Origin of the sequence: Cronobacter muytjensii ATCC 51329 (genome assembly GCF_001277195.1) — a bacterium.
Lineage (GTDB): Bacteria > Pseudomonadota > Gammaproteobacteria > Enterobacterales > Enterobacteriaceae > Cronobacter > Cronobacter muytjensii.
This window is the reverse complement of record NZ_CP012268.1, coordinates 1,996,183-2,110,220: the sequence shown is the minus strand read 5'-3', so window position 1 is coordinate 2,110,220 and position 114,038 is coordinate 1,996,183. Positions and strand designations below refer to the sequence as shown.

The following is a 114,038-nucleotide window of genomic DNA, read 5'->3' as shown; positions in this document are numbered from 1 at the left end:
GCACATCGCTGTTCCTCCAGCCAGGAAAGCCAGGCGCTCATGCCGTCGCCGCGAGTGGCGGAGACCAGCAAGATAGTGATATCCGGATTGACCTCGCGCGCGTACGCCATGCATTTTTCGACGTCGAAATTCAGGTACGGCAGGAGATCCACTTTATTGAGCAGCATCAGCGAGGCGGCGGCGAACATATGCGGGTATTTAAGCGGCTTGTCTTCGCCCTCCGTCACTGAGAGCACCGCCACTTTGTGGCGCTCGCCGAGATCGAATCCGGCCGGGCAGACAAGGTTGCCGACATTTTCGATAAACAGCACGCCGCCCTGCTCAAGCGGCAGGCGCGCCATCGCGTCCTGCACCATCTGCGCGTCGAGATGACACCCTTTGCCAGTATTGACCTGGATAGCTGGCGTGCCGGTGGCGCGAATGCGCTCGGCGTCGTTCACCGTCTGCTGGTCGCCTTCAATCACCGCGCAGGCGGTGGCGCCCCGCAGGCGTCTGAGCGTTTCGGTCAGCAGCGTGGTCTTGCCCGAGCCGGGGCTTGAGACGAGATTCAGCGCCAGCTGCCCGCGCGCGGCGAGGCGCTGGCGATTGCGCTGCGCTATCTGGTTGTTCTTATCCAGCACATTGATTTCTATCTCGACCATTTTGCGCTGGCTCAAGCCGGGCGCGTGGGTGCCCGCTTCGCCGTGACCATAATCCAGGCAGCCCTGCGGCGCGACGGCGGGCGTAAACGCGGTAAGGTCAACCGTGGTGATGGGGGCCGCAATGCGTCGGGCGGCGGCGAAGGGGGCTTTGCGAAATGGCGAGTGCGGGTCGCGCTCGTCGCCTTCTATATAAAGGTTGCCGTGCTGGCAACCGCAGGTCGTACACATTTTCTACTCCTGTTCTATTTCCAGACGCTTGATTTGCACGCTGTCATCGGCGTCGATACGCAGATCCGCGCGGTGACAATGCGGGCAGCGGCGAACCAGCGAGGTCAGTAGCCGAACGTCGCGCTGGCAGTGGGGGCACCAGCAGTGCGCCTCCTGCTGGCTGAGATGAAGCTGGCAGCCTTCGGCGCGCGTGTCGCGACACGCCAGTTCAAAACAAAATTCCAGCGCGCCGCGCTCGACGCAGGAGAACGCGCCGATTTCCAGCCACACGCCGGTCACCTTGCGCGCGTTAAGCTGCTGCGCCTGCTGTTCGATAATTTCAACTGCCCGCTGGCAGAGTGTGAGTTCATGCATAACGCCTCCGATAAGATGCGCTCAACAATGCAATAACGGTGCCAGTACAGATAAAGGCGGGCGGCGGGCTGTCGCGGCGGGTGTCGAGCCTGTCGAAATGACATGTCGTGACAGAACAGGCGGCATGACGATTTTTAATAAAACCTTAAAATACAATCAGATAAAAAGTGGCATGGTTCCTGCTAAACAGCGCTATCTCTGTTAAATGAGCGAGTAACCATGATCCTCTCCGAATTAAGCCAGAAGGCGGAAGTTATCGCCGACCGTCACCGCTGTTTACAGGCGCACTGGCATACCTACTGCAACACGCTGGTCCAGGCGATCACGCTGTCACGCCAGAAACTGCACCATTCTCTCGGCTGCGAACCGCAGAACGGGCTGTGCTTTTTTTTGTTCGAACATTTCGCTGTCCGCGTGGAGCAGGCCGAAGGCTTTCACTCTCGCACTATTCATTATGTGATAGCCCGCCGCGACGGGCGCGAAGAGACGCTGCTCGCCACGGCGCAACTTGACGCGCAGGGCCTGCTGGACGGCACGGTCGATATCCGCGACCGCGAGCAGGTGCTGGCGCACTACCTCGATAACATCGGGGCGCTCTATGACGCGCTTTACGACGCGGTACAGCATGACGCGCCGCTGCGCATCAGCGAGATCCTGACGGCCCGCGATGCGCCGTCACATTAACAGGACGACATGTCGGGACTGTCGAAATTGCCCGCCATCGTCACTTTTCGTCAAAAATGACTATCACCGGAGGAACCGCTGGTGAACCGTTTTATCATTGCCGACTCCACGCTCTGTATCGGCTGCCACACCTGCGAGGCCGCCTGTTCCGAGACGCACCGCCTGCATGGTCTGCAATCCAGGCCGCGTTTGACGGTTATGCGTAATCAGCAAGACTCCGCGCCGCAGCTCTGCCATCACTGTGAAGACGCGCCCTGCTCGCAGGTCTGCCCGGTGAGCGCCATCACCCGCGAGGCGGGGGCTATCCAGCTTAACGAGAGCCTGTGCGTCAGTTGCAAACTCTGCGGCATCGCCTGTCCGTTTGGCGCCATTGAATTTTCCGGCAGCCGACCGCTGCATATTCCGGCCAACGTCAACAGCCCGAAGGCGCCGCCTGCGCCACCGGCCCCTGCGCGCGTCGGCGCGTTTCTTGACTGGACGCCCGGCGTGCGCGCCGTGGCGGTGAAATGCGATCTCTGCCAGTTTGACGACGAAGGCCCGGCCTGCGTGCGCACCTGTCCAACCCGCGCGCTGAAGCTTGTCGATAACCATGACATCGCCCGCGCCAGCCGCCGCAAACGCGAACTGACCATTAACGCCGAACCCGGCGACCTCTCGCTGCTGATGTCGCCGCGCGGAGGAGAACAATGAACGCGATTTCCTTTTATCAGGGGGCGCTGGCGGCTTTTGGCGCCGGGCTGCTCCTCGCGCTGCTGACGGCCTGGCACAAGCCGCTCAGCGCACGGCTTGCCGGGCTTGGCGGCGCGCTGGGGTGCCTGTGTGCGGCTGCGGCGGGCGGCCTGCTGCTCGTTCACAGCAGCCTCGGGCCGCTTGCCACGCAGGTCGGCAATCTTGATGTGCGCCTGACTGCGTTCAACGCTATCTGGCTTGCCACCCTCGGCCTGCCCGGGTTCTTTATCTGCCTCTTCACGCTGGTGACGCCACGCGACGGCGAGACGCGCGCCAGCGGCGCGCTGATGAATTTGCTGCTGGGCGCGGCGATGCTGGCCGTTACCGTACAGAGCCTCGGCGCGCTGGTGGTTATCGTGGAGATCATGGCGCTCGCCGCCGTATTCCTGACCCCCGACAGCGCGAGCGGCAAGCTCTGGTTCGCCCTCGGACGGCTCGGCACGCTGCTGCTCACATTGGCGTGCTGGCTGCTGTGGCGGCAATACGGCACCCTCGATATCCTGGCGTTAAGCTCGCTTACGGCCGGACAGCCGTTCGGCGCGGGCGTCTGGCTGCTGGGTCTTGTCGGGTTCGGTCTGCTCGCGGGCATCGTGCCGCTGCATGGCGGCGTGGTACAGGCGCATGCGCAGGCCACCGCGCCCGCCGCCGCGCTCTTTTCCGCCGTGGTGCTGAAAGTGGGGCTTTACGGCATTGTGATTTTCTCGCTGATGAACGCCGCGCTGCCGCTCTGGTGCGCCGTGCTGGTACTGCTGCTTGGCATGCTCACCGCCTTTATCGGCGGGCTCTACGCGCTGATGGAGCACAACATCAACCGCCTGCTGGCGTACCACACGCTTGAGAATATCGGGATTATCCTGCTGGGGCTCGGCGCGGGGCTTGCGGGGATTTCGCTTGGCGAGCCTGCGCTCGTGGCGCTGGGGCTGGTCGGCGGGCTTTATCATCTTTTCAACCACAGCCTTTTCAAAACCACGCTGTTTCTCGGCGCGGGCGCGGTGTTTCATCGCACAGGGCTTCGCGATATCGAAAAGCTTGGCGGTATCGGTAAAACCATGCCGCTGGTGTCGCTCTCGATGCTGGTGGGCCTGATGGCGATGGCCGCGCTGCCGCCGCTGAACGGCTTTGCCGGCGAGTGGGTGATTTACCAGGCTTTCTTTCACCTCGGCGCGCAGCCGCTGTTTGTCGCGCGTCTGCTCGGCCCGCTGCTGGCGGTAGGGCTTGCCATTACCGGCGCGCTGGCGGTGATGTGTATGGCGAAAGTCTATGGCGTGACGTTCCTCGGCGCGGCGCGTACGCCTGCCGCGGAAAACGCCGTCGACGCGCCCTGGCTGATGCGCGGGTGCGTGGCGGGGCTTGCGCTCTGCTGCCTTGCAGGCGGCATCGCCGCGCCGTGGCTGCTGCCGCTGGTGGGCCGCGCCGTTCCGCTGGCGCTCGTGACTCCGGGCACGACCGTCTCGCAACCGGTGATGACGCTACTGCTGGTAGGCTCGCTGCTGCTGCCGTTCCTGCTGATGACGCTCTTTAAAGGTGAACGGCTGGCGTCGCGCGCGCGCGGTGCCGCGTGGGTCTGCGGCTATGACCATGAACAGGCGATGGTCATCACCGCCCACGGTTTCGCCCGGCCCGTCAAGGCCGCGTTCGCGCCGCTGATAGCGCTTCGCAACACCCTTAACCCGGCGCGCTGGGTGCCCGGCTGGCAGAGCGCCTGCCTGCCCGCGCTCTGTCGCCGTCTGGCGCTGGTCGAGCTGGCCGTGCTGCTGGTGGTCGTGATTTCACGGGGAGTCTGACATGCAAAATATTCTTTTCGCTCTCATTCAGGCGCTGGCGCTGTTCGCCTGCGCGCCGCTGCTGTCGGGCGTCACCCGCGTGGCGCGCGCGCGGATGCATAACCGGCGCGGGCCGGGCGTGCTTCAGGAGTATCGCGACCTGTTCAAGCTGCTGGGCCGCCAGAGCGTGGCCCCTGCGGCCGCCGGCTGGGTGTTTCGCTTCACGCCGTTCGCCATGCTGGCGGTCATGCTGACCATCGCCGCCGCGCTGCCTGTGGTGACGGTCAGCTCGCCGCTGCCGGAGGCTGGCGATTTGATAACGCTGGTCTATCTCTTCGCCATCGCGCGTTTCTTTTTCGCCATCGCCGGGCTCGATACCGGTAGCCCGTTTACGGCGATTGGCGCGAGCCGCGAGGCGATGCTTGGCGTGCTGGTGGAGCCGATTCTGCTGCTCGGCCTGTGGGTCGCCGCGACGGTGGCGGGCTCGACGCATATCAGCCATATCGCCGCGACGGTTTACCACTGGCCTGTCGCGCACAGCCTGCCGCTGCTGCTGGCGCTCGCCGCCTGCGCCTTCGCCACGTTTATCGAGATGGGCAAGCTGCCGTTCGACCTCGCCGAAGCCGAGCAGGAGTTACAGGAAGGGCCGCTCTCCGAGTACAGCGGCGCGGGCTTTGCGCTCCTGAAATGGGGCATCAGCCTGAAGCAACTGGTGGTGTTGCAGATGTTTGTCGGCGTGTTCCTGCCCTGGGGGCAGATGACGAGCGTGACCGTGAGCGGCGGCCTGCTGGCGCTGGCGCTTGCGGTAATAAAACTGCTGGTGGGCGTGCTGGTAATGGCGCTGTTTGAAAACAGCATGGCGCGCCTGCGTTTTAACGCCGTCTCGCGCGTCACCTGGACCGGTTTTGGTCTGGCCTTTTTAGCTTTCGTCTCCTTGCTGGCGGCGTGATAAGAGAACTGAACGATGTCTGAAGAAAAAACAGGGCAACACTATCTGCGCGCGCTGCACGAGGCGTTTCCCGGCGTGGTGCTTGATGAAGCCTGGCAAACCCGCGACCAGCTGACGGTCACGGTGAAAATCAATTATCTGCCGGAGGTGGTGGCGTTTCTTTACTACCAGCAGGGCGGCTGGCTGTCGGTGCTGTTCGGCAATGACGAACGTAAGCTCTGCGGCAGTTACGCAGTCTACTACGTGCTCTCGATGGAGCAGGGCGTGAAGTGCTGGATAACCGTGCGGGTGGAGGTGGATGCCAGTAAACCGGAGTTTCCGTCCGTGACGCCGCGCGTGCCTGCCGCCGTCTGGGGCGAGCGCGAAGTGCGTGATATGTACGGGCTTATCCCGGTCGGCCTGCCGGACGAGCGCCGCCTGGTGCTGCCGGACGACTGGCCGGACTCGCTCTATCCCCTGCGTAAAGACAGCATGGATTACCGTCAGCGCCCGGCGCCGACCAGTGATAAAGAGACCTACGAGTTTATCAATGAGCTGGGCGACGCCAAAAACAATGTGGTGCCGATAGGCCCGCTCCATGTCACCTCCGACGAGCCGGGCCACTTCCGGCTCTTTGTCGATGGCGAAAATATTATCGATGCCGACTACCGGCTCTTTTACGTGCATCGCGGCATGGAGAAACTCGCCGAAACCCGTATGGGCTACAACGAAGTGACGTTTCTCTCCGACCGCGTCTGCGGCATCTGCGGCTTTGCCCACAGCACGGCGTACACCACGTCGGTGGAGAACGCGATGGGCATTCAGGTGCCGGAACGCGCGCAGATGATCCGCGCCATTCTGCTGGAGGTGGAGCGCCTGCACAGCCATCTGCTCAACCTCGGCCTGGCGTGCCACTTCGTTGGGTTCGACTCCGGGTTTATGCAGTTTTTCCGGGTGCGTGAAACCTCCATGAAGATGGCGGAGATCCTCACCGGCGCGCGTAAAACCTACGGGATGAACCTGATTGGCGGCATACGCCGCGACCTGCTGAAAGACGACATGATCCAGACCCGTCAGCTGGCCCAGCAGATGCGCCGCGAGGTGCAGGATCTGGTGAGCATTTTACTCAGCACGCCGAATATTGAGCAGCGCACTGCGGGCGTCGGCCGTCTCGACCCGCAGATCGCCCGCGATTTCAGCAACGTCGGGCCGATGGTGCGCGCCAGCGGACATGCCCGCGATACCCGCGCCGATCACCCGTTTGTCGGCTACGGCCTGTTGCCGATGGAGGTGCACATCGAGCAGGGCTGTGACGTGATTTCGCGCCTTAAAGTGCGGATCAACGAGGTGTTCACCGCGCTCAATATGATCGATTTCGGGCTCGATAACCTGCCCGGCGGCCCGCTGCTGGTAGAAGGGTTTACCTATATCCCGAACCGTTTTGCGCTCGGATTTTCCGAGGCGCCGCGCGGCGATGATATTCACTGGAGCATGACCGGCGACAACCAGAAGCTTTACCGCTGGCGCTGCCGCGCCGCGACCTACGCCAACTGGCCGACGCTGCGTTATATGCTGCGCGGCAACACGGTCTCCGACGCGCCGCTGATTATCGGCAGCCTCGACCCGTGCTACTCCTGCACTGACCGCATGACGGTGGTGGATGTGCGCAAGAAGAAGAGCCAGGTGGTGCCGTACAAAGAGCTTGAGCGTTACAGCATTGAACGTAAAAACTCGCCGCTGAAATAGTGCCGTTCGCCACTGGGTGCGCTGCGCTGACCGCCCTGCGAGGGATGTCTCGCATATTGATGCAGGGCGGGTAAGCGCCAGCGCGCCCGCCGCGTAAAAGCGTCGCGCACGCGACAGGAGTCAACATGTTTACCTTTATCAAAAAAGCCTTAAAAACCGGCGTCGCAACCCATCGCTATCCGCTGGAGCCGATGCCGGTCGACAAAAATTTCCGCGGTAAGCCGCAGCATGATCCGCAGCAGTGCATCGGCTGTGCGGCATGCATTAACGCCTGTCCGTCAAACGCCTTGACGGTCGCGACCGACCTCGAACACGACCGTCTCGACTGGCAATTCAACCTCGGGCGCTGCATTTTTTGCGGCCGCTGCGAAGAGGTCTGCCCGACGGCAGCGATCCGCCTTACGCCGGAATATGAACTTGCCGTCTGGCGCAAAGAGGATTTTCTCCAGCAGGCGAGCTTCGCGCTATGCCGCTGTCGCGCCTGTCAGCAGCCGTTCGCGGTGCAAAAAGAGGTGGACTATGCGATAGCGTTGCTCGCGCACAACGGCGATGCGCGCGCCGAGCGCCACCGCGCCAGTTTTGAAACCTGCCCGGACTGCAAACGCCAGCAGGGACTGGCGCCCTCTGCGCTTATCGATCTGACCCGCGAAATGAAGGAGGCGGTGTGATGAACCTGCTCGGCCCACGCGACAGCGACAATATTCCCGTTCCGGTGACGGTAGACGAATCCATCGCGCGCATGAAAACGTCGCTTTTGAAAAATATCAAACGGTCGGCGTACGTCTATCGCGTTGACTGCGGCGGGTGCAACGGCTGCGAAATAGAAATTTTCGCCACGCTCTCGCCGCTGTTCGATGCGGAACGCTTCGGCATTAAAGTCGTGCCGTCGCCGCGCCATGCCGACATTCTGCTGTTTACCGGCGCAGTGACGCGCGCCATGCGCTCGCCCGCGCTGCGTGCCTGGGAATCGGCCCCTGACCCGAAGATCTGTATCTCTTACGGCGCCTGCGGCAACAGCGGCGGCATCTTTCACGATCTCTACTGCGTCTGGGGCGGCACCGATAAAATCGTGCCGGTGGATGTTTACATTCCCGGCTGCCCGCCGACGCCAGCCGCGACGCTCTACGGCTTTGCGATGGCGCTCGGGCTGCTGGAGCAGAAAATCCATGCCCGCCTGCCGGATGAGAAAGACAACCAGGCGGCGGAGATCCTCCACCCGGAGATGGTCCAGCCGCTACGCGTGCGCGTTGACCGCGCGGCTCGCCGTCTGGCGGGGTATCGCTATGGCCGCCAGATAGCCGACGACTATTTGCGTCACCTGACGGCGGGCGAGCAGAGCGTCGCCGGATGGCTGTCACAGGAGAACGATCCACGCCTGAGCGAAATCGTCGCGCAGCTTGAGGCCATCGTGGCGCAGGAGCGTGTCGGATGAGCGAAACCGTGGTGTTCAGCCGGCTCTCGCGCAAGTTCGTCGATGAAAACGATGCGACGCCGCCGCAGGCGCAGCAGGTTATCTACTACAGCCTGGCGATTGGCCACCATCTGGGCGTGATTGACTGCCTGAAGGCGTCGCTGGTCTGCCCGTTTGAGGCTTACCAGGCATGGATAGCGACACTCGCGCCCGGCGAGGCGCAGCGAAAAATGCAGGGCGTGCCGCGTTATGGCGAAATCGTTATCGACCAGAATCACGTCACGCTGCTGGCGCGCGCCTTTGACGAGGCGATGGCGCGCCAGAATGAACAGCAGCAGGGCTGGAGCCGCGAGCTGCTCGGGCTGTTGCAGGCTATTCAGCAGGAACCGGCAGTGTATGTAATGGTGAGGAGGGATCGTGACTGATGTTTTATTGTGTGTCGGCAACAGCATGATGGGCGATGACGGCGCGGGGCCGCTGCTCGCCGAGAAATTTCGCGCCGCGCCGCAGGGTGGGTGGGTGCTGGTGGATGGCGGCAGCGCGCCGGAGAACGACATCGGCGCTATCCGCGAACGGCGCCCGCAGCGGCTGTTGCTGGTGGATGCGACCGAGATGGGGCTCAGCCCTGGCGAAATTCGCATTATCGACCCGGACGATATTTCTGAGATGTTTATGATGACGACCCACAATATGCCGCTCAGTTATCTGGTGGATCAGCTGCGCGACGACGTGGGCGAGGTGATTTTCCTCGGCATCCAGCCTGATATCGTGGGGTTTTATTACCCGATGACCGACGCGGTGAAAAGTGCGGTCGATACCGTTTATGGCCGTCTGGCCGACTGGGAAGGCAACGGCGGGTTCGCGGCGCTGGCGGTGGAAGAGGGCGTCTAGTGTAGATGGCGGGTGCGCGTTCTAAAGATGTGCGGACGGTAAGTCAGATGGTTTTGCTCCGGCTTAAAAAAATCGGCCGGGCTGTTTCGCCGCAGGCCGGGGCGCACCGGAGGGACAAAAATGCCGGGAGCATTTTTGAACAACGCGAAGCGTTGGCCCCGAAGGGGCGAGGCTCAGGGATGGGCCGAGTAAGCGGTGCGAGGGCATGACAATACAGGGACGTATTGTCTTGCCCGACCCGTGGCCGGAGGGAATAAGGCGCGGCTTCCCCGCAGGGGCGATTTTCCGCCGGGAGCCGGGATTGCAAAGGGGGCGGCGGTGAGCCCCCTTTGCACGTTCGCGTGAGAAAGGCGCACATATAAACGCGACGTGATGGCGAACGGAACGATGTCACCGCCGTTGCATAGTCCCCGTTAATCCGGTGGTGGGTGCGCTGCGCTTACCCACCCTACAACCCGGCCCGCAACCCGGTGGTGGGTGCGCTGCGCTTACCCACCCTACAACGGCATCGAGCCTTCGATGATCCAGGGCGGGTAAACAACATGCACCCGCCGCCCCGCCCGTATTTCCCCCCGCCAGATATCTCCGAAACCGGCCTCTGGCTGCCAGGAATCCTCTGAATAAAAAAAGCGCTGTCCAGCATCGTATACAGTTGATGGAGTGGAGGGAGAAACTGATGAACAGACAAGACATTTATTCGTTCAAAAACTTCGATTTTCTGGCGAGCAGTTTTGCCCGTATGAACGGAGAAGGACGCCGTATCGATATCGACGCCATCACCGGCAATATGAGCGAGGCGCAATCCGCCTGGTTTCGTGAGCGCTATCATTACTACCGTAAGCAAGGGCTGCAACAGATTATCAGCACAGCCAGCAGTGAAACGGAGCTGTGCGCGTAAGAGCGTTAAAACGTACGACCGACGAAGCGGGTTATCAGACCCGCTTTTTTGTTGCCTTAATTCCGTCATTTTTCATCGTCATAAGTGTCGATGACACCGCAATAAAACACGCCCCTTAAATAATCTCTATTAAAATCAATGTAATAAAACCTGGCACGGATCGTGTATTGGCCTGTGGGTTCAACCTACAGCCGGAGACCATGATGAACCGCTTCATCATTGCTGATTCAAGTAAATGTATTGGATGCCGCACCTGCGAGGTGGCGTGCGTGGTGTCGCATCAGGAAAACCAGGACTGCGCCGCGCTCACGCCGCAAACCTTTCTGCCCCGCATTCATGTTGTGAAAGGCGTGAATGTCTCCACCGCGACCATGTGCCGCCAGTGTGAAGACGCGCCGTGCGCGAGCGTCTGCCCAAACGGCGCTATCAGCCGCGACGACGATTTCGTCCATGTCCATCAGGAGCGCTGCATCGGCTGCAAAACCTGCGTGGTCGCGTGCCCTTACGGCGCGATGGAAGTCGTCGTGCGCCCCGTGGTGCGCAACAGCGGCGCCGGGCTTAACGTGCTGGCCGAAAAAGCCGAAGCCAATAAATGCGATCTCTGCCATCACCGCGCAGAAGGCCCGGCCTGCATCGACGCGTGTCCGACCAACGCCATTGTCTGCATCGATCGCAACCGTCTGGAAGCGCTCAGCGCCGAGCGTCGCCGCCGCGCCGCGCTCGATGGCCTCTCATCCCTGGCTTTTTAAGCCATCGATTTCACTTTTAACAGGTCTGTTACTGATGAAAAAAATCACCAGCGTCTGTCCGTACTGCGGTGCGGGCTGCAAACTCAAGCTCGTCGTGGATAACAACAAAATCATTCGCGCCGAGGCGGCCGAAGGCGTCACCAACCAGAACCAGCTCTGCCTGAAAGGCTACTACGGCTGGGATTTCCTCAATGATACCCAGCTTCTGACGCCGCGCCTCACCCAGCCGATGATCCGCTACGAAAAAGGCGGCGCGTTGAAGGCCGTCTCCTGGGAAGAGGCCATTCGCTACACCGCAGAGCGTCTGTCGGCCATCAAAGAGCAGTATGGCCCACGCGCCATCATGACCACCGGCTCCTCGCGCGGCACGGGCAACGAAACCAACTATGTAATGCAGAAATTCGCCCGCGCGGTCATCAACACCAATAACGTTGACTGCTGCGCCCGCGTCTGCCACGGGCCGTCGGTCGCAGGCCTTCAGCAGACGCTCGGCAACGGCGCGATGAGCAACTCCATCGGCGATATCGAACACTCCAGATGCCTGCTGGTTTTCGGTTATAACTGCGCCGATTCGCACCCGATCGTGGCGCGCCGCGTACTAAAAGCCAAAGAAAACGGCGCGAAAATTATCGTCTGCGACCCGCGTAAAATCGAGACCGCGCGTATCGCCGATCAGCATCTGCAACTCAACAACGGTTGCAACATGGCGCTGGTGAACGCCTTCGGCTATGTGCTGCTGGAAGAGGGGCTGTATGACAAAGAGTACGTGGCGCGCTATACCGAGGGGCTGGAGGCCTACCGCGAGACCGTGAAAAATTACGCGCCGGAAGCGGTCGAGCACCTGACCGGCGTCAGCGCGCAGCAAATTCGCCAGGCGATGCGCACATTTGCCGCCGCGCCGTCCGCCACCATTATGTGGGGCATGGGCGTCACGCAGTTCGGCCAGGCGGTGGACGTGGTGAAAGGGCTTTCAAGCCTTGCGCTGCTCACCGGCAATCTGGGGCGCGAGCATGTGGGCGTCGGCCCGGTACGTGGGCAGAATAACGTGCAGGGCGCGTGCGACATGGGCGTGCTGCCGAATCAGTTCCCCGGTTATCAGGATGTCGAAGATGCGGCGGTGCGCGAAAAATTCGCCCGCGCCTGGGGCATCGACCCGGCGGTGATGGACGACAAAATCGGCGTGCGCATCACCGAGGTGCCGCACCTGGCGCTTGAGGGCAAAGTCAAAGCCTATTACATCATGGGGGAGGATCCGCTCCAGACCGAAGCCGACCTGGGCCTGGTGCGTCAGGGTTTCGGGGCGCTTGATTTCGTGGTGGTGCAGGACATCTTTATGACCAAAACCGCCGAAGTGGCGGACGTGCTGCTGCCCGCCACTTCCTGGGGTGAGCACGGCGGCGTTTTCACCTGCGCCGACCGCGGCTTCCAGCGTTTTGAAGCGGCGGTAGCGCCGAAATATAACGTCAAACGCGACTGGGAAATCATCAGCCTTATCGCCACCGCCATGGGCTACCCGATGCATTACGACAACAACCAGCAGATCTGGGACGAAATGCGCGAGCTCTGCCCGCTGTTCTACGGCGTGACGTATCAGAAAATGGGCGACATGGGCCATGTGCAGTGGCCGTGTCCGACGCTCGATCACCCGGGCACCCCGTACCTCTACGCCGGCAATCGTTTCGACACGCCGAGCGGCAAAGGCCAGCTCTTTGCCGCGCCCTGGCGCGCGCCGGCGGAACAGCCGGACGCCGATTATCCGCTGGTGCTCTGCACCGTGCGCGAAGTGGGGCACTACTCCTGCCGCTCGATGACCGGCAACTGCGCGGCGTTGCAGACGCTCGCCGACGAGCCGGGCCGGGTGCAGATGCACCCGCAGGACGCTGCGCGGCTTAACGTGCGCGACGGCCAGCTGGTGTGGGTTAACTCTCGCCGTGGCCGCGTCATCAGCCGTGCCGATGTTAACGAGCGCATCAATCCCGGCGCGGTTTACATGACCTACCAGTGGTGGATAGGCGCCTGTAACGAACTCACCCAGGACAATCTCGACCCGGTCTCCAAAACCCCGGAAACCAAATATTGTGCGGTGAATGTAGAGGCGATTGCCGATCAGCGCGACGCCGAAACCTATGTCCAGACCACCTATACCCGCATGAAGACGCGCCTGCGCGACGCCGCGATGGTATAGCTCAACCGGCGCGGGCGCAGGCTCGCGCTTTCTGATACGACCATGAACCTGAACGGTACGATTTTACGCATCCAGGGCCGGGTGCAGGGGGTAGGATTTCGCCCCTTCGTCTGGCAACTGGCGCAGCAGTTAACGCTCGCGGGCGACGTCTGTAACGACGGCGCAGGCGTGGAAGTGCGCCTTACGCGCGGCGAAGGGGCGTTTATCGCCGCGCTCTGGCAGCACTGTCCACCGCTTGCGCGGATAGACAGCGTCAGCGCCGCGCCGTTTCGCTGGCCCGCGCTGCCGCAGACGTTTTCCATTCGGGAAAGCGGCGGCGGGGCGATGCGCACACAAATTACCCCGGACGCCGCGACCTGTCCGCAATGCCTGCGCGAACTCAACAATCCGGCGGACAGTCGCTGGCGCTATCCGTTTATCAACTGCACCCACTGCGGCCCGCGCTTCACCATTATTCACGCGATGCCCTATGACCGGCCCAATACGGCGATGGCGGGCTTTCCGCTCTGCGCGCGCTGTGCCGCGCAATACCGCGACCCGGCCGACCGACGTTTTCACGCGCAGCCCGTGGCATGCCCGGAATGCGGCCCGCAGCTTAGCTGGATAAGCGGCGATCAACACGCCGAAAAAGAGGCCGCCCTCCAGGCCGCGATTGCCGCGCTAAAGGCCGGGCAGATAGTGGCCATTAAAGGCCTTGGCGGGTTTCATCTCGCCTGCGACGCGCAAAACCCGCAGGCGGTGGCGCGCCTGCGCGCGCGCAAACAGCGTCCTGCCAAACCGCTGGCGGTCATGCTGCCGGTAGAGACCCGTCTTGCGGATAACGTCCGCGCGCGGCTTGCGACGCCCGCCGCGCCGATTGTGCTGGTGGATAATGCCCGTCTGCCGCCGCTGTGCGATCTTATCGCGCCGGGGCTTAACGAAACGGGCGTCATGCTGCCCGCGAACCCGCTGCAACACCTGCTGATGCAGGGCGTCGACCGCCCGCTGGTGATGACCTCCGGCAACCGCAGCGGCGAGCCGCCTGCGCTCACCAACGCGCAGGCGCTCGCGCAGCTCGGAGAAATCGCCGACGGCTTTTTGCTGCATAACCGCGATATTTTGCAGCGCATGGATGATTCCGTGATGCGTCCTGGCGGCGAGATGCTGCGCCGGGCGCGGGGTTTCGTGCCGGATGCCCTCCCGCTGCCGCCGGGCGGTGCGCCGGTGCCCGCCACGCTCTGTCTGGGGGCCGACCTGAAAAACACCTTTTGCCTGGCGCGGGGCGGCGAAGCGGTGTTGAGCCAGCATCTGGGCACTCTCAGCGACACGAAAACCGAAGCGCAATGGCGTCAGGCGCTGGCGCTGTTTTGCGAGATTTATGACTTTCACCCGCAGCAGGTCGTGGTGGACGCGCATCCTGGTTACCGCACGACCGCGCTCGGCGAGGCGATGGGGCTGCCGGTGCTTCGTGTGCTGCATCATCACGCGCATATCGCCGCGTGTCTGGCGGAGCACCGCTGGCCGCGCGACGGCGGGCCGGTGATTGCGCTGGCGCTCGACGGCATCGGCATGGGCGAGCAGGGGGCGTTGTGGGGCGGCGAATGCCTGCTGGTGGATTACCGTCGCTGCGAGCGGCTCGGCGGGCTGCCAGCCGTGGCGCTGCCAGGCGGCGACCTGGCGGCGCGACAGCCGTGGCGTAACTGGCTGGCGCAGTGGCAGGCGTTCGTGCCCGACTGGCAGACGCGTCCTGAGGCCGCAGGGCTTCTCGATAAGCCCTGGCAGCCGCTCGTGCGCGCAGTAGAGCGGGGCATCAATGCGCCGCGGGCGTCTTCCACCGGCCGTCTTTTCGACGCGGTCGCCGCCATGCTCGGCGTGGCGCCGGACAGACAAAGCTACGAAGGCGAGGCGGCCTGCCGTCTTGAAGCGCTGGCGCGCCGTCATGGCCCGGTCGCTCATTCTGTGACGTTGTCACTTAAGGCGGGCGAATTTGATATGGCCGCCTTCTGGGCGAGCCTGCTGGCGTGTGATGCCCCGCCCGCGGCGCGCGCCTGGGCTTTTCACGACGCGCTCGCCTGCGGGCTGGCGGCGCTGGCGCGCCTGCACGGCCACGCGCGCGGCATCGGCACCATCGCCTGCGGCGGCGGGGTGCTGCATAACCGGCTGCTGCGCGAACGGCTGGCGTTTTACCTTCACGATTTCCGGCTGCTGCTGCCGCGGTCGTTGCCCGCAGGCGATGGCGCGGTGGCGTTCGGCCAGGCGGCAGTCGCCGCCGCGACGTTTTCATCACTTACAGGAATGTTGTCATGCTGACTCAATTGCTTCGTCTTCCCCCGCGCGCGCGGGCTCTGGTGGCCGCGCTTGGCCTCGCTAACCTGGCCGCCTGGTTCTGGGCGTTTTACGCTTTCCACAAGAGCCCCGCGCTGATGGCCGCGTGCCTGCTCGCCTGGGGCTACGGGCTGCGACACGCGGTCGACGCCGACCATATCGCCGCTATCGACACCGTCACGCGCAAAATGATGCAGCAGGGCAAGCGCCCGTTCGGCGTCGGCGCGTGGTTTTCGCTCGGCCATTCCAGCATCGTGGTGCTGGCGTCCGTCGCCATTGCCGCCACGGCGGCGGCGATCAAAGACGATATGGCCTGGTTTCACGAAGTGGGGGGTGTTATCGGCACTACCGTGTCGGCGGTGTTCCTGCTGGCGATGGCGCTGGTGAATCTGGTTATCCTGCGCGGCATCTGGCAGAGCTTCAACAGGCTCAAACGCGGCGAGCCGGTCACTGAGAATGCCGACGCGTTCACCGCTGGCGGCCCGATGAGCTGGCTGTTTCGCGCGACGTTCCGGCTGGTGGGCAAGAGCTGGCATATGTACCTGGTCGGCTTTCTCTTTGGGCTTGGGTTTGATACCGCAACAGAAATTGGCGTGCTGGGGATCTCGGCGGCGGGTGCGTCAAACGGCATGTCGGTCTGGTCGATTCTGGTGTTCCCGGCGCTCTTCACCAGCGGAATGGCGCTTATCGACACGCTCGATAACATGGTGATGGTCGGCGCTTACGGCTGGGCCTTCAGTAAGCCGCAGCGTAAGCTCTACTACAACATGACCATTACCGGCACGTCGGTGGTGGTGGCGCTGGTAATAGGCGGGCTGGAAGCGCTGGGGCTGCTGATGGATAAACTGGGCCTCGCCGGCGGCATCTGGGATCTGGTCGCCGGGGTAAACGATAATCTTGGCAACGCCGGGTTTATCGTGGTTGGCCTGTTTATCGCCTGCTGGGGGCTTTCGCTTTTAAACTATCGCCGCAAAGGCTACGACGCGCTGCCCGCGCGTTAAGCCGCGCCGCGCCTTTCGTCACGACACTTCTGACGAAAGGCGCTCCCCTCGACACCGTTATCACACTTCCCCGCCAAACATTCCTTTTTCTGTCAGCATGTTAGCTCCTGGCACGGTTTCTGCATTATTAGCGCCACTATTTACGCAGTTCAACCGGGAGCAAGACCGATGAAAAAAGTCGTCACGGTATGCCCCTATTGCGCGTCGGGTTGCAAAATCAACCTGGTCGTCGATAACGGCAAAGTCGTTAAGGCGGAAGCGGCAATGGGCAAAACCAATCAGGGGGACTTATGCCTGAAAGGCTATTACGGCTGGGATTTTATTAATGATACCCAGATCCTCACGCCGCGCCTGAAAACGCCGATGATCCGTCGCGAACGGGGCGGCAGGCTGGAGGCGGTCTCGTGGGACGAGGCGCTCGATTATGTGGCGCAGCGCCTTGGCGCGATAAAAGCGAGCTATGGCCCGGACGCGATCATGACGACAGGCTCGTCACGCGGCACCGGCAATGAAACCAACTACGTGATGCAAAAATTTGCCCGCGCGGTTATCGGCACCAATAACGTCGATTGCTGCGCGCGCGTCTGACACGGCCCTTCGGTTGCAGGTCTGCACCAGTCGGTCGGTAATGGCGCCATGAGCAATTCCATCACGGGTATTGAAAATACCGATTTAGTCTTTGTCTTCGGGTATAACCCGGCGGATTCACATCCGATCGTCGCCAATCGGATCATTAAAGCGAAGAAAAACGGCGCGAAAATCATCGTCTGCGATCCGCGTAAAATCGAAACCGCGCGCATTGCGGATATGCATCTGGCGCTGAAAAACGGCTCTAACATCGCGCTTCTGAACGCGATGGGCCACGTCATTATCGAGGAAGATCTCTGGGACCACGCTTTTGTCAGCGCCCGTACCGAAGGCTTCGAGGAGTACCGCAAGATAGTCGAAGGCTATACGCCGGAGTCGGTGGAGGCGATAACTGGCGTCAGCGCGGCGGAGATCCGCCAGGCGGCGCGGCTCTACGCGCAGGCGAAGAGCGCGGCGATCCTCTGGGGCATGGGCGTCACCCAGTTTTACCAGGGAGTGGAGACCGTGCGTTCGCTCACGAGCCTGGCGTTGCTGACCGGCAACCTCGGCAAACCGAGCGCGGGCGTCAACCCGGTACGCGGGCAGAACAACGTGCAGGGCGCGTGCGATATGGGCGCGCTGCCGGACACCTACCCGGGCTATCAGTATGTGAACAACCCCGCGCACCGCGAAAAATTCGCCCGCGCCTGGGGCGTTGAGTCGCTGCCCGCGCATACCGGCTATCGCATCAGCGAGCTGCCGCACCGCGTGGCGCATGGCGAGGTGCGCGCCGCCTACATTATGGGCGAAGATCCGCTGCAGACCGATGCCGAGCTGTCGGCGGTGCGTCAGGCGTTTGCGAGCCTGGAGCTGGTTATCGTGCAGGATATCTTCATGACCAAAACCGCGGCGGCGGCGGATGTGATTTTACCGTCCACCTCGTGGGGCGAACATGAAGGGGTGTATACGGCGGCAGACCGCGGCTTCCAGCGCTTCTTCAAAGCGGTGGAGCCGAAGTGGGATCTGAAAACCGACTGGCAAATCATCAGCGCCATCGCCACCCGCATGGGCTACCCGATGCATTACGACAACACGCAGCAGATCTGGGATGAGCTGCGCGGGCTGTGCCCGGATTTTTACGGGGCTACCTACGAGAAAATGGGTGAGCTCGGCTACATCCAGTGGCCGTGTCGTGATGAATCGCAGGCCGATCAGGGCACCGATTATCTGTTTGAAAGCGAGTTTTCCACGCCGAACGGGCTTGGGCAGTTCTTTACCTGCGACTGGGCGCCGCCGCTGGATCGGGTGAATGACGACTATCCGCTGGTGCTCTCCACCGTGCGTGAAGTCGGGCATTACTCGTGCCGCTCGATGACCGGCAACTGCGCGGCGCTCGCCGCCCTTGCCGACGAACCAGGCTACGCGCAGATCAACACCGCTGACGCGAAGCGGCTCGGAATTGACGACGAGGCGCTGGTGTGGGTGGTGTCACGCAAGGGGAAAGTCATCACCCGCGCGCAGGTAAGCGACAGGCCGAACCGGGGCGCGGTTTATATGACGTATCAGTGGTGGATCGGCGCGTGTAACGAGCTGGTGGCGGAAAATTTAAGCCCCATCACCAAAACGCCGGAGTACAAATACTGCGCCGTGCGCGTCGAGCCGATTCGCGATCAGCGGGCCGCCGAGCAGTATGTGATTGATGAGTACAACGCGCTGAAAGCCCGGCTGCGGGAATCCGCAAAGGGGTAACCGTGCCGTAAATCCATCCGCGCCATCAATCCCCCGCAAGGGGGATTTTTTTCGCCGCTCTTAGCCCTCAGGCATCAGCGCGCGGCATTCGCCGAGCACAAACTGGCGCAGCCAGCGGTGCGCCGGGTCGGCCTCTGAGCGCGGGTGCCACATCTGCGATACCGTAATGGGGCGGGTCGCCACCGGCAGTTCAAACCACGCGATACCGGGTGCGGGCGGCAGGTTTATCAGAAACGACGCGGGCACCAGCGCCACCAGATCGCTTGCGCGCGCGACCGCCAGCGCCGCCGGAAAGCCCGGCACCACGGCGGCGACCGTGCGCGTAAGGCCGAGCGCCGCCAGCCCCTCATCCACCGGCCCGGTGAGCAGGCCGCGCCGCGAGGCCACCACATGCGGCCAGGCGACATACTCCTGCGGCGTCACGCCAGCGCGCGCCGCCAGCGGATGCGTCTCTCTCACCACGCCCACAAAACGGTCCTGGAACAGCCGTTGCAGCCTGATTTCCGGGCCCATCTCGCCCGGCACGCCGATTTCCAGATCCGCATCGCCTTCGCGCAGTGGCCGGTCGGTTTTAACGGGCTTCGGCGCAAAACGCAGGCGCACGCCGGGCGCAGCGCTGGCGGCGCGGGCGATAAGGCGCGGGCCGAACGCCTCCACAAACCCGTCGTTGGCGCGAAGCGTAAACGTCTGCTGATGGGTGGCGATATTGAATGCCTGCGGCGCGGGGCGTAGCACGGCGCGGGCGGCAAATACTGCGCTCTGCGTACGCTCGCGGATAGCGTGCGCGTATGGCGTAAGCACCATCTGGCGGCCGGCGCGCACCAGCAGCGGATCGCCAGTGGCCTCACGCAGACGGCCCAGCGTGCGGCTCATCGCCGAGGCGCTTAATCCGAGTCGCCGCGCCGCCGCCGCTACGCTTTTCTCGGCCAGTAATACATCCAGCGCGAACAACAGGTTCAGATCCGGCTCATTCATTATTCAGGCTCCGGGGAACGCCATAAGATAAGGCGTTTCATGCAGGTTTATAGTGCAATCGTTGCGTCTTCCGCCTTGTATCGCCTGAAAGTAGAGTTAACGCAAGCACACTTTTTCCTGAGGTTATGATGACACTGTTTTCCAGCCTACCCGGCGATGAAGGGCTGCCGGGGCGCGAGCGGGCGCTCGCGATGGTCGCGGTGATGACCAGCACGACGATGGCCGTGTTTGACGGCGCGATGGTAAATATCGCGCTGCCGGATATTGCCCGTGAATTACAGGTGAGCGCTGCGGATGCCGTCTGGGTGGCGAACGGCTATCTGCTGGCCGCCGCCATGACGCTCGCGATTTTCGCGGCGCTGGCAGGAAGGCTTGGCTTTCGCACGCTATTTGCCGCAGGCGTGGGGCTTTTTACACTGGCGTCGCTCGGCTGCGCGCTGGCCGATTCGCTCTCATGGCTGGTGGCGATGCGGTTTTTACAGGGCATTGGCGGTGCGGCGACGCTCAGCATCGCGCCGGCTATCCTGCGTACCGTTTTTCCCAACCGGCTGCTGGGGCGCATTCTCGGGATGAACGCGCTGCTTATCGCCACCAGCACGGCGGTGGCGCCGGTACTCGGCGGCGCGCTGCTGGCCTGGCTCGGCTGGCCGTGGCTGTTTGCGATTAATCTCGCGCCAGGGGCGCTCGCGCTGTGGCTGACGCTGCGCACGCTCCCGCAGGCGCGTCGCCCGGCTCACGGGCCGTTTGACGTTCCGGGCGCGCTGCTCTCGGCGCTGATGCTGGGGGCGGTGGTGATGGCGCCGGACGCCGTATCGTTGCATGCCATGTTTGGCTTCGGCGCGCTGGCGGCGCTGTCGGGCGCCGCGCTGGTCTGGCGTCTCAGACGCGCACCGGAGCCGCTTCTGCCGCCGCAGCTCTTTGCCAGCCCCCGTTTTACCCTGGCCGCGCTTACTTCGCTGGCGTCGTTTATCAGCCAGGGAATGACCTTTGTGGCGCTGCCGTTTCTGTTTCAGAGCGTGTATGGCTACAGCGCGCTGAACGCGGCGCTGCTTTTCACCGCCTGGCCGGTGGGCATTATGCTGGTCGCCCCCTGTGCCGGACGCCTTGCCGACCGCCACGCGCCGGCGCTTATCGCAACCGCCGGGCTTGCAGTGTTCGTGGCGGGCCTCGTGGCGCTGGCGCTGTTGCCCGCGCAGGCGAGCGCAGGGGATATCAGCCTGCGCGGATTGCTGTGCGGCCTGGGCTTTGGCGTTTTTCAAAGCCCGAATAACCGCGAAATGCTGGCGAATGCCTCGCGCGAGCACAGCGGCTATGCCTCCGGCGTGCTGGCGATTATGCGCACGTTCGGTCAGTGCGTGGGGGCGGCGTTGGTCGGGGTTATCCTGGCGCTCGGCGCGCCGTCTGAAGAGAGCCTGGCGCAGGCGTCTGGTGTGAGGCTCGCGCTGTGGGTCGCTGCCGCCGCGTCGCTGCTCGCGCTCGGCGTCAGCCTCAGCCGGCTGCGACGCGGCTGATCCGCCAATACCCGCGCCTGGCGGCGGGTTATAAAAACAGGCGCGCCGCTCTGGCGTGTGTTAAGGTCGTTTTCTAATCACTACAGAGGGCTAACGTATGCCAAAAAACGTCGTGGCAATTCTACCTGGCGGACAGGTTGAGCATGTGGCTGTTGCCGATGAGTTAGAAGTAATGCGCATTAGCGGTGAGAAGGGCGCCACGCTTGAGCTGCCGATTGAGAGCTATAAGCTGGATGGCGAAACGTATCTGGTGGCGCGGTTTTCCAGTCTGGTAAGCGAACAGGAGACCGAAAGCGCTATCCGTCAGTTTTATTAATTCCTCGCTACGGGGGCCTTGCCCCTGTAGCGGTTTATTCTCGCGTCAGAATCGTTTCTCGCTGGTGAGTGAGGATGAGAGTTTACGTAAGGCCTCGACATCCAGTTCCGGCTTCTCTTTATCCAGCACGCAGGCAATAGAAAGCAGTTCATTAAACTGGGTGAGTAATATTTCGGTATCCGATTTTAACGGATTATCTTCCGCATCCAGCGCCGCATTGATGGCTTTTTTAACGCCTTCAACCATCTCTTCCATACCGCCGTTTTTCCCGATAGTCATCAGCATGGCGCTTAACAGTAACGCCTGCGCTTCCACCTGGGCCGTCAGAATTTTCGCTTCCGCATCCATTTTCGAGATTTTGGCAATCATGCTGTAAATCACATTATTCATGAGACTTCCTCCTTTGCCCGACCAGCATATCAGTGGGGCAAATATGGACAATGTTGTGTAGTCTTAAATAAGCGCAGCGCGCCTGTAAAAGCCTGACGACGGCACTGGCCTGCGCGCGGCCGCGCGGCGAACAGCGGCTGGCCACGCGCAGGTAACAATATTTGTTATAAAATCGGCTACATAATATATACACGATAACCGTTCCCGGTGCCCGGGCCTGCACCGTTAAAACAGCGGGCTAAATCGCATAATTAACATTAAATGGCGCTGTGGGACGCAAGCGCAGACACATTCAAAATAATTATCCCGGCGAGGAGAGACAGGTAATGAATAAAATGAATGGCCAGTGCCATTGCGGCGCGGTGAAATTTACCGTGGGGTTAACGGACGGGCTGAATACCGCCCGGCGTTGCAATTGCTCTTATTGTCGAATGCGCGGCGCGGTAGTGGTTTCCGCGCCGCTCACCGGTATTACGGTGCTGGAGGGTAAGGAAAAACTGACGGAGTATCGCTTTAATACCCGCCAGGCGGCACACTATTTCTGCTCGGTTTGCGGCATATATACTTTCCATCAGCGGCGCTCCAACCCGGACCAGTATGGCGTGAATGTCGCGTGCCTCGAAGGTATATCCCCCTTTGACTTTCCTGAAATCACCGTGACCGAAGGCATCCATCATCCGAATGATGGCGGTGGCGGCGTAGCGGGCTATTTACGCTATACGCCTGCGAAACCGGGCGAGTAACAAACCTGGCGTCGCGTCAATCATTCAGCCTTCGGGATAGCCAATGCGGTAGCCGTCGTCTGACTCACGCACCCAGGCAAAGCCCTGGCGGCCAAGATGCATACCCGCCACCAGTAATTGCTCGCGGGCGGCCTGCGCCAGAAGGCGCTTGCGGGTGGCGGCGGCCTGCGCCGGATCGTGGTCAAAGACGATGGACACCTCCGGTCGCGCGGACTGGATATGCGGGAAATGCACGATATCGCCCCAGATAAGCAGGCGTTCTCCTTTTGAATCAATGCGAAACCCGGTATGGCCCGGCGTGTGTCCTGGCAGCCAGACCGGGCGAATACCGTCGGTGATGGCGGTATCGCCGGAGATAAAACGCAGACGCGGCGCATAACCATCCAGCGTGCGGCGGGCGAGCAGAATAGCGCGCTGTACTCGTTCGCTTGCGCCCTCAAGCCGCGCGTCGTCGCGCCAGAACGCCGCTTCCAGAGGATGCAGCCAGAGCGCGGCGCGCGGGTAGACCGGCGCGCCCTGGCTATCCAGCAGGCCGCCGAGATGATCGGGATGGCCGTGGGTCAGTAATATCGTATCCACCTCCTGCGGCGTCACGCCGAGTGTTCGCAGGGCAGCGAGCAGCTCCCCGCCCGCCTGGTTCAGCCCGCCGGTACCGGCGTCCACCAGCATCACGCGCCCCTGACCGCGGATCAGATAACCATTGATATGAATCTCGCCGGGCGCGGCGACCCCGGCGGTGCGCTGAAGCGCATCGGCCCCGGCGGTGGGGATGCCTGTTAACAGATCGAGACTGGCGGCCATGTTGCCGTCGCTGAGCGCGGTGACCTGGAAATCGCCAACCTGGCGTGAAGGAAAAGCGGGATGGTCCATAAAGCCCTCCTGGACGTGGTGCATATTGACATTTCGTCATGCTAAAGGCTGCCATCGCCCCGGCAAAGCGATACTATGGCACGCCTTAATGAGCTTTTGTCACTGACGGGCGCAAGCCCGTCCGCAGGAGGCGCCACGATGCGCAGAAAAATCCCCGGCAGCGCGTCGCTGCAGGCGTTCGAGGCGGCCGCGCGGCACGGTAATTTCGCCCGTGCCGCGCAGGAGCTTTCGCTGACGGAAGGCGCCATCAGCCGCCAGATAGCGAAGCTGGAAGCGCTGCTCGGCTGTCGGTTGTTCGACCGCGCCGGCAGCCGCGTCAGGCTGAATCCGGCCGGCGCGCGCTACGCCCACCGCGTGCGCGAAACGCTGGAGCGACTCGCTCGCGACACGCAATACCTGATGGGGTTGCCGGAGGGCGGCAGGAGCCTGGACATCGCCGCGCTGCCCACCTTCACCAGCCGCTGGCTTATCCCGCGGCTTGGGCGTTTTTACGCCCGACATCCTGACATCACGCTGAATATCGCCGCCCGAACCGAGCCGTTTATCCTGAACGGCAGCGGTTTTGACGCGGCCCTGCATTATGACAGCCCCGCCTGGGCCGGAATGCGCGTCACGAGGCTTTTTGAAGAGCGGCTGGTGCCGGTGTGCCACCCGGCGCTGCTGAGCGCAGGGGAGGAGGGGGAGCCGCTGAACCGACTGCCGCGCATCCACCGCCGCCAGAACCCTGACGCCTGGCTGCGATGGGCGCAGGAGACCGGTATGCATCTGGATAACCCGGCGCAGGGCGCGCGCTACGATCTGCATGAAATGGCGATTGCCGCTGCGCTTGCCGGTCAGGGTGTGGCGCTGGTACCGCGCGGGTATGTCGAAGATGAACTGGCGCGTGGCGCGCTGGTAGCGCCCTGGCCGGGGGCATCGACGCTCAGCAAAACGTTCTGTCTGGTAAAACCCGTGGAGAGCGGCGTTAACGATGCGGCGCTGGCTGCGTTTGAGGTATGGTTACAGGACGACATTCAGACGGAATAAGCATCAACAGGGCGGCCAGTAAGGCCGCGGAGAGAAACGCCGCCGGTACGTTGCGCTCACCGGCGGCGGTCAGGCGTTACGCGCGCAGCGGCTCGCCGCGCACCGGGCGATCGCCTGCGACGAAATAGCTCGCCGTGCTGCGCGGCAGCGGCGCGCGACCGCGAATGTTATCCGCAATCTTCTCGCCAATCATGATGGTGGTCGCGTTCAGGTTGCCGGTGATGATAAGCGGCATAATGGACGCATCCACCACCCGCAGCCCTTCCAGCCCGTGTACGCGACCTTCGCCATCCACCACGGCCATCTCATCGCTGCCCATTTTGCAGGTGCCGCAGGGGTGATAGGCGGTTTCCGCGTGGTTACGCACAAACTCATCAAGCTGTTCATCGGTCTGACAGTCGATGCCCGGACTGATCTCACGGCCACGGAATTTATCCAGCGCCGGCTGGTTGATTATCTGGCGCGTGATGCGAATCGCGTCGCGGAACTCCTGCCAGTCCTGCTCGTGCGACATGTAGTTGAACAGGATAGCCGGATGCTGGCGCGGATCGCGCGATTTAATGCGCACATGGCCGCGGCTCGGCGAGCGCATGGAGCCGACGTGGCACTGGAAACCGTGCGCTTCCACCGCATTGGAGCCGTTATAGTTAATCGCCACCGGCAGGAAGTGGTACTGAATATTCGGCCAGGCGAACTCCTCGCGGCTGCGGATAAAGCCGCCGCCCTCGAAGTGGTTGCTGGCCCCGATGCCGGTGCCGTTAAAGAGCCACTCCGCGCCGATTTTCGGCTGGTTCCACCATTTGAGCGCCGGGTAGAGCGACACCGGTTCTTTACATTCGTATTGCAGATACATCTCCAGGTGATCCTGAAGATTCTCGCCGACGCCCGGCAGATCGTGCACCACAGGAATATTAAACTGCTTCAGGAACGCGGCGTTGCCGACGCCCGAGCGCTGGAGGATCTGTGGCGAGGCGATGGCACCCGCGCAGAGCAGCACTTCACGGCGCGCGGTCGCTTTATGCGGCGCGTTGCTGGCCCCGTGGAGATACTCCACGCCCACGGCGCGTTTGTTGTCAAACAGAATGCGATCGGTCGTGGCGTGGGTAATGATTTTCAGGTTCGGACGCGGCTTCGCGGTGTCGAGATAGCCGCGCGCGGTGCTGGAGCGGCGGCCTTTCGGCGTCACGAAACGGTCCATCGGGCCAAACCCTTCCTGCTGATAGCCGTTCAGATCGTCGGTACGCGGATACCCCGCCTGCACGCCTGCTTCAATCATCGCCGCGAACAGCGGATTGTTGCCGGGTTTGCAGGTGGTGATGCTCACCGGGCCGTCGCCGCCGTGGTAATCGTTAGCGCCGATATCGCGCGTTTCCGATTTCCGGTAATAGGGCAGGCAGTCGAGATAAGTCCAGCGCTCAAGACCGGGCTGCTGCGCCCAGTTGTCGAGATCCATCGCGTTGCCGCGCACATAACACATGCCGTTAATCAGCGACGATCCGCCAAGCCCTTTACCGCGTCCGCACTCCATGCGGCGGTTATTCATGTATGGCTCAGGCTCAGTCTCATACGCCCAGTTGTAGCGTTTTCCCTGTAGCGGGTAAGCCAGCGCCGCCGGCATCTGGGTGCGGAAGTCAAAGCGGTAATCCGGGCCGCCCGCTTCCAGCAGTAATACGGTGACGTCACTGTCTTCGGTCAGTCTTGTTGCCAAAACATTCCCTGCGGATCCGGCTCCGATAATGATGTAATCAAATTCCATTAGTCGTTCCTCAGGTTAAAAATAAATCAAAATACGGACTGAAAGCGGGTCATCTCGACCTGCACGGATTTCACCTGCGTATAGCTTTGCAGGGTCATCAGCCCGTTCTCGCGGCCAATGCCGGAGTGCTTATAGCCGCCGACCGGCATCTCGGCGGCGGATTCGCCCCAGGTGTTGATCCAGCAGATGCCCGCTTCAATCTGGTGAATGACGCGGTGCGCGCGGTTGAGATCCTGCGTAACGACGCCCGCCGCCAGGCCGTAATCGGTGGCGTTGGCGCGTTTCACCGCTTCTTCTTCGCTCTCATAAGTGAGAATCGACATGACCGGCCCGAAGATCTCCTCGCGCACGATGGTCATCTCATCGCGACAGTCAGTGAAGACGGTCGGCTCGACCCATGCGCCGTTATCAAACCCCTCGCCGGTCATGCGTTTGCCGCCGCACAGCAGGCGCGCGCCTTCACGGATACCGGTCTCGATGTAGCGCATCACGTTGTCGCGGTGCGCGAAGCTGACCATCGGCCCGAAATTCGTCGCCGGATCGTTGAGATCGCCCGCTTTAATGCGCGCCACGCGCTCAGCGATTTTCGCCTCGAAGGGCGCCTTAAGTTTCGCCGGGATAAAGACGCGCGTACCGTTGGTGCAGACCTGGCCTGAACTGTAGAAGTTGGCCATCATGGCGATGTCGGCGGCGAGACTCAGATCCGCGTCGTCAAAAATGATGAGCGGCGATTTTCCGCCAAGCTCCATAGTGACCTCTTTCAGCGTCGAGCCCGCCGCGTTCGCCATCACTTTTTTGCCGCTGGCGACGCCGCCGGTAAACGAGACTTTGTCGATGCCGGGGTGTTCCGTCAGCAACTGGCCGGTGACCGCGCCACGGCCGTTCAGCACGCTGAAGACGCCGTCCGGCAGGCCCGCTTCGGTGTAGATTTCCGCGAGTTTCAGTGCGGTGAGCGGCGTGACTTCGCTTGGCTTGAAGATCATGGCGTTGCCCGCAGCCAGCGCCGGGGCAGATTTCCACAGCGCAATCTGGATGGGGTAGTTCCAGGCGCCAATCCCCGCCACCACGCCAAGCGGTTCGCGGCGGGTATACACAAAAGCGGTATCGCGCAGCGGGATCTGCTGGCCTTCCAGCGCGGGGATAAGCCCGGCGTAATATTCCAGCACGTCGGCGCCGGTGACGATATCGACCGCCTGGGTTTCACTCAGTGGTTTGCCGGTGTCGAGGGTTTCAAGCGCGGCCAGCTCGTCATTGCGATCGCGCAGAATATCCACGGCGCGGCGCAGAATGCGCGAGCGTTCCATCGCGGTCATCGCCGCCCAGATTTTCTGGCCTTTGCGCGCGGCTTCGACGGCGCGATCCACGTCGGCCTGACCGGCTTCATGAACCTCGGCGAGCACGTCGCCGTTCGCCGGGTTGATGGTCTGGAAGGTATTGCCCGCCGCTGCCGGGACATATTTGCCATCAATATAAAGCTGCTGTTCTGCGAATCGGGACATGATTCCTCCTTCTTAAGGGTGCTCTGCGCCAGCCAGCTGCTGACGGATGAATTGAGTGGTGAGCGTTCTGGCGGTATCCAGATTAAACGGCTTGCCGCTCAGCGCCGCGCGCAGCCACAGGCCATCGATCAGCGAGGCCAGGCCGTGCGCCGCCAGTCGCGCCTGTTCGCGCGGCAGTTCGCGGCGAAACTCGGCGGCGAGCGTCGAAAACAGCCGACGGCTGCTGACGCGCTCCAGACGCCCGAGCTGCGGCTGATGCATGCTGCTTGCCCAGAAATCGAGCCAGGCTTTCATCGCCGCGCTGTGTACCTGGGTGTCGTCGAAGTTGCCTTCGACAATCGCCAGCAGACGCGCCTCGGTGCTGGCCTGGCCCAGCGGTTTGAGCCGGGCGGCGACGGCGTCGCGTAGCTGGCGGGTGATGTCACGCATGGTGGCTTCCAGCAGGCCGTTTTTATCTTTGAAATAGTGGCTGATGATCCCCGCCGAGACGCCCGCCCGACGCGCGATCTGCGCGATGGTGGCGTCGTTTATCCCGACGTCATTAATGGTGCTCAGCGTTGCATCAATTAACTGCCTGCGCCGTATCGGCTGCATTCCCACTTTTGGCATGACCCCGGACTCCCGCTCACCACGATGTTAAGACTATTAGAACTTTTTTTGATTGGACGTTCAATATAAAAAAAGAAATTGTTAAGATGTTGTGATTGAATCGTCGCAAAAGCGGAGCGGTGCGCTACGCTATCTGGCAATTAATCACCGTTATGAACGATCGGGGGGCGCAGAGAAGGGCCTGGCGAGGCCGGTAAATGACCACGCACTTTTTACAGGATGACAGGACATTAACCAGAGGTAACCGATGACGAATCCACCTGCCAGTGAAAAAAACAGAATTAACGCCGTAGTGTTCTACACGTCAGCCGCGCTGATTCTGACTTTTTCACTGGTCACCATTTTATTCAGCAAGCAGTCCGCAGACTGGATCCAGCTGGCGGTAAACTGGGTCTCAGCGACGTTCGGCTGGTATTACATGCTGGCCGCCACGCTCTATATCGTGTTCGTGATTTTCATGGCCTGTTCGCGCTATGGGGATATCAAACTAGGACCGGAGCAGTCGAAACCGGAGTTCAGCCTGCCGAGCTGGTCAGCCATGCTGTTCGCCGCCGGTATCGGCATCGACCTGATGTTTTTCTCAGTCGCCGAACCGGTGACGCAATATATACAGCCGCCGACGGGGGCGGGGCAGACGATAGAAGCCGCGCGTCAGGCGATGGTCTGGACGCTGTTCCACTACGGGCTGACGGGCTGGTCGATGTATGCGCTGATGGGCATCGCGCTGGGCTACTTTAGTTATCGCTACAACCTGCCGCTGACCATTCGCTCCGCGCTGTACCCTATTTTCGGCAAGCGCATTAACGGGCCGATAGGCCATACCGTGGATATCGCGGCGGTGATCGGCACCATTTTCGGTATCGCCACGACGCTCGGCATTGGCGTGGTGCAGCTTAATTACGGCCTGAAAGTACTGTTCGATATTCCCGAAGGGCTGACGGCGCAAATGGCGCTGATTGTGCTGTCGGTTGTCATCGCCACCATTTCAGTTACCTCGGGCGTCGATAAAGGCATTCGTTTTCTTTCTGAGCTCAACGTTATCCTGGCGCTAGGGCTTATCCTGTTTGTGCTTTTTATGGGCAAAACCGATTTTCTGCTAAACGCGCTGGTGCTGAATATCGGGGATTACATCCATCGCTTTATGGGGATGACGCTCGACACGTTCGCCTTTGATATGCCGCGCCAGTGGATGAACAGCTGGACGCTCTTCTTCTGGGCCTGGTGGGTGGCGTGGTCGCCGTTTGTCGGGCTGTTCCTGGCGCGTATTTCACGCGGGCGCACTATTCGCCAGTTCGTGCTGGGCACGTTGATTATTCCGTTTACCTTTACGCTGCTGTGGCTGTCGGTGTTTGGCAACGCCGCGCTGTATGAAATTATCCACGGCGACGCCGGGTTTGCACAGGAGGTTATCGCCCATGCGGAGCGCGGCTTCTACAGCCTGCTTGCGGAATATCCGGCCTTTAAGCTGAGCGCCTCGGTCGCCACCATTACCGGGATGCTGTTCTACGTGACCTCCGCCGATTCCGGCTCGCTGGTACTGGCGAACTTCACCTCGAAGCTCAAAGACATCAACAGCGACGCCGCCAACTGGCTGCGTATTTTCTGGTCGGTCGCGATTGGCGTGCTGACGATGGGCATGCTGATGACCAACGGCATTTCGGCGCTGCAAAACACGACGGTGATTATGGGGCTGCCGTTCAGCTTCGTGATTTTCTTTGTTATGGCCGGGCTGTATAAATCGCTGAAGGTGGAAGATCACCGCCGCGCCAGCGCCAGCCGCGATACCGCGCCCTATATTCCGTCTGGCAATGACCGTCTGAGCTGGAAAAAGCGGCTGTCGCGCCTGATGAACTACCCGGGCGCGCGCTATACCCAGCAGATGATGGAAACGGTGATTTTCCCGGCGATGCAGGATGTCGCGAAGGAGCTGGAATTGCGCGGAGGGCGCGTTTCGCTGCGTAAAGTCGACGCCGACGAAGCGCCGCCGCTGGGTTATCTGGATCTGCGCGTGCATCTTGGCGAGGAGCAGGATTTTGTTTATCAGGTCTGGCCGCAGCAATATTCGGTGCCAGGCTTTACCTACCGCGCCCGCAGCGGGAAATCGCACTATTTCCGTCTGGAAACCTTTCTGCTGGAGGGCAGTCAGGGTAATGACCTGATGGATTACAACAAGGAACAGGTGATTATCGATATTCTCGACCAGTACGAGCGTCATCTGAACTTTATCCACCTCCACCGCGAGGCGCCAGGCAATAACCTGGTCTTCCCGGAGCTGTAAAAGAAATAGGCCACGCGAGTGGCCTTTTTTGTTAAGGTTGCCGCTTTACCCAAAGGAGACGCCACTATGCAACGCTGGACGATCCACTGGCTGGAAGCGCAGGGCGATTTAAGCGATTACCGCGCCCGGATCCATGACGAGACCGCCGCCGCGTACGAAACGCTGGCCGCGATAATGATGCCGCCGCGACTCGATATTCTGGTGCATCGCGCGCCGGGGCAGGTTATCCCGGAGATTGGCCTTGCGGGCCGCGCGTATCACGGCGCGCTTTTCAGTATGGGCATTGACCCGGATAACCCTCATCTCACGTCATCCCTGACGGACGGCACGTTGCGCAGGCAGATTTTGCATGAAGTACATCACTGTATGCGAATGGCAGGGCCTGGCTATGGCTGGACGCCTGGCGAAGCGCTGGTGAGCGAAGGGCTTGCAGGCCAGTTTGTGACCTGGCTGATGGGCAGCGCGCCGGAGCCCTGGGAGCGCGCGCTGGAAAGCGCTGCCTTAACCGCCGCGCCAGTGAGTGTCGCCGCGCTGGGTGACGCCCGATATGACCATGCCGCCTGGTTTTTCGGCACCGGCGCGCTGCCCCGCTGGTACGGTTATACGCTTGGCTATGAAATGGTGGGCGCATGGCTTGGAGACATTGGCGAACCTGACCCTGAGCGCCGGGTGGCGGTGTCGGCGCAGGAAGTGATTGCGGCGGCGCGTCGCCACGGGCTGGCAGGCGAATAGCGGGGCGCTTATCGTCCCGCACAATAGATTAGCGTGTTCACGTCGGCTTCTGCTCATGGTGTAGCCGACGCGCCCGGCAGATGTGAGCATGATTTTCATCCGCCCATTGCACGAGTTTTTTCATGGGCTCAAGAAAGGAATTACCGAGCGCGGTCAGCCGGTATTCGACTCTCGGCGGCACTTCAGGGTAGACCGTCCGGCTGATATAGCCGTCCATTTCAAGCCGTTTAAGCGTGCGCGAAAGCATCTGGCGTGAGATATCACCAATTTCCCGGTTCAGCTCGTTAAACCGCACCGTGCGCCCCGCCAGCGCCTCAAGGATCAGCAGACTCCACTGATCGCCAATCTGATTCAGTACATCGCGTATCGGGCATGGCTGCCCGTATTGGGCGATGTCGTCACGTTCGTTTTTCGTCATGATGGTGCGCTAACCCCCCGTTAATAGTCACTTTTATGTGACTGAGTCAGAAAATTATGACCTCTTGTTGAGGCCGCGGGCGCACTGTACCATCCGTGCCCGTTATGGTCTATTTTCGTGACCAGGTATGAAATGACAACTGCGCACCAAAGAAGGAGAGAAAAGATGAAAAAAGCGATCGCGGGCGTTTTGATGGCGGCGAGCCTGCTTATTGCGAATGATGCCCTGGCGCACGCGCCTGCGCGTCAGGGCGCGGTCGAAGAGGCCAATCGTCAGTTGGTGCTTGATTTCTACGACCGGTTCTTTAATCGCCATGAAACCGCAGCGGCGGATGTGGTGGTGGATGATTACCGCCAGCACAATCCGGAGGTGCCGGACGGCAAAGCGCCGTTCGTTAACTATTTCAGCGGGTACTTTCGCGATAACCCGCAGTCACGCGCGAAGGTGATCCGCAGCGCGGCCGATGGCGACCTGGTCTGGTTGCAAGTGCATTCGACGAACGGTAGCCACGATCGCGGGCAGGCCGTTCTGGATATCTTCCGGGTGAAAAACGGCAAAATTGTCGAGCACTGGGACATTATCCAGGCGGTGCCGGAGAAGGCCGCGAACGACAATACGATGTTCTGAGACGCAGGCGCCGCGCGCTGACGCGGTGCCTGAATAATGCTGCGCTGCGCGAGGTGGTCAGGGTTGCCCCTGCATATCCCAGCGCGCCGAACCCATATCGTTATAAACACGATCATGGGTAAAAGGCGGGAATGTGGCACGCCCGGCGGCGCTCTTTGAGCGCCTGACAATATGCTTGATCGCCATCCTTAATAATAAAATTCACCAGCCGCCCATCTTTTTCGAAATCAAGATGAACGGTACAGGTTTTTCCATTCCAGGCGTGAGGATCGGCGAGTGCCGCATCCAGCGCGGTTTTAATACCTGCGGCCTGCTTACCATAAATATCTTTATCAGAAACGCGCCCAGAATTTTTATAAATGCATGGGTCCAGCGCACGCGTTTTTTTACAACCGTCTGGCGCAAGCGGCGCGCAGCCTGCAACGCCCGCAGCCATCAACATAACCAGCAGGCATTTTTTCATAGTAAGTCCATTTCCAGAGATAAAGACAAAGGCATAAAAAGTATTGCCACATTATGCCATGTGTATTATCGCCTGCGTGAGCAGCATCGGCTGTACCCCTTATTACCAGGAGGCATACGGACGTTATTCTGTATGGATAAGCAATGGCCTGGCGACAGCGGTAAAATGACATCTTATCGTTTACGCGTAAGCGTTCTCAAAATGTTACGGTGAGGGTTTCGTCGCATGAGTTTTTTCTGAAACAGCAGTAAAGCCGCATCGTTAAAACATTTTGCGGTACAGGTCCGGGCAGAAATCAGAGAGGCAGGCGATACTGAGAGTCTTTTTAAAATATCCGTTAGCGGAACAGCCCGCCGACCGATAACAGATGAGGGACATCTGATGCTGAAACCCAGCGATTATGCTAAAGCCGAAGGTTATAACGAGCTGACTCACGCCATTGGCACCGGGCCTGCCAGCCAGCTTATCGCGCATACCGTACGCGCGCTGGACGTCCAGGATAAAGAGATGCTTGGCGTCTTACTGAAAGTGGAATGTAAAAAACTGGCCCGTCTTGCGGCCCACTTCGAGCGGTTGAGTCCGGCCCATCCGGGCACCGCCGCCGCCCCGCAGTCGGAAGAGGAGACGATACAGGAAGCGGCGCGCTGGATTGCCGGCGCCTCGAATTCGGCCGCGGTATCTGCGCCGCTTATCACCAGTTATCTTTCGCACTACCTTAACTTTGGATTTTCCATCTCTTCTATCGCCGATGTCGATGAACTGCACCGCAGGGTCGCGCCCAATGCCAGTACCACGCCGCGCGGTATCGTGCCGAATGACACGCCGGTGCCTTCCTCTTTCTCCGGGCGTGCGCTGTTCAGCCAGCAGCTCGCGAAAAGCGCGGTGTCCGAACATTCGCCGCTCTACCCGCAGTGTCTTTTCGCCTGGATAACCGGCTGGCACCCGTTTCCGGACGGCAATGGCCGAACCGCGCGCGCGGCATATGCGATAACCGCCATCCGCAACGGAAGCTGGCGTCCGCTGACCAAACAGGACGAAGACCGCCTGAGTGGTCTGTAACCGGTAAAAACGTCGTATCTCATCAGGCGTTATCGCCCGTTTGTCGAGCGGTAGCGCTTTGCTTTACCTGTTGCGCAGGGCCGCGAAATGTCCTGCGCCACTCTGTCGGACTGACGTTAAATTTCGCTTTAAAGCTCTGTCTGAAGGAGACAGGCGACTGATAACCCGCCAGCGCCGCCACGGTGCCGATATTGTGGTCGGTCGTTTCGAGCAGTTCCTGGCTGCGTTGAAGACGTTCCGCGCTTAGCCATTCCCCTACAGACATGCCGGTTGCTTTGGCGAAATGACGCGTAAATGTTCGGCGGCTCATGTTTGCGCGGCTCGCCAGCGTATCAACATCGTGGCGTATATTGAGGTTGCGACGCAGATAGTCCATCAGCGCATTGATTTTACTGTCACGCGTAGTCACCGGTACTGCATGCTCAATAAATTGCGCCTGACCCCCTTCGCGATAAGGCGGCGTCACCATTCGACGCGCCACGCGGTTGGCCACCGCCGTGCCACAACGTTCACGCACAATATTCAGACAACAATCAATACCGGCTGCTGTACCTGCGGACGTTATCAGGCGTTCATCGCGGGTATAGAGCGCGTTCCTGTCGAGTTTGACTGTCGGAAAGCGCGCAGCAAAATCATGCTCCACTTCCCAGTGTGTGGAGGCCCGACGGTTATCAAGCAGCCCACTATACGCAAGCACATAGGCCCCGAGGCATAACCCCACGACTTCGGCGCCTCGCGCCCAGGCGCGTGCCAAAGCGGTCAGCAGCGTCTGCGCCGGGCGCTCATCCGGATGGCTCCAGAAGGGAACTATCACAATATCCGCCGTTTCCAGAAGCTCCAGACCATGCTGAACGTTAATCGAAATGCCGATATCTGACACCACCACACCCGGCTCCAGCGCGCAAATCTCCACGTTGAACAGTCCCGCATCTGGCATGGCTTTGTCGAATACCATCGATGGAACCGAGAGATGGAAAGGGCTGAATTCGCGTGTGGCGATAACAGCAATGGAGAGTGCAGACATGCAGTAGCTTCCTCTGATAAATCGTTTTAAGCATTGCGCAGGGGAACGGTAACGTGGAGACGACGTCTCCCCTGCGACATAACGCATCAGAAACTCAGCGTTTCACCATCTTCAGGAATACAGACCGATGCCTGAATTCCTTTTTCCGCCACGTACTGTCTGAGCATGTCGCGGCTTAACAGACAGTGGTTTACGGCTTCCATATGCGAGGCCACAATCGTGGCGGAAGGCAAATGTTCATGGGTACGCAGGACATCTTCCTGACCCATAATGATAGCGCCGATACCATCAACCTGAGCAAAGCCAGCGTTCAGCACCACCACATCAGGCCTGAATGTCATCAGGCTTTTTACATAGGGTTTTACCCAAATAGTATCGCCTGCAATATAGAGCGTTTTTTCACCCGCATGACGAAGCACGAGGCCGCAGGCGTCGCCTAAAAACCCGGCAAGAGCAGGGATCGCGTAAGCTTCATTACTGCCATGCTGACCATCGGTTTTGATCACGCTAACGCCGTTAATCAGCGTTTCATCGGACAACGGCTGCACACAGGTAAACCCCTGCGAGCGCAGCAGCGCTGCGTCCTGTTCATTCTGGGTATAAATGCGTTTATCTTTCGGAATAAGGTTCTGTGCCGCCTCGTCCCAGTGATCCTGATGGGTGTGAGTAACGATAATGACATCCACGTCTAACAGTGACGCTACGGAGACGGGCAGCGAGACCAGCGGGTTACGCAGATGTGAGCGCGCGGTGCCTGCAAAACCCGGCCATGCGGCTTTTTCCGCAAGCATTGGGTCGATAAGAAAGCGTGTGCCGGCATACTCCAGTTTTAATGTGGCGTTGCGAATCTGAGTCAATTTCATCTTTACTCCATGCGTTTTGTTTAAAGTGTCCGGCTTATCGGAACGGATGCAGGGATTATAAAAACTGGCCCGGTGCGCAGTGAGCAGGCCCACGGTCATTATTAGATGGAATCGGGTCAAGATGAATATAAGAAAAGCGCAAGGTCAGGCATCAACGGAAAGTACAGCATGCTGTTAAAAGCGCTGGCGCCGCGGGTTACTGCACGGATGTGATGCGTCGCGTATGCTTAAAAGCGACAGGTATGACGGCGGCTACATACCGCAGGCTGATGGCGGTGGCAGCGCGCCCTGGTTAACCGTGACTAACAGGAGTCCGTGATGAAGAAAATTCCGTCGCTTATGGTGTTCACAGGCGTTCTTTTCAGCATGCAGACGCAGGCATCCAGCGATGACAGCTGGCAGAAACTCTTTTCTGAAGTGAACAAGGCCTGCGTGGCTGCGGCGGGCATTACCCATGCGCAGATCTCAAAACCCGTGCTGTTCCCTGATGAGGCCGGCATGGTAGGGCTGGTGCTGAAATGCAGGACGGCGAAGGTAAAAAACGCCCTCAGCCTGATGTGTCTTTACGATAAAACGAAGAAAAAGGCGTTTGTCAGCGAATATCAGTGGTGAAAGACAAGCTATCGGTAAGCCTGGTGTTATGTTATTCGCGATGAGGCATGGCATCTGCAAACCATGCTGGCTTATGAAATAATAATGACGCTAAATCATAGCGATATAAAATCAGGTGTTCCACCTGCTCCAGGAGGAATGGTCAAGGGAGACGATGGCCTTAATTACTGGCTACGCCAAACGAGGCGAAGTATCGTTTATTTCGGCGTTCGCCTGCCATACCGCGAACCGTCCGGCCTGGATGACGGCGCGCAGGAGGCGGTATGGGGCGTGCTTACCTGGCATAATGCTGTCACGGGCGGGATGCAGACACGCGATTATCATGGCCTGGTCACCACCACGTCACTGGATGCCACCTTCAGGGGGCGCAGCAAGGCGGTAACCACCGGCGAGCATTACCGTTACGCGCAGCCGTACCGGGATCAGGGCGAGGACATCCGTTCTGAGCCGGAAAGCGAAAGCGGGGCGTTTTACGCCCGTATCCGTCGCGAGTGCAAACTCAACCGTTCGCTACGTGTATATCTCTTCAGCAACGCCTGCTCGCTCACCCCGGGAAGCGTGCTGGAGCCGCAGGGCGACGTCATCCGCGCGCTGAAAGAGAGGGCGATTATCACGCTCACCACATTTCACGCCTCGCGCGATTCTCGTCTCCACGTGTCGGTGTGGGGGATGCCCTGTTGATATCGCCTGGCCGACAGCCGACAGCCGACAGCCGACAGCCGACATAGCCAGCCAGCGAGCCACTGAAACTACTTAATGCGATGATGTACGTTCAGACAAAGGAAAGATGACGTCCACCGGATTGGTGCACTGGCAGCTACAATAGCATCTGCATAATGCGAAACGGGGTGAATACGTAGCCCGAAATACTGACTCAGATAAATTACTTCAGAGGCTTAAGATGAACAGAAAGAAGAAACCAGAATACTACTGAATGGTGCGTCCGAGTGGACTCGAACCACCGACCCCCACCATGTCAAGGTGGTGCTCTAACCAACTGAGCTACGGACGCACATTAGGATGGTGCGTTCAATTGGACTCGAACCAACGACCCCCACCATGTCAAGGTGGTGCTCTAACCAACTGAGCTATGAACGCATTGCTGTGTGACAGCGGGGACGAATATTAACGGCAGCCCCGGCACCTGGCAAGGGGTAAACGTCAATTTTCTTTCATATTTCACGCGATTGCCGCGTATTTGCGCAGAATGCTGACAAAGTGATCGGCGTCAGGGGCGGTGTGCGTGTTCATGCAAATCATTCGGCTAAAAAAAGCCGCCCATCGGGGCGGCGTTGAGCTTAGCGCGCGGCGCGCGCCAGGATCCGTTCCGACGGCTGGCGTTGCAGATAGCGCATACGCCACATCATCAGAATAGCGGCTGAGGTGAGGCCAATAATAAAGCCGAACCAGAAGCCCGCCGGGCCCATCGGCTCCACTACCCAGTCGGTCAGCGCCAGAATATAGCCACTCGGTAACCCCAGCACCCAGTAGGCAACAAAGGTGATAAAGAAAATCGAGCGCGTGTCTTTATAACCGCGCAGCACGCCGCTGCCGATCACCTGGATGGAGTCGGAGATTTGATAAATCGCCGCCAGCAGCATCAGGTGCGAGGCGAGGGTGACGACTTCCGGGTTGTCGTTATAGAGCAGGGCGATAGGCTCGCGGAAAACGACGGTAAAGAGTGCCGTCAGTACGGCAAGACAAATCCCTACCGCGATGCCGGTACGCGCAGAGGTCTGCGCCTCCAGCGTTGAGCCCTGGCCGAGACGGAAACCAACGCGAATGGTCACAGCAGCGCTCATCGACATCGGCAGCACGAACATCAGCGAGCTGAAGTTCAGCGCTATCTGATGACCCGCCACGTCAACAATCCCGAGCGGCGACACCAGTAGCGCCACCACGGCGAACAGCGTCACCTCGAAAAACAGCGCCAGCGCCACCGGCAGGCCGAGTTGAGCCAGACGGCGGATCACCGGCCAGTCAAAACGGCTGGCGCCCGGCTGCGGGCGGATGTCGCGCAACGATCCCGCGCGACGGACCCAGAAGTACATGCAGATGAACATCACCCAGTAAACCGAGGCCGTCGCCACGCCGCAACCGACGCCGCCGAGCTCCGGCATGCCAAAATGACCATAGATAAATATGTAGTTCACCGGGATATTCACCAGCAGGCCGATAAAGCCCATCGCCATGCCCGGCGTGGTTTTTGCGAGCCCTTCGCACTGGTTGCGCATGACCTGGAAGAAAAGATAGCCGGGCGTGCCCCACAGCAGCGCGCGCAGGTAATTGACCGCCTTATCGGCGAGCTCAGGGTCGATGTTATGCATCGCGCGGATGATATGTCCGGCGTTCCATAGCACCACCATAATCAATACGGACACCATGCCTGCCAGCACAAAGCCCTGCTGCACCTGATGCGCGATGCGGTCGCGACGGCCGGAGCCGTTCAGTTGGGCGATGACCGGAGTGAGAGCCAGCAGCAGACCGTGTCCGAAGAGAATGGCCGGCAGCCAGATAGACGTGCCGATAGCGACGGCCGCCATATCGGTGGCGCTGTAGCCGCCTGCCATTACGGTATCGACAAACCCCATCGAGGTCTGGGCGATTTGCGCGAAAATCACCGGGATTGCCAGAGCTAATAACTGACGCGCTTCGATAAAATACTTCTGCACGTGAACACCTGTATATTGTTGTTATTTGAAAGACAAAAAATGCCGCCGCAACGGGCAGCGAGAAGAAAATGCAGGGGAATAAGTCAGACTATTGTAGCGAGAGTTCACTATTAAGCCAGTGAAATAATGCGCTTAAGACCGCTCAGGCTGGCAAGGGGATATTCCACCTGTTATTGTTCTGGTTATGAAACTTGCGGCTGTGCGCCGCCATTTTAGCGAATCCAGGAGTGGCAAATATGTTTACCGGTATTGTTCAGGGCACGGCGAAAGTGGTGGCCATCGATGAAAAACCGAATTTCCGCACCCATGTGGTGGAGTTGCCGGACGCGCTGCTGCCGGGGCTGGAGACCGGCGCGTCGGTGGCGCACAACGGCTGCTGCCTGACGGTGACGGAAATTAACGGCAACCGCGTCAGCTTCGATTTAATGAAAGAGACGCTGCGTATTACCAATCTCGGGGATTTACAGCCAGGCGACGTGGTGAACATTGAGCGCGCGGCGAAATTCAGCGATGAAATTGGCGGTCATTTAATGTCCGGGCATATTATGACCACGGCGGAGGTTGCGAAGATCCTGACCTCAGAAAATAACCGACAGATCTGGTTTAAAATTCAGGATCCGACGCTGATGAAGTATATCCTGCACAAAGGTTATATCGGTATCGATGGTATCAGCCTGACGGTAGGTGAAGTAACCGCGACACGCTTTTGCGTATTCCTGATCCCGGAAACGCTACAGCGCACCACGCTTGGCACCAAAAAACTGGGCCAGCGGGTGAATATCGAAATCGATCCGCAGACCCAGGCCGTGGTGGATACCGTCGAGCGCGTACTGGCCTCGCGTGAAGCCGCCGCTGCGATTGCTTCGCAACTCAACCCCGCGGAATAAGCACGTCGCTGGTGGGCTCAGGCGCTCACCAGCGTTCCCCGCACCCGTTCGCCCGGCGCGTCACCGGCCAGCAGCGCCACCGCCTGCCGGGCGATGCTCTCCAGAGAATAGGTAATAGCCGGCACGCCCTCAAGCCCGGCGCCGCGCCCTGAACTCTCAAGACTAAATACCAGAACCTGCTCCGGCACCGCGAAGCGGTATTCGCGCAGCATCGCCACGGCATCGCGCGCCTGGCTGTCGTCGGTCACGAGCAGCGCGTTGAATTTAACGCCGCTGTTAATGAGCTTTTGCAGCGCGATGCGCAGCACCGGCTCGTCTTCAATAATGCGCTGGCGATGAAACGGCACCAGATGATTTTCCGCCGCCTGGCGGTAACCCTGGAGAATTTCGGCTGCCGCGTCGCCCGCCGGAAAGTTAATCAGGGCGATATCGCGGCGCTGGTGGCTGCATAAATATTGCACCGCGGTCTGGGCGGCGAAGAGCCAGTCAAACTGGATGCCCTGAGCGGTGGCGGCGCTGAGGCAATCCACCAGGATAACGTCATCATCAAGCGGTGGCAGGGGAAAACGGGCGCCGACTATCATCAGCGCGTCGCACAGGCCCGAATCCAGCTCGGCGCGCGCGCGCGTGACTTCCTGCGCGGAGCTGGCAAAACGCAGCAGCAGATGTTTGCCGCGCTGGCTGAGCTGCTTTTCCAGCGCCTGCAGCCAGCAGGTGGCCTGCTGAATGTGTTCGCTGGCGCAAATCACGCCAATGCAGTGGGTGGTCTGACTGGAGAGCGACTGCGCGATCGCGTTCGGCTGGTAGTTGAGCATTTCGGCGGCGCGCAGCACCGCCAGACGGCTCTCTTCCTTCACGCCGCGATTGCCGCTCAGCACCCGGGATACGGTAGCTTTGGAGACGCGCGCCAGGCGCGCGACATCATTGATGGTGGACATCATCTTTTCCTGCAAAGCGTGGCGGCGCGAAGGCCGCCACTCGGTTACTCATCAAACCCGTTCTTTGCCGCCACCTGGCGGTACCATTCACCGCTCTTTTTAATCGTGCGTTTCTGGCTTTCCAGATCGAGCGACACAAAGCCGTAGCGATTCTTATAGGCGTTGCACCAGGACCAGTTATCGATAAAAGTCCACATGTGGTAGCCCAGACAACGGCTGCCTTCGCTGAGGCCCTTATGCAGCCACTTCAGGTGATCGCGCACGAACTCAATGCGGTAATCATCCTGAATCTGCCCCTCATGCTCGAAGCGCTGTTCGTTTTCCACACCCATGCCGTTTTCTGAGATATAGCAGCGCGGGTTGCCATACTCTACACGCAGGCGGGTGAGAATGTCGTAGATGCCTTTCTCATAAATTTCCCAGCCGCGGTAGGGGTTCATTTTACGCCCTGGCATTTCATAAGCGCTGAAGAACCACTCAGGCATAAACGGGCTGTCCGGATTGACCTGCGAATCCCGGCACTGAATGCGGCGCGGCTGATAGTAATTGATGCCGAGCAGATCCACCACACCCGCCGCCAGCAGTTCTTTGTCGCCAGGCTGGCAGTCGGGCAGTTGATCGTACTGAGCCAGCAGCGCCACCAGATCTTCCGGGTAGGTGCCGCGCAGCGCCGGGTCGAGGAAACTGCGGTTGAACATCAGATCGGCAATATGCGCCGCTTTGACATCCGCCGGATTCTGCGAGCGCGGGTAAGACGGCGTCAGGTTCAGGATAATGCCGATTTCACCGCCATCGTTACGCTCGTGGTAGGCCTTTACCGCGCGGGCATGCGCCAGCATGGTGTGATACGCAACGGTCGCCGCGCGGCGGAAATCCACCACGTTCGGGTAGTGGAAATCGTACAGATAGCCGCCTTCCACCGGCACGATCGGCTCATTAAAGGTAAACCAGTGGGTCACGCGGTCGCCGAAGAGTTCAAAGCAGGTGCGCGCGTAGGCTTCAAAGGCGTCGATCACCTTGCGGTTCTCAAAGCCGCCCTGTTCCTGGAGCGACAGCGGCATATCAAAGTGGAAGAGATTAATAAATGGCGTGATGCCCTGGCGCAGCAGTTCATCGATAACCTGATTGTAGAAGGCGACCGCCTCCTGATTGACCGCGCCGGTGCCGTCCGGGATCAGGCGCGCCCAGGAAATGGATGTCCGAAAGGTATTGTGATTGAGCGCCTTCAGCAGCGCGATGTCTTCTTTCCAGTGCTGATAAAAAGTCGAGGTCTGCGCCGGGCCGACACCGTGGTGAAAGCGCTCCGGTTGCAGGCGGAACCAGTGGTCCCAGGTGGTGGGCGTTTTGCCATGGCTCAGGCTTTCGCCTTCGGTTTGCGGCGCCGAGCTGGCGCTGCCCCACCAGAATCCTTCAGGAAATGAGTAGTGCATATCCATCCTCATAGCTCAGTCAGACGCCTGCCGGTACGGCAGGCGGGGTAAAAATCAGGCATTATTTGTGACGGTGTCACTTTCAGGCGTACCCTGTGCGGTCTCCTGCTTTTGCAGGGTGCGCTCATAGGCTTTAACAAACGGGTAGTACATCAGCGCCGACATCACCATACAGATAAGGCACATGATGACCGGGCTGAACGCCCAGTTGGCGGCCCATGACGCGCCGACCGGCGCGGGCGTGGTCCACGGCGTCAGCGAGACGACCTGCGCCAGCCAGCCCAGTTTCGTCGCGGTCCACGCCAGCACGGCGTTCACCATCGGCACCAGAATAAACGGCAGGAAGAAGACCGGGTTCATGATGACCGGCGCGCCAAACAGAATTGGTTCGTTGATGTTAAAGAGGCTCGGTACGACGCCCATTTTACCGATGGTGCGCAGGTGGATCGCGCGACTGCGCAGCAGCAGGAACGCCAGCGGCAGTGTCGACCCTACGCCGCCAATCAGCAGGTAGTGGTCCCAGAAACCCTGCAGATAGATATGCGGCAGCGCCTGGCCCGCAGCGAGCGCGGCCTGGTTGGCGGAAAGATTCGCCATCCAGAACGGGTTCATAATACCGGTGACGATAAGCGCCCCATGAATACCGGCAAACCACAAAATCTGGCAAATCAGCACGGAAATCAGGATCGCCGGCAGGGAATCAGAGGCAGCCACCAGCGGCGACAGCAGGTGCATAATCGCCTCCGGCAGGATCATGCCGGTGGTGGATTCAATCAGCAGGTTGAGCGGGTGAAGCGTAAAGACAATCACGACCACCGGGATCAAAATCTCAAATGAACGCGCGACGCCGGTCGGCACCTCTTTTGGCAGGCGAATAGTAATATTGTGACGTTTCAGAAAGGCATACATTTCGCTCGCGTAAATCGCCGTGATAAGCGCCGTAAAGATGCCCTGGCCGGAGAAATATTGCGTGGAGATAGCGCCGTCTTTATAGGGCGCGGCTACCAGCAGAAAGGCCATAAACGCCAGCAGGCCGGTCATGATCGGGTCAAGCTGATAGTGCTTGCCGAGGCTTGCGCCAATGCCAACGGAGATAAAAAACGTCATTACGCCCATGCTGAGGTTAAACGGCAACATCAGCTGTTCGCGGTATTTCAGCGAAAGATCGAGCCAGGCGCGGCAAAAGCCGTTCTGCGTATCCGGCGAGAAGGGCGGAAAGATAAACACCAGCAGAAACGAACCAATAATCATAAACGGCAGGGCGGCAAGAAAGCCGTCCCTGATGGCCACCACGTGACGCTGCGAACCCATGGCGCCCGCCAGCGGCGTAATTTTGTTTTCAATAACATGGACCATACTCTGGTACAGACTCATGAGGCATTTCCTTTCTCAGGCAGGGGGAATGGCGCTCAGTGTGAAACAAAATGGAAACCGGTTTCCATGCGTCTGTCACCTGATTGTCGCCGGGATCACTTTTATTGAAGGAAACGTCGTGAAAGCGTGAGAAATATCACAAAGCAGGCAAGAGAGAGTGGCAAAAAACCCCCGGCATGCGCCGGGGCGAGCGTTTAGCGGGCGACGCGCAGGCCGTTTTCCACGCCGCGGCTGAAGACGACCTGCCAGAGCTGGATATCGCGCGCGCGAAACGCGCCCGCGCAGGCGTTCAGGTAATAGGTGAACATCCGTTTAAACCGCTCTGAGTAGTTATCAGCGATGTCCGGCCAGGCGGTGAGAAAACGCGCGTACCAGGCCATCAGGGTTTTATCGTAATCCGCGCCGAAGTTATGCCAGTCCTCCATCACGAAGTGTGGCTCGCTGGCGGCGGCAATCTGCCGGGCTGAGGGCAGACAGCCGTTCGGAAAGATGTATTTATCAATCCACGGATCGACATTGTTATCGGTTTTGCGCGAGCCGATGGTGTGCAGCAGGAACAGCCCGTCAGGCTTCAGGTTACGGTCGGCGACATCGAAATAGGTGGCGTAGTTTTTCGGGCCGACATGCTCGAACATGCCCACCGAGACGATGCGGTCGAACTGAGCATTGAGATCGCGGTAATCCTGCAAAAGGATCGTCACGTCAAGGCCGTCACAGCGCGCCTGCGCCATCTTCTGTTGCTCGGCAGAGATAGTCACGCCGGTGACCGACACGCCATAATATCGCGCGGCGAACGCGGCGAGACCGCCCCAGCCGCAGCCGATATCCAGCAGCGTCATACCAGGCTTGAGTTCAAGCTTTTCGCAGATCAGCCGCAACTTCGCCTGCTGGGCGTCCTCCAGATTATCCGCCTCTTTCCAGTAACCGCAGGAGTATTGCATATACGGGTCGAGCATCCGGCTGAAGAGATCGTTGCCGAGATCGTAATGCTCTTTACCGACAATCCAGGCGCGCTTTTTCGATTGCAGGTTAAACAGACGGGCGCCGAGGATGCGCAGCGTATCTTTGAAATGGTGAGGGAGTTGGTCTTCGAGCCCCGCACGGAGCACCCTGGTGAAGAACAGATCGAGGCGTTCGCACTCCCACCATCCGTCCATATAGCTTTCGCCAAGGCCGAGAGAGCCTTCCTGTAAAACACGTTTAAAAAAATCCGGGTTTTTTACCTGAATATCGGAGGGAGCGGGGCCGTTAACGGTGATCCCGGCCCGGCTGAGCAGTTCAGCTGCAATGCGATACCAGTGGTTATCCGGTATGTTGACTTCTTCCAGACACGATGAACTCATAGCTTCTCCATCACTGATGTGACCAGAACCTTAAAACAGCGTAGTCGCAATTTTCGGTATGTGAGAAATATCACGGAAAGGTCCGCGAGCCTGATATCCGACGTAGAACAGAGGAAGGGAGATGCCCCTTGCCAGAATAGTCATTCCAGAAAAAACGGGAGCCAGCGGCTCCCGTTACTACATAATATTTATGGTATTTATCGTAGAGCCGCGAATCAGTATAGGCCTCGCATTACGATGATTCAACCATTGACAGTTAGCACGCTAATAACAAAAACGTCATATTATCGCCCGCCTGATTACCGCACGCTGACCTGACGCCCGCGAAGCCGCCAGCCAAGACCCGCCAGCAAGACTGTCGCCAGCATCACGCTGGTGGTGGAAAGCAGCGGTGTTGCGACCAGCCACGAAACCACCAGACTCGCCACAAAGCACAGCCCCAATTGCAAAGTATTCTGCAGCGCGGCGGCGCGTCCGGTCGCCTGCGGGAAGGGCAGCAGCGCGGCGGCCACGACAATAGGGTAAATCGCGCCGTTCGCCATCGCCATCAGGCAGAAGGGAATAAGCAGCGTCGTCAGCGTCACCGCATCGCTTAAGCCTACAAGCCAGGTGGCGATCACGCTTAGCGCATAGCCCACCAGCAGCCACGGCAGCAGCTTCTCGCCGTGCCATTTTTGCAGCGCGCTGCGACAGCCGTAGCCGCCGATAAGAAAGGCGATAGTCTGCGGTACATAGCTTAAGCCTATCACCGCCGGGCTGTAGCCCATCGCGTGCAGGATAAACGGCGAACCGGTCAGCCAGGCGAAAAAGCTGGCGGAGCAGGCGGCGTAGATCAGCACATTGCCGCTATAGGCGGGCGAGCGCAGCAGCATGGCGAAGCTCAGCGGCTCGCCGTCGTGGTTGCCTTGCGGCGCGCCTGCGGGCAGACGCAGCGCCGGGATCATCAGCAGCAGCGTAATGGCGAACAGTACCACGAAAATCGCCTGCCAGTCGAAATGGTTCAGGATCCAGCTGCCAAGCAGCGGCGCCAGTGCCGGGGAGAGCCCCACCAGCGGCATAATGGTGGCGAAAATACGCCGCGCCTGCTGGGCCGGGTAGCGGTCCGTCACCAACGCCTGCCAGCTTACCGCAGCCGCACAAACGCCGACTGCCTGAATAAAGCGCAGCGCCAGCAGCGCGCCTGCGCTCTCTACCCAGACGGTGCCAAGGCAGCCTGTCGCGAAAATCCCGAGCCCCGCCAGCAAGACCGGGCGACGGCCGAAACGGTCAGAGAGCGGCCCCCAGGCTAGCTGCGCGAGCGCAAAGCCCGCGAGGAACAGACTCAGGGAGGCGCTGATAGCGGACGGCGCTGTATGGAGATCCGCTTCAATTGCCGCGAACGCCGGCAGATACATATCGGTGGCGAGAAACCCGAGCACGCTCAGCCCGGCCAGCCAGCAAAGAAAGCCTTTTGTAGGTCGCATAATTTTTGCTCACTTCGTAATACGCGAAAGAGCCCGGAGTGTACGGAGTGCAAACCGGCTTGTGAAACGTTAATATTTGCCGTTTCCATTCAAAATTTTTGCAGGCAGAAAATGTGGTCTGAGTATTCACTCGAAGTGGTAGACGCGGTGGCGCGCAACGGCAGCTTCAGCGCGGCGGCGGCGGAACTCCATCGCGTGCCTTCTGCCGTCAGCTATACCGTGCGCCAGCTTGAAGAGTGGCTGGCGGTCTCTTTGTTTGAACGTCGCCATCGTGACGTGGTGCTGACGCCCGCTGGCGCCTGGTTTCTGCGGGAAGGGCGTTCTGTTATCAAAAAAATGATGATCACCCGTCAGCAGTGCCAGCAGATTGCTAACGGCTGGCGCGGGCAGCTCTCCATCGCGGTCGATAATATCGTGCGCCCCGAACGCACGCGTCGGCTGGTGCTTGATTTCTACCGCCACTTTTCCGATGTCGAATTGCTGGTGTCGCAGGAGGTGTTTAACGGCGTCTGGGACGCGCTGGCGGACGGACGCGTGGAAGTCGCCATCGGCGCCACCCAGGCGGTGCCGGTGGGCGGCGGGCGCTTCGCGTTTCGTGATATGGGCATGTTGAGCTGGCGCTGCGTGGTGGCGAGCCATCATCCGCTGGCGCAGCACGCGGGCGCGCTCAGCGATGACAGTCTGCGCGATTACCCGTCGCTGGTGCTGGAAGACACCTCGCGCTCGCTGCCCAAACGCATCACCTGGCTGCTTGATAACCAGCATCGCGTGGTGGTGCCGGACTGGCACTGCGCCGCCGACGCGCTGAGCGAGGGACTGTGTATCGGCATGGTGCCGACGCATTTCGCAAAACCCTGGCTGGACCGCGGCCAGTGGCGGGCGTTGACGCTGGAAAACCCGTTCCCGGACGCCGCCTGCTGCCTGACGTGGCGGCAAAGTGACGCCTCGCCCGCGCTGCGCTGGCTGCTGGATTACCTGGGGGACAGTGAAACGCTGAACAAGGAGTGGCTGCGGGAGCCAGACTGAGCGGGCTCCCGGCAGGGATTAACGGCGATAGTCGCGGAACGGACCGTCCGCCACCGAGCGGCGTTCGATAAGGCGCGGGTGCACCTCGATAGTCTGGGACTCTTCGCGTTTATTAATGATGCGATCAAGCAGCATATTAAACGCGGTCTGACCCAGCGTTTCCTTCGGTTGATGGATGGTGGTCAGCGCCGGGCTGAAAAAGCGGGCGTTGCGCACGTTATCGTAGCCGATGATGGAAATATCCTGCGGCACGCGCAGGCCCATCTCGTCGGCGGCGCAAATCGCGCCCATCGCCATGATATCGCCGCCGCAGAACACAGCGGTAGGACGCTGCGGCTGGGAGAGGATCTGCTGCATCGCGCGATAGCCCGATTCCGGCTCGAAATCGCCCTGCACAATCCAGTTTTCCGGCACTTTAATCATCGCTTCTTCCAGCGCCTTCATAAAGCCGGAGAAACGCCCGACGCCGGTATTACGCTCAAGCTGGCCGGGAATCACCCCGATATCGCGATGGCCGCGCTCAATGAGATAGCGCCCCGCGAGGTATCCGCCCTGGAAGGCGTTATCGATAACCGAGTCGGTGAAATCCGCTCTGGCTTCACCCCAGTCCATCACGACCATCGGGATATGACGGTACTCCTCGAGCGTGGCGAGCAGCGGCTCGGGGTATTCCGAGCACATCACCAGCAGGCCATCGACGCGCTTTTGCGCCATCATTGACAGATAAGCGCGCTGCTTTTCCAGATTGTTATGGGCGTTGCCGAGGATCAGCGTATAGCCTTTCGCGAAGCAGCTGTTCTCAACGGCTTCGATGATTTCCGCAAAATAGGGCGCTTCGCTGCTGGTGGAGAGCAGGCCGATGGATTTGGTGTGGTTCACCTTCAGGCTGCGCGCCACGGCGCTCGGCGAATAATGTAATTCTTTAATTGCCGCCCACACCGCGTTGCGCGTCTCTTCCGCCACAAAACGGGTTTTGTTAATTACATGTGAGACTGTTGTAGTAGAAACGTTTGCTCGCTTCGCGACGTCTTTAATTGTTGCCATTAATCATCACTCCAGACCCCTCGCTGAGCCCTGTAAAATCACGGGTTAATCGTTTGCCTGTACACACCCCTGTGTGCCACGAGGGGACGTGCGGCATGCCGGGAAACGCGACATTTATCGTGAGGAGGGGTCGATGGCCGGTACCGAATAAAGTAGCGACGAATTTTGGCTTATCTTTATCGAAAGGGGAAGAGGGAAAACGCATATCTGGTTAAATGTCGCAGGATTTTTCGGCGCGTTTATGCAAAAATGCGCTCTACCTGTTTTTTATGGGGTCTTTAAGGAGAAAACCATGAGTACCGATCTGAAATTTTCGCTGGTCACCACTTTTATTGTACTGGGTTTAATTGTGGCGGGCGCGTTTACCGCCATTCTGCATTAAGGGTGTCGCGGGGGAGCGCGCCTGTTCTCCCGTCTTCTTTTTACAATTCCTGCGTTTAACCCGTTTTCTTTCGTTACCGCCTTTCTTTTTCACCTTATTCCCTTATGATTCGCTGATAACACTATTTGCGAGTTCATTAACACCTTCGCAATAATATTTTGCTGTTTTTGTTACTTATCTTTTCGACCTGAAAATGCCATTCTTCCTGCATCCTGCTGTAACGCCGTGAATTCCCGGCGCTGTTGTACAATTTCTGGAGCAATTAATGAAAGTCAATTTCCCTTTACTGGCACTGGCCATTGGTGCTTTTGGCATTGGCACGACCGAGTTTTCCCCGATGGGGCTGCTGCCGGTGATCGCCCACGGCGTTAACGTCTCGATCCCCGCAGCCGGTATGCTGATTAGCGCCTACGCGGTTGGGGTCATGGTCGGCGCGCCGCTGATGACGCTACTGCTGTCGCATCGCGCCCGGCGCAGCGCCCTGATTTTCCTGATGGCGATTTTCACGGCAGGCAATGTGCTGTCGGCGCTGGCGCCGGATTACATGACGCTGATGGCCTCGCGTATTCTCACCAGCCTCAACCACGGCGCGTTCTTTGGGCTTGGCTCCGTGGTGGCCGCAAGCGTGGTGCCTAAGCATAAGCAGGCGAGCGCCGTCGCGACGATGTTTATGGGGCTTACCATCGCCAATATCGGCGGGGTGCCTGCGGCGACCTGGCTTGGCGAAACCATCGGCTGGCGCATGTCGTTCCTCGCCACGGCAGGGCTGGGTCTGATAGCGATGGCGAGCCTCTGGTTCTCACTGCCGAAAGGCGGCAGCGGCGAGCGCCCGGATGTGAAAAGCGAACTGGCGGTGCTGATGCGCCCGCAGGTGGTGAGCGCGTTGCTGACCACAGTGCTCGGCGCGGGCGCGATGTTCACGCTCTATACCTATATCGCCCCGGTGCTGCATCATATTACTGACGCCACTCCGGCGTTTGTTACCGCGATGCTGGTACTGATTGGCGTTGGTTTTTCCATTGGCAACTATCTCGGCGGCCGTCTGGCGGACCGCTCGGTAAGCGCCACGCTGAAGGGCTTTCTGCTGCTGCTTATCGTCATCATGGCGGCTATTCCGTGGCTTGCGAAAACCGAGATCGGCGCGGCGGTCAGCATGGTGGTGTGGGGCGCGGCGACGTTCGCAGTGGTGCCGCCGCTGCAGATGCGCGTGATGCGCGTCGCCAGCGAAGCGCCTGGCCTGTCGTCATCGGTGAATATCGGCGCGTTTAACCTCGGCAACGCGCTTGGCGCGGCGGCGGGCGGCGCGGTTATCCATGCGGGCTTCGGCTACAGCGTGGTGCCGGTCATGGGCGCGCTGATTGCCGCCCTCGGTCTGCTGCTGGTGGTGCTCTCAGGACGTCGCGAAACGCAAACGGCCTGTCGCGCGGAATAAAGCGTATAACGAAAAAAACGGAGAAGGGCGACCTTCTCCGTTTTTTTGATAGCGAGCGCCGATTTAACGGATCGTGCGCGGTGTCATGACCCGGCGCGCGCCGACATAGTGGCGCTGCCAGTAATCTTCGCTGAGCGAGGTTATCTGAATTTCCTGTCCGCTACGCGGCGACTGGATAAACTTGCCGTTGCCGACATAGACGCCGACGTGATCGGCGGTGCCGCGACCCTGGGTGCGGAAGAAAACCAGATCGCCACTTTCCAGCTCGCCACGATTTACCGGTGCGGCATCGCGCAGGTGATACATTTCATTGGCGGTGCGCGGAATGCGGAATTTCACCAAATCCTTATACGCATACCAGACCAGGCCGCTGCAGTCGAAACCGGTACGCGGCGAAGTGCCGCCCCAGTGATACGGTTTGCCGATCTGGTTCATCAGCTTGTTCATGGCGGTGGTCTGGGCTTTTTTCACGCGCGCTTTATGGGCGTCCGCGATAGTCAGCGGCCCGTTAACGCATTGGGTTTTGCGGTTTTTACGGGTTTTTGAACAGGTTTGCGCGGTCAGACGGTGGCTGGCCTGTTTAACGGAATTACCGGAAGCGCGACGGGAAGCGGTTTTACTGACAGTGGATGAGGTCTTGCTGGTGCGTTTGGCGGAGGTGGTTCGCTTCTCGCTGGCAGTTTTCGCGGTTTTGGTTTTGGTTGCGTTTTTGCTTTTACTGGCGGTCTGACGGGTTTTTGTGCTGGTTTTCTTTTTCACCGTACTGGCGTGCGCTTTTTGCACCTTCGAGGCGCGCGTCTGCTCCGACGCCTGCGCGAAAGGCGCAAAAGCCAGTGATGAAGTCATTAACAAAGCACAGAGCGTGAGAGCAATTTTTGTTTTGCGCGCCACTGAGCATTCCCCTGCATAAAGCCGGCAATCATGCCAACGGATGAAATTTAAGAGCTTGCTGATTCTAATCTAAAAAAATGTCCAAAGTTAAGCAGCAAATTCTCTTCGACATGCAGTTTCGTTAACCGGCGCAATATTTTCGCCGCTTGCCGCTGCGTCGGCGCGCATTTTAGCGCGCCTCCTCAGAGGAGAATATCGGCAGCGGTAAGAAAAGTGTTATTATTTGCGTCTCTTTCACCACGGCACGGCGCCGGGCTTAAGCGCAAGATTATGCATTTTCGAGACGCTCCGGAGCCGCTACAATGTAAAGCTAACGCCGTAATGACGCTTGAGGAAGTAAGACAATGAGCACTACGCTTGAAAAAATTCAACGCCAGATCGCTGAAAACCCTATTCTGCTGTACATGAAAGGCTCTCCGAAGCTGCCAAGCTGCGGCTTTTCCGCGCAAGCGGTTCAGGCGCTGTCCGCCTGTGGCGAGCGTTTTGCGTATGTCGATATTCTGCAAAACCCGGATATCCGCGCTGAGTTGCCGAAATACGCTAACTGGCCGACCTTCCCGCAACTGTGGGTAGATGGCGAACTGGTCGGCGGTTGTGACATCGTGATTGAAATGTATCAGCGCGGCGAACTGCAGCAGCTGATTAAAGAAACCGCGGCGAAGCACAATCCGCAAGCCCCGGCTGCCGAATAACGACATCACACCATGTACAATAAAAAAGCGGCCTTGGTGGCCGCTTTTTTTTACGTTGCGTGAAGCTTATTCGCCGTCGGCAGGCGGCATGTTATCAGCGTCCGCCACGGGCAGCGGCCAGCCGCCGAGGCGTTTCCAGCGGTTCACGATTTCACAAAACAGCAGGGCGGTCTGCTCGGTATCGTAGAGCGCGGAGTGCGCCTGGGTGCTGTCAAACGCCATGCCTGCCGCGATGCAGGCCTTGGCGAGCACGGTCTGACCCAGCGCCAGACCGCTTAACGCTGCGGTGTCGAAGGTGACGAACGGGTGAAACGGGTTGCGTTTGAACGACGCGCGCTCCGCCGCCGCCATCATAAAGCCGTGATCGAACGTGGCGTTATGGGCCACCATAATCGCCCGGTTACAGTTGCTCTCTTTCATGCCCTTGCGCACCATTTTGAAGATGGCGTGTAGCGCGTCATATTCGCTGACGGCGCCGCGCAGCGGGTTATGCGGATCGATACCGTTAAATGCCAGCGCTTCCGGCTGGAGAATCGCGCCTTCGAAGGGCTCAACGTGAAAGTGCAGCGTTTCATCGGGGGTAAGCCAGCCATCGGCATCCATTTTCAGGGTGATGGCGGCAATTTCCAGCAGCGCATCGGTTTTCGCGTTAAAACCGGCGGTTTCCACATCGATGACAACAGGGTAAAAGCCACGAAAACGGTCGGCCAGACCGGTCAGTTGAGCGTTATCGGACATCAGCGTCTCTTAAGTTTGGGGGATCAAAGCAGCGCGCATTATGGCAAATTTCACGACGGGATGCAGCAAGGCGGGCAGAACGCCCGCCGGAGGGATCAGTTGCCGAGGCCGCGGCCCGCGTCTTTCTCTTCGATAAGCTCGATTTTGTAACCGTCCGGATCTTCAACAAAAGCGATAACGGTGCTGCCGCCTTTGACCGGGCCCGCTTCACGGGTGACGTTGCCGCCGTTGTTACGGATACGCTCGCAGGCTTCTGCGGCGTTGTCCACGCTGATGGCGATGTGGCCATAGGCGGTGCCGAGCTCATAGCTCTCCACGCCCCAGTTGTAGGTCAGTTCAATGACGGCCTCTTCGCTCTCCGGGCCGTAACCGACGAAGGCCAGAGAATATTTATATTCCGGGTTTTCACTGGTGCGCAGCAGTTTCATGCCGAGAACGTTGGTGTAGAAATCGATGGAGCGTTGCAGGTCGCCAACGCGCAGCATGGTATGAAGTAAGCGCATAAGATCCTCTTAAATAAACGGACTGTGATGAAGCGTCTGTATAAAACAGTATTTTAGTATAGCGGCGGGAGGCCGCCGCTATCAATTTGGATCACAGGGTGGGGTAGTCGATATAACCTTCCGCGCCGCCGCCGTAGAAGGATTCCGGGCGTTGCGGGTTGAGTTCGGCTTTTTTACGCAGGCGTTCGACCAGATCCGGGTTGGCGATATAGTCGCGACCAAACGCCACCGCGTCAATCAGGCCTTTGGCGATCAGCGCCTCGGCTTTCTCACGCGTGTAAGCGCCCGCGCCGATGATGGCGCCGTCAAAGCGCTCGCGTACTTTCTGACGGAATTTGTCGGTGTAGGGCACGCCGCCCGCCCAGTCCGGCTCGGACATATGCAGGTACGCGATACCGCGCTTGTTCAGCTCTTCAATCAGGTAGAGCGCGTCGGCTTCTTCGTTCGGGCCGTTATCGACGTTCTGGAAGGTGCCAATCGGCGACACGCGAATGCCGATGCGGTCGGCGCTCCACTCTTTGCTTACGGCGTCGACCACTTCCAGCACAAGACGGGCGCGGTTTTCAACGCTGCCGCCATACTGGTCGGTGCGCTGGTTAGAGGACGGCGACAGGAACTGATGCAGCAGATAACCGTGCGCGGAGTGCAGCTCGACCATATCGAAACCGGCGTCGCGCGCATTGCCGACGGCGTGGCGGAAATCGTCAACGATACCCGGGATTTCGTGAGTTTCCAGCGCGCGCGGCGTGGTGGTGTCGACGCGGATAGCCTTGCCGTTTTCATCACGCAGCGAGGTGCGGGTGCCAGAGTGGATGGCGGACGGCGCAACCGGCGCGGCGCCACCAGGCTGGAGGCTGCTGTGTGAGATGCGGCCCGTGTGCCAGAGTTGTACGGCGATACGGCCATCAGCCTCGTGTACGGCGGCGGTGATTTTTTTCCATGCGGCAACTTGTTCATCGCTGTGCAGGCCCGGCGCGCCCGCATAGCCTTTCGCCTGCGCGGAAACCTGGGTGGCTTCGCTGATAATCAGCCCGGCGCTCGCGCGCTGGCGGTAATATTCCACCATCATCGCGGTGGGGATATCGCCCGGCTCAATACTGCGCAGGCGCGTCAGCGGCGCCATAAATACGCGGTTAGGGGCGGTAATGGCGCCCACATTCAGCGGGGTAAACAGCTTTTCGTCTTGCATAATCACTCCTGAGTAGACCGGTCGTCTTGTAACGAGCTAAATAAAAAAGCGCCGCCAGCGGCGGGCGCTGAGTTAAAGCATTTCTTTGACGTGCGCCAGCGCGCTTTCCAGCGGCGCGCCGCTGCGCGACACTTTGGCCTGCAGGCTCGCGCCGAGCCAGAGCACGTATAACACCTGAGCCTGTTGATGCGCGCTGCCATTGAAGGTAAACACCTTCGCATCGCGACCGCGCGCAAGGGCGCCAGCCAGCAGGTCCATCACCTGGGCTGCGCCTTTATCGAGCGCGCCGCGCATATCTTCCGACAGATCGCACACTTCCGCGCAGAGCTTCACCGTGAGACAGCCCGTCATTTTGCCGGTCTGGCAGTAATGACTGAGCGTTTCTTCAAACCAGGCGAGCAGCTGCTCGCGCGCCGGGCCTGCCGGGCTGAAGTGCTGCTCAAGGCATGCCTGATAGCGCGCGTAATGCCGCTCCAGCATCGCCACGCCAAACGCCTCTTTAGAGCGAAAGTAGTGGTAGAAGGAGCCCTTCGGCACGCCTGCCGTTTTTAACAGTTCGCTTAACCCCATGCCTGTGAAGCCGCGTTGCAGGCAGAGCTGCTCGCCAGTGGCAAGGAGGTGTTCACGCGTGTCATGTTCAGGTGTTCGGTTCATACGTTTCAATTTAGTAGACCGGTCGGTCTAATGCAAGTCGCCTTATTCATAATCGCCAGAAACGTTAACTTTTCCGGCAGGCGCTAAGCATATCCTGCTGCGGCTGATAAAGCGAAGTCTGGATATCCATGATGCCGAGCACGGTCGAGAAGAGGTTGTCCTGAGAGACCTCATCCGTCGCCGCGCGCTTCGCGAGACAGTCCGTATCAACGCCGTACTGGCGCGCGTAATCGCCAGAGAGCCAGAACAGCAGCGGAATATGGGTCTGCTGTTCGGGCGCCAGCAGATACGGCGTGCCGTGCAGGTAAATGCCATTTTCGCCCAGCGATTCGCCGTGATCGGAAAGATAAACCAGCGCCGTGTTCATGGTCGCCTGGCGCTTGCGCAATGCATCAATGGTGCGGCTCAGCACGTCATCGGTATAGAGCACGGTATTGTCGTAAGTGTTAATCAACGCCTGGCGATCGCAGTCCTGAATTTGATTGGTGTCACAGGTGGGCGTGAAGCGGCGGAAATTATCCGGATAGCGGCGATAATAGGCCGGGCCGTGGCTGCCCATCAGGTGCAGGACAATCACCGAATCCTGCTTCAGCCCATCCAGGACGTTATCAAAACGCCATAACAGCGCGTCGTCGAGGCAGGAGCCATCTTTACACAGGTCGTTAAGCTTCCATTCAGTCATGTCTGTATGTGGAATGCGGTTGCAGGCGCCTTTACAGCCGCCATCGTTATCGCGCCACAGCACGTTGACCCCCGCGTGCGCCAGGACATCCATCAGGCCTTCCTGATGGTGCGCCAGTTCCGCATCGTAATGCGCGCGGGGCATCCCGGAGAACATACAGGGCACCGACACCGCCGTTTCTGTGCCGCAGGACGTGGCGTGCGGATAGAACACCACGCCCTGTTTTTTAAGCTGCGGATTGGTGTCGCGCGTATAGCCGCCGAGCGAATAATTCTGCTCGCGAGAGGCTTCGCCAATCACCACCACCAGCACGGTTTTTTTCGGCTGCTGGCGAATGAGCGGGCCTTTTTTCGCGTCTTCGCCGATGCGCACCAGCGTCTGGTCGCCCGCGAAAAAGCGCGAATGGGTGTATTTCACAATGCCGCTGATGTAGTTAGCCGGCGTGACCATCTTGGCGATGTTTTTATTGTTGCGAAACAGCGAGGCGTAGTCCTTATAAAAGAGGGACGCCACCAGGATAATCACCAGCAGGCTGGCGAGAATGCTGACCAGGCGGCGCAGGGCCGTCCAGAGCAGACTGCCGGAGATGACCTCAACGCGGCTCAGAAACAGCGCTGGTAGTAACCCCGCTATCGCAAGCCACGCGATAAGCTGCGGCGTGATTAGCGCTTCGGCCTCCTGGGAGTTGGTCTCGAAGATATTGACCATCATATTCTGGTCAATGACTGCCCCATAGGTATACATGAAGTAGCTGCTGGCGGCGGAGCCGAGCAGCAAAATAACCAGTACCGGTTTTCGCAGCCACGGGAGATTAATGATGCTGAAAATCACCAGCCAGGCGCAGAACAGCACCAGCGGCACGGTGGCGGCAAACAGCATCTCGTGCAGGTGTCGCGGCGCGATAAGCAACCAGCAACGGTCAATAAACAGGGCGTTGATCAGCGTGAAGAGCAGGGCGCTAAACAGGTTAAAACGCAGATCGCTCCAGCGTAGTTTTTTTATCATTGCCATCATAAAAGACTCCATTAACGATGGCGGCAGTCTACGGCGCAAAGATTAGCGAAACCTTAACCTGCGCTTAACGAGCCGTAATGCAGGTTCAACGAACGCTCAACGACCGACGATTCGCGCGGTCGGTCGGGCCGCTTTATCAGGCGAACTTGCAAGCCGGCGCAGTTCAGGCTTCAATTGTAACTATCATGTTAACGAGGAGCCGTTGTGGCCGAGCAGCTCGAGTTTTTCCCCGTTCCCAGTCCCTGTCGCGGCATCTGCCAGTCGGATGAGCGTGGCTACTGCCGTGGCTGTATGCGCAGCCGCGATGAGCGCTTTAACTGGCAGAAAATGAGCGACGCTCAGAAGCAGGAAGTACTGCGCCTGTGTCGTCAGCGCATGCTGCGTAAGCTGCGCGCCGGGCGCAATGAGCCTGATGAAGAACCGCAGCAGCCTTCACTGTTTTAACGACGCAGGTCGCGTATAATCCCGCGCAATTTTTCTTTCTGAGGTAGTGACTTATGGTTGAGCGTATTCTCATGGCGCCCCAGGGGCCGACGTTTTCGCGTCTGGTGATGGGCTACTGGCGTTTAATGGAGTGGAACTACCCGGCCCGCGATCTGGTCGGATTTATCGAGCAACATCTGGAACTTGGCGTCACTACGGTCGATCACGCCGACATTTACGGCGGCTACCAGTGCGAAGCGGCGTTCGGTGAGGCGCTGCGTCTCGCGCCGCACCTGCGCGAGAAAATGGAAATCGTCACCAAATGCGGCATCGCCACCACGGCAAAACCGGAAAACGCGATTGGCCATTACATCACCGACCGCGCGCATATTTTGCAGAGCGCGGAAAACTCGCTACGCCATCTGAATACCGATGTGCTCGATCTCTTGCTGATCCATCGCCCCGATCCGCTGATGGATGCCGACGAGATAGCGGAAGCGTTCCTCGCGTTGCATCAGAGCGGCAAAGTGCGCCATTTCGGCGTCTCTAACTTCACGCCCGCGCAGTTCTCGCTGTTGCAGTCGCGCCTGCCGTTTACGCTTGCCACAAACCAGGTAGAAATTTCCCCGGTGCACCAGCCGCTGTTGCTGGACGGCACGCTGGATCTGCTCCAGCAACTGCGCATTCGCCCGATGGCCTGGTCCTGTCTCGGCGGCGGTCGGCTGTTCAGCGATGACCGTTGTGCGCCGCTGCGCGCCGAACTACAGCAGGTGGCTGAAGAGACAGGCGCAGAGACTATCGAGCAGGTGGTGTATGCGTGGGTGATGCGTCTGCCGTCGCGCCCGCTGCCGATTATCGGCTCCGGCAAAATCGAACGCGTGAAAAGCGCGGTCGGCGCGCTGTCGCTTGAGCTGTCCCGTCAGCAGTGGTTCCGCATCCGCAAAGCCGCGCTCGGTTACGACGTACCGTAACGCCATTATTCCCGCCTTTCCGGTGAGTTTCGCCATGTTGTTATAGACTTAACGGGACTCACCTGAAAACTGGAGGGAATATGAAGCGATTGACTCTGGCGGCGGTGGTGCTGCTGGCATGCGGCGCCGCCCAGGCCGCCAGCGAAGAAGTGGAACTGCGCCTCGCCACCGATCAGGGCGTCGGCCAGTCTGTCGGTACGGTAAAAATCACCGAAACCGATAAAGGGCTGGAGTTTGCGCCCGACCTCAACGGCCTGCCGCCAGGCGATCACGGCTTTCACATTCACGCCAACGGCAGCTGCGAACCCGCCATGAAAGACGGCAAAATGGTAGCGGCAGAAGCGGCCGGCGGCCATTTTGATCCTCAAAATACCGGTAAACACGCCGGGCCGGAAGGCGACGGGCACTTAGGCGATCTGCCGGTGCTGGCGGTTAATAATGACGGTAAGGCCACCGATCCGGTAATCGCGCCGCGCATCAAAAAGCTTGAAGAAATCAAAGGCAAAGCTCTGATGGTGCATGTCGGCGGCGATAACATGGCCGATCATCCTAAACCGCTGGGCGGCGGCGGGGGACGTTACGCCTGCGGCGTTATTTAACCGTTCGGCTGGCGTCGTCCTGCTGCGGCGCGGGCGACGCCTGTTCGAGTTGCGACAGCGAACACCACAGCCGCCAGATAATCCCCGCGAGGCGGCGCGCGTCAGGCTGGTGATGACGGGCAAGCGTCAGGCTGATGCGTTCAAGCTCGCCGAGCGCCGCCGCGAGGGGGCGCTGACGCACGCCTTTCACGCTCATCACGTCACGTAATGTCTCAATACAGATATCGCGCACCTGCGACAGCGGGTCAGCGCGGGTTTCCCACTCGCGCAGTTGCCACACCACGTGCGAACAGTTGAGCAGCACGACGCCCCAGCGCAAAAGCCAGCGGCGGGTGGCGTCGTCTTTACTGCTGCTAAGCTGGCTGATGTGGTGGTAAACCAGCGACTCAAACGCCGCTTCGCCGCGCTGAGGAGCGCGGCTGAGCTGATCAATAAACCCGCGGCGCAGGGCGCGAATATGGCGTAGCCCTTTGCGACGGTCAGAACCGGGCCGCAGCACCGCGAACGCCACCCAGCAACACGCCACGCCGCAAATTTTCGCCAGATTGTCATTGAGAAAATCCGCCAGATCGTAAACCGGCGGGTTGGTGACCGCGATAAACGATCCCATAAAGACGATAAGCTGACCCCAGAGTCCGGCAAAGCGCGGCTGTTGCAGTTTCAGCAACTGCATGGTGGTGAGCAGCGGGAACAGAAACAGCAGAAACTGCCAGAGAACGGTCACCTGCACCATCAGGCCGAATTTTACGACAAAGCTGAACAGCGTCAGCAACAGTAACGTGCGCAGCAGCAGGTTCAGCGAATTATGCGGCGAAGGCGAGGCGGAGTAGAGCACGCAGCTTATCGCCGCGAGCGTCAGCGCGCCGCTGCCCGCCTCCCAGCGGGTGTTGATGGCCCAGGCGCCGATAAGCGTAATGACGCAAAAAGTACGCAGTGCGCTCCAGAGCGCCTCGGCATTATCGGTATGGCGCGCGAGCGGCGGGGCGGCGGGGACGTTGACTGGCGCATCGGCAAAGGGCGTGTCGAGCCTTGCAATCCAGCGCTGGCTGTTCATCCAGACGCGGCAGAAATCGCGCAGCCGCAGCCAGAACGCCTGATGGCGGAAATCGCCGTCCCCGGACGGCGCGAGCGTCGCCAGTATTCTCGCGACGCGCAGCGGGCAGGGCTTCGGATGTCCCAGCTCCGCCAGCAGCGTATCAAGCCCGTCCCACAGCGCATCCGGCGGCTGGGGCCAGTTCAGCAGCAGGCGGCGCAGGCCGGAGATATAGCTCGTCAGGCGTAGCTGCTGGTGCAGCAGGTAGTTGAGGAGCTGGTTTTGCTGACGGATACGGTAATGGCTCCAGAAAGCCTGAATGCGCAGCAGATTCAGCGTCAGCACCTGCGTGATGACGCCTTCGTGCGCGGTGCGGATGGCGTCGGTCGTCTGCGGCTTCCACAGCAGGCTCGCATGCTCAAGCAGGCGTCCCTGCATTTTGCGCAGCGCCCCAAGAAACGTCACGCTGTCGGGCGGGCCTGGCATGACCATCATCATCAGCCCGCCGCACAGAATGCCGACAATCACCTCGCAGACGCGTGACTGGGCAATATTCCAAAGCTCCGTGGTCTCGGTGGTATTGACCAGCGGAAAGGCGATGATGGCGGCGGTGTAGCCCGCAAGCTGGAAAGCGTAGGCGGCGTTATTATGAAAATAACCGGAGACCCAGGTGCAAAGCGCGAGCCACAGCGCCATTGCCCAGATAAACAGCCACGGATCGTTAAGCGTATGCCCGGCGATAATCAGCGAGGCGCTGGCCCCGAGCAGGCTGCCGGCGATGCGTCCGAGGCTTTTACTTATCACGCCGCCAACGGTCGGGAAGCTCACCACGGCGGCGGAGGTCATCGCCCAGTAGGGCTCGTCAAGCTCCAGCACGTAAGCGATGGTGAGCGCCAGCGACATCGCGATGCCGTTGCGAAGCGCGTAGCGCCACTGCGCGCGGGTCGCCTTGCCCCACGGGGAGTGTTGCCAGGTCAGCCAGTCCAGATTCATCGGCAAGGCGCTCAGTCAGTGAGCGACACGGTACAGGTGGTGCCGGAGACCAGCGTCACGCCCTGCGGCAGGCTGTCGAGCGCGATACGCACCGGCACACGCTGTGCGAGGCGCACCCATGGAACGTTCGGTTTAATGTCCGCCACCAGGCTGCTGTCGCTCTCGACGCTCTGATCGTAAATGGCGCGCCCGATGCTCTCCACTTTGCCGTGCAGCGGGGTATGAGTACTATAGAGCAGGATTTTCGCGCTGGCGCCTTCGCGGATGTGCCGCAGCTTGGTCTCTTCGAAATAACCGACCACATAGAATGAATGGCTGTCCACCAGCGCAAACACCGGCTGGCCCTGGCTTGCGTAGTTGCCCACGCGGCTGGACAGATTGGTCACCCAGCCATCGACAGGGGCCACGACGCGCGTCTGTTCCAGTTGCCAGCGCGCCTGTTCGAGCGATGCTTGCGCCATTTTAAGCGTCGCCTGGGCGGCTTTAACGCTGATATTGGCAGTATCAAGATCCTCGGCGGAAATATAATTATGCGGGAGATGACGGCGGCGATTCGCTTCGTTATTGGCTTTGGCGAGGTCGGTCTGCGCGCGGGCAAGCTGCGCCTCGGCATCCAACACCGCGATACGGTATGGCGTATCGTCAATGGCGAACAGCACATCGCCCGCCTTCACCTTCTGGTTATCGCGAACCAAAAGCCGCGTAATCGTGCCGGAAACCTGCGGTGTGATGTTGACCTGCTCGGCGCGTACTTTGCCATCGCGGGTCCACGGCGACTGCATGTAGTAATTCCAGACCAGCCAGCCGGCCAGCAGGGCGGCGGCGACCACGAACAGGGTGGAAAAATATTTAAGGGTTTTCAGTCGCATGTGATTACCACGCCATCAGAATCAGCAGCGCGAAGCTGACGGACAATACGAACAGGGAGAGGTCCATCAGGGTGGGGTGCCAGATATCGCCTGCGTAGATCCAGTCGCGCAGTAGCCGGTGCACCATCAGCCAGAGAAAAAAGCCCAGGATGACAGCTTTGAAGAGCGGGGGAAAATAGACCGACGCGCCGGCAATCAGATCCGAAAGCGCAAACCCTGAGGTGAAAAAGCGCGATATCACGAGACATTAATCCTTTAAAACCGGAGAGATGGCAGCCGTATCAGATGCGCCGTTCTGGTCTAGAATTATAGACGTCGCGGTATGAACCGCCAGCGCGGGCTATTTGTTTTAGCTACCTAAATACTGCACACTAGTCTAAAATCAGCATAATAACTTAGCAAGCTAATTATAAGGAGATGAAATTGGAATCGCCATTAGGCTCTGACCTGACAAGACTGGTGCGCATCTGGCGTGCTCTGATTGACCATCGCCTGAAGCCTCTGGAATTAACGCAGACCCACTGGGTGACACTTCATCATATCCACGCGCTGCCGCCCGATCAGTCGCAAATTCAACTGGCCAAGGCCATCGGCATTGAGCAACCCTCGCTGGTGCGCACGCTCGATCAGCTCGAAGAAAAGGGGCTTATCGCCCGCCACACTTGCGCCAGCGACCGCCGCGCCAAACGCATTAAACTGACGGAAAAAGCCGCGCCTATTATTACGCAGCTTGAAGACGTTATCCTGAAAACGCGCGGCGAGATCCTCTCCGGCATCACGCAGGAAGAGCACGACCAGATGTTGCGCATCGTGGCGCGCCTTGAGAAAAATATTCTGGCGCTGTCGGCGAAAGAGTAAACGGCGCGTTTGACCGCCGTATGACAACGCGCCAGCGCGCCCCAAAATGCATAAAAAACGGAGGAGCCAGTGCTCCTCCGTTCGTGTTTCTTAGCGGGGTAACGCCCTGCGGCTTAGCGCGGAGAGACGGTAACCTGGCTGCCATTGCTTGCCAGCACGACACGCTGACCCGCAGAGAAACGGGTATTGCCCTGTTTCTGCACGACCATGATGGTGTTGCCGTCATCCTTACGAATTTCCAGCTCAACGCCCTGGGTCTTGTTCACCGCGCCCTGTACGCCCTGGCCGGCTACGCCGCCGGCGATAGCGCCCGCGGCGGTTGCAATCGAGCGACCGCTGCCGCCGCCGACGGTATTACCGAGCAGGCCGCCCAGTACCGCGCCGCCGAGCGCGCCGATAACGTTGGTGTCATCGCCGCCCTGGATCTGCACCGGACGAACGTTCACAACGGTCCCGTACGTGACGTTCTGTACCTGTTTGGCTTCAGAGGCGGTATAGACATCACCGGAAAGGCTATCATTGTTGACGCAGCCCGCCAGCGTTAAACCTGCCAGCGAAACAACCAGTACACGTGAAATCATGTAAATCTCCTGTTCACCAACAAATGCTCACCTGAGCATCCATCATATTCAAATTATATGGCATATGACCGCGATTTTTCACATTGATCGCAAGCCCGATGATAAAAATCGTAAAATCTTCTGCCTGAACGGCAAATCAACATCGTAGCGAAACCTGACTTTTTAATTGCGCCGGGATTATTCCGTTGCTCAATCAGAGTGAATGTTTATGATTGAAGGCTGCCAGCGGGCGTGGTGGTGCGTCGCGCGTTTTCACACAGGGCTTAAGGATTACGTATGAAATCAGGTCGCTACATTGGAGTGATGTCCGGCACCAGCCTCGACGGGGTGGATGTGGTGCTGGCCGCCATTGACGAACATATGGTGGCGCAGCAGGCGAGCCTGAGCTGGCCGATGCCGCAGGCCATTAAAACGGCGATTCTGGATATCTGCCAGGGCCAGGCGCTGACATTGTCAACGCTCGGCAGACTGGACAACCAGCTCGGCTGCCTCTTCGCCGACGCGGTTAACGCGCTGATGCAGCAGCAAAACCTCAGGCCGGAAGATGTCATGGCGATAGGCTGCCACGGCCAGACGGTCTGGCATGAGCCCACCGGTAGCGCGCCGCATACGCTGCAAATCGGCGACAACAACCAGATAGTGGCGCGCACAGGCGTGAGCGTCGTGGGCGATTTCCGCCGTCGCGATATGGCGCTCGGCGGGCAGGGCGCGCCGCTGGTGCCGGCCTTTCATCAGGCGCTGCTGGCGCACCCGACCGAGCGGCGCATGGTGCTCAATATCGGCGGTATCGCCAACCTGTCGCTTCTGTTCCCGGGGCAACCCGTTAAAGGTTTCGACACCGGCCCTGGCAATATGCTGATGGATGCCTGGATCTGGCGCCAGAAGGGCAAACCCTATGATAAAGACGGTGAATGGGCCGCGAGCGGCAGCGTGGTACGCCCGCTGCTGCAACAGATGCTGAACGACCCTTATTTTTCAGCGCCCGCGCCTAAAAGCACCGGACGCGAATATTTCAACTATGGCTGGATCGAGCGGCAGCTCTCGCTGTTCGCGGGACTCGCGCCGCAGGATGTGCAGGCGACGCTGCTGGAGCTTACCGCCAGCACTGTCGCCCGGGAAGTGCAGCTCAGCGGCGGCGCGGAGCGGCTGATTTTCTGCGGCGGCGGCGCGCGTAACCCGCGGCTGGTGGCGCGGCTCGCGGCGCTGCTGCCAGGTACAGAAGTCTCTTCTACCGATGAAATGGGCATTCGCGGGGACGATATGGAGGCGCTGGCCTTCGCCTGGCTGGCGTACCGCACGCTCAGCGGTGAGCCTGGCAATCTGCCGTCGGTTACCGGCGCGCGCGAGGCGAGCGTACTGGGCGCTATTTTTCCCGCCAACCCCTTAAATAATCGGACTTTGCCGACTTTTCCGCTGCCCTCTGGCAGATAGACTGAACGCGTTATGGGGGCGCATTGCCCCCTTCAGAATACGTTCAGGATATGCCATGAAGAAACTGCTTGTCGTTTTGCTTCCCGCGATGCTCGCTGGCTGTAGCTACTATGACGCTATGGTTGAGCGCATGCACACCGATACCCTCGAATACCGCTGTGATGAGAAACCGCTGACGGTATCGCTCAACCACACGCGCCAGCAGGTGAGTTTCGTGCTGGATGACAAGGTGCTGCATCTCAACGAAGGCCGCGCGGCCTCAGGCGTACGTTATACCGACGGCATCTATGCGTTCTGGTCGAAAGGCGACGAGGCGACCGTCTACTATCGCGACAATATTGTGTTAAATCACTGTCAGTTACAAAATCCGAAGCGTTGAGATTTTAACGGGTGGGGCGCACAATAGCGCCACCCGATCCTCACTGGTTCAACGCTATGTCTGATATTGACCACCTGCAACAGATTGCGCATCTGCGCCGTGAATACACCAAAGGCGGGCTGCGCCGCCGGGACTTAACTGACCAGCCGCTGCCGCTGTTCGAACGCTGGCTCGCGCAGGCGTGCGAGGCGAAACTCGCCGATCCTACTGCAGTGGTCGTGGCCACTGTTGATGAGCAGGGCCAGCCGTATCAGCGCATCGTCCTGCTTAAGCATTTCGACGAGCGCGGCATGGTTTTTTATACCAATCTTGGTAGCCGCAAGGCGCATCATCTTGAGAACAACCCGCGCATCAGCCTGCTGTTTCCGTGGCATATGCTGGAGCGTCAGGTGATGGTGACGGGCAAGGCGGAACGCCTCTCTACGCTCGAAGTCGTGAAATATTTCCACAGCCGCCCGCGCGACAGCCAGATTGGCGCGTGGGTATCAAAACAGTCGAGCCGCATCTCGGCGCGCGGCGTGCTGGAGAGCAAATTCCTCGAACTGAAACAGAAATTCCAGCAAGGCGAGGTTCCGCTGCCGAGTTTCTGGGGCGGTTTTCGCGTCAGCCTCGAACAGGTGGAATTCTGGCAGGGCGGCGAGCACCGGCTTCACGACCGCTTTTTATACCAGCGCGACGCCGACGGCTGGAAAATCGACCGTCTCGCCCCGTAAGTGAGCGATTTTCTTATGCAAGCGCTGGCGCTCGTTGGGCTTGCGCTTTATTCTATGCCTCCCTGAATTTTATTCTTTCGCCAGTGGGCGAAAAGCCGTGTACCGGCAAAGGTGCAGTCGTAAATACATGGAGAAATTGATGGCAAGCAGCAATTTGATTAAACAATTGCAGGAGCGGGGCCTTGTGGCTCAGGTGACGGATGAAGAAGCGTTAGCGCAGCGACTGGCGCAGGGGCCGATCGCCCTTTATTGCGGCTTCGATCCCACCGCCGACAGCCTGCACTTGGGCCATCTGGTTCCTCTGTTGTGCCTCAAACGTTTTCAGATGGCGGGGCACAAGCCGGTTGCACTGGTCGGCGGCGCCACCGGTCTGATTGGCGACCCGAGCTTTAAAGCCACTGAACGTAAACTGAACACTGAAGATACCGTCCAGGAGTGGGTGGATAAAATCCGCCGCCAGGTCGCGCCGTTCCTCGATTTTGACTGCGGCGACAACGCCGCTATCGCGGCGAATAACTATGACTGGTTCGGCAGCATGAATGTGCTGACCTTCCTGCGCGATATCGGCAAGCATTTTTCGGTCAATCAGATGATCAACAAAGAAGCGGTTAAGCAGCGCCTGAACCGCGACGATGTGGGCATCTCCTTCACCGAGTTCTCGTATAACCTGCTTCAGGGTTACGATTTCGCCTGCCTGAACAAACTGCACGGCGTCGCGCTGCAGATTGGCGGCTCTGACCAGTGGGGCAACATCACTTCGGGTATCGACCTGACCCGTCGTCTGCACCAGAATCAGGTGTTCGGCCTGACGGTGCCGCTTATCACCAAATCCGACGGCACCAAATTTGGTAAAACCGAAGGCGGCGCGGTATGGCTCGATCCGAAGAAAACCAGCCCGTACAAGTTCTACCAGTTCTGGATCAACACGGCGGATGCCGATGTTTATCGCTTCCTGAAATTCTTCACCTTTATGAGCCTTGATGAGATCAATGCGCTTGAAGAAGAAGACAAAAACAGCGGTAAAGCGCCGCGCGCCCAGTATGTGCTGGCGGAGCAGGTGACGCGTCTGGTGCATGGCGAAGAGGGCCTCGCCGCCGCGAAACGCATTACCGAAAGCCTGTTTAACGGCAATCTGAACGCGCTGAGCGAAGCGGATTTCGAACAGCTTGCGCAGGACGGCGTGCCGATGATCGAGATGGAAAAAGGCGCGGATCTCATGCAGGCGCTGGTGGATTCCGAGCTGCAGCCGTCCCGCGGTCAGGCGCGTAAAACTATCGCCTCCAATGCCATTACCATCAACGGTGAGAAGCAGGCGGACCCGGAATATACCTTTAGCGACAGCGACCGCCTCTTTGGCCGCTACACGCTGCTGCGTCGCGGTAAGAAAAACTACTGCCTCGTCTGCTGGAAATAACACTCTGCCAGTCAAGGGCGTGGGAAACCACGCCCTTTATTTTTAACCCGACCTCTCGTTTCACCCGGAAAAAAATGAAGAACATACTCGCCATCCAGTCTCATGTGGTGTTTGGTCATGCCGGCAACAGCGCGGCTGAATTCCCGATGCGCCGTCTGGGCGCCAACGTCTGGCCGCTCAATACGGTGCAGTTTTCCAATCACACGCAGTATGGCCAGTGGACCGGTGCCGTGATGCCGCCATCGCACCTGACCGAGATTGTGCAGGGCATCGCGGCGATAGGCCAGCTGTCGCGCTGTGACGCGGTGCTGAGCGGCTATCTGGGGTCGGCGGAGCAGGGTGAGCAGATTCTGGAGATCGTCCGTCAGGTGAAAGCGGCCAATCCGAAGGCGAAATATTTCTGCGATCCGGTGATGGGCCACCCGGAAAAGGGCTGCATCGTGGCGCCTGGCGTGGCGGAGTTCCACGCGCGCGCAGCACTACCGGCGAGCGATATTATCGCGCCAAACCTGCTGGAACTGGAGATGCTGAGCGGTCATGCGGTGGCGAGCGTCGACGAGGCGGTGACGACCGCGCGCGAGCTTATCGCCCGTGGTCCGCAGATTGTGCTGGTGAAACATCTTGCGCGCGCGGGTTATCAGCAGGATCGCTTCGAGATGCTGCTGGTGACCGCCGAAGAAGCGTGGCACATCAGCCGTCCGCTGGTGGATTTCGGCGCGCGTCAGCCGGTCGGCGTGGGCGATGTGACAAGTGGTCTGCTGCTGGTGAAGCTGTTGCAGGGCGCAACGCTTCGCGAGGCGCTGGAGCATGTGACGGCGGCGGTCTACGACATCATGGTGACCACCAAGCGTATGGAAGAGTATGAACTTCAGGTGGTAGCGGCGCAGGACGGTATCGCGCAGCCTGAACACTACTTCACTGCGGTGAAACTGTAAAAAAACGCCGCGCCTGAAACAGGCGCGGCGTTATTCATCCTTACGCGCCCAGACCTTCCGCCTTCAGCGCTGCTGCAACAGCAGGACGCGCCTTCACGCGAGCCTGATAGTCAGCGATATTGTCAAACGCCTGCATCTCAAGCCCTACCGCTTTTGCCCAGTTCAGCACCGTAAACAGGTAAGCATCCGCCACGCTGAAGCGCAGCCCCATCAGCCACTGCTTCTGCGCCAGCGCCTCATTCACATAATCGAATTTCTTCTGCAGCTGAGCGCGGGCGATGGTTTTGTACTCGTCCGGCGTATCCGGACGGAACAGAGGCGTAAAGCCTTTATGCAGCTCCGTCGCGATATAGTTGAGCCACTCCAGCGTATGGTAGCGGGTCATGCTGCCGACCGGCGCAAGCAACTGGCGGTCCGGCACTTTATCCGCGATATACTGAACAATAGCGACACCCTCCGTCAGCAGCGTACCGTCATCCAGCAGCAGCGCCGGCACCTGACCTTTCGGGTTGATAGTCAGGTAATCTTCGCCGCTTTCGGTGCGCTTCGCGGCCAGATCCACCGCCACCAGCGTAAAATCGATACCCGCTTCGCGCAGCATGATATGCGGCGAGAGTGAACATGCGCCGGCTTTGTAAAACAATTTCATGGCACTACTCCCTTCTCATGAATAAACAAAATCATGGTAGAGCGCGCACGGGCAAAAAAAAAGCCGTCAGCATGAAATCTGACGGCCTGAAAGGTGTTTCCCGGTCAATTACGCGTGCGCGGTTTCCGTTTCTTTCGGCTTATCTTCCTGCGTCATGCGGTTAAGCAGCGGCGCGGTGAGAAGCATCAGCAGAGCGATAACGCCGGTGGCGATACCAATCTGCATAAAGACGCGGCCGTACACTTCCAGCGACTGCAGCGGATCGGTGACGTTTTCCGGCACTGCCATCAGATTCGCCACTTTACCGGCGATCATCGCCGCGCCAGCAGTGGTCAGGAACCAGCTGCCCATGATGAAGCCCATCAGGCGCTGCGGCACCAGTTGTGCAACCATCGCCAGACCCAGACCAGAGATCATCAGCTCGCCAATACTCTGCAGGGCGTAGCTCAGGATCAGCCAGTTAACGGAGACGATGCCTGCTTCTGAGGCGAATTTCGCGCCCAGCGGCAGCACCAGGAACGCGCCAGAGCACAGCAGCATACCGATGGTGAATTTAAACGGCATCGGCAGACGGTCGCCCATTTTGTTGTAGATGGCGGCGAGAATCGGGCTGCCAATCATTATCCAGAACGGGTTCAGCGCCTGGAACTGCTCCGGCTGGAATGCGATGCCGAGAATGTCATGTTCAACGTTACGAATCGCGAAGAAGTTCAGGGACGTCGGCATCTGCTGGTAGAGCACGAAGAACACAATTGCTTCCAGCATCAGGATAAACGCCACGATCATTTTGCGTCGCGCGGCGCCCTGCATGGCGAAGGCTTCCTTCGCAAAGATAATCACGATACCCAGCGCAACCACGCCCAGCACCATGCGCGCGATACCCTGGTTGTGCAGCAGCCAGGTGGCGATAGCGACCAGCACGACGATACCGACGATAGTGGCCAGCAGTTTGCCAACGTGCAGCGGGGCGAAGTCCGGTTTAGAACCGTAATCTTTGACCCATTTTTTGCAGAAGATGAAGTTCACAAGCGTGATCAGCATCCCGACGAAGCTCAGCGAGAACGCCACGCTCCAGCCGAATTTGTCCGCCAGCCACGGGGTCGCCAGCATAGAGAAGAACGAACCGATGTTAATCGCCATGTAGTACATGGTGAAAGCGCCGTCGAGACGCGGGTCGTCTTTCTCATAGCAGGTGGAGAGCAGGGAGGAGGGGTTGGCTTTGAAGAGGCCATTACCCACCGCGATGGTCGCCATACCCAGGTAGACGATGCCTGCATCGTGACCGGACCAGGCGACGAGCGCGTAGCCTACCGCCAGCACAATGGTGCCGAGCATAATGACGCGTTTAGTGCCGAGGACTTTATCGCCCAGCCAGCCGCCGATAGCCACCAGGCCATACACCAGCGCGCTAAAGGAGGAGAACAACGTAATGGAATCCGCTTCCGACATACCCAGCTGTTTAACCAGGTAAACGGCCATGATCCCTTGCAGGCCGTAGAAACCGAAACGCTCCCATAACTCAATAGAGAAAATGAGATAGAACGATCTCGGTTGTTTGAAAGCGTTCATACTTACGCTTTCTGCTGGTTTTTTGTTTGCAGTCGACACATATACCTCTTTTTTTACAGCCCGCATTAACCGCGGGGGTGGTATGCGCGTAGTGCCTGGCGGCATGCGCTTTTATTGTTATATGAAGTGAGAAACGGCGGGTAATGTTCACTATCCTGACCGCTCGCACAAGGCTTTTGTAATAATCTGTTACATATAAGCCGGGCGGGATAATCGGCCAGTCGTTTCGCTAAGAGTCAGCGTTAAATTTCATGATAATAGCTATTGTAGATTTTTTAACTGCTGAAGGTGGTGCTGAAGCGTTGTATGGTTATATCTTCTGCTGATTAACCCTTCAGGCAGTCATATAGCCCTTAATATCGGAAAATGTCCGATATTTATATTATCAGTGATGGTGATAAGCGAGGCGTATCAAGGCTTAGGGCGCAATAACGCAACGGAAAATTAACAGGATGTTGCAAATGTGATAATTCTCACAAATCTATAGAAAATTCCTGTCGAAAAAAACGATTAACCTGGCGAGCTGATTTATGGCGGAATAATGAACGGCTAAAAAGGGAGATAAAGCGATGGGAGCGGAGATGAAAAGATGGTGGATGTGACAAAAGTGACATCCACCATGCCCTGCGTTATTCGTAGACTTTTTCGGCGTATTCGCACAGATCTTCGATAATGCAGGAGCCACAGCGCGGCTTACGCGCGATGCAGGTATAACGTCCGTGCAAAATGAGCCAGTGGTGACAATCGACTTTAAATTCCGCCGGCACCACTTTCAGCAGCTTCTCTTCGACAGCTTCGACATTCTTGCCCGGCGCGAACTTCGTGCGATTGCTGACGCGAAAGATATGCGTATCCACGGCGATGGTGGGCCAGCCGAAGGCGGTATTGAGCACCACATTGGCCGTTTTACGGCCGACGCCCGGCAGCGCCTCCAGCGCCGCGCGATCTTCCGGCACCTCGCCGCCGTGTTGTTCAATCAGAATGCGGCAGGTTTTAATCACGTTTTCCGCTTTGCTGTTAAACAGCCCGATGGTTTTGATGTACTCCTTCACCCCGTCAACGCCCAGCGCCAGCATCGCCTGTGGCGTATTCGCCACCGGGTAGAGCTTTGCCGTGGCTTTATTGACGCTCACGTCGGTGGCCTGCGCCGAGAGCAGAACGGCAATCAGCAGCTCAAACGGACTGGTGAAGTGCAGCTCGGTGGTCGGGTGCGGGTTATTGGCGCGTAGCCGCGTCAGGATTTCGATGCGTTTTGCCTGGTTCATGACGCGTTTTCCGGGCTGGCCTCCACCACGACGGGTTTCGCGGCGCGGCGCTTCATTCGTTCGTCTATCAGGTATTTCACCGCCAGCATCATGCCAAGACCGATAAACGCGCCTGGCGGCAGCATCGCCAGCAGGAACGGCGTGTCGGTATGGAAGACTTCGATACGCAGCACCCGCGCCCAGCTGCCGAGCAGACCGTCTGCGCCGTCAAACAGCGTGCCGTTGCCGAGGATTTCACGCAGCGACCCAAGCACAAACATCGCGCCGGTCGCGCCCATACCAATGGCAAAGCCGTCGAGCGCCGACAGCAGCGGGCCGTTTTTAGCGGCGAACGCCTCCGCGCGGCCGACAACGATACAGTTGGTCACGATAAGCGGAATAAAAATGCCGAGCGACTGATACAGCCCGAACGCGTAGGCGTTAATCAGCATCTGTACGATGCTCACCACCGCCGCGATGATCATTACGTAAATCGGAATACGAATTTCACCAGGCATCCAACGGCGAAACGCGGAGATTGAGGCGTTAGTCAGCGTCAGCACCAGCGTCGTCGCAAGTCCCAGACCGAGCGCGTTAGTGGCGGTGGAGGTCACGGCCAGCAGCGGGCACATCCCGAGTAGCTGTACCAGCGCCGAGTTATTTTTCCATAACCCGTTGACCAGAATCGATTTCACGTCATTCATGGGTATCTCCACAGGAAGGCAGGGAGGAAAGCTGCGGCTCCAGCGTCTGCGCATACAGGCCTGCGCGTTTCACGGCATTGACCACCGCGCGCGGCGTAATGGTCGCCCCGGTGAACTGGTCAAACTGGCCGCCATCTTTTTTCACCGCCCAACGGTTGTCGTCAGGCCCCTGGATAATCTTACCGGCAAAGCCGGTGATCCAGTCGCTGATGCGGGTTTCAATTTTATCGCCAAGCCCCGGCGTTTCGTGATGCTCCGTCACGCGGGTGCCAAGTACGGTCCCTTTAAAATCGGCGCCGACCAGCAGCTGAATTGCCCCGGAGTAGCCATCCGGGGCGGTGGCCTGCATAACCACCGCGACGGGCTTATCGCCTTTACGCGCGACCCACAGCTGTTTTTCGCCGCGGCCAAGCGCCGGCGCGTTGACCAGATAACAGCTCTGCTGAATATCATTGTCATATATCTGCGGCGGCAGCACCTGGTCAAACAGCTGTTTTTGTTGCAGCGCGGCCTGGCCTTCAATGGTGGTTTTGGTGAGCGCATTGACCATTGCCGTAAGCCCTGTCGTCAGCGCGGCGAAAACGGCGAGCGTTACGCCATGTTTCTGGATAGTTTTCAGCATGACGACTCCTTACCGGTGACCATAAACCCGCGGGCGGGTGTAGTAATCGATGAGCGGCACGGTGATATTGGCCAGCAGCACTGCGAACGCCACGCCATCCGGATAGCCGCCGAAACTGCGGATAAGCCAGACCAGCAGGCCCGCCAGCGCGCCAAAGACCAGACGGCCTTTGTTGGTCGTCGAGGCGGTAACCGGGTCGGTAAGAATAAAGAACGCGCCGAGCATCGTCGCGCCTGAGAGCAGATGCATCAGCGGCGAAAGAAATTTCTCTGGTGCGATAAGCCAGCCGAACGTTGAGCATACCGCGAGCGTCACAATAAAGCTCGCCGGGATATGCCAGCGGATCGTGCCGCGCGCCAGGAGGAACAGACCGCCCGCCAGATACGCGAGATTCACCCACTGCCAGCCGAGACCCGCCAGCGCGCCGCCGTAAATCGGCTGCGCCAGCAACTCGCCTGCCGGATGCCCGGCGTGCAGACCGGTTTTAAAAGTGTCCAGCGGGGTGGCCTGGCTTACGCCGTCGATACCGAGACGCAGTTGCGCCATCGTGTCGCCGCTTGCGGTCACACCGTGAAAAATCACCTGTAACGCGTCGACAAAACCAGGGGCGGTCGCGGCGATCTGCTGCGGCGGCAGCCAGTTGGTCATTTGCACCGGGAATGAAATCAGCAGCACGACATAGCCTATCATCGCCGGGTTAAACGGGTTGTGGCCAAGACCGCCATAAAGCTGTTTGGCGATAATCACCGCGAAAACGGTACCGAGCACCACCATCCACCACGGAGCCAGCGGCGGAATACTGACGCCCAGCAGCAGACCGGTCAGCAGAGCGGAATTATCACCAAGATGACGTTTCAGGGAGAGTTTGCGCATTCGCAATACCAGCGCTTCGCTGGCGAGCGCGCTCACGATGGCCAACAGAATCTGCACCAGGCTGCCGTAGCCAAAAAAATACCATTGCACGGCGATGCCCGGCACGGCGGCGAGCGTCACCAGCATCATGATACGCGACGTCTGGCGCTGGTTATGGGTATAAGGGGAACTTGCGATTCTGAAAACCATTTAATCCTCGTTAACAACCTTTTCGGCAGCCTTGCGTGCCTGCACCCTGGCAATCGCGGCGGCAACAGCCGCTTTGCGCGGATCGTCCGCTTCATCATCTTCATTTGCCGTCTGAGCGCGCTCATCCGCCTGCGCCGCTTTACGGGCTTTAGCGCGGGCGATAGCGGCTTCGACGGCGGCTTTACGCGGGTCGACCGGCTCAGTCGGGGTTTCAGCGACCGGCGCGCTCTCGCCAGCCTGCGCGGCTTTACGGGCTTTGGCGCGGGCGATAGCGGCTTCGACAGCGGCTTTACGCGGGTCGACCGGCTCGGCCGGGGTTTCAGCGACCGGCGCGCTCTCGCCAGCCTGCGTCGCTTTACGGGCTTTGGCGCGGGCGATAGCGGCTTCGACGGCGGCCTTGCGCGGATCGACCGGCTCGGCCGGGGTTTCAGCGACCGGCGCGCTCTCGCCAGCCTGCGCCGCTTTACGCGCTTTAGCGCGGGCGATGGCGGCTTCGACGGCGGCTTTGCGCGGGTCGACCGGCTCGGCCGGGGTGTCGTCCACCGGCGCGCTCTGCGCCGCTTTACGCGCTTTGGCGCGGGCGATGGCAGCTTCGACGGCGGCTTTGCGCGGGTCGGTTTCGCTAACCGGCTCGGTGGCTTCCAGCGCAGGAACGGAGCTGTTCGCCGCCATCTCCTGCTGGACTTTTTCCGCCTGACGCGCGCGGGCCTCGGCTTTGCGCGCTTCGCGGGCGGCAATCACCGCGCTGTTATCTGGTTTTTCGCGAGCGTTGACCACAATCGGTTGGTCATCGGCTTTCTTCTCACGCACGCGGGCCAGGGCGGCCTGAATAGCATCCTGATCCTGGCCGGAAGGCTGTACGGCGGATTTCTTATGGCGTTCCAGACGTGCGGCTTTTTCACGTTCCAGACGCGCCTGGCGCGCTTCAAAGCGAGCCTTGGCTTCGGCGGCGCGCTGCTGTTCTTCCGCAATGGCGCGGATCTCTGCTTTTTCCTGGCGAAAATATTGCACCAGCGGGATATTGCTTGGGCAGACATACGCGCAGGCGCCGCACTCAATACAGTCCGCCAGATTATGGGCGGTAGCTTTATCGTGCTGCTGGCCGACGCTGAACCAGTAGAGCTGCTGCGGCAGAAGATCCGCCGGACAGGCGTCGGCGCAGGCGCTGCAGCGGATGCAGTGCTGCTCCTCCTGCGGCGTGCCCATCTCTGTGGCGGATGGCGCGAGCAGGCAGTTAGTGATTTTTACCACCGGCACATCGAGGCCGGGCAGGGTGAAGCCCATCAGCGGGCCGCCCATAATCACCAGCTGTTCGCTGGTCGGAATAAAGCCTGCGTGCTCCAGCAGGTGGCGCACCGGCGTGCCGATACGCGCCCAGACGTTGCCCGGCCGCCCTACGGCTTCGCCGGTCAGCGTCACCACGCGCTCGGTGAGCGGCTCGCCGTCGATAATAGCGCGCTTGACCGCAAACGCGGTGCCAACGTTCTGCATCAGCACGCCGATATCTGACGAACGGCCGCCGTGCGGCACCTGTTTGCCGGTCAGGATCTGAGTCAGTTGTTTCGCGCCGCCCGACGGGTATTTGGTCGGGATCACGCGCAGGCGAATCTTATGCTCGCCGTGCAGCACGGCGCGCATCATGGAAATCGCCTGCGGCTTATTGTCTTCAATGCCGATCAGCACTTCGCGCGGCTGCAAAATATGCGCGAGGATGCGCACGCCGTCGATGATTTGCGCGGCGCAGTCCTGCATCAGCCGGTCGTCGGCGGTGATATACGGCTCGCACTCGGCGGCGTTAATAATCAGCGTTTCGATTTTATCGCCGCCGCCCTGCAGTTTTGTGCCGGTCGGGAAACCGGCGCCGCCGAGGCCCGCCACGCCAAACTGATGGATACGCTCAATCAGCGCCTCGCGGCTGCGACTCTGGTAATCGCTCCAGCCGTCGCGGGCTATCCAGCGGTCTTCGCCATCAGCGTCGATAATCACTGAAAGCTCCGGCAGGGCGGAAGGGTGGGCGGTTGGATGCGGCATTATCGCCGTGACGGTGCCGGAGGTTGGCGCGTGCACGGGGAGCATCCTTCCACGGCCCACGGTGAGCGGCTGACCACGCAGGACTTTATCGCCCGGCGCCACGCAGATCTCGCCTTCGCTGCCGATATGCTGTTTGAGCGGAATAATAAAACGGCCCGGCAGCGGCAACTGGCGCAGCGGGGTGCCGTTAGACTGGGTTTTCATCTCCGGCGGATGAATCCCGCCGTTGAAATCCCAGACTTTCTCTTTTCTGAATGCAGAAAATAACTTAAGCATGTTGTTCCACAGGAATGTTACGCACCGGAATGGTGTTGAGATCCCACTTCCAGTTATCCGTTGTGGTGGCGGCCGGGCGCAGTTCAATGCACTGCGTCGGGCAGGGGTCAACGCACAGGTTACAGCCGGTGCAGAGGTCGCTCATCACGGTGTGCATGGCGCGAGTGGCGCCGACAATCGCATCCACCGGACAGGCCTGAATACATTTGGTGCAGCCGATGCAGTTCGGCTCATCAATGACGGCCAGCATACGCACCGGCTCCGCCGCCACTGCATCGCCGTCAAGCGGCTGCGGTTCGACGTTAAGCAGGGTGGCGATTTTCTGCATCACCGGCTCGCCGCCAGGCACGCAGCGGTTGATCTGCTCGCCGTTATTAGCGACCGCTTCTGCATAAGGGCGGCAGCCCGGATAGCCGCACTGCCCGCACTGGCTCTGGGGCAGCAGTTCGTCGACCTGATCGACCACCGGATCTTCTTCCGCGGCGAAGCGGCGCGAAGCATAGCCCAGCAGCATGCCGAACAGCAGCGCCAGCAGCGTCAGCGCGACGACCGCGATAACAATCATTTCCATCAGAACTTCACCAGCCCGCTAAAGCCCATAAAGGCGAGCGACATCAGGCCCGCCGTCACCAGCGCGATGGCGTTGCCGCGAAATGGCAGCGGCACGTCGGCGACGACCAGACGCTCACGGATGGCGGCAAAGAGCACCATTACCAGCGAAAAGCCGACCGCGGCGGAGAAGCCGTAAAGCGCTGACTGCATAAAGGTGTGGTTCAGGTTGATGCTGAGTAGCGCCACGCCCAGTACGGCGCAGTTGGTGGTGATAAGCGGCAGATAGATGCCCAGCAGGCGATAGAGCGCCGGACTGGTTTTGCGCACCACCATTTCCGTGAACTGCACGACCACCGCGATGACGAGAATAAACGCCATCGTGCGCAGGTAGACCAGCTCAAGCGGCACCAGAATCAGATGATCGATAATCCAGGAGAAAATGGTCGCAAGGGTCATCACGAATGTGGTCGCCATGCCCATACCGATCGCCGATTCCAGTTTTTTGGAAACACCCATAAACGGACACAGGCCGAGAAACTTCACGAGCACGAAGTTATTGACCAGCACCGTTCCAACAAATAACAGCAAGTAATCAGTCATTATTCGACCTGAAACGAAAAAAGCCGCCCATTATCGGACATCCGACAGGGTGCGACAACGGAGAATCTGTAAGGTTATTTTGCCCTGACAAACGTCTGCTTCACCCGAACGGAGCGCTTGAAATAGGGCACCAGAAGCGCAGCCGCCAGCAGCGGAAACAGCAGCTGACGCACGGCCAGCGCGTCGCTCACCGGCGAGAACGCAAAAGATTTAATCGCCAGCAGGACGGTCAGCAGCAGCCAGATAATATAGTGGCGCGGTACGCCCTGACGACGTTTGAAAAAGGCGATAGTCAGCCAGAGCGTATACCCCCACATCGCCATCGCGCACAGCATTGAGCCATACCAGAAAAGCACGCCGGAGGTCCCCTGCGCGCTGAGCGTTTGATGGAGCTGCACAGAAGCAAGCCCCATCACATAGAGTGCGACGGCAAGCGTAGTGCTGAGTAACGACATCAATAACCAGGCGAGAGGGGCAAGCAACCAGCCTCCGATGCGCACAGGCGACGCGTCGGTCATATTACCTCCCGGGATATAAATTCAACAAATGGCTAAAGAATAATTACAGCGCAAAGATTATAAAGATTTTCTGTCTGAATGCCACCTTTGCGGCTTACTGGACGTAACGCCAGACGGTTTTCGGCACCTGGCCCAGGTCATACAGTCTCCCGCCCGACACCAGTTCCGCGCGGCGGTGATCTGCGGCGCGATACATATTGATGATCTCCTGATTGTCGGTCAGGGTGTAATTAAGGTGATCGAACAATTTTTCCAGACTTTCAAGCGTGCTGATTTTACGAAACTTTAATAAATAGTCCTGAACGGTCATGTTAATCGTTATCCGCGCAATAAAATAATAAAGAGAATTCGCCGGGAAAGGCGGGCCGGGTAAAGAATAAACGCAAAAACGTCGTTATGCAGGTTTAATAAAAGCCTGAATAACATTTAAGAGTTTTCCTTGAGAATTAACGCAGGCCCAGCGCTTTAGGATGCGAAAGAGTAACGTGCTTCGACGGAGCTGGCAATATCCTGACGCGCGCTGGTCGCCGCCTTTTTACGACAATATGTAAACCTGGCTGACCACGCCGCACCGGGCTTCAGGTTTAATGGGGGTCAGGAAGACCCCAGCCATTTCCAGGGGTTTTCACTCATCCTCCGGACGTGCTTATCTTTTATTCACTGTTTTTTGTGCGCCATTAATTGCGCGATAAACAGCACGTTATTTCTTTTAAAGTATGTTGCTTATTTCACCAAAACAATAATTCGCTCACGCATTGTTAGCGTAACTCGGAGACGAAGGCATTTATGCCATTACGGTTGTCTTTGCGGAAAATGCGCTTTACGCCGTCAGAAAACTGATGAAAATTCTGAAATAAACCGTTTATTTACTTATGGTCAGGAAACCGTTGAGGCGCGCTGGCGAATAGTGTCAAATACCCAGGTTAACTCAGCAGAGGAATGAACATGAACGATATCGTCCGGGTGGGATTAATCGGCTACGGCTACGCCAGTAAAACCTTTCATGCGCCGCTTATCGCCGGTACGCCAGGCATGGAGCTCGCCGCGATTTCCAGTAGCGATGCCGCCAAAGTGCATGCGGACTGGCCGGGAATGCCCGTCGTGTCTGAACCCAAACAGTTGTTCAACGATCCGCATCTCGATCTGATTGTCATTCCCACGCCGAATGATACCCACTTCCCGCTGGCGAAAGCTGCGCTGGAAGCCGGCAAACATGTGGTGGTGGATAAACCTTTTACCGTCACGCTGTCACAGGCGCGCGAGCTGGAAACTCTGGCGAAAAGCCTGGGGCTGGTGCTCTCGGTTTTTCACAATCGCCGCTGGGATAGCGATTTCCTGACGCTCAAACAGATCATCGCCGAAGGGCAGATCGGTGAAATCGCCTATTTTGAATCCCATTTCGACCGCTTCCGTCCTCAGGTGCGCGACCGCTGGCGCGAGCAGGCGGGGCCTGGCAGCGGTATCTGGTACGATCTGGCGCCGCATCTGCTGGATCAGGCGGTGCAGCTGTTCGGGTTGCCGGTCAGCATCTATGTCGATCTGGCTGAACTGCGTCCGAGCGCGCAGGCCACCGACTATTTTCACGCGGTACTGGCCTATCCGGAGCGGCGCGTCGTGCTGCACGGCACCATGCTGGCGGCGGCGGAATCCGCACGCTACATCGTCCACGGCACCCGCGGCAGCTACGTGAAGTTCGGGCTCGATCCGCAAGAAGAGAGCCTGAAATCAGGCGTGCGTCCGCCACAGGAGAACTGGGGATACGACATGCGCGACGGCGTGCTGACGCTTGCGAACGGCGAGATGCTGGATGAACAGACTCTGCTGACCGTGCCGGGCAACTATCCGGCCTACTATGCAGGCGTGCGCAGCGCCATTCGCGGCGAAGGCGAAAACCCGGTCCCGGCAAGCCAGGCTATTGTGGTGATGGAACTTATCGAAGCGGGCATTGAATCCGCGAAGCGCCGCGCGGCGGTCTGTTTGCGTGGCTAAGTGATTCCGCCCCGGCCTTGCTGCCGGGGCGTTGTGTATCTTGCCGCCGCTAAACTTCCTTCAACGGCACCTCACTCACACGCAAGGTTTTCCCCGCATGACTCGCAAGGCCTGGCTTTTTGTTGCAAAGTAAACCTATCTGCAACATGACAAGGAACCGATAATGAGCTGGCTGAAGCGCCTGAAAATCGACACATTTTTATTGATTATGATTGGCGTCGTGATCGTCGCCTCGCTGTTCCCTTGCGAAGGGCGCGTCAAAACGGTTTTTGAATACCTCACCACGGCCGCCATTGCGCTGCTGTTCTTTATGCATGGCGCAAAGCTCTCCCGCGAGGCGATACTGGCTGGCATGGGCCACTGGCGGCTGCACCTGGTGGTGTTTATCAGCACCTTCATGGTGTTCCCGTTGCTGGGCCTGGCGATGCAGTTTATTCCGCACAGCGTGCTGCCGCCGTCGCTCTATCTGGGCTTCCTCTATCTCTGCGCCCTTCCCGCGACGGTACAGTCGGCCATTGCTTTTACTTCTGTGGCGCGCGGCAACGTGGCGGCGGCGGTGTGCAGCGCCTCGGCGTCCAGCATTCTCGGGATTTTCCTCTCGCCGGTGCTGGTGGGTGTGATGATGCAGGCTCAGCAGGGCGATACCAATACGCTCGACGCTATCGGCAAAATCGTGCTGCAGTTGATGGTGCCGTTTGTGATTGGCCACCTCTCGCGACCGCTGATTGGGCGTTGGGTCGACCGTCATAAAAAGCTTATCAATATGACTGACCGCTCATCCATTTTGCTGGTGGTCTATGTCGCTTTCAGCGAGGCGGTAGTGCAGGGGATCTGGCATCAGGTGACCGGTATGGCGTTGCTGGCGGTCGTCGTGCTGTCGGTGGTGCTGCTGACGCTGGTGTTGGTGATCAACATCTGGTCGGCGCGACTGCTTGGTTTTAATAAAGCTGATGAGATAACTATCGTTTTCTGCGGCTCCAAGAAAAGCCTGGCGAACGGCGTGCCGATGGCGAATGTGCTGTTTCCGGCAAGTCAGGTGGGGATAATGGTGCTGCCGCTGATGATTTTCCATCAGATCCAGTTGATGGTCTGCGCGGTAATGGCCCAACGCTACGCCCGGCGCCATGAACAACAGGCAGGCCAGAAGGCGTCGGCCTCCTGACCTGACGGCGCGGCTTTACGCCGCGCTGACTTTCGCTATCAGCGCCTGTTTTTCCGCGTCCGACAGGAACGCGATTTTAAGACCATTCTCCTGCGCGGTGCGGATCTGCGCCGCGCTCAGGCCCGCTGCCGGGGCCGCGACCTGATACTCATGGCCGATGTCCACGCCCTGCACGCCCGGATCGTCGGTGTTAATGGTCGCAAGAATATTATGCTCCAGGAATGTCTTCAGCGGGTGATGCGCCAAGGACGCCACTGTGCTGGTCTGGATATTGGACGTCAGGCAGGACTCAATGCCGATACCCTGTTCCGCCAGGAAATCCATCAGCGCAGGATCTTCCACCGCTTTCACGCCATGACCGATACGCTCGGCGCCAAGCTCGCGGATCGCCTGCCAGATGCTCTCCGGACCTGCGGCTTCGCCGGCGTGAACAGTGATGCGCCAGCCCGCGTCGCGGCCGCGGTTAAAGTGGTTCAGGAACAGGCTGCCGGGGAAACCCAGTTCATCGCCCGCCAGATCCAGCGCGGTAATGTGGTCGCGGTGCGCCAGCAGGCCGTCGAGCTCCGCCACGCAGGCCTCTTCGCCGAAGGTGCGGCTGAGGATGCCGATTAAACGGGCCTCAACGCCGAAATCACGGCTGCCCTGACGCACGCCGTCGATAACGGCGTCCACGACGCCTGCCACCGGCAGGTTGTGCGTCATCGCCATATAGCCTGGCGAGAAACGCAGCTCCACGTAATGCAGGCCGTTGCGCGCGGCGTCTTCCATATTCTCATACGCTACGCGGCGGCACGCTTCGAGGGAGCCTAGCACCTTCACGCCCCAGTCAAGTTTGGCAAGAAAGCTCACCAGATCCGGTTCGTTTTTGGTGATCTGCACATGCGGGCGCAGCGTCTCCAGCGTATCGGCGGGCAGGGCTAAATTAAACTGGCGGCCGAGGTCGAGAATGGTCTGCGCGCGGATGTTGCCGTCGAGATGACGATGAAGGTCGGTAAGGGGAAGGCGGGTATCAATCATGATGGCACTCTTTTTTAGAATAAAGTGCATACCATTATAAAAATATTTGCGACCGGAAAGCTACGTTGCGCAACAAAAGAGGGCCCGGAAGGGCCCCTTTTGCGTTCAAAGTGACCGAATTGCGCAAATAAGCCGCTCGACGCCCTGTTCCAGTTTGCTGCGCGGGCAGCCGACGTTCAGGCGAATAAAGCCGCGCCCCTCTTCGCCATAGGTGGTGCCGGGCATAATGGCGACCTTTTCGCGCATAATCAGCGCCTGCTGTAAGGCATCGTCATCGATGCCGAGGGGTCGCAGGTCGATCCATGCGAGATAGGTCGCCTCGGGCGGTTGCCAGCGCAGTTGCGCAAATGCATCGTTAAGGCGCTGCGCCACAAAACGCAGGTTATCCTGAAGATAGCCACGCAGCGCGTCGAGCCAGGGCGCGCCTTCACGATACGCGGCGATATGCGCCACCAGCGATAACACGGCAGGTGAGGAGAGCCCGTCGCGGCCTTTCAGCGCCTGGAAATACGCGTTGCGGTCATCATCGTGCGCGAGAAGCCCCCACGCGCCGGTCAGCGCCGGAATGTTAAAGCTTTTGGACGCCGACGAGAACAGCGCCCAGCGCCCCTGACCGACGTCGCACCAGGGGATATGCTGATGCCCCTGCCAGACCATATCCATATGGATTTCATCGCTGATGACCCGCACGTCATAACGCGCGCAGAGCGCGGCCATCGCCTCCAGCTCGTCACGCCGCCAGACTTTACCCGTCGGATTATGCGGGCTGCACAACAGCATAATTTTGCAGGTCGGGCGCGCCAGCCGGGCTTCCAGCGCGCGCATATCGCACCGCCAGCCCGCATCGGTCAGCGTGAGCGGGGCGCTCAGCACTTGCCGCCCGTTGCCTTCGATGGCCTTCGGGAAGGCGTCATAGGCGGGCGTGTGGATAAGCACTTCGTCGCCTGGCGTCGACCACTGGCGAATCAGTTGCGACACCATATAGATAACCGACGGACCGTAAACCAGGGTTTCGGGCGCAATCTGGCTGCCAAAACGCGTGGCGTACCAGTGCGCGACCGCGCCGGTAAAATCCGGATTTTGCCAGCGGCTGTAGCCGAGCACGCCGTGGGCGAGCCGCGTCGAAACCGCCTCCAGTACGCAGGGCGCGGTCGGAAAATCCATATCCGAGATAGTAAAGGGCAGCAAATCGTCCACGCCGAAACGGTCAGCGACATAATCCCACTGGGTGCACCAGGTGCCGCGGCGATCCACGGCCTGTGAAAAATCGTACATTCTGCCTCCCGCGTTTACGCCTGTACCGAATGCATCAGGCTGTCCATTTCATCTTTCACCGACTGCACCTGCGGGCCAATGACCACCTGCAAATTATGCTGGTTAAGTTGCACCACGCCGATAGCGCGATTCGCCTTAAGCGCCGCGCTGTCCACCCGTGACATCTCTTTGACCGTGAGGCGCAGACGCGTAATGCAGTTATCCAGCGACGTGATATTTTCCGCACCGCCGAGCGCCTTCAGAATAGCCGGCACGTCATAGCCCGATTTTCCGCTAACGCCTGACGTGACGACGCTTGCCGTCGCGCTTTCAGCCTCCCGGCCCGGCGTTTTGATATTAAAGCGGGTAATCGCGAAGCGGAAAATCGCGTAATAGACGGCGAACCAGACGCCTGCCACCACCGGCACCCAGTACCATTTGGTCGACAGCCCGTGCAGCACGCCAAAGACCACGAAATCGATAATATTGCCGTCGGTGTTGCCGATAGTGACGCCGAGTACCGCCATCATGGTAAAGCCAAGCCCGGTCAGCAGCGCGTGGATGAGATAAAGCGCCGGGGCCACGAACAGGAACAGGAATTCCAGCGGCTCCGTGGTGCCGCCGACCACACAGGCGATGACGCCGGAAATCAACAGCCCCTTGATTTTATGACGGTTCTCCGGGCGCGCGCAGTGGTACATCGCCAGCGCCGCCCCCGGCAGGCCGCCCAGGAACGCCGGCATTTTGCCCTGCGAGAGGAAGCGCGTCGCGCTTTCGGCAAAGCCGTGCGAGGCAGGGCAATTCAGCTGCGCCTGGAAGATAGTCAGCGCGCCAGAGACGCTCTGCCCGCAGACATCCAGCGTGCCGCCCGCCTCGGTAAAGCGAATCAGCGCCACCAGAATATGCTGCAAACCAAACGGCAGCAGCAGGCGCTCGCCGGTGCCGAAAATCATCGGCGCGAAGCTTCCGGCGCTGTTGATAAGCCAGCCCAGCGCGTTGATACCTTTAGCAAAAAACGGCCAGATCAGCGGAATGGTCAGCCCGACCAGGCCCATCACCACCGTGGTGACGATCGGTACAAAACGCGTGCCGCCAAAAAAGGCCAGCGCGTCCGGGAGGCGCACTTTGTGGAAGCGCTCGTGCAGCAGCCAGATTATCACGCCCGCGATCACCGCACCCAGAATGCCGGTGTCGATGGACTGAATGCCGAGCACCGACTGCACGTTACTGGCCTTCAGCAGCGCCGGGTCCTCTGTCGGTAAGATGCCTTTTGCGGTCAGCCAAAAATTGACCGCCAGGTTCATCACCGCGTAGCCCACAAACCCTGCGAACGCCGCCACGCCTTTATTTTCACGCGCCAGCCCCAGCGGAATGGCAATACAGAACATCACCGGCAGGAAACTGAAGGCGAACGAGCCCATTTTGCTCATCCAGGTGAAAATGAGCTGCAACACGCTGTTGCCGAGAAACGGCATCAGCGTAATGACGTCATGACTACTGAGCGAACTGCCGATGCCCATCAAAATGCCGCAAAACGACAGCAGCGCCACCGGCAACATAAATGTTTTGCCGAGCTGCTGCATAAATCCCCACAGCGTGATTTTTTGTACCGTGTTCGCCGTCATAAACGACTCCTCGCGTTAAATGATCCATCGCCTGAACGAAGGATTGCAAGATAAAACGTTTTACCAAAGTTTAATGCGCGTTGAATCACAGAACATTACCCAGGCCTGACGGCTATAATAGCGTTTCAGGTAAAAGGTTTTATCTGGCAGGAGCGGAGCAAAAGCGTAGTCAATGACACAGGCGAAAAGAATCACTATCAATGATGTCGCGCAGGCGGCGGGCGTGTCCGTTGCCACCGTGTCGCTGGTGCTGAGCGGCAAAGGTCGTATCTCCAGCGCGACCGGGCAGCGGGTAAACGACGCCATTGAGCAGTTAGGGTTTGTGCGCAACCGCCAGGCGTCGGCGTTGCGCGGCGGGCCAAGCGGCGTTGTCGGGCTGATTGTGCGCGATCTCACCACGCCGTTTTACGCCGAACTGACAGCCGGGCTTTCCGAGGCGCTGGAGGCCCAGGGGCGGATGCTGTTTCTGTTGCAGGGCGGGCGTGATGAAGCCCGGATGCAGCGCTGTCTCGATACGCTGCTCGATCACGGCGTGGATGGCGTGGTAGTGGCAGGCGGCGGCGGGCCGGGCGCGTCGTGGCAGGCGCAGGCTCGTGGGCGCGGCATTCCACTGCTGTTCGCCTCGCGCGCCAGCCATCACGATGAAGTGGACACGGTCCGGCCTGATAATCAGCAGGCGGCGCGTCTGGTCACCGAACATCTTATCCGTCGCGGCCATCAGCGCATCGCCTGGCTGGGCGGCGCGAGTTCCTCACTGACCCGCGCTGAACGGCTCGGCGGCTACTGCGCGACGCTGTTGCAGTACGGGCTGCCGTTTCACAGCGAATGGATTGTCGAGTGTCAGCCGGGGCAGAAACCCGCGGCGGAAGCCATTACCGAACTCCTGCGCGTTAACCCGACCATCACCGCCGTGCTGTGCCATAACAGCACCGTCGCGATGGGTGCCTGGTTTGGCCTGATGCGTGCCGGGCGGCAGAGCGGAGAGGCGGGGTATGAGAGCTATTTCGAAAACAGCGTCACGCTGGCGGCGTTCGCCGACGTACCGGAAGAGCGGCTTGATGAAGTTCCGCTAACGTGGGTGACGACGCCCGCGCGGGAGATGGGCCACTGCGTGGCGGAGCGGATCCTGCAGCGCATTCAGCACGGCGATGAGCCGGCGGGGAGCCTTATCATCGGGCCACGGCTGGTGGCGTACCGTTAAGACGCGCCAAAAAAACGGCCTCCCGGGAGGCCGTTTTCTTTTTTACTGCTGCGGGACGGAAAGCGCAGGGCCTCGCGGCGCAGGGGCAGGGGCCGCGCCCGGCGCGTCAAGCTCCGGCATCGCCTGCGGCTCTGGCGCGTTAAGACCCGGCAGGCCGAACATGCCGATAAACTCCGCGAGCGGCATTTTCTGACCGTTCAGGTTCACCTGACCGTTTGCGTACTGCAGGCTGGTCACAATGCTGTTGTCCTGCATGGTGGTGATGCGGAACATCTGGCCCATCGCCGCCAGGCCTTTCACCTGCTGGCCCGCCAGTTTCTCGGCGTCCGCCTGTTGATAGCCTTCCAGTTTCGCGACCTGGGTCATCATCTCGGTCGCCATATCCACCGGAATAACCAGCTTGCTGTCGAGGCTTTTCACCACGCGATCGAGCTGCTCCGCCGGACTGGTCTGCGCGGCGCTCACCGGCGCCTGGCTCGGATCTTTCAGGAACAGCGACAGGTTAAAGGTGCTTTCGCCTTTGGCGTTTTTCCAGCTCAGCGGCGCGACGGTAATCACCGGGTTGCCTTTCAGCAGCAGCGGCAGCGAAGAGACGAGGATCTCGGTGGCCTGTTGCTGATAAAGCTCCGGATTATCCATAATGCCCGGTTGCGCCATCAGCGCCCGGCTACGCTCGTTATACTGCTGGCTGAACTGGTGCCACGCCTGGCCGTCGATGTTGCCGATTTTCAGCGTCATCTTGCCGCTGCCAAGATCCTGATTCTGCACTTTCAGGCTGTTCATGGCGTAATCCATCTGGCTGTCGATGCTTTTGCCATCTTTCGCCACGTCAGACTTGCCGTTCAGGCTGATGCCTTCGAGCAGCGCCATCTCCTGACCTTCAATCGCGATCGCCAGTTTTTCGAGGCTCAGCTTCTGCTCGCCAACGCGCTCTTTAAAGCTGGTCATCTTTGTGTTGCCGTCAGTTTTCAGGCCGTTGAAGGTAAGCTGCACATGCTGGCCGTATTCGTTAACGGCATTAACCAGACCGCTGTCCGCTTCGCCTTTCAGGCTCACGTCATTGCCGTCTTTGTCGGCATCAAGCTGGAAATCACCGCCGCTGAACGCCACTTTCTCATCCGGGGTATCATAGTTCAGCGCCTGAAGCTTGATATCGCTGGAGGTCGCGCCGCCGTAGCCAATACGGGTCTGCACATCGGCGAACGATTTGCCTTTCGCCATATCAAACAGCGCTTTGGTGGTATCGTTGTTCACAAGCGTGGTATGCACCGACGCCATCGCTGGCAGGATATTGAGCTTTTTCAGATCGGCCAGCGGGAACGGACCGTGGCTCACTACCTGATCCAGCACCACGCTCTGGCCCGGCTTCAGCAGCGCTTCCTGCTGGCCCGCCGCGGGTTTGACCACCAGTTGCAGATGGCTGCTGAACAGGCCGCGCTGGTAATCCTGGTAGCCAAGCTCAAGCCCGGCCTGCGGCGCGCTGAGCTTAAGCTGCGCGTTGGCTTCGGCGACCATTTCGCCGACATGTTTTTCAAACTGCTTACCGGTGTACCACGCGCCACCTGTCCAGATAACCCCGAGAGCGACAATCACGCCCACGGCGACCAGCGATTTTTTCATAGTTCAGTTCCCTTAAAACGAAGCCAGACGGCGGTCCGTCTGGCATGACTGGCAAAGATGTTACCAAGCTTAGCAATCCTTGCTTAAAAGATCAGTAACTTAGTTGAGCTTATTATATACGCGCGCGAGACGACCCACGCCGCTCACGCTGACCGGCGATTCATTCGCCGCCACGAAAGCGGATTCGCCCGGTTTCAGCGTCAGGCGCTGGTCATCTTTGCTGAGCACCGCTTCCCCTTCGACGCAAAAAAGAATGGCCGCGCTCGCCTGCGCCAGGCGCTCAGGCTGCGTGCCGAGATCGTGCAGCGAGAAGGCGAAATCCTCGACCGGGATGGGGAAATTAAGCGTTGCGCCGTGTTGCTCAGGTTGGGTCAGCAACTGCGCCGCCGGTTTGGCGACAAATTTCACGTTGGCGACCAGCTCCGGGATATCGATATATTTCGGGGTCAGGCCCGCGCGCAGCACGTTGTCGGAGTTCGCCATCACCTCCAGCGCCACGCCCTGGAGATACGCGTGCGGCGTTTCGGCGAACAGGAACATCGCCTCGCCAGGGTTGAGTTTCACCACGTTCAGCAGCAGCGGCGAGAAAAGCCCGCTGTCGTCCGGGTAGAACTGCGCGATAAATCGAATGGTGTCCCACGGTTCGCCCTGCTGGCTCTCGACGGTTGCTTTCAGTACCGCCAGCGCGCGGGATTTCTCCTCGCCCTGCATATTCAGAAGCCCGGCGAACAGTTCACGCAGGCGGTCGGCATCCGGCGCGGCCAGGAAATGCGCGATGGCGGTATGCGCGCCCGCGACAGGCTGGAGCAGGGATACAATCTCAGAAAACTCACGAAACGCGTTCATGGCGAGGAACGGCGTCAGGGCGAACACCAGCTCCGGCTTGTGGTTCGGATCTTTGTAGTTCCGCTCGGCGGCGTCCAGCGGAATACCCGCCGCGTTTTCACGCGCGAAGCCTTCTTCAGAGGCTTGCTTGTTCGGGTGCACCTGAATGGAAAGCGGCTGATCGGCGCACAGCACTTTAAACAGGAACGGCAGCTCGCCGAAGCGCGCTGCCACCTGCTCGCCGAGCAGGGCGGTTTTATCGGCGTCGATCACATCACGCAGCGCGCGGATGTTGCCCTGCGTGTCCTGCACCTGTGAACTGCTCTTCGGGTGAGCGCCCATCCACAGCTCCGCCATCGGCACGCCGTCCGGGTTTTCCACGCCATAAAGTTCCGTTAACGCCGTTTTACTGCCCCAGGCATAGTTCTGCACCGAGTTAATGAGTTTCTGCATGATCAGTCCCTGTATTCGGAGGAAAAAAGTTTTTTGGTATTAAACCAATAAAGCGGACTGATGTAACCCGGCTGGGCAAAAAGTCGGTTTAGTCTCAGTTTTTGTTAAAAAATTGTGTACCATGTGGCGACTCGCTTTTTCATGCCGCACATGGACCATGTGGCGGACGACACATTTCATAACTGAAGCTGTAAGTGAGAGTGCAATGTCTGGTAAACCCTTCTTCTGGCAAGAGCCTTTTCCACTGAAAAAGGACGAGACCGAGTATTATCTGTTAACCCGCGATCACGTCTCCGTTTCCGAATTTGAAGGTCAGGAAATCCTGAAAGTCGAGCCGCAGGCGCTGACGCTGCTGGCTCGCCACGCCTTCCACGACGCCTCGTTTATGCTGCGCCCGGCGCATCAACAGCAGGTGGCGGATATTCTGAGCGACCCGGAAGCCAGCGAAAACGATAAATATGTGGCGCTGCAATTCCTGCGCAACTCGGAGATTGCCGCCAAAGGCATTCTGCCGACCTGCCAGGATACGGGCACCGCGATCATCATGGGTAAAAAAGGCCAGCGCGTCTGGACCGGCGGCGGCGATGAAGCCGCGCTGGCGCAGGGCGTCTATGAGACCTACACGCAGGATAACCTGCGCTATTCGCAAAACGCGGCGCTGGATATGTACAAAGAGGTCAACACCGGCACCAACCTGCCGGCGCAGATTGATCTCTACAGCGTCGACGGCGACGAGTATAAATTCCTCTGCATCGCCAAAGGCGGCGGCTCCGCCAACAAAACCTATCTCTACCAGGAAACCAAAGCGTTGCTGACGCCTGGCAAACTGAAAGCGTATCTGGTGGAGAAAATGCGCACGCTCGGCACCGCGGCCTGCCCGCCGTACCACGTGGCCTTTGTCATTGGCGGCACCTCGGCGGAGGCGACGCTGAAAACGGTCAAACTCGCCTCGACCAAATATTATGACGGCCTGCCGACCGAAGGGAACGAGCACGGCCAGGCGTTCCGCGACGTTAAGCTTGAAGAGGAGCTGTTGCAGGAGGCGCGCAATCTCGGCCTCGGCGCGCAGTTTGGCGGCAAATATTTCGCGCACGATATTCGTGTGATCCGTCTGCCGCGCCACGGCGCGTCCTGCCCGGTGGGTATGGGCGTCTCGTGCTCCGCGGACCGCAACATCAAAGCCAAAATCAACCGCGATGGCATCTGGATAGAAAAGCTCGAAAGCAACCCCGGCAAATATATTCCAGAGGCGTTGCGTCGCGCCGGCGAGGGCGAAGCGGTGCGGGTCAATCTCAACCGTCCGATGAGCGAGATCCTGGCGCAGCTGTCGCAATACCCGGTTTCCACGCGGCTGTCGCTCTCCGGCACTATCATCGTGGCGCGCGATATCGCGCACGCGAAGCTCAAAGAGCGCATCGACAGCGGCGCGGGGCTGCCGCAGTACGTCAAAGATCATCCTGTCTACTACGCGGGCCCGGCCAAAACGCCGGAAGGGTACGCCTCCGGGTCGCTCGGCCCGACCACCGCCGGACGCATGGATTCTTACGTGGATCTGCTACAGTCTCACGGCGGCAGCATGATTATGCTCGCCAAGGGCAACCGCAGCCAGCAGGTGACCGACGCCTGTCAAAAACATGGCGGCTTCTACCTCGGCAGCATCGGCGGCCCGGCGGCGGTACTGGCACAGAACAGTATCCGGCATCTGGAGTGCGTTGAATATCCGGAACTCGGTATGGAAGCTATCTGGAAAATCGAGGTGGAAGATTTCCCGGCGTTTATCCTGGTGGATGACAAAGGCAACGATTTCTTCCAGCAGATCCAGTCCGGCCAGTGCTCGGCGTGCCTGAAGTAATGTAACGCCTTGCCGGGTGGGCGGCTGCGCTCACCCGGCCTGGCTAAATATAGCGCGGCATCACCTACAGGCAGGTAAGCTGAAGCCGCCACCTGACACCCAAGCATCAAAATCGCCACCCCACAAGAGCGCACAAAGCGCCGTGCAGGTTTTTTTAACGCATCAATACTTATTCCTTAAGCCTGTGAGCTATCCCATCTTTGTTATCAAGGAGAAAGTAATGACCGCCTACCGCAGTGAAAAAGATTCCATGGGCGCAATCGACGTGCCGGCCGATAAACTCTGGGGCGCGCAAACGCAGCGTTCGCTGGAGCATTTCCGTATCTCTACCGAGAAAATGCCCACGGCGCTTATCCAGGCGCTGGCGCTGACGAAACGCGCCGCCGCGAAGGTCAACATGGATCTCGGCCTGCTGCCTGCCGAGCGCGGCGACGCCATCATCAACGCGGCGGATGAGGTGCTGGAAGGCGCGCACCCGGACGAATTCCCGCTTGCTATCTGGCAGACCGGCTCCGGCACCCAGACCAACATGAACATGAACGAGGTGCTGGCCAATCGGGCGAGCGAAATTCTCGGCGGCGAGCGCGGTATGGCCCGTAAAGTGCACCCGAATGACGACGTCAACAAAAGCCAGAGCTCAAACGACGTTTTCCCGACGGCGATGCACGTCGCGGCGGTTATCGCCCTGCGCGAACAGCTTATTCCGCAACTCCGGGTACTGCACAAAACGCTCAGCGACAAGGCGAGCGCCTTTAGCGATATCGTGAAAATTGGTCGAACCCATCTGCAGGACGCCACGCCGCTGACGCTCGGCCAGGAGATCTCCGGCTGGGTGGCGATGCTTGAGCACAATCTTAAGCATATCGACCACAGCCTGCCGCATCTGGCGGAGCTGGCGCTCGGCGGCACGGCCGTCGGCACCGGGCTCAATACTCACCCGGAATATGCCGAACGCGTGGCGAAAGAGCTTGCTGCGTTCACCGGCCAGCCGTTCGTGACCGCGCCCAATAAATTCGAGGCGCTCGCCACCTGCGACGCGCTGGTGCAGGCCCACGGCGCGCTCAAAGGACTCGCGGCCTCGCTGATGAAAATCGCGAACGATGTACGCTGGCTTGCAAGCGGCCCGCGCTGCGGCATCGGCGAAATCTCTATTCCGGAAAACGAGCCGGGTTCTTCCATCATGCCGGGCAAAGTCAACCCGACCCAGTGCGAAGCGCTCACCATGCTCTGCTGTCAGGTCATGGGCAATGACGTGGCGGTGAATATGGGCGGGGCGATGGGTAACTTCGAGCTTAACGTCTTTCGCCCGATGGTTATCCATAACTTCCTGCAATCGGTGCGTCTGCTGGCGGACGGCATGGAGAGCTTCAACCACCACTGCGCGGTCGGCATTGAGCCGAACCGCGACCGCATCAGCCAGTTGCTTAACGAATCGCTGATGCTGGTGACCGCGCTCAACACCCATATCGGCTACGACAAAGCGGCGGAAATCGCCAAGAAAGCGCATAAAGAGGGGCTGACGCTCAAGGCCTCCGCGCTGAAACTCGGTTATCTCAGCGAGGAGGAGTTTGACGCCTGGGTGCGCCCGGAAGAAATGGTGGGCAGCATGAAGCCCTGATCAGGGCGCGAGGTAGAGGTGCAGGCGGGGGATCATCATGACGAGCGCTTCCGCCTGCGGCTTATAGCGGTGCTGGACGTTTTCCGCGTCGTAATCAAGCAGCTCGCCGATATCCGGCACCGCGCCGCCGCGCGTGGCGTGGCACAGCACAATCAGCGGCGACGGGCAGGCATACTGCACCTGTCGCTGGTTTTGCGCATACCAGACCCGCGCCACCGGCTGCACCTTCACCGGGCGCTTGATTTTTAACCGCGCTTTTTGCGGCAGCGCCGCGATATCGTTGTACTCCTGCGTCAGCCTCGCGTGCCACTGCTCTTTGGTTAGCCCGCCCACCGCGCGCGGCGCTTTAAGCCCGCGCTCCAGCATCGCCAGCACTTCATCACGCGTCAGGTTTTTAATGATGTGTTTATTAGCCCAGCCGAAGCGCAGCGTGGCCGGATTATCCAGCACCGTCAGACGGCGGTAGGCATTGAGCGTAATAAGCCCCGGCAGATAGCGGTGTACCCACTCAAAACGTTGGGTGGAGGGCAGGCCCGATTCCACGGTGATGATCTCTTCGAGCTGGGTTTTGAGCGTGTTGATTTTCTCAGCCAGCGCGTGCAGCGCCTTATGCTTTGCGTCATCAACGCTAAAGCAGACCGCGCCAGGCAGGCGCACCGCCGCCTTGCTGCTGCGTTTCTCCGACTGCTGCTGGATAAACAGGTGCGTAAAGTGGCGCAGCGCCGCCTCCTGCGCCTCTTTGCCGATTTTTTGCGTCACGGCGATAGTGAGTAACGGATCGTGCTCTTTGCCTTTTTCCACTTCCGGCAGAGTGAATACCCGTCCCGCCAGCAGGCGACAGGCCGCAAGGCCATCGCGCATTTCCATCAGCGCGTGTTCTAACTCACGAAAAGTGATATTGAGGCGTTCAACCAGATCGTAACGGGCCATGATGATCTCTCATTAGTTACAACATACTATATATTTAGCACAATTTCGCCGGGTTTAGCCATAGCGAATTAAAAAGTCAGGCAGAAAGGATGGGGGCGCAGAGGAGAATGGGCGTTAAAGCGTGTTCATGTGGCGCGGGCGAGGTGAGAACGGTAAGTGAGAGGGCGAAACAGCGGATGGCGCTTCGCTTAACCCCCTTACGCGTGGCATGCCTCAGGCGTACAGGCTAGCGTGCAGGGCAGGCAAACGCACCCGCCATGCTCCCACTCCGTTCATGCAGGTATGTTGTCAGCCGCCATCCCACCAGTTGCTTCGCATATGTATGTCATAACCTGGCTGCGTGCAGGGCGGGCAAGCGCAGCGCACCCGCCATCGACAACCGGCTCAATCTCGCGCACCCCGAAATTACGCGTCATCAGGCACTACTGGCCAACTGAAACGAAAATGCGCGCCGCCGAGCGTGCTCTGCGCGACGCTCACCTGGCCGCTCATCGCGGTGGCGATCGACTGTACGATGGCGAGCCCGAGGCCGCAGCCGCCCGTAGCGCGATCGCGGCTCGGGTCGAGACGCACAAACGGCTCGAATACCCGGCTGCGTTCTGCTTCCGGAATGCCGGGGCCGTCGTCTTCCACTTCAAGCGTCGCCTGCGCGCCCTGCAGCGATAACCCGATCCTCAGCCGCTGTTCGCTGTAACGCAGCCCGTTATTCACCAGATTATCCAGCACGCGCTCCATCAGGCGCATATCGAGCGCGCCGTAATCGCCTTCATCAACGCGAGCCAGCACCAGCTCGCGTTCCGGGTGCAGCGAGCGCGCGTCATCGACATACTCATGCAGCCAGCGGGACAGCGCCGGGTGCGTCAGGTGCAGTTCCGTTTGCGGGCGGTCGAGTCGCGCATAGGTCAAAAGCTCCTCAATGAGCGCTTCGAGCTGACCGATATCGCGGTTTAGCGCCTGCGACTCCGCCGCGCTCAGGTTATCGCTCATCTCCAGCCGGTAGCGCAGCCGCACCAGTGGAGTGCGCAGTTCATGAGCGATGCCGTCAATAAGCTGTTTTTTGCTGGCAATCAGCGCGTTAATGTTATTCGCCATCTGGTTGAACGCCACGCCGAGCCGCGCGAAGCCCGAGGCTTTATCAAAATGAATGCGTTCATCAAGGTGTCCGTCGCCGAGCCGCTGCGCCGCCGCCTCCAGGCGCAACATCTCCTGCCAGTGGGGCCGCATCCAGATAAACACCGGCAGCGCCAGCGAAATCGCAATCAGCGCAATCAGCGCGATATCCAGCAGCCGCATCTGATGCAGAAAATAGAGATACGGCACCGGGCCGACGGCGAGCACGTAGTGGCTGCGCGGAATACGCTGGATAAACGTATATTCATCGTCCAGCGCCACAATTTCGCCCTCGCGCAGACGGCGGCTGTTGATGTCATCGAGATGAAACTGGCTGAGCGGCTGGATCCGCAGCTTAAACGACAGGTTTAAATCCAGTTCTTTAATGGTTTTGTTCCATTCATGCGGCGGAATTTCCCGCAGCTCGCTGCGCATCAGGTAGAGCGAGCTTTTCATCAGGTCGTCCAGCGACTGGCGGCCCGCGCGTTCGGCGGTGAATTTATAGACCAGCCCGACCAGCATCGTCATCACCAGAAAGCAGACAAACAGCAGCAAATAGAACTGGATAAAGAGTTTTTTCATGACAATCTCTCGTCCGCGCGGCGCGGTTATTTAATGACCGATGTCGTGTGCGGAAAGTTCGCTGCCAGGTGGTCGATAAACGCCCTGACCGCGGGCGGCAGACCGCGGCGCGTGGTAAACACAAGATGCACAATACCTCGCTGCCCCTTCCAGCCGCGATAAACCTGTACCAGCTCACCGCTTTTAAGCGCCTGCGCGCAGACGTGATCCGGCAGCAGCGCAATGCCAAGGCCCGCTATCGCCGCCGCGCGGATCGCCGTGAAATCGCCACAGCTCAGCCGCGGCTGATGGCGAATCAGACAGCGCTTGCCCTGTTCATGTTCCAGCGCCCAGCTGATTTCTCCGGGTTCGTCACTGGTGCCGAGCGTCGGGTAGCTGGCGAGGCTGTCGATATTGCCCGTTAACTGGTTAGCAAGCGTCGGGCTGGCCACCAGGATGCGGCTCGACGTGCCCAGCGAGCGCATGATGAGCTCCGCGTCGCTCGCAAGCTCCGTGCGCACGCGCAGTGCGATATCAATGCGCTCTTCTATCAGGTCGACAGGCCGGTCAATCGCGATGATTTGCAGCCTGACTTGCGGGTAGCGGTTCATAAACGCGGGTAGCGTAGTCGAGATAATTTCTACCAGCCCGGTCGGGCAGCTGAAGCGCACCACGCCCTGCGGCTCTTTATGCGCCTGCGCTATCACCGCCTGGGCTTTTTCCGCCTCCAGCAGCATAGCGCGACACTGTTCATAAAACGCCTGGCCGATATCGGTCACGCGAAAGCGGCGGCTGGAGCGCTCAATCAGCCGCACGCCAAGCTGTGCCTCAAGCCCCGCCACACGGCGGCTTAGTTTTGATTTCGGCTGCTTCAGCGCGCGGCTCGCCGCAGCAAACCCGCCGTGGTTTACCACTTCGGCATAGTAAAAATAGTCGTTGAGATCGGGTTGCATTATCGTTCCTCAGACAGAACGCAGGGTGCCATTTTGTCCTGGTACACAGCCTGATGGGAAGGGCTTATTCTCAGCCCAGGACGTTTCGTTACATTCACTGAGGAGAAAATGATGAACGCACGTTTTGGCAATAAAGTGGTTATTGTGACTGGCGGCACCAGCGGCATTGGGCTGGCAACAGCCAAAGCGTTTGCTGACGAAGGCGCGCAGGTGTTTATCACCGGGCGCCGTCAGGCGGCGCTGGACGAGGCGCAGAGACAGCTAGGTGACAACGTCACAGGTGTGCGCGGCGATATGAGCCAGCTTGCCGATATCGACCGCCTGTATGAGGCCGTTCAACAGCGCCACAGCCATATCGATGTCGTCTTCGCTAACGCGGGCGGCGGCGAATTCGCGCCGCTGGGCGCCATTTCCGAAGCGCATTATCACGAGACATTCGACATCAATGTCAAAGGCGTGCTCTTCACCGTGCAGAAAGCGCTGCCGCTGTTGCGCGACGGGGCGTCGATTATTCTGACATCATCGACCACAAGCGTCAGCGGCACGCCCGCATTCAGCGTCTATTCGGCGACCAAAGCGGCAGTGCGCAGTTTCGCCCGCAACTGGGTGCTCGATCTCAAAGACCGTAATATCCGCGTCAACGCCATCAGCCCCGGCGTCACCGAAACGGCAGGGCTTAATGCGCTCTTTGGCGGTGGCGAAGAGGCCGAGCGCGTGAAAAAAGATTTTCTCACGCAGATCCCGCTCGGGCGCGTTGGCCTGCCGGCTGAGATAGCGAAAGCGGTGCTGTTTCTGGCGTCAGACGAGGCGAGCTATGTGAACGGCGTCGAGCTGTTTGTGGATGGCGGCATGGCGCAGATTTAAGACAGCAGTTGCGCCGCGCTTTTGCGCGGCGCGGCAGTTACGCTTCGCTTTCCCAGGCATGCGGCGCGAACAGATACCCTTTATTGCGCACGGTTTTAATCCGATACGGCTCGGTGGCGCTGTCATTAAGCTTTTTACGCAGCCGTGAAATCGCGACATCCACGCTGCGATCCAGTCCGTCATAGCTCACGCCGCGCAGGTTTTTTAACAGCGCGTCGCGGTCCATGATCTGTCCCGCATGGGTGGCGAGCTCCCATAACAGGTCAAAATCCGCCGTGGAAAGCGCGACCTGCTCGCCTGCCAGCGTCACCTGGCGGTTCAGCGGGTCGATGCACAGCGTGCCGAAACGCAGCGCTTTATGCGGCTGGCGCGTCGGGGCCGTTTCACCAGGCGCGGGCGCGGCCATATGCTGACGCAGATGCAGCCGAAGACGCGCCAGCAGCACGGCAGGCGGCGTGGTTTTCAGAATGTAATCACTGGCGCCCATTTCGAGCGAAAGGATGTGGTTCATATCGCTGTCAAGCGAGGTCAGCAACACTACCGGCCCGTGCCAGTGGGTGCGCAGATCGCGGCACAGGGTCATGCCGTCTTTGCCCGGCAGCATAATATCCAGCAGCACCAGATCCGGGTTCTCGCGTTCAATGACCGCCTCGGCGCGATCGCCGCGGCTTTCGACAATCACATCGATATCATGGCGGCCCAGATAGGCGGCAATAAGCTCGCCGACTTCCGGGTCATCTTCAACAAAAACGATCTTGCTCATAGCACTCTGCGTTGCGGTAAAAACACCAGGATACACCGGGCGGGCGCGGCGCGCCAGCAACGGTGGCTCAACAGGTTAACGCAACGGGCGGCCGCCGTTTACGGGGTAGCTGTGTCCGGTGACGTAACGGCTGGTGAGCAGATAATCCACCAGGTCGATAATCTCTTTTTCGCCGGGGGCGATTTTCATCAGCGACTTGTTAAGCGCTTTCTGGCGGTATTGCGGATCGTCATGCTCATTAAAAAGGATGAGCGATGGCGCGATGGCGTTCACTTTCACTTCCGGCGCGAGCTTACGGGCGAACGAGCGGGTGAGGTTATCGAGCGCCGCTTTGCTGGCGGCGTAGGCGATATGCTTGTCGCTGCCGCGCTCCACGACGTAATCGGTAAAGTGAATAATATCGCAGGCGGCATGGCCCTGGCCGCGCAGCAGCGGCTCAAGGGCGAAGTTCAGGAGATAGGGCGCGTGTACATGAATTTGCAACATGGCGCACAGTACCTCGGACGGCGGCACGCCGGGGCTTTCGTCCTGCCAGGCGCTGGCGTTGTGCAGCAGCGCGCGGATATGGGTGGTGCGCGCTTTTACTGCGTCCGCAAAGGCGAGAATGCCCTCGTCATGGCAGAAATCCGCCTCAATGCAGACCGCGCCCGCCTCTTCCAGCACGTCGATTGCCGGGTAGCGGGTGCGGTAGCTGACAATCACATCATGATGCTGCGCCAGGAAATGGTGCGCCAGCGCGAGACCGATTCGGCGGCCTGCGCCGGTGATGACGATGGGCTTATCCAGTTTTTTCACCATGACTCTCCTTAAGCTAAGGGGACAGGGAGATTAGCGCACCAGCATCCAGGTGGCCGGCAACGCGGCGACCAGCAACAGACCAATGACCACTTTCTCCTGTCCTTTCAGCGCCACGTTTTCCACATGGGTGCGGCGCGCGTAGAGGAAGAACAACACGCCAGGCGCGTACAGCACCACGGAAAGCAGTAAATGCATCGGGCCTGAGGCATACAGCAACCATAGGCCATAAATGCACGCCCCGACAGCAATCGCCTGATGCATCGGACGACGGGCGATTTTCAGCAGGTAGGCGCCGACAAGGAAATAGGGCACCAGAATCATCTCTGAGGCGATGGTAAGCAGCGTGTTGTAATCGGAGCCGGTCGCCCAGATCAGCACCAGGCAAATCTGCACGCTGGCGTTTGTAAGCCACAGCGACGCCGACGGCGCGTTGCGCGCGTTCTGGCGGGCAAAAAGACGCGGGAACGCTTTATACTGCGCGGCCAGCAGCGGCACTTCGGCGGCCATAATCGTCCAGCTCAGGTAGGCGCCGCATACGGAGACGATAAGCCCGGCGGCGATAATCACTTCGCCCCAGGATCCCATCATATTGACCATCAGGCCCGCCATTGAGGGGTTGCGCATCTGCGCCAGCTCCGGACGCGCCAGCACGCCAAGCGACAGCAGGGTGACCAGCAGATAAACAGTGAGCGCGGCGAGGACCGCGAGCAGTGTCGCCATGCCGACATCTTTTTTATTGCGCGCGCGGGCCGAGACCACCACCGCGCCTTCCACGCCGATAAACACCCACAGCGTAATGAGCATGGTGTTTTTCACCTGCTCCCAGACGGGCACACCGAGGTCGATGCCGGTAAAATCGAGCGTAAAGGTAGGCAGGCGGAAGGCTATAACCGCCAGCACCACAAACAGGCCGAGCGGCACCAGCTTCGCAAGCGTTGCCGCAAGGTTAATGCTTGCCGCTGTCTGGACGCCGCGCAGCACGAGAAAATGCACGATCCACAGTAAGACGGAAGCGCCGACGATCGCCTGCCAGGTGTTGCCGTCGCCAAAGAGGCGCAGTTCGGGGGAGTCGGTAAAGAAGCTCAGGGCGGAGAAAACGATGACCAGATACGAGACGTTGGCAATCACCGCGCACAGCCAGTAACCCCACGCGGAGCAGAAGCCGACCAGCTCGCCAAACCCTTCGCGGGCGTAGGTAAAGATGCCGCCGTCGAGGTCAGGGCGCAGACGGGTTAACAGCAGCATCGCGAGCGCCAGCAGCAGGATCCCCACACCGGTGATCCCCCAGCCAATCAGCAGCGCCGCCGGACTTGCCACCTCGGCCATATTCTGCGGCAGACTGAATACCCCGGCACCCAGCATGGAACTTAAAACAAGCGCGGTTAACGCGGCGAGGCCAAGCTTCTTTTCCATAGACAACCTGTTTAGCAAAAGGAAAGATCCAGAATAATTATTGTGCCAGAGCGCATAAAAATGGTGGATCGCACTAAGGCGCGGGATTTTACGGAGTGCGAAGCTCGCTTGCAATGCGACATACACAAAATGTAGCGGAAAAACAAAAAAAGCGGCCAGGGCCGCTTTTTTTTAAAGAGGAGGGCTTACTTGTAGAGGTCGGCGCTGATGGTCATGTTGCCGCCGCGCTCTTCCCACTGACGGGTGATGTGGTAGTACTTCGCGCCTTTCTTCGCGGCACGTTTCGCCACGTTATAGGAGATATCGGTCATACTGCTGTAATGCCCGGTAAACTTGACGCTGTCGAAGGGCACCATCTGGGCGGCGGTGACTTTGTTCACCTCTTCGACTTTTGTGCCGTCCGGCAGAGTGACAGTGTAACGACCGCCTTTCGACGACTGCGTTTCAAAGAAGCGGCCTACGTCGCTGCTCGGCGTTGCGGTCGTGGCGATACCCGGGATTTCAACTTTTTTGGCTTCTTCGCCGCCTTTGGCGAGCGCCGCGCGGCCTGCGTCAGAGTCTGCCGGAATGGCGTCCGGGCTCTGCAGGACACGTTTTTTCGCGTCAGCTTTATAGATGAAGGCCGTGATGCGCTGGTTGCCGCCCTGGTTGGTGTCGACCTGACGCACAATCCAGAAAGACGCGGCGCCTTTGGCTTTCGCCGCTTTGGTGATGGCGTCGTTCACTTCAGGCTGGCTGCGATAAAAGCCCTGTACGGTGACGGTATCGTACGGCTCAAGGGCGATGGCCTGATCTTTCGGCAGCTCAACCACACCGTTGATAACGCGGTTTTTCGGGGCCTCGGCTTTCGGCGCGTTTTCGCGGTATACATCAGCCACTACGCGCCAGTTGCCGCTGTTGCCGGTGTCGCTGGTGTCGAGAATATAAAAAGAGGCCGCGCCCATAGCGTCTGCGCGACGAGAAACGGCAGTAGCCGCTTCATTAATAGCGTTGAAACGGCCCGTGATGACGATGCGGTCATACGGCTTCAGCGCCGAGGCTTGTTCCGGCGTTAATTCTGTCGCCGCCTGAGCTGACAGCGATGCCGCGGAAAACAGGGCAGTCGCCAGAAGGGTGTTCTTGAGCTTCATAAAAATTGTCCTTCGCCTTGCGCAAAACAGGTACTGATACAGCCTGTGTGTAAATGGTTAGTCGTTGATTATTGCATTGAAAGGTGCCGGATGTCTGCGCCATTTTTCACACCTGATGCTGCCGCTTGCGGTTGATAAATAACTTCAGGTTATGAATGGCGAAAATCGGCCACTGACCACTAAAATTGATAAAGCTTATGACTTTTTAAGTTAAATCATTGTTAAACCAAGCCGCTACAGCCGTGCAGAATCGTTTTTTACCGGCCGCAAAGCGCACAATCGTAGCGGCTGAGCGCCAGTTTTAAGCAAAAATCCCTGTCAGACGGCTCAGCCGCTACACTTTCACTCATTATCCGTTAAATAGTTGTGCCCGATGGTAGATCGAAGGCGTTTATTTCAGTAGGTTATAGAAAGTTTGTGACAACGATATGGATGGCGAATACCACGGCGCCACGCTTTTCGCCGGGCGTTTTCGTCTGCTAGCGAGTGACAGACCATCTTAAAAAATCGATGGAAGGGAATACTATGCGAATTGGTGTACCAAAAGAGCGGGTGGCGCTGGAAACCCGCGTCGCGGCGACCCCAAAAACGGTGGAGCAGCTGCTGAAGCTGGGGTTCAGCGTCGCGGTGGAACGCGATGCCGGTAAGCTTGCGAGTTTCGATGACGACGCGTATATCGCCGCAGGCGCAAGCGTGGTGGAAACCGCCGGGGTCTGGGAATCGGACGTCATTCTCAAGGTCAACGCGCCGCAGGAGGATGAAATTGCGCTGCTGCGCCCCGGCACGACGCTGATTAGCTTTATCTGGCCTGCCCAGAATCCGCAACTGCTGGAGCAACTGGCCGCGAAAAACGTCACCGTGATGGCGATGGATTCCGTGCCGCGCATCTCCCGCGCGCAGTCGCTGGACGCGCTGAGTTCGATGGCCAATATCGCGGGGTACCGCGCTATTGTGGAAGCCGCGCATGAGTTTGGACGCTTCTTCACCGGCCAGATAACCGCCGCCGGTAAAGTGCCGCCGGCCAAAGTGATGGTGATTGGCGCAGGCGTCGCGGGCCTTGCCGCGATTGGCGCCGCCAACAGCCTCGGCGCGATTGTGCGCGCGTTCGACACCCGCCCGGAAGTGAAGGAGCAGGTGCAAAGCATGGGCGCCGAATTCCTGGAACTCGATTTTAAAGAAGAAGCGGGCAGCGGCGATGGCTACGCCAAAGTGATGTCCGAAGCCTTCATCAAGGCCGAGATGGCGCTGTTCGCCGCCCAGGCGAAAGAGGTGGATATTATCGTCACCACTGCACTTATCCCGGGCAAACCCGCGCCGAAGCTCATCACCCGCGAGATGGTTGATTCGATGCAGCCGGGCAGCGTCATTGTCGATCTGGCGGCGCAAAACGGCGGCAACTGCGAATATACCGTGCCGAATGAAATTTTCGTCACCGCCAACGGCGTTAAAGTGATTGGCTATACCGATCTGCCGGGCCGCCTGCCGACCCAGTCCTCTCAGCTTTACGGTACCAACCTGGTCAACCTGCTGAAACTGCTGTGCAAAGAGAAAGACGGCGCGGTCGTGGTCGATTTCGATGACGTCGTGGTGCGCGGCGTGACGGTTATCCGTGAGGGCGAAGTCACCTGGCCTGCGCCGCCGATTCAGGTTTCCGCGCAGCCGCAGGCCGCCGCCGCGAAACCGAAAGCCGCGCCGGCAGAGCCGCCCGCGCCCGCGTCGCCGTGGCGTAAATATGCGCTCATCGCGCTCGCCATTATCCTGTTCGGCTGGCTGGCGAACGTCGCGCCGAAAGAGTTCCTCGGCCACTTTACCGTCTTCGCGCTCTCCTGCGTGGTCGGTTATTACGTGGTCTGGAACGTCTCTCATGCGCTGCATACGCCGCTGATGTCGGTAACGAACGCGATTTCAGGGATTATCGTGGTCGGCGCGCTGCTGCAGATTGGCGATGGCGGCTGGATAAGCTTCTTCAGCTTTATCGCGATTCTTATTGCCAGCATCAATATTTTTGGTGGTTTCACCGTCACTCAGCGCATGCTGAAAATGTTCCGGAAGAACTAAGGGGTCACTCATGTCTGGAGGATTAGTTACGGCTGCGTACATCGTCGCCGCAATTCTCTTTATTTTCAGCCTGGCGGGGCTTTCTAAACACGAAACCTCACGACAGGGCAACCTGTTCGGCATCGCAGGGATGGCGATTGCGCTGATCGCCACTATTTTCGGGCCGTATGCCAGCAATGTGGGCTGGATAATCATCGCGATGGCTATCGGCGGCGCTATCGGCATTCGTCTTGCCAGACGCGTCGAAATGACCGAAATGCCGGAGCTGGTGGCTATTCTGCACAGCTTCGTGGGCCTCGCGGCGGTGCTGGTAGGGTTTAACAGCTATCTGCACCATGAGCCGGGCCTCGCGCCGGTTCTGGTGAATATTCACCTGACCGAAGTGTTCCTCGGCATTTTCATCGGCGCGGTAACCTTTACCGGTTCGGTGGTGGCCTTTGGCAAACTGCGCGGCAAGATCTCCTCAAAACCGCTGATGTTGCCGAACCGCCATAAGCTGAACCTGGCGGCGCTGGTGGTCTCTTTCATTCTGCTGCTGATTTTCGTGCAGACCGAAAGCACCGGCATGCAGGGCTTCGCGCTGTTCGTGATGACGATTATCGCGCTCGCGTTCGGCTGGCATCTGGTGGCGTCCATCGGCGGCGCGGATATGCCGGTTGTGGTCTCCATGCTGAACTCCTACTCCGGTTGGGCTGCGGCGGCCGCAGGCTTTATGTTGAGCAACGATCTGCTGATCGTCACCGGCGCGCTGGTGGGGTCGTCGGGCGCAATCCTCTCTTACATTATGTGTAAGGCGATGAACCGCTCGTTCTTTAGCGTGATTGCCGGCGGCTTCGGCACGGATGGCTCCTCTACCGGCGAGAGCGAAGAAGCGGGCGAGCACCGGGAAATTACCGCCGAAGAGACGGCCGAAATGCTGAAAAACTCCACGTCCGTCATCATCACGCCGGGCTACGGCATGGCGGTGGCGCAGGCGCAATATCCGGTCGCGGAAATCACCGAGAAGCTGCGCGCGCGGGGCATCAAGGTGCGCTTTGGCATTCACCCGGTCGCGGGCCGTCTGCCGGGCCATATGAACGTGCTGCTGGCGGAGGCGAAAGTGCCTTACGATATCGTGCTGGAGATGGATGAGATCAATGACGATTTCGCTGACACCGACACGGTGCTGGTTATCGGCGCGAACGATACCGTTAACCCGGCCGCGCAGGACGATCCTAAGAGCCCCATTGCCGGAATGCCGGTGCTGGAAGTCTGGAAAGCGCAGAACGTCATCGTCTTTAAGCGCTCAATGAATACCGGCTACGCAGGCGTTCAGAATCCGCTGTTCTTTAAAGAAAATACGCAGATGCTGTTCGGCGATGCCAAAGCGAGCGTCGATGCGATCCTGAAAGCGCTGTAAGCGTCAAAAAGTGAAAAGCCGCCAGCCCGCTGGCGGTTTTTTTAAGCATCGGGCCTGCGTTCAGGCCATAAAAAACCCGCCGACCGGCGGGTTTTTTGTGGCAGTGACGTCAGTCGTCATCGTCCTCTTCGTCATCCAGCTCCACCGTACTCTGGAAATCGTCCGGCTTGATGACCAGCAGGTCGCAACGCAGATGGTCAATCACCTGCTCGGCGGTGTTGCCGAGGAACGCCGCCGAAATGCCCGTGCGCCCGATGGTGCCAAGCACCACAATCCCGGCCTGTAAATGTTCCGCGAGATCCGGGATAACCTCTTCAGGCAGTCCTTTTTCAACATGGGTCAGGCGCTCGCCGATACCGAATTTCTGGCGTAAGGCTTTCATCGCCAGCAGATGCTGACCGCGGATCGCGTCGTTATAGACGCTCGGGTCGAAATCGGGGAGTTCGATGGCGATATTAATCGGCGTCGCCGGGTAAGCGCCTACCAGATGCACTTCGGTATGGTTTACCTGTTCGGCCAGATGCAGCGTTTCGCGCACCAGTTTTTCATTAAGGCCGGTATGGTAAGGCTCTTCGCTCGCAAGATTCACCGCGACCACCGCTTTGCCGCCTTCCGGCCACGGCTGGTCTTTCACCATCCAGACCGGACAGGGGCATTTACGCAGCAGGTGCCAGTCGGTCGGGGTGAAAATCACCGATTCCAGCCGGTCATGCTGGTGCGCCATTTTCAGCAGCAGATCGTGACCGCCGCTCAGCACTTCCTGGATGATGGCCTCAAAGGGGCGGTTATGCCAGACCACTTTGATGTCGATGGGAACGCCTGCGTCTAAGTAATATTTCGCCTGCTCGCGGATCCACGCGGTGCGCTGGCTGATGACGCCCTGGCGCATTGCGGTGCGCTCGTCAGGCGACAGAAGCGTAGTCATTTCATAGGAGAAATCATAAATCGGCAGAAAGGCTTTAATGCGCCCGCCAATTCGCTGGTGTAGATAAACTGCACGCCGTAGAGCCGGTTGGTCATCCTGATTGGGGTCGATGGCCACCAGCACGTTTTGATACCTTGCCATACAGGGTCTCCTTACAACTGCATACCCACAGTTTGTCGTTTAAGAGTAACCCATAAGATGTGAATGAAACAGGAGAGAATTCCCAGCCGGATCAATAAATCAGGAAAATTTAACGATCCGGCGGGAGGGGAAAAGCTTATGCCACGTTACGCGATTGTCCGGCCAGTTCCGCCAGGATTTCGTGGTTTTCGATGGTGATATATTTGCCTTTCACGGCCAGCATACCGCTCTTCTGGAAACGCCCCAGCAGTCGGCTGATGGTTTCGACGGTCAGGCCCAGGTAGTTGCCGATATCGCCGCGCGTCATGGTCAGGCGAAATTCGCGCGGGGAGAAGCCGCGTTCCGCGAAACGGCGCGACAGATTATAGATAAAAGCCGCCAGGCGCTCTTCCGCGTTCTTTTTGGAGAGCAGGAGGATCATGTCCTGGTCGCCTTTGATCTCGCCGCTCATCAGGCGCATCATCTGCTGGCGCAGGCTCGGCATTTTCCCGGAGAGATCGTCGAGCGTCTCGAACGGGATTTCACAGACCATTGAGGTTTCCAGCGCCTGAGCGAAGCTTGGGTGATGCGCGGTGCCGATAGCGTCAAAACCCACCAGATCGCCTGCCAGGTGAAAGCCGGTGATCTGCTCGTCGCCCTGTTCGGTAATGGTGTAGCTTTTAATTGTGCCGGAACGGATAGCGTACAGCGATTTTAATTCATCGCCCGCTTTAAACAGCGTTTGCCCTTTCTGGATGGGCTTTTTACGCTCGATAATATTATCGAGCTGATCAAGCTCATGCTCATTCAGGGTAAAAGGGATACACAACTGGCTGATACTGCAATCCTGGCAATGGATGGCACAACCGCCAGACTGAATGCGTCGTATAATTCGCTTTTCCGGGATCATAAGTTCGCTCAAGCCTTAATTGATATTGGTCAATTTTAACATATTTTGACCGTACAGGTAAATCCGGCTAAGACGCAATTATCTAAAAGATCCTGTTTAAATCTGACGTTTAGTGCCATCCATCTGAATTACGGCGGATTTAATAATTCCCAAAAAATATTATTTTACAGGGAAAATTAAATCAGCAAATACCCTTCATGGCGCAACAGCCACTCTTTACGCGCCACGCCGCCCGCATACCCGGTTAAAGTGCCGTTGCGCCCGATAACCCGGTGGCAGGGCACCACGATGCTGATGGGGTTGGCGCCGTTTGCCGCCCCCACGGCGCGAGCTGCGCCCGGACGCCCCAGCCGTTGCGCCATCTCGCCATAATGCATCACCTGACCGCAGGGAATGGTGCGCAGCATCTGCCAGACTTCTCGCTGAAACGGCGTGCCCGCAGTGGCGGTGGGCAGGTCGTCAATGGCGGTAAGATCGCCTGCAAACCACGCGCGCAGGCGGTCGCTCAGCCCGCCGGGGTTTTCGCAGCTCACGCGGCGAAAGCCTTCCTGACGATAGTGGATAGCCAGCAGTTGCTCCATGCGGTCGCTGTGTTCTTCCCATTCGACGGCGCGCAGGCGCATCTCTTCATCGGCAATCACCCACAAGGGGCCGAGCGGCGTGTCGATGTTGTCTTCCAGTAAAGTCAGCATTGGCGTTCTCCTTGTTGAGGCGACAAAAATAGCATGGCGGCGGGGCGCTCACCATACCGCCACAGGAGGAACGGGAAGGGGAAATGCGGGTATTCCGTTGCCTGAAGCGGCCATCAAAGGCGCGCCCGGCGCATTATGAGCGCCTCAGTGCGGGATAAACACAAACCTGATGCTGCGGCATTTCCAGAAAAAACACAGCGGGGGTTATTTTTTCTGGAAAATAAAAAATAGAGCCTGAAGACATCATATTCAGGCCCTACAGTACACACAGCAGCGCTTCCAGGCTTTGTTACCGCTATTATTATTCCTTAACATGCGGATAATGAATATATAGCAACTGGAAAGCATATTGTCACAGCGGCGGGGTGATTTTATTCACAGATATTTAACACTCTCCTGAGCGGAAACGAAATAATGTGATCCCGCTATCCTGGCGATAACCGCGTTGTTGATGATTTAGCCGCCCTCGTCATCGCGAGGATAACCCGCAGGCAGCGCCGCTGCGCCTGATGAAAATATTCCCCCTCTTGCTGCGCATTGAGCCATTCTGAAAGGGAGGCTATAGTGTGCGCCCTGAAGACGTCCCGGAGGATTGACCGTGAACCCTGACGACAAATCACTCTTTCTTGACGCCATGGAAGATGTCAAACCCCTGAAAAACGCTGACGCCACGCCGTGGCTGAAGCCGCAGAACCGCCGTCCGGCGCAGCGCATCGACACGCTGCAGCTCGACAATCCGCTCACGACCGGTTTTCTGGATCTTATCCCGCTTAAGGAGCCGCTGGAGTTTCGCCGCGAGGGGTTGCAGCAGGGCGTGCTGGATAAACTGCGGCTCGGCAAATATACCCAGCAGGCGAGCCTGAACCTGTTGCGTCAGCCGGTGGAGCAGTGTCGTCAGATGCTGTTCGCGTTTATCCATCAGGCGAAGCGCGACGGGCTGCGTAATCTGCTTATCATTCACGGCAAAGGGCGTGAGGATAACTCCCATGCGAATGTCATCCGCAGCTATCTGGCGCGCTGGCTCACCGAGCTTGACGACGTACAGGCGTTTTGCACCGCGCTCGCCCATCACGGGGGAAGCGGCGCCTGTTACGTGGCGCTGAAAAAGTCCGCCGAGGCGAAGCAGGAAAACTGGGAACGCCACGCCAAGCGCAGCCGCTAACCGCACCGGGCGTTCGCCGCCCGGTCATCATTCTGTTCTCATCCCCCTTGCTGCTTCACCGCGCGCCAGTTTCCGCTATAGTCAACTTGCAACGCGCTGTCGCGTTAGCTTTCATATGAAAATGATTCCACCTTTACTCATATGGAAAGCTGATAAAACAGTGATAGCATGAGCCGCTGATGTGATAACGATTAAATGAGGCAGTATGAAAATTCAGCTCATCGCAGTAGATATGGACGGCACCTTTCTTAACGATAACAAACAGTACGACAAAGAGAGGTTTACAACGCAATATGCGGCGCTGAAGCAGCAGGGCATTAAGTTTGTGGTGGCGAGCGGCAACCAGTATTACCAGCTCATCTCGTTCTTTCCGGAGATCAAAGATGAGATTGCCTTTGTCGCAGAAAACGGCGCGTTGGTTTACGACCACGGCGAGCGCATACACCACGGCGAGCTGACGCGCGAGCAGTATCATCAGGTGATAACGACGCTCTCGGCGCAGGGCGATTTCAACTATGTGGTCTGCGGGCTGGAAAGCGCCTACTACCAGGCGGGCGCGCCGGAAGCGTTTATCAGCCTGATGTCGAAGCATTATCACCGGCTCAAGCCGGTTGACTCGCTCTTCGCTATCGACGACATCATTTTCAAATTCTCGCTCAACCTGCCGGATGACCAGATCCCGGCGCTGATTGAGAATCTCCACAACGAGCTGGAAGGCGTCGTGAAGCCGGTCACCAGCGGCTACGGCTTTGTCGATCTGATAATCCCCGGCTCGCACAAGGCCAGCGGTCTTGAGCGACTGATGGCGCGCTGGCACATTGAGCCGGACGCCTGCGTGGCGGTAGGCGACAGCGCCAACGATCTCGAAATGCTGCGCCTTGCGAAATATTCCTTCGCGATGGACAACGCGGCGGCAGAGGTCAAAGAGACGGCGCGTTTTGCGACCGGCTCCAACAACCAGAGCGGCGCGCTACAGGTTATTGACGCCGTGCTGAATAATCACAGCCCGTTTAACGCGCAATAACCGGGCGCCCGCGCCCGGCGGCAGGTCAGGCCGGAATAAAAGGCTCGCCGAGCGTCAGCATCAGCCGGTTGGCCCAGGCGAAAAACGCCGTGGCCTGCACCAGATCCAGCAGTTCCAGTTCGGTCAGCCCCCGCTCACGAAGCGCGGCCACGTGTGCCGCGCCTGCCGTGGCGGGGGTGGCCGACAGCGCGGCGCTGAAATCGATAATCGCCTGCCAGCGCGCCGACTGCCCGACGCTCAGGCTCTCGCCGGGCGCGACCTCCAGCAGCCGCTGCACCGCGTCGTTATCTTTTGAGAGCTGGCTTGCCTTGCGGGCATGCACCGAGGCGCAGTAAATGCAGCCATTCACTTTGCTCGCCACCGTCGCCGCCAGCTCCCGCTCCGCCCGCGCCAGCCCGCCTGGCGTGTAGAAAATCCCTTTATCCGTCAGCGTCCGGGCTTCCAGCACGGGCAGGTTACGTGCCAGCAGGCGAAAATATCCGGAATCCTGATGCCCGAAACGGCGCAGCGTCTCCTGCTCGTCCGGGCTGAAGGCGGCGAGCGCTTTCGGTTCAAGCCACGGCTCCCAGCCCAGTTCATCCTGCGTGAAGGCGGTCGGGGCAGGCTGTCCACTGTGCGTTGTGGGCGTGGTATGCCAGCGGCCCGCGGGCGGTATGGCCGTTTCGCCCGCCACGCGTGCGCCGTTAATCAACCGGTAGCCGCGCAGCAGCCGGCTCTCAAACTGACAAACGCCACCACCTGCGCCAGCGTCACGATGGCTTCTTCGCTGAACCCGGCTTCGGTCAGCGCCGCGATTTCCTGCGCGGTTGCCTGCACCGGATGAAAGGTGAGGATCTCCGCGTGGCCGAGCGCGGCAGAGAGGCGCGCTGGCGGTGCCAGTTCGTCTTTCAGCGCCGCCGAATAGTGGGCATACAGCGCCTCATCCTCATGCCAGCGCGCTACCTCGCGGGCGAGATGCAGGCGCTCCGCGCGGGTAAGATAGCTTGCGCCGTTAAACAGCGCCTCGCGGCTGCGGGCAATATTTAACGTGGCGGCATCGCGGGCGGCGCGGGCCAGCGCCAGCGCAGAGCCGGGGGCGATATCCGCCAGGGTATCGAGAAGATCGGGCGAGCGGGTCATAAGGTTTCCTTGATCGGGTTAAGGGTGGAGGCATCAACGCCCGGCGCGGTCGGTTTCCAGCCCAGCGCGGGTGCCACCTGCTGCGCCAGCAGCGAGATGGAGCGCAAGATAAACGGGTGCGGCGGATCGATGGAGTGCACCTGGAACGACAGATCGGTGGCGCGTGCGAGCGCCGTATCGCGCGACAGCGTGGCGAGCGTTTCCTGCGGCGTGCCGAGATGCACATCGAACGCGGCGATATAATCCTCCAGCGTTTCGCCCGCGAGCCGATGGCCCTGGGCGCGGAACTGCGCTGCCTGAGCCGCCAGCCCGGTTTGCGCGAAGCGGCGGGCGTCGTCGCTGCTATCGGTCACAAACGCGGTGCGCGAGGCCATAATGCGCGGCGTGACGCCGGCGGGCAGCGCATCGAGATAAGCATCGATAATCGGGTTTTGCAGCGCGTCCAGCGGCATATCCGGCTCGCCCGGCGGGCGTGGCTGGGTGCGTGACAGCATCAGCCCGTCACCGGCGCGTCCGGCGCGCGCGCCGCCGTCAACCGAGAACGTCGCCTGCCAGAGCCGCAGGCGCAACCCGCGCGCCGCCGGGTAAAGATGATTATCGGTGCCCGCCAGCGGCTCATCATTCAGCGCCGCGCGCAGCAGCGCCAGATGACGTCCATAGGCTTCGCCGCGTTCCTCGCTTCGCAGCCCGAACGGCGGAAATGAGGAGGGCGTGCCGCCGGAGCCAAGCCCCAGCTCCACGCGCCCGTCACTCAGCACATCCAGCACGGCGGCGTCTTCCGCCACGCGCAACGGCGATTCCATCGGCAGCGTAATGATCCCCGTACCGAGCCGGATGCGCCGGGTTTGCGCCGCCACGTGCGCTAAAAACAGCAGCGGTGAGGGCAGCCCGCCTTCCGCTTCATGAAAGTGATGCTGCGCCACCCAGGCGGTGTCGAAACCGCTGCGCTCGGCATGGAGGATTTGCTCGCTCGCGAGCCGGTAGCGCTCGGCCGCGCTGACGCGGTCCAGCAGGCGGGTGAAAAAACCTAAGCGTTTTGTTGTCATGCGACATCCTTATTAAACGGGCGGGGCGCCGGAATGGCGTTAAGCAACTGGCGCGTGTAGTCGTTTTGCGGCGCGCGGAAGACCGTGGCGACATCGCCGTGCTCCACAATCTTTCCGGCGCGCAGCACCGAGACCTGATGCGCGAAGCGGCGCACGGTCGCCAGATCGTGGGAGATAAACAGGTAGGTGAGGCCAAGCTCATCCTGCAAGGTTTCAAGCAGCGTCAGGATCTGCGCCTGTACGGTGACATCGAGCGCTGACGTCGCCTCATCAAGAATGACGATTTGCGGGCCGGGGATGAGCGCGCGGGCAATCGCCACGCGCTGACGCTGACCGCCGGAGAGCTGGTGCGGCTTATGCGCCAGCAGCTCAGGAGTCAGCGCCACGCGTGCGGCCATGTCATAGACCTTCTCGCGCCGCGCCACGCGGGGAAGGCGTGTAAAGTTGCGAAGCGGCTCCTCAATAATGGAAAACAGACTCTGGCGCGGGTCGAGCGACGAAAACGGGTTCTGCCAGACCATCTGGATGGTCTGGCGCAGCTGGCGTCGCGCGGCGCGGTCGGTGGCGTTAACGTCGACGCCGTCAATCGTCACCGTGCCGCTGACGGGCGTCTGAAAGCCGAGCAAAATGCGCGCCAGCGTGGTTTTTCCGCTGCCGGATTCGCCCACCAGCGCATGGGTCAGGCCGCGTTCCAGCGTCAGGTTTACCGCATCCAGCGCGGTCAGCGTATGGCTGCCGCTCAGCGTGAAGCGCTGCGTCAGCGCGCGGATCTCCGCAGCCGGTGGGCCGTTTGGCGCCGGGCGCGTCCGAAAGCCGTCGGCAAACGCCGGGGCGTCGGCAAACAGCTGCCGGGTATAGGCCGCACGCGGTGCATGGGTGATTTGCGCCGCACTCCCCAGCTCCTGAATCTCGCCGTGACGAAACACCAGCAGCCGGTCGGCGCGCGAGGCGGCGAGCGCCAGATCGTGCGTGATAAACAGCACGGCGGTGCCGGCGTCACGGCGCAATTCATCCAGCAGATCGAGAATGCGCGCCTGCACCGTGACGTCCAGCGCGCTGGTGGGCTCATCGGCGATGATAAGCGCGGGCTTCAGCGCCAGCGCAATGGCTATCAATACCCGCTGCTTCATCCCGCCGGAGAGCTGGTGCGGGTACTGTTTCGCCCGCAGCGCCGGTTCGCTCAGGCCGACGCGCGCAAGCAGCGCCACCACCTCTGCGTCACGTGCGCGTCGGCTAAGCGCCGTGTGAAGCGCTAACACCTCCGCGACCTGATCGCCGATGGTTTTCACCGGGTTCAGCGAACTGCCGGGGTCCTGCGGCACCAGGCTGATAACGTTGCCGCGCAGCGCGTTCATCCGCCGCTCGTTCGCCCGCGTTATCGTTTCGCCGTTCAGGTAAATATCGCCGCCCAGCCACACGCCGTTTTCGCCGGCAAGCCCGATAATCGTCTGCGCGAGCGTGGTCTTGCCGGAGCCGGATTCGCCGACAATCGCCAGCACTTCGCCGGGAGCGACGGAAAAAGAGACGTTATGAACCACGCGGCGCACGTCGCGCCCGTGACGCCAGCCGAGGCTAAGATTGCGCACATTCAGTACAGGTTCGCTCATCATGCTCTCCGGGTGTAGTGATGGCTAAGGGTATTGGCGGCCAGCACCACGGCGATCGCCGCAAGGCCGGGAAAGGTGGTGAGCCACCAGGCGGTTGAGAGATAGTTGCGCCCTTCGGCAATAAGCAGCCCCCATTCCGGCGTGGGCGGCGGTGTGCCGTAGCCGAGAAAGCTCAGCGTGGAGAGCGCAAGAATGGCGTTGCCAAACTGGAGCGCCGCAAAGGCCAGCACCGAAGTCAGCGAATTGGGCAGAATATGACGCCACAGCGTGCTGAAGAACGTGCCGCCGCAGGCGAAGGCCGCCTCGACATAATCGGTATGCCGCACGCGGACGACTTCGGCGCGGGCGAGGCGTGCAAAGTTCGCCACCGAGGTGACGCCCACCGCCAGCGCGGCGTTGACCGTACCGAAACCCAGCAGAATAATGACGCACAGCGCCAGCAGCAGGCCAGGGATGGCGAGCAACACATCCACCAGCCGCATCAGCCACTGTTCGACGCGCCCGCCTGCGGCACCGGCGATGACGCCATAGAGCGTGCCTGCGCCAAGCCCCAGCGCGACGGCCACCAGCGCGCCGCTCAGCGTATGCGATGCGCCCCAGACCAGCCGGGCGTAAAGATCGCGCCCAAGCTGATCGGTGCCGAGCCAGTGTTCGGCTCCCGGCGGCAGTCGCTGCGCGCCCGGCGTGCCGGTGAGCGGATCAAACGCGGTAAAGAGGGACGGAAAGAGCGCCCACAGCGCGGCCAGCAAAAGCGTCAGCCAGGCGAGCGTCAGCCCTGGCGGCAGAGAAAGAGGGCGCAGAAAGCGCGTGCGGCGCGCCCGGACGTGCGAGAGGTCAAGTATGGTCATCAGGCGGTCCT

The 114,038-nt window shown here is 59.5% G+C and carries 107 protein-coding genes, 2 tRNA genes and 3 pseudogenes (3 of these 112 cut by a window edge); 49 read left to right on the top strand and 63 right to left on the bottom strand.

Going from position 1 to position 114,038, the window contains the following annotated elements:
• Positions 1–6: the start of a HypC/HybG/HupF family hydrogenase formation chaperone gene (locus AFK63_RS09815; RefSeq protein ID WP_038863283.1), read on the bottom strand. Its footprint begins 273 nt before the window's first position; the window shows 6 of its 279 coding nt (coding positions 1–6); the start codon lies at positions 4–6; its stop codon lies beyond the left edge, outside the window.
• A protein-coding gene (gene hypB, locus AFK63_RS09810; RefSeq protein ID WP_038863282.1) for a hydrogenase nickel incorporation protein HypB crosses the window boundary here: on the bottom strand, positions 1–869 show its 5' portion. 4 nt of this gene lie to the left of the window's left edge; only the first 869 of its 873 coding nucleotides appear in the window; it begins with the start codon at positions 867–869; its stop codon lies beyond the left edge, outside the window. Before hypB ends, AFK63_RS09815 begins: the two co-directional genes overlap by 10 nt.
• 3 nt (positions 870–872) lie before the next feature.
• Positions 873–1,223 (bottom strand): hydrogenase maturation nickel metallochaperone HypA, encoded by a 351-nt coding sequence (hypA, locus tag AFK63_RS09805; protein ID WP_038863281.1) that lies wholly within the window; start codon positions 1,221–1,223, stop codon positions 873–875.
• Positions 1,224–1,442: 219 nt separating this feature from the next.
• Here hypA and hycA point away from each other — a divergent pair, with 219 nt between their 5' ends.
• From hycA to fdhF (AFK63_RS09725), 15 genes are all read left to right on the top strand, one after another.
• Entirely contained in the window at positions 1,443–1,907 is a 465-nt protein-coding gene (hycA, locus tag AFK63_RS09800) for a formate hydrogenlyase regulator HycA (RefSeq protein WP_038863279.1), read from the top strand.
• Positions 1,908–1,988: 81 nt separating this feature from the next.
• Positions 1,989–2,597, top strand: a complete 609-nt coding sequence (locus AFK63_RS09795) for a 4Fe-4S dicluster domain-containing protein (RefSeq protein ID WP_038863274.1) — start codon at positions 1,989–1,991, stop codon at positions 2,595–2,597.
• The gene (gene hycC / locus AFK63_RS09790; RefSeq protein WP_038863273.1) at positions 2,594–4,420 is read left to right on the top strand and encodes a formate hydrogenlyase subunit 3; all 1,827 of its coding nucleotides are present in this window, start codon (positions 2,594–2,596) and stop codon (positions 4,418–4,420) included. Before AFK63_RS09795 ends, hycC begins: the two co-directional genes overlap by 4 nt.
• Position 4,421: 1 nt before the next feature.
• Entirely contained in the window at positions 4,422–5,348 is a 927-nt protein-coding gene (locus AFK63_RS09785) for a respiratory chain complex I subunit 1 family protein (RefSeq protein WP_038863272.1), read from the top strand.
• A gap of 15 nt (positions 5,349–5,363) precedes the next feature.
• Entirely contained in the window at positions 5,364–7,073 is a 1,710-nt protein-coding gene (hycE, locus tag AFK63_RS09780) for a formate hydrogenlyase subunit HycE (protein WP_038863271.1), read from the top strand.
• A gap of 125 nt (positions 7,074–7,198) precedes the next feature.
• Entirely contained in the window at positions 7,199–7,741 is a 543-nt protein-coding gene (locus AFK63_RS09775; protein ID WP_038863270.1) for a formate hydrogenlyase complex iron-sulfur subunit, read from the top strand.
• Complete coding sequence (locus AFK63_RS09770; RefSeq protein ID WP_053531569.1) at positions 7,738–8,505, top strand: NADH-quinone oxidoreductase subunit B family protein; 768 nt, start codon at positions 7,738–7,740, stop codon at positions 8,503–8,505. The genes AFK63_RS09775 and AFK63_RS09770 overlap by 4 nt, the downstream gene beginning before the upstream one ends.
• Positions 8,502–8,909, top strand: a complete 408-nt coding sequence (locus AFK63_RS09765) for a formate hydrogenlyase maturation HycH family protein (protein ID WP_038863262.1) — start codon at positions 8,502–8,504, stop codon at positions 8,907–8,909. Before AFK63_RS09770 ends, AFK63_RS09765 begins: the two co-directional genes overlap by 4 nt.
• Positions 8,902–9,375, top strand: a complete 474-nt coding sequence (hycI, locus tag AFK63_RS09760) for a hydrogenase maturation peptidase HycI (RefSeq protein WP_038863261.1) — start codon at positions 8,902–8,904, stop codon at positions 9,373–9,375. The genes AFK63_RS09765 and hycI overlap by 8 nt, the downstream gene beginning before the upstream one ends.
• Before the next feature lie 676 nt (positions 9,376–10,051).
• Complete coding sequence (glgS, locus tag AFK63_RS09755; RefSeq protein ID WP_038863237.1) at positions 10,052–10,273, top strand: cell surface composition regulator GlgS; 222 nt, start codon at positions 10,052–10,054, stop codon at positions 10,271–10,273.
• A 203-nt stretch (positions 10,274–10,476) separates the two neighbouring features.
• A complete protein-coding gene (gene hydN / locus AFK63_RS09750; RefSeq protein ID WP_038863236.1) occupies positions 10,477–11,022 on the top strand; it encodes an electron transport protein HydN in 546 nt (181 codons plus the stop codon).
• 34 nt (positions 11,023–11,056) lie between these two features.
• On the top strand, positions 11,057–13,207 hold the full coding sequence (gene fdhF, locus AFK63_RS09745) for a formate dehydrogenase subunit alpha (protein WP_038863234.1): 2,151 nt from the start codon (positions 11,057–11,059) through the stop codon (positions 13,205–13,207).
• Between the two features lie 48 nt (positions 13,208–13,255).
• Entirely contained in the window at positions 13,256–15,496 is a 2,241-nt protein-coding gene (gene hypF / locus AFK63_RS09740) for a carbamoyltransferase HypF (protein WP_038863254.1), read from the top strand.
• A complete protein-coding gene (locus tag AFK63_RS09735) occupies positions 15,490–16,512 on the top strand; it encodes a HoxN/HupN/NixA family nickel/cobalt transporter (protein WP_038863231.1) in 1,023 nt (340 codons plus the stop codon). Before hypF ends, AFK63_RS09735 begins: the two co-directional genes overlap by 7 nt.
• A gap of 168 nt (positions 16,513–16,680) precedes the next feature.
• Positions 16,681–18,828: a formate dehydrogenase subunit alpha gene (gene fdhF, locus AFK63_RS09725; RefSeq protein ID WP_081642073.1), complete on the top strand. Its 2,148-nt coding sequence runs from the start codon at positions 16,681–16,683 to the stop codon at positions 18,826–18,828.
• Positions 18,829–18,888: 60 nt separating this feature from the next.
• On the opposite strand, the gene AFK63_RS09720 is transcribed toward fdhF (AFK63_RS09725), so the two are convergent.
• Complete coding sequence (locus tag AFK63_RS09720) at positions 18,889–19,803, bottom strand: LysR family transcriptional regulator (protein WP_038863228.1); 915 nt, start codon at positions 19,801–19,803, stop codon at positions 18,889–18,891.
• Positions 19,804–19,931: 128 nt separating this feature from the next.
• Between AFK63_RS09720 and AFK63_RS09715 the strand changes: the two genes are divergently transcribed.
• Positions 19,932–21,314 (top strand): MFS transporter, encoded by a 1,383-nt coding sequence (locus AFK63_RS09715; protein ID WP_053531568.1) that lies wholly within the window; start codon positions 19,932–19,934, stop codon positions 21,312–21,314.
• Positions 21,315–21,411: 97 nt separating this feature from the next.
• Positions 21,412–21,630, top strand: a complete 219-nt coding sequence (locus AFK63_RS09710) for a hypothetical protein (RefSeq protein ID WP_038863227.1) — start codon at positions 21,412–21,414, stop codon at positions 21,628–21,630.
• 45 nt (positions 21,631–21,675) lie between these two features.
• On the opposite strand, the gene iraP is transcribed toward AFK63_RS09710, so the two are convergent.
• Complete coding sequence (gene iraP / locus AFK63_RS09705) at positions 21,676–22,020, bottom strand: anti-adapter protein IraP (RefSeq protein ID WP_038863226.1); 345 nt, start codon at positions 22,018–22,020, stop codon at positions 21,676–21,678.
• Positions 22,021–22,346: 326 nt separating this feature from the next.
• Between iraP and AFK63_RS09700 the strand changes: the two genes are divergently transcribed.
• On the top strand, positions 22,347–22,763 hold the full coding sequence (locus tag AFK63_RS09700; protein ID WP_038863225.1) for a GFA family protein: 417 nt from the start codon (positions 22,347–22,349) through the stop codon (positions 22,761–22,763).
• 24 nt (positions 22,764–22,787) lie between these two features.
• On the opposite strand, the gene AFK63_RS09695 is transcribed toward AFK63_RS09700, so the two are convergent.
• Entirely contained in the window at positions 22,788–23,633 is an 846-nt protein-coding gene (locus AFK63_RS09695; RefSeq protein WP_038863224.1) for an MBL fold metallo-hydrolase, read from the bottom strand.
• 138 nt (positions 23,634–23,771) lie between these two features.
• Here AFK63_RS09695 and AFK63_RS09690 point away from each other — a divergent pair, with 138 nt between their 5' ends.
• Positions 23,772–24,659, top strand: a complete 888-nt coding sequence (locus AFK63_RS09690; protein WP_038863223.1) for a LysR substrate-binding domain-containing protein — start codon at positions 23,772–23,774, stop codon at positions 24,657–24,659.
• Between the two features lie 76 nt (positions 24,660–24,735).
• Here AFK63_RS09690 and betA read toward each other — a convergent pair whose 3' ends face one another.
• The 3 genes from betA to betI are packed head-to-tail and all read right to left on the bottom strand — an operon-like array spanning position 24,736 to position 28,523.
• Positions 24,736–26,415: a choline dehydrogenase gene (gene betA / locus AFK63_RS09685; RefSeq protein ID WP_038863220.1), complete on the bottom strand. Its 1,680-nt coding sequence runs from the start codon at positions 26,413–26,415 to the stop codon at positions 24,736–24,738.
• Positions 26,416–26,441: 26 nt separating this feature from the next.
• Positions 26,442–27,914: a betaine-aldehyde dehydrogenase gene (gene betB, locus AFK63_RS09680; protein WP_038863219.1), complete on the bottom strand. Its 1,473-nt coding sequence runs from the start codon at positions 27,912–27,914 to the stop codon at positions 26,442–26,444.
• A gap of 12 nt (positions 27,915–27,926) precedes the next feature.
• Complete coding sequence (betI, locus tag AFK63_RS09675) at positions 27,927–28,523, bottom strand: transcriptional regulator BetI (RefSeq protein WP_038863217.1); 597 nt, start codon at positions 28,521–28,523, stop codon at positions 27,927–27,929.
• A gap of 247 nt (positions 28,524–28,770) precedes the next feature.
• On the opposite strand from betI, the gene AFK63_RS09670 reads away from it, so the two are divergent.
• Together AFK63_RS09670 and AFK63_RS09665 are read left to right on the top strand one after the other, a co-directional pair.
• The gene (locus AFK63_RS09670; protein WP_038863215.1) at positions 28,771–30,801 is read left to right on the top strand and encodes a choline transporter; all 2,031 of its coding nucleotides are present in this window, start codon (positions 28,771–28,773) and stop codon (positions 30,799–30,801) included.
• Between the two features lie 66 nt (positions 30,802–30,867).
• Positions 30,868–31,533: a DUF2268 domain-containing putative Zn-dependent protease gene (locus tag AFK63_RS09665; protein WP_038863213.1), complete on the top strand. Its 666-nt coding sequence runs from the start codon at positions 30,868–30,870 to the stop codon at positions 31,531–31,533.
• A 37-nt stretch (positions 31,534–31,570) separates the two neighbouring features.
• On the opposite strand, the gene AFK63_RS09660 is transcribed toward AFK63_RS09665, so the two are convergent.
• On the bottom strand, positions 31,571–31,951 hold the full coding sequence (locus AFK63_RS09660) for a winged helix-turn-helix transcriptional regulator (RefSeq protein WP_038863210.1): 381 nt from the start codon (positions 31,949–31,951) through the stop codon (positions 31,571–31,573).
• Positions 31,952–32,116: 165 nt separating this feature from the next.
• Between AFK63_RS09660 and AFK63_RS09655 the strand changes: the two genes are divergently transcribed.
• Entirely contained in the window at positions 32,117–32,578 is a 462-nt protein-coding gene (locus AFK63_RS09655; protein WP_038863208.1) for a nuclear transport factor 2 family protein, read from the top strand.
• A 57-nt stretch (positions 32,579–32,635) separates the two neighbouring features.
• On the opposite strand, the pseudogene AFK63_RS09650 reads toward AFK63_RS09655, so the two are convergent.
• Positions 32,636–33,041, bottom strand: a pseudogene (locus AFK63_RS09650) (cell envelope integrity TolA C-terminal domain-containing protein).
• A 381-nt stretch (positions 33,042–33,422) separates the two neighbouring features.
• Between AFK63_RS09650 and AFK63_RS09645 the strand changes: the two are divergent.
• Complete coding sequence (locus tag AFK63_RS09645) at positions 33,423–34,100, top strand: Fic family protein (protein WP_038863207.1); 678 nt, start codon at positions 33,423–33,425, stop codon at positions 34,098–34,100.
• A 22-nt stretch (positions 34,101–34,122) separates the two neighbouring features.
• On the opposite strand, the gene AFK63_RS09640 is transcribed toward AFK63_RS09645, so the two are convergent.
• Together AFK63_RS09640 and AFK63_RS09635 are read right to left on the bottom strand one after the other, a co-directional pair.
• Positions 34,123–35,124, bottom strand: a complete 1,002-nt coding sequence (locus AFK63_RS09640; protein WP_050568146.1) for a GlxA family transcriptional regulator — start codon at positions 35,122–35,124, stop codon at positions 34,123–34,125.
• Between the two features lie 86 nt (positions 35,125–35,210).
• Positions 35,211–35,987 carry an MBL fold metallo-hydrolase gene (locus tag AFK63_RS09635; protein ID WP_038863205.1) on the bottom strand — a complete coding sequence of 259 codons (777 nt, stop codon included), beginning with the start codon at positions 35,985–35,987 and terminating at the stop codon, positions 35,211–35,213.
• Between the two features lie 318 nt (positions 35,988–36,305).
• Here AFK63_RS09635 and AFK63_RS09630 point away from each other — a divergent pair, with 318 nt between their 5' ends.
• Positions 36,306–36,599 carry a hypothetical protein gene (locus AFK63_RS09630; protein ID WP_038863204.1) on the top strand — a complete coding sequence of 98 codons (294 nt, stop codon included), beginning with the start codon at positions 36,306–36,308 and terminating at the stop codon, positions 36,597–36,599.
• A 198-nt stretch (positions 36,600–36,797) separates the two neighbouring features.
• Positions 36,798–37,274: pseudogene (locus tag AFK63_RS09625) on the top strand (contractile injection system protein, VgrG/Pvc8 family); the annotation flags it as partial.
• A 260-nt stretch (positions 37,275–37,534) separates the two neighbouring features.
• Here AFK63_RS09625 and AFK63_RS09620 read toward each other — a convergent pair.
• The 3 genes from AFK63_RS09620 to mdtK all read right to left on the bottom strand — a co-directional run bounded on the left by AFK63_RS09620 (position 37,535) and on the right by mdtK (position 39,271).
• A tRNA-Val gene (locus tag AFK63_RS09620) sits at positions 37,535–37,611 on the bottom strand.
• Between the two features lie 9 nt (positions 37,612–37,620).
• Positions 37,621–37,697 (bottom strand) — tRNA-Val (locus AFK63_RS09615).
• A gap of 200 nt (positions 37,698–37,897) precedes the next feature.
• A complete protein-coding gene (mdtK, locus tag AFK63_RS09610) occupies positions 37,898–39,271 on the bottom strand; it encodes an MdtK family multidrug efflux MATE transporter (protein WP_038863202.1) in 1,374 nt (457 codons plus the stop codon).
• A gap of 236 nt (positions 39,272–39,507) precedes the next feature.
• Here mdtK and AFK63_RS09605 point away from each other — a divergent pair, with 236 nt between their 5' ends.
• On the top strand, positions 39,508–40,158 hold the full coding sequence (locus tag AFK63_RS09605) for a riboflavin synthase (protein WP_038863199.1): 651 nt from the start codon (positions 39,508–39,510) through the stop codon (positions 40,156–40,158).
• A gap of 17 nt (positions 40,159–40,175) precedes the next feature.
• Here the strand turns inward: AFK63_RS09605 and AFK63_RS09600 are convergent, their stop codons facing one another.
• The 5 genes from AFK63_RS09600 to punC all read right to left on the bottom strand — a co-directional run bounded on the left by AFK63_RS09600 (position 40,176) and on the right by punC (position 46,706).
• Complete coding sequence (locus AFK63_RS09600) at positions 40,176–41,096, bottom strand: LacI family DNA-binding transcriptional regulator (RefSeq protein WP_038863198.1); 921 nt, start codon at positions 41,094–41,096, stop codon at positions 40,176–40,178.
• Between the two features lie 44 nt (positions 41,097–41,140).
• Positions 41,141–42,526 carry a glycoside hydrolase family 1 protein gene (locus AFK63_RS09595; protein ID WP_038863250.1) on the bottom strand — a complete coding sequence of 462 codons (1,386 nt, stop codon included), beginning with the start codon at positions 42,524–42,526 and terminating at the stop codon, positions 41,141–41,143.
• A 54-nt stretch (positions 42,527–42,580) separates the two neighbouring features.
• Complete coding sequence (locus AFK63_RS09590) at positions 42,581–43,900, bottom strand: PTS sugar transporter subunit IIC (RefSeq protein ID WP_038863196.1); 1,320 nt, start codon at positions 43,898–43,900, stop codon at positions 42,581–42,583.
• Positions 43,901–44,094: 194 nt separating this feature from the next.
• The gene (cfa, locus tag AFK63_RS09585) at positions 44,095–45,243 is read right to left on the bottom strand and encodes a cyclopropane fatty acyl phospholipid synthase (RefSeq protein WP_038863195.1); all 1,149 of its coding nucleotides are present in this window, start codon (positions 45,241–45,243) and stop codon (positions 44,095–44,097) included.
• Positions 45,244–45,542: 299 nt separating this feature from the next.
• Positions 45,543–46,706: a purine nucleoside transporter PunC gene (gene punC / locus AFK63_RS09580; RefSeq protein WP_038863194.1), complete on the bottom strand. Its 1,164-nt coding sequence runs from the start codon at positions 46,704–46,706 to the stop codon at positions 45,543–45,545.
• Positions 46,707–46,817: 111 nt separating this feature from the next.
• On the opposite strand from punC, the gene punR reads away from it, so the two are divergent.
• Complete coding sequence (gene punR, locus AFK63_RS09575) at positions 46,818–47,732, top strand: DNA-binding transcriptional activator PunR (RefSeq protein ID WP_038863191.1); 915 nt, start codon at positions 46,818–46,820, stop codon at positions 47,730–47,732.
• Between the two features lie 18 nt (positions 47,733–47,750).
• Here the strand turns inward: punR and purR are convergent, their stop codons facing one another.
• On the bottom strand, positions 47,751–48,776 hold the full coding sequence (gene purR / locus AFK63_RS09570; protein WP_007718682.1) for an HTH-type transcriptional repressor PurR: 1,026 nt from the start codon (positions 48,774–48,776) through the stop codon (positions 47,751–47,753).
• Between the two features lie 292 nt (positions 48,777–49,068).
• Between purR and cydH the strand changes: the two genes are divergently transcribed.
• Both cydH and AFK63_RS09565 read left to right on the top strand, forming a co-directional pair.
• Positions 49,069–49,158 (top strand): cytochrome bd-I oxidase subunit CydH, encoded by a 90-nt coding sequence (cydH, locus tag AFK63_RS21230; RefSeq protein WP_038863190.1) that lies wholly within the window; start codon positions 49,069–49,071, stop codon positions 49,156–49,158.
• A gap of 265 nt (positions 49,159–49,423) precedes the next feature.
• Positions 49,424–50,590: an MFS transporter gene (locus AFK63_RS09565; RefSeq protein WP_038863188.1), complete on the top strand. Its 1,167-nt coding sequence runs from the start codon at positions 49,424–49,426 to the stop codon at positions 50,588–50,590.
• A gap of 63 nt (positions 50,591–50,653) precedes the next feature.
• Here AFK63_RS09565 and AFK63_RS09560 read toward each other — a convergent pair whose 3' ends face one another.
• Positions 50,654–51,481, bottom strand: coding sequence for a C40 family peptidase (locus AFK63_RS09560; protein ID WP_038863187.1), 828 nt, complete (start codon positions 51,479–51,481; stop codon positions 50,654–50,656).
• Positions 51,482–51,825: 344 nt separating this feature from the next.
• Here AFK63_RS09560 and AFK63_RS09555 point away from each other — a divergent pair, with 344 nt between their 5' ends.
• On the top strand, positions 51,826–52,173 hold the full coding sequence (locus tag AFK63_RS09555) for a Grx4 family monothiol glutaredoxin (RefSeq protein ID WP_038863186.1): 348 nt from the start codon (positions 51,826–51,828) through the stop codon (positions 52,171–52,173).
• A 66-nt stretch (positions 52,174–52,239) separates the two neighbouring features.
• Here AFK63_RS09555 and rnt read toward each other — a convergent pair whose 3' ends face one another.
• The 5 genes from rnt to eptA form a co-directional block, all read right to left on the bottom strand.
• Positions 52,240–52,911 carry a ribonuclease T gene (gene rnt / locus AFK63_RS09550; RefSeq protein ID WP_038863185.1) on the bottom strand — a complete coding sequence of 224 codons (672 nt, stop codon included), beginning with the start codon at positions 52,909–52,911 and terminating at the stop codon, positions 52,240–52,242.
• Between the two features lie 95 nt (positions 52,912–53,006).
• The gene (gloA, locus tag AFK63_RS09545) at positions 53,007–53,414 is read right to left on the bottom strand and encodes a lactoylglutathione lyase (protein ID WP_038863184.1); all 408 of its coding nucleotides are present in this window, start codon (positions 53,412–53,414) and stop codon (positions 53,007–53,009) included.
• A gap of 91 nt (positions 53,415–53,505) precedes the next feature.
• On the bottom strand, positions 53,506–54,603 hold the full coding sequence (nemA, locus tag AFK63_RS09540) for an alkene reductase (protein ID WP_038863183.1): 1,098 nt from the start codon (positions 54,601–54,603) through the stop codon (positions 53,506–53,508).
• Between the two features lie 72 nt (positions 54,604–54,675).
• Entirely contained in the window at positions 54,676–55,257 is a 582-nt protein-coding gene (locus AFK63_RS09535; RefSeq protein WP_038863182.1) for a TetR/AcrR family transcriptional regulator, read from the bottom strand.
• 64 nt (positions 55,258–55,321) lie between these two features.
• Complete coding sequence (gene eptA / locus AFK63_RS09530) at positions 55,322–56,950, bottom strand: phosphoethanolamine transferase EptA (RefSeq protein ID WP_038863249.1); 1,629 nt, start codon at positions 56,948–56,950, stop codon at positions 55,322–55,324.
• A 207-nt stretch (positions 56,951–57,157) separates the two neighbouring features.
• Here eptA and AFK63_RS09525 point away from each other — a divergent pair, with 207 nt between their 5' ends.
• The 3 genes from AFK63_RS09525 (at position 57,158) to sodC (ending at position 58,946) form a co-directional block, all read left to right on the top strand.
• Positions 57,158–57,397, top strand: coding sequence for a DUF1289 domain-containing protein (locus AFK63_RS09525; protein WP_038863178.1), 240 nt, complete (start codon positions 57,158–57,160; stop codon positions 57,395–57,397).
• A 53-nt stretch (positions 57,398–57,450) separates the two neighbouring features.
• The gene (locus tag AFK63_RS09520) at positions 57,451–58,347 is read left to right on the top strand and encodes an aldo/keto reductase (RefSeq protein ID WP_038863176.1); all 897 of its coding nucleotides are present in this window, start codon (positions 57,451–57,453) and stop codon (positions 58,345–58,347) included.
• A gap of 80 nt (positions 58,348–58,427) precedes the next feature.
• Positions 58,428–58,946: a superoxide dismutase [Cu-Zn] SodC gene (sodC, locus tag AFK63_RS09515; RefSeq protein ID WP_038863174.1), complete on the top strand. Its 519-nt coding sequence runs from the start codon at positions 58,428–58,430 to the stop codon at positions 58,944–58,946.
• On the opposite strand, the gene AFK63_RS09510 is transcribed toward sodC, so the two are convergent.
• Genes AFK63_RS09510 through AFK63_RS09500 form a run of 3 tightly spaced genes read right to left on the bottom strand, consistent with a single transcriptional unit; the run spans position 58,939 to position 62,082 of the window.
• A complete protein-coding gene (locus AFK63_RS09510) occupies positions 58,939–60,972 on the bottom strand; it encodes an FUSC family protein (protein WP_038863173.1) in 2,034 nt (677 codons plus the stop codon). The two genes, sodC and AFK63_RS09510, sit on opposite strands and share 8 nt — an antisense overlap.
• 11 nt (positions 60,973–60,983) lie before the next feature.
• Positions 60,984–61,841, bottom strand: a complete 858-nt coding sequence (locus AFK63_RS09505) for an efflux RND transporter periplasmic adaptor subunit (protein ID WP_038863171.1) — start codon at positions 61,839–61,841, stop codon at positions 60,984–60,986.
• 4 nt (positions 61,842–61,845) lie between these two features.
• Positions 61,846–62,082 (bottom strand): DUF1656 domain-containing protein, encoded by a 237-nt coding sequence (locus AFK63_RS09500; RefSeq protein WP_038863169.1) that lies wholly within the window; start codon positions 62,080–62,082, stop codon positions 61,846–61,848.
• 176 nt (positions 62,083–62,258) lie between these two features.
• On the opposite strand from AFK63_RS09500, the gene slyA reads away from it, so the two are divergent.
• Complete coding sequence (slyA, locus tag AFK63_RS09495) at positions 62,259–62,699, top strand: transcriptional regulator SlyA (RefSeq protein WP_032966975.1); 441 nt, start codon at positions 62,259–62,261, stop codon at positions 62,697–62,699.
• Between the two features lie 113 nt (positions 62,700–62,812).
• Here slyA and slyB read toward each other — a convergent pair whose 3' ends face one another.
• Positions 62,813–63,280: an outer membrane lipoprotein SlyB gene (slyB, locus tag AFK63_RS09490; RefSeq protein WP_038863166.1), complete on the bottom strand. Its 468-nt coding sequence runs from the start codon at positions 63,278–63,280 to the stop codon at positions 62,813–62,815.
• A gap of 276 nt (positions 63,281–63,556) precedes the next feature.
• On the opposite strand from slyB, the gene anmK reads away from it, so the two are divergent.
• From anmK to pdxY, 5 genes are all read left to right on the top strand, one after another.
• Positions 63,557–64,711 (top strand): anhydro-N-acetylmuramic acid kinase, encoded by a 1,155-nt coding sequence (anmK, locus tag AFK63_RS09485; protein ID WP_038863165.1) that lies wholly within the window; start codon positions 63,557–63,559, stop codon positions 64,709–64,711.
• Between the two features lie 55 nt (positions 64,712–64,766).
• Positions 64,767–65,090: a C-type lysozyme inhibitor gene (mliC, locus tag AFK63_RS09480; RefSeq protein ID WP_038863164.1), complete on the top strand. Its 324-nt coding sequence runs from the start codon at positions 64,767–64,769 to the stop codon at positions 65,088–65,090.
• A 56-nt stretch (positions 65,091–65,146) separates the two neighbouring features.
• A complete protein-coding gene (pdxH, locus tag AFK63_RS09475) occupies positions 65,147–65,803 on the top strand; it encodes a pyridoxamine 5'-phosphate oxidase (RefSeq protein ID WP_038863163.1) in 657 nt (218 codons plus the stop codon).
• Positions 65,804–65,942: 139 nt separating this feature from the next.
• Positions 65,943–67,217 carry a tyrosine--tRNA ligase gene (gene tyrS / locus AFK63_RS09470; RefSeq protein WP_038863161.1) on the top strand — a complete coding sequence of 425 codons (1,275 nt, stop codon included), beginning with the start codon at positions 65,943–65,945 and terminating at the stop codon, positions 67,215–67,217.
• 74 nt (positions 67,218–67,291) lie between these two features.
• Positions 67,292–68,152 carry a pyridoxal kinase PdxY gene (gene pdxY / locus AFK63_RS09465; protein WP_038863160.1) on the top strand — a complete coding sequence of 287 codons (861 nt, stop codon included), beginning with the start codon at positions 67,292–67,294 and terminating at the stop codon, positions 68,150–68,152.
• Between the two features lie 40 nt (positions 68,153–68,192).
• Here the strand turns inward: pdxY and gstA are convergent, their stop codons facing one another.
• The 11 genes from gstA to ydgT all read right to left on the bottom strand — a co-directional run bounded on the left by gstA (position 68,193) and on the right by ydgT (position 78,289).
• On the bottom strand, positions 68,193–68,801 hold the full coding sequence (gene gstA / locus AFK63_RS09460) for a glutathione transferase GstA (RefSeq protein WP_038863159.1): 609 nt from the start codon (positions 68,799–68,801) through the stop codon (positions 68,193–68,195).
• A 108-nt stretch (positions 68,802–68,909) separates the two neighbouring features.
• Positions 68,910–70,409, bottom strand: coding sequence for a dipeptide/tripeptide permease DtpA (gene dtpA, locus AFK63_RS09455; protein ID WP_038863247.1), 1,500 nt, complete (start codon positions 70,407–70,409; stop codon positions 68,910–68,912).
• A 590-nt stretch (positions 70,410–70,999) separates the two neighbouring features.
• Positions 71,000–71,635, bottom strand: coding sequence for an endonuclease III (nth, locus tag AFK63_RS09450; protein ID WP_038863157.1), 636 nt, complete (start codon positions 71,633–71,635; stop codon positions 71,000–71,002).
• Positions 71,632–72,318 carry an electron transport complex subunit E gene (locus AFK63_RS09445; RefSeq protein ID WP_038863155.1) on the bottom strand — a complete coding sequence of 229 codons (687 nt, stop codon included), beginning with the start codon at positions 72,316–72,318 and terminating at the stop codon, positions 71,632–71,634. Before AFK63_RS09445 ends, nth begins: the two co-directional genes overlap by 4 nt.
• The gene (gene rsxG, locus AFK63_RS09440; protein WP_038863153.1) at positions 72,311–72,940 is read right to left on the bottom strand and encodes an electron transport complex subunit RsxG; all 630 of its coding nucleotides are present in this window, start codon (positions 72,938–72,940) and stop codon (positions 72,311–72,313) included. The genes AFK63_RS09445 and rsxG overlap by 8 nt, the downstream gene beginning before the upstream one ends.
• 9 nt (positions 72,941–72,949) lie before the next feature.
• Positions 72,950–74,002, bottom strand: a complete 1,053-nt coding sequence (gene rsxD / locus AFK63_RS09435; protein ID WP_038863152.1) for an electron transport complex subunit RsxD — start codon at positions 74,000–74,002, stop codon at positions 72,950–72,952.
• Positions 74,003–76,309: an electron transport complex subunit RsxC gene (gene rsxC / locus AFK63_RS09430; protein ID WP_038863150.1), complete on the bottom strand. Its 2,307-nt coding sequence runs from the start codon at positions 76,307–76,309 to the stop codon at positions 74,003–74,005.
• Positions 76,302–76,880: an electron transport complex subunit RsxB gene (rsxB, locus tag AFK63_RS09425; protein ID WP_053531567.1), complete on the bottom strand. Its 579-nt coding sequence runs from the start codon at positions 76,878–76,880 to the stop codon at positions 76,302–76,304. The genes rsxC and rsxB overlap by 8 nt, the downstream gene beginning before the upstream one ends.
• A complete protein-coding gene (gene rsxA / locus AFK63_RS09420) occupies positions 76,880–77,461 on the bottom strand; it encodes an electron transport complex subunit RsxA (protein WP_004384912.1) in 582 nt (193 codons plus the stop codon). Before rsxA ends, rsxB begins: the two co-directional genes overlap by 1 nt.
• A 74-nt stretch (positions 77,462–77,535) precedes the next feature.
• Complete coding sequence (locus AFK63_RS09415; protein ID WP_038863146.1) at positions 77,536–77,979, bottom strand: DUF2569 domain-containing protein; 444 nt, start codon at positions 77,977–77,979, stop codon at positions 77,536–77,538.
• A 94-nt stretch (positions 77,980–78,073) separates the two neighbouring features.
• Entirely contained in the window at positions 78,074–78,289 is a 216-nt protein-coding gene (gene ydgT / locus AFK63_RS09410; RefSeq protein WP_007663080.1) for a transcription modulator YdgT, read from the bottom strand.
• A 635-nt stretch (positions 78,290–78,924) separates the two neighbouring features.
• Here ydgT and AFK63_RS09405 point away from each other — a divergent pair.
• Entirely contained in the window at positions 78,925–79,968 is a 1,044-nt protein-coding gene (locus AFK63_RS09405; protein WP_038863144.1) for an oxidoreductase, read from the top strand.
• Positions 79,969–80,131: 163 nt separating this feature from the next.
• Positions 80,132–81,130, top strand: coding sequence for a bile acid:sodium symporter family protein (locus AFK63_RS09400; RefSeq protein ID WP_038863142.1), 999 nt, complete (start codon positions 80,132–80,134; stop codon positions 81,128–81,130).
• Between the two features lie 15 nt (positions 81,131–81,145).
• On the opposite strand, the gene add is transcribed toward AFK63_RS09400, so the two are convergent.
• The 3 genes from add to malX all read right to left on the bottom strand — a co-directional run bounded on the left by add (position 81,146) and on the right by malX (position 85,026).
• Positions 81,146–82,147 (bottom strand): adenosine deaminase, encoded by a 1,002-nt coding sequence (add, locus tag AFK63_RS09395; RefSeq protein WP_038863140.1) that lies wholly within the window; start codon positions 82,145–82,147, stop codon positions 81,146–81,148.
• Positions 82,148–82,252: 105 nt separating this feature from the next.
• The gene (locus AFK63_RS09390; protein WP_038863139.1) at positions 82,253–83,422 is read right to left on the bottom strand and encodes a MalY/PatB family protein; all 1,170 of its coding nucleotides are present in this window, start codon (positions 83,420–83,422) and stop codon (positions 82,253–82,255) included.
• Between the two features lie 14 nt (positions 83,423–83,436).
• The gene (malX, locus tag AFK63_RS09385; protein ID WP_038863138.1) at positions 83,437–85,026 is read right to left on the bottom strand and encodes a maltose/glucose-specific PTS transporter subunit IIBC; all 1,590 of its coding nucleotides are present in this window, start codon (positions 85,024–85,026) and stop codon (positions 83,437–83,439) included.
• Between the two features lie 172 nt (positions 85,027–85,198).
• Here malX and AFK63_RS09380 point away from each other — a divergent pair, with 172 nt between their 5' ends.
• A complete protein-coding gene (locus tag AFK63_RS09380; protein WP_038863137.1) occupies positions 85,199–86,227 on the top strand; it encodes a Mal regulon transcriptional regulator MalI in 1,029 nt (342 codons plus the stop codon).
• Between the two features lie 42 nt (positions 86,228–86,269).
• Here AFK63_RS09380 and AFK63_RS09375 read toward each other — a convergent pair whose 3' ends face one another.
• Positions 86,270–87,847 carry a YdgA family protein gene (locus AFK63_RS09375; protein ID WP_038863136.1) on the bottom strand — a complete coding sequence of 526 codons (1,578 nt, stop codon included), beginning with the start codon at positions 87,845–87,847 and terminating at the stop codon, positions 86,270–86,272.
• Between the two features lie 99 nt (positions 87,848–87,946).
• Positions 87,947–89,125, bottom strand: coding sequence for a mannose-6-phosphate isomerase (gene manA, locus AFK63_RS09370; protein ID WP_038863134.1), 1,179 nt, complete (start codon positions 89,123–89,125; stop codon positions 87,947–87,949).
• A 205-nt stretch (positions 89,126–89,330) separates the two neighbouring features.
• Between manA and fumA the strand changes: the two genes are divergently transcribed.
• On the top strand, positions 89,331–90,977 hold the full coding sequence (gene fumA, locus AFK63_RS09365) for a class I fumarate hydratase FumA (RefSeq protein WP_038863133.1): 1,647 nt from the start codon (positions 89,331–89,333) through the stop codon (positions 90,975–90,977).
• A 220-nt stretch (positions 90,978–91,197) separates the two neighbouring features.
• The gene (fumC, locus tag AFK63_RS09360; protein WP_038863132.1) at positions 91,198–92,595 is read left to right on the top strand and encodes a class II fumarate hydratase; all 1,398 of its coding nucleotides are present in this window, start codon (positions 91,198–91,200) and stop codon (positions 92,593–92,595) included.
• On the opposite strand, the gene tus is transcribed toward fumC, so the two are convergent.
• From tus to AFK63_RS09345, 3 genes are all read right to left on the bottom strand, one after another.
• Positions 92,596–93,525 (bottom strand): DNA replication terminus site-binding protein, encoded by a 930-nt coding sequence (tus, locus tag AFK63_RS09355; protein ID WP_038863131.1) that lies wholly within the window; start codon positions 93,523–93,525, stop codon positions 92,596–92,598.
• A 405-nt stretch (positions 93,526–93,930) separates the two neighbouring features.
• A complete protein-coding gene (gene rstB, locus AFK63_RS09350; protein ID WP_038863129.1) occupies positions 93,931–95,217 on the bottom strand; it encodes a two-component system sensor histidine kinase RstB in 1,287 nt (428 codons plus the stop codon).
• Positions 95,218–95,243: 26 nt separating this feature from the next.
• Positions 95,244–96,149, bottom strand: a complete 906-nt coding sequence (locus tag AFK63_RS09345; protein ID WP_038863127.1) for a LysR substrate-binding domain-containing protein — start codon at positions 96,147–96,149, stop codon at positions 95,244–95,246.
• Positions 96,150–96,260: 111 nt separating this feature from the next.
• Here AFK63_RS09345 and AFK63_RS09340 point away from each other — a divergent pair, with 111 nt between their 5' ends.
• Positions 96,261–97,013 (top strand): glucose 1-dehydrogenase, encoded by a 753-nt coding sequence (locus AFK63_RS09340; RefSeq protein WP_038863126.1) that lies wholly within the window; start codon positions 96,261–96,263, stop codon positions 97,011–97,013.
• A gap of 37 nt (positions 97,014–97,050) precedes the next feature.
• Here the strand turns inward: AFK63_RS09340 and rstA are convergent, their stop codons facing one another.
• The 4 genes from rstA to ydgH form a co-directional block, all read right to left on the bottom strand.
• A complete protein-coding gene (rstA, locus tag AFK63_RS09335) occupies positions 97,051–97,776 on the bottom strand; it encodes a two-component system response regulator RstA (protein ID WP_038863125.1) in 726 nt (241 codons plus the stop codon).
• 75 nt (positions 97,777–97,851) lie between these two features.
• Positions 97,852–98,574 carry a dihydromonapterin reductase gene (gene folM / locus AFK63_RS09330; protein WP_038863123.1) on the bottom strand — a complete coding sequence of 241 codons (723 nt, stop codon included), beginning with the start codon at positions 98,572–98,574 and terminating at the stop codon, positions 97,852–97,854.
• A 30-nt stretch (positions 98,575–98,604) separates the two neighbouring features.
• The gene (locus AFK63_RS09325; protein ID WP_038863122.1) at positions 98,605–99,987 is read right to left on the bottom strand and encodes an amino acid permease; all 1,383 of its coding nucleotides are present in this window, start codon (positions 99,985–99,987) and stop codon (positions 98,605–98,607) included.
• 185 nt (positions 99,988–100,172) lie between these two features.
• Entirely contained in the window at positions 100,173–101,117 is a 945-nt protein-coding gene (gene ydgH, locus AFK63_RS09320; RefSeq protein ID WP_038863120.1) for a DUF1471 family protein YdgH, read from the bottom strand.
• A gap of 525 nt (positions 101,118–101,642) precedes the next feature.
• Here ydgH and pntA point away from each other — a divergent pair.
• Both pntA and pntB read left to right on the top strand, forming a co-directional pair.
• Positions 101,643–103,175: a Re/Si-specific NAD(P)(+) transhydrogenase subunit alpha gene (gene pntA, locus AFK63_RS09315; RefSeq protein ID WP_038863119.1), complete on the top strand. Its 1,533-nt coding sequence runs from the start codon at positions 101,643–101,645 to the stop codon at positions 103,173–103,175.
• Between the two features lie 10 nt (positions 103,176–103,185).
• Complete coding sequence (pntB, locus tag AFK63_RS09310; RefSeq protein WP_038863117.1) at positions 103,186–104,574, top strand: Re/Si-specific NAD(P)(+) transhydrogenase subunit beta; 1,389 nt, start codon at positions 103,186–103,188, stop codon at positions 104,572–104,574.
• A gap of 109 nt (positions 104,575–104,683) precedes the next feature.
• Here pntB and uspE read toward each other — a convergent pair whose 3' ends face one another.
• The 3 genes from uspE to ogt all read right to left on the bottom strand — a co-directional run bounded on the left by uspE (position 104,684) and on the right by ogt (position 107,221).
• The gene (uspE, locus tag AFK63_RS09305) at positions 104,684–105,640 is read right to left on the bottom strand and encodes a universal stress protein UspE (RefSeq protein WP_038863116.1); all 957 of its coding nucleotides are present in this window, start codon (positions 105,638–105,640) and stop codon (positions 104,684–104,686) included.
• Positions 105,641–105,776: 136 nt separating this feature from the next.
• The gene (fnr, locus tag AFK63_RS09300; protein WP_004385865.1) at positions 105,777–106,529 is read right to left on the bottom strand and encodes a fumarate/nitrate reduction transcriptional regulator Fnr; all 753 of its coding nucleotides are present in this window, start codon (positions 106,527–106,529) and stop codon (positions 105,777–105,779) included.
• A 176-nt stretch (positions 106,530–106,705) separates the two neighbouring features.
• Entirely contained in the window at positions 106,706–107,221 is a 516-nt protein-coding gene (ogt, locus tag AFK63_RS09295; protein ID WP_038863115.1) for a methylated-DNA--[protein]-cysteine S-methyltransferase, read from the bottom strand.
• A 598-nt stretch (positions 107,222–107,819) separates the two neighbouring features.
• Between ogt and smrA the strand changes: the two genes are divergently transcribed.
• Entirely contained in the window at positions 107,820–108,383 is a 564-nt protein-coding gene (gene smrA / locus AFK63_RS09290; RefSeq protein ID WP_038863114.1) for a DNA endonuclease SmrA, read from the top strand.
• A gap of 205 nt (positions 108,384–108,588) precedes the next feature.
• Positions 108,589–109,407 carry a Cof-type HAD-IIB family hydrolase gene (locus tag AFK63_RS09285; RefSeq protein ID WP_038863113.1) on the top strand — a complete coding sequence of 273 codons (819 nt, stop codon included), beginning with the start codon at positions 108,589–108,591 and terminating at the stop codon, positions 109,405–109,407.
• A gap of 25 nt (positions 109,408–109,432) precedes the next feature.
• On the opposite strand, the pseudogene AFK63_RS09280 reads toward AFK63_RS09285, so the two are convergent.
• The 5 genes and pseudogenes from AFK63_RS09280 to AFK63_RS09260 form a co-directional block, all read right to left on the bottom strand.
• A pseudogene (locus AFK63_RS09280) lies at positions 109,433–110,526 on the bottom strand (alkylhydroperoxidase domain protein).
• Positions 110,523–111,572, bottom strand: a complete 1,050-nt coding sequence (locus AFK63_RS09275) for a putative FMN-dependent luciferase-like monooxygenase (protein WP_038863111.1) — start codon at positions 111,570–111,572, stop codon at positions 110,523–110,525. Before AFK63_RS09275 ends, AFK63_RS09280 begins: the two are co-directional and overlap by 4 nt.
• A complete protein-coding gene (locus AFK63_RS09270) occupies positions 111,569–113,179 on the bottom strand; it encodes a dipeptide ABC transporter ATP-binding protein (protein ID WP_038863110.1) in 1,611 nt (536 codons plus the stop codon). The genes AFK63_RS09275 and AFK63_RS09270 overlap by 4 nt, the downstream gene beginning before the upstream one ends.
• Positions 113,179–114,027, bottom strand: a complete 849-nt coding sequence (locus tag AFK63_RS09265) for an ABC transporter permease (RefSeq protein ID WP_038863108.1) — start codon at positions 114,025–114,027, stop codon at positions 113,179–113,181. The genes AFK63_RS09270 and AFK63_RS09265 overlap by 1 nt, the downstream gene beginning before the upstream one ends.
• A protein-coding gene (locus AFK63_RS09260; protein WP_038863107.1) for an ABC transporter permease crosses the window boundary here: on the bottom strand, positions 114,027–114,038 show its final stretch. It continues 933 nt past the right edge of the window; the window shows 12 of its 945 coding nt (coding positions 934–945); its start codon lies off the right edge, out of view; its stop codon occupies positions 114,027–114,029. Before AFK63_RS09260 ends, AFK63_RS09265 begins: the two co-directional genes overlap by 1 nt.

Coding starts and splice junctions, on each gene's coding strand:
- AFK63_RS09630 (WP_038863204.1), top strand. CDS start 36,306: ATGAAGAAAATTCCGTCGCTTATGGTGTTCACAGGCGTTCTTTTCAGC.
- rnt (WP_038863185.1), bottom strand. CDS start 52,911: ATGTCCGATAACGCTCAACTGACCGGTCTGGCCGACCGTTTTCGTGGC.
- gstA (WP_038863159.1), bottom strand. CDS start 68,801: ATGAAATTGTTTTACAAAGCCGGCGCATGTTCACTCTCGCCGCATATC.
- AFK63_RS09660 (WP_038863210.1), bottom strand. CDS start 31,951: ATGACGAAAAACGAACGTGACGACATCGCCCAATACGGGCAGCCATGC.
- glgS (WP_038863237.1), top strand. CDS start 10,052: ATGAACAGACAAGACATTTATTCGTTCAAAAACTTCGATTTTCTGGCG.
- ydgT (WP_007663080.1), bottom strand. CDS start 78,289: ATGACCGTTCAGGACTATTTATTAAAGTTTCGTAAAATCAGCACGCTT.
- AFK63_RS09635 (WP_038863205.1), bottom strand. CDS start 35,987: ATGAAATTGACTCAGATTCGCAACGCCACATTAAAACTGGAGTATGCC.
- purR (WP_007718682.1), bottom strand. CDS start 48,776: ATGGCAACAATTAAAGACGTCGCGAAGCGAGCAAACGTTTCTACTACA.
- cfa (WP_038863195.1), bottom strand. CDS start 45,243: ATGAGTTCATCGTGTCTGGAAGAAGTCAACATACCGGATAACCACTGG.
- AFK63_RS09520 (WP_038863176.1), top strand. CDS start 57,451: ATGGTTGAGCGTATTCTCATGGCGCCCCAGGGGCCGACGTTTTCGCGT.
- AFK63_RS09595 (WP_038863250.1), bottom strand. CDS start 42,526: ATGCACTACTCATTTCCTGAAGGATTCTGGTGGGGCAGCGCCAGCTCG.
- AFK63_RS09605 (WP_038863199.1), top strand. CDS start 39,508: ATGTTTACCGGTATTGTTCAGGGCACGGCGAAAGTGGTGGCCATCGAT.
- AFK63_RS09645 (WP_038863207.1), top strand. CDS start 33,423: ATGCTGAAACCCAGCGATTATGCTAAAGCCGAAGGTTATAACGAGCTG.
- AFK63_RS09765 (WP_038863262.1), top strand. CDS start 8,502: ATGAGCGAAACCGTGGTGTTCAGCCGGCTCTCGCGCAAGTTCGTCGAT.
- betB (WP_038863219.1), bottom strand. CDS start 27,914: ATGTCCCGATTCGCAGAACAGCAGCTTTATATTGATGGCAAATATGTC.
- anmK (WP_038863165.1), top strand. CDS start 63,557: ATGAAATCAGGTCGCTACATTGGAGTGATGTCCGGCACCAGCCTCGAC.
- AFK63_RS09775 (WP_038863270.1), top strand. CDS start 7,199: ATGTTTACCTTTATCAAAAAAGCCTTAAAAACCGGCGTCGCAACCCAT.
- AFK63_RS09785 (WP_038863272.1), top strand. CDS start 4,422: ATGCAAAATATTCTTTTCGCTCTCATTCAGGCGCTGGCGCTGTTCGCC.
- punR (WP_038863191.1), top strand. CDS start 46,818: ATGTGGTCTGAGTATTCACTCGAAGTGGTAGACGCGGTGGCGCGCAAC.
- manA (WP_038863134.1), bottom strand. CDS start 89,125: ATGCAGAAACTCATTAACTCGGTGCAGAACTATGCCTGGGGCAGTAAA.
- AFK63_RS09340 (WP_038863126.1), top strand. CDS start 96,261: ATGAACGCACGTTTTGGCAATAAAGTGGTTATTGTGACTGGCGGCACC.
- AFK63_RS09700 (WP_038863225.1), top strand. CDS start 22,347: ATGAATAAAATGAATGGCCAGTGCCATTGCGGCGCGGTGAAATTTACC.
- pdxY (WP_038863160.1), top strand. CDS start 67,292: ATGAAGAACATACTCGCCATCCAGTCTCATGTGGTGTTTGGTCATGCC.
- fnr (WP_004385865.1), bottom strand. CDS start 106,529: ATGATCCCGGAAAAGCGAATTATACGACGCATTCAGTCTGGCGGTTGT.
- AFK63_RS09715 (WP_053531568.1), top strand. CDS start 19,932: ATGACACTGTTTTCCAGCCTACCCGGCGATGAAGGGCTGCCGGGGCGC.
- ogt (WP_038863115.1), bottom strand. CDS start 107,221: ATGCTGACTTTACTGGAAGACAACATCGACACGCCGCTCGGCCCCTTG.
- rstA (WP_038863125.1), bottom strand. CDS start 97,776: ATGAGCAAGATCGTTTTTGTTGAAGATGACCCGGAAGTCGGCGAGCTT.
- punC (WP_038863194.1), bottom strand. CDS start 46,706: ATGCGACCTACAAAAGGCTTTCTTTGCTGGCTGGCCGGGCTGAGCGTG.
- pdxH (WP_038863163.1), top strand. CDS start 65,147: ATGTCTGATATTGACCACCTGCAACAGATTGCGCATCTGCGCCGTGAA.
- pntA (WP_038863119.1), top strand. CDS start 101,643: ATGCGAATTGGTGTACCAAAAGAGCGGGTGGCGCTGGAAACCCGCGTC.
- AFK63_RS09505 (WP_038863171.1), bottom strand. CDS start 61,841: ATGCGACTGAAAACCCTTAAATATTTTTCCACCCTGTTCGTGGTCGCC.
- hycE (WP_038863271.1), top strand. CDS start 5,364: ATGTCTGAAGAAAAAACAGGGCAACACTATCTGCGCGCGCTGCACGAG.
- AFK63_RS09275 (WP_038863111.1), bottom strand. CDS start 111,572: ATGACAACAAAACGCTTAGGTTTTTTCACCCGCCTGCTGGACCGCGTC.
- AFK63_RS09535 (WP_038863182.1), bottom strand. CDS start 55,257: ATGAACCGAACACCTGAACATGACACGCGTGAACACCTCCTTGCCACT.
- AFK63_RS09555 (WP_038863186.1), top strand. CDS start 51,826: ATGAGCACTACGCTTGAAAAAATTCAACGCCAGATCGCTGAAAACCCT.
- eptA (WP_038863249.1), bottom strand. CDS start 56,950: ATGGCAATGATAAAAAAACTACGCTGGAGCGATCTGCGTTTTAACCTG.
- AFK63_RS09390 (WP_038863139.1), bottom strand. CDS start 83,422: ATGTACGATTTTTCACAGGCCGTGGATCGCCGCGGCACCTGGTGCACC.
- AFK63_RS09590 (WP_038863196.1), bottom strand. CDS start 43,900: ATGAGTCTGTACCAGAGTATGGTCCATGTTATTGAAAACAAAATTACG.
- AFK63_RS09375 (WP_038863136.1), bottom strand. CDS start 87,847: ATGAAAAAATCGCTGGTCGCCGTGGGCGTGATTGTCGCTCTCGGGGTT.
- nth (WP_038863157.1), bottom strand. CDS start 71,635: ATGAACCAGGCAAAACGCATCGAAATCCTGACGCGGCTACGCGCCAAT.
- sodC (WP_038863174.1), top strand. CDS start 58,428: ATGAAGCGATTGACTCTGGCGGCGGTGGTGCTGCTGGCATGCGGCGCC.
- AFK63_RS09565 (WP_038863188.1), top strand. CDS start 49,424: ATGAAAGTCAATTTCCCTTTACTGGCACTGGCCATTGGTGCTTTTGGC.
- AFK63_RS09735 (WP_038863231.1), top strand. CDS start 15,490: ATGCTGACTCAATTGCTTCGTCTTCCCCCGCGCGCGCGGGCTCTGGTG.
- pntB (WP_038863117.1), top strand. CDS start 103,186: ATGTCTGGAGGATTAGTTACGGCTGCGTACATCGTCGCCGCAATTCTC.
- hycA (WP_038863279.1), top strand. CDS start 1,443: ATGATCCTCTCCGAATTAAGCCAGAAGGCGGAAGTTATCGCCGACCGT.
- AFK63_RS09415 (WP_038863146.1), bottom strand. CDS start 77,979: ATGACCGACGCGTCGCCTGTGCGCATCGGAGGCTGGTTGCTTGCCCCT.
- rsxA (WP_004384912.1), bottom strand. CDS start 77,461: ATGACTGATTACTTGCTGTTATTTGTTGGAACGGTGCTGGTCAATAAC.
- malX (WP_038863138.1), bottom strand. CDS start 85,026: ATGACGGCGAACACGGTACAAAAAATCACGCTGTGGGGATTTATGCAG.
- betI (WP_038863217.1), bottom strand. CDS start 28,523: ATGCCAAAAGTGGGAATGCAGCCGATACGGCGCAGGCAGTTAATTGAT.
- tyrS (WP_038863161.1), top strand. CDS start 65,943: ATGGCAAGCAGCAATTTGATTAAACAATTGCAGGAGCGGGGCCTTGTG.
- tus (WP_038863131.1), bottom strand. CDS start 93,525: ATGGCCCGTTACGATCTGGTTGAACGCCTCAATATCACTTTTCGTGAG.
- hycC (WP_038863273.1), top strand. CDS start 2,594: ATGAACGCGATTTCCTTTTATCAGGGGGCGCTGGCGGCTTTTGGCGCC.
- betA (WP_038863220.1), bottom strand. CDS start 26,415: ATGGAATTTGATTACATCATTATCGGAGCCGGATCCGCAGGGAATGTT.
- AFK63_RS09690 (WP_038863223.1), top strand. CDS start 23,772: ATGCGCAGAAAAATCCCCGGCAGCGCGTCGCTGCAGGCGTTCGAGGCG.
- rsxC (WP_038863150.1), bottom strand. CDS start 76,309: ATGCTTAAGTTATTTTCTGCATTCAGAAAAGAGAAAGTCTGGGATTTC.
- iraP (WP_038863226.1), bottom strand. CDS start 22,020: ATGAATAATGTGATTTACAGCATGATTGCCAAAATCTCGAAAATGGAT.
- add (WP_038863140.1), bottom strand. CDS start 82,147: ATGATTGATACCCGCCTTCCCCTTACCGACCTTCATCGTCATCTCGAC.
- AFK63_RS09710 (WP_038863227.1), top strand. CDS start 21,412: ATGCCAAAAAACGTCGTGGCAATTCTACCTGGCGGACAGGTTGAGCAT.
- AFK63_RS09510 (WP_038863173.1), bottom strand. CDS start 60,972: ATGAATCTGGACTGGCTGACCTGGCAACACTCCCCGTGGGGCAAGGCG.
- folM (WP_038863123.1), bottom strand. CDS start 98,574: ATGGTGAAAAAACTGGATAAGCCCATCGTCATCACCGGCGCAGGCCGC.
- AFK63_RS09285 (WP_038863113.1), top strand. CDS start 108,589: ATGAAAATTCAGCTCATCGCAGTAGATATGGACGGCACCTTTCTTAAC.
- ydgH (WP_038863120.1), bottom strand. CDS start 101,117: ATGAAGCTCAAGAACACCCTTCTGGCGACTGCCCTGTTTTCCGCGGCA.
- AFK63_RS09720 (WP_038863228.1), bottom strand. CDS start 19,803: ATGAATGAGCCGGATCTGAACCTGTTGTTCGCGCTGGATGTATTACTG.
- AFK63_RS09695 (WP_038863224.1), bottom strand. CDS start 23,633: ATGGACCATCCCGCTTTTCCTTCACGCCAGGTTGGCGATTTCCAGGTC.
- AFK63_RS09345 (WP_038863127.1), bottom strand. CDS start 96,149: ATGCAACCCGATCTCAACGACTATTTTTACTATGCCGAAGTGGTAAAC.
- slyB (WP_038863166.1), bottom strand. CDS start 63,280: ATGATTTCACGTGTACTGGTTGTTTCGCTGGCAGGTTTAACGCTGGCG.
- AFK63_RS09640 (WP_050568146.1), bottom strand. CDS start 35,124: ATGTCTGCACTCTCCATTGCTGTTATCGCCACACGCGAATTCAGCCCT.
- uspE (WP_038863116.1), bottom strand. CDS start 105,640: ATGGCAAGGTATCAAAACGTGCTGGTGGCCATCGACCCCAATCAGGAT.
- AFK63_RS09670 (WP_038863215.1), top strand. CDS start 28,771: ATGACGAATCCACCTGCCAGTGAAAAAAACAGAATTAACGCCGTAGTG.
- AFK63_RS09665 (WP_038863213.1), top strand. CDS start 30,868: ATGCAACGCTGGACGATCCACTGGCTGGAAGCGCAGGGCGATTTAAGC.
- AFK63_RS09400 (WP_038863142.1), top strand. CDS start 80,132: ATGAGCTGGCTGAAGCGCCTGAAAATCGACACATTTTTATTGATTATG.
- hypA (WP_038863281.1), bottom strand. CDS start 1,223: ATGCATGAACTCACACTCTGCCAGCGGGCAGTTGAAATTATCGAACAG.
- fdhF (WP_038863234.1), top strand. CDS start 11,057: ATGAAAAAAATCACCAGCGTCTGTCCGTACTGCGGTGCGGGCTGCAAA.
- AFK63_RS09265 (WP_038863108.1), bottom strand. CDS start 114,027: ATGACCATACTTGACCTCTCGCACGTCCGGGCGCGCCGCACGCGCTTT.
- mliC (WP_038863164.1), top strand. CDS start 64,767: ATGAAGAAACTGCTTGTCGTTTTGCTTCCCGCGATGCTCGCTGGCTGT.
- fumC (WP_038863132.1), top strand. CDS start 91,198: ATGACCGCCTACCGCAGTGAAAAAGATTCCATGGGCGCAATCGACGTG.
- rsxD (WP_038863152.1), bottom strand. CDS start 74,002: ATGGTTTTCAGAATCGCAAGTTCCCCTTATACCCATAACCAGCGCCAG.
- AFK63_RS09325 (WP_038863122.1), bottom strand. CDS start 99,987: ATGGAAAAGAAGCTTGGCCTCGCCGCGTTAACCGCGCTTGTTTTAAGT.
- AFK63_RS09445 (WP_038863155.1), bottom strand. CDS start 72,318: ATGAATGACGTGAAATCGATTCTGGTCAACGGGTTATGGAAAAATAAC.
- rsxB (WP_053531567.1), bottom strand. CDS start 76,880: ATGGAAATGATTGTTATCGCGGTCGTCGCGCTGACGCTGCTGGCGCTG.
- AFK63_RS09380 (WP_038863137.1), top strand. CDS start 85,199: ATGACACAGGCGAAAAGAATCACTATCAATGATGTCGCGCAGGCGGCG.
- AFK63_RS09405 (WP_038863144.1), top strand. CDS start 78,925: ATGAACGATATCGTCCGGGTGGGATTAATCGGCTACGGCTACGCCAGT.
- AFK63_RS09270 (WP_038863110.1), bottom strand. CDS start 113,179: ATGAGCGAACCTGTACTGAATGTGCGCAATCTTAGCCTCGGCTGGCGT.
- AFK63_RS09655 (WP_038863208.1), top strand. CDS start 32,117: ATGAAAAAAGCGATCGCGGGCGTTTTGATGGCGGCGAGCCTGCTTATT.
- hydN (WP_038863236.1), top strand. CDS start 10,477: ATGAACCGCTTCATCATTGCTGATTCAAGTAAATGTATTGGATGCCGC.
- cydH (WP_038863190.1), top strand. CDS start 49,069: ATGAGTACCGATCTGAAATTTTCGCTGGTCACCACTTTTATTGTACTG.
- slyA (WP_032966975.1), top strand. CDS start 62,259: ATGAAATTGGAATCGCCATTAGGCTCTGACCTGACAAGACTGGTGCGC.
- nemA (WP_038863183.1), bottom strand. CDS start 54,603: ATGCAAGACGAAAAGCTGTTTACCCCGCTGAATGTGGGCGCCATTACC.
- rsxG (WP_038863153.1), bottom strand. CDS start 72,940: ATGCTGAAAACTATCCAGAAACATGGCGTAACGCTCGCCGTTTTCGCC.
- AFK63_RS09600 (WP_038863198.1), bottom strand. CDS start 41,096: ATGTCCACCATCAATGATGTCGCGCGCCTGGCGCGCGTCTCCAAAGCT.
- gloA (WP_038863184.1), bottom strand. CDS start 53,414: ATGCGCTTACTTCATACCATGCTGCGCGTTGGCGACCTGCAACGCTCC.
- rstB (WP_038863129.1), bottom strand. CDS start 95,217: ATGAAAAAACTCTTTATCCAGTTCTATTTGCTGCTGTTTGTCTGCTTT.
- fumA (WP_038863133.1), top strand. CDS start 89,331: ATGTCTGGTAAACCCTTCTTCTGGCAAGAGCCTTTTCCACTGAAAAAG.